This window comes from Bradyrhizobium sp. RP6 (genome assembly GCF_003837805.1).
GTDB lineage: Bacteria > Pseudomonadota > Alphaproteobacteria > Rhizobiales > Xanthobacteraceae > Bradyrhizobium.
This window is the reverse complement of sequence record NZ_RQIT01000011.1, coordinates 111,710-202,500: the sequence shown is the minus strand read 5'-3', so window position 1 is coordinate 202,500 and position 90,791 is coordinate 111,710. Positions and strand designations below refer to the sequence as shown.

The window sequence follows — 90,791 nt, the reverse complement described above, 5'->3', positions numbered from 1 at the left end:
TCCACGATTACTAGCGATTCCAACTTCATGGGCTCGAGTTGCAGAGCCCAATCCGAACTGAGACGGCTTTTTGAGATTTGCGAAGGGTCGCCCCTTAGCATCCCATTGTCACCGCCATTGTAGCACGTGTGTAGCCCAGCCCGTAAGGGCCATGAGGACTTGACGTCATCCCCACCTTCCTCGCGGCTTATCACCGGCAGTCTCCTTAGAGTGCTCAACTAAATGGTAGCAACTAAGGACGGGGGTTGCGCTCGTTGCGGGACTTAACCCAACATCTCACGACACGAGCTGACGACAGCCATGCAGCACCTGTGTTCCAGGCTCCGAAGAGAAGGTCACATCTCTGCGACCGGTCCTGGACATGTCAAGGGCTGGTAAGGTTCTGCGCGTTGCGTCGAATTAAACCACATGCTCCACCGCTTGTGCGGGCCCCCGTCAATTCCTTTGAGTTTTAATCTTGCGACCGTACTCCCCAGGCGGAATGCTTAAAGCGTTAGCTGCGCCACTAGTGAGTAAACCCACTAACGGCTGGCATTCATCGTTTACGGCGTGGACTACCAGGGTATCTAATCCTGTTTGCTCCCCACGCTTTCGTGCCTCAGCGTCAGTATCGGGCCAGTGAGCCGCCTTCGCCACTGGTGTTCTTGCGAATATCTACGAATTTCACCTCTACACTCGCAGTTCCACTCACCTCTCCCGAACTCAAGATCTTCAGTATCAAAGGCAGTTCTGGAGTTGAGCTCCAGGATTTCACCCCTGACTTAAAGACCCGCCTACGCACCCTTTACGCCCAGTGATTCCGAGCAACGCTAGCCCCCTTCGTATTACCGCGGCTGCTGGCACGAAGTTAGCCGGGGCTTATTCTTGCGGTACCGTCATTATCTTCCCGCACAAAAGAGCTTTACAACCCTAGGGCCTTCATCACTCACGCGGCATGGCTGGATCAGGGTTGCCCCCATTGTCCAATATTCCCCACTGCTGCCTCCCGTAGGAGTTTGGGCCGTGTCTCAGTCCCAATGTGGCTGATCATCCTCTCAGACCAGCTACTGATCGTCGCCTTGGTGAGCCATTACCTCACCAACTAGCTAATCAGACGCGGGCCGATCTTTCGGCGATAAATCTTTCCCCGTAAGGGCTTATCCGGTATTAGCACAAGTTTCCCTGTGTTGTTCCGAACCAAAAGGTACGTTCCCACGCGTTACTCACCCGTCTGCCGCTGACGTATTGCTACGCCCGCTCGACTTGCATGTGTTAAGCCTGCCGCCAGCGTTCGCTCTGAGCCAGGATCAAACTCTCAAGTTGGACTTGAACTTTGAACCGGCTGATCACAACGTTTGACGAGGTCCCACCATTTTTCATCGACCGAGGTCGACGAGCTGCCCGCGATTCACATCGCTGGCAACGATGGTGTAACCTTTGAAACGTGTACCGCCGAAGTCTTTCGTCCGGTCTCGATCAGAAAAGCCGAAGCTTTCCAGAGGCGAGACCCGCAAGGACTCCGCCGTCCACGTTTCTCTTTCTTCATCTTCACTTGTCAAACAGCCCGGGACCGCGGAGGCCCCAACCTTCCAGAATGGAAGGGTTCCGACACCCTTACCGACGATGAAGGACTCCAACCGACTGGTGTCGATTGTTGTGTCACTCAACAAGGTGAGGAGCATCAGTGGCGCGTTCGCTCGCCTTGGTCAGTGACCCGGCGGCGCCGCGCTCAGTGGTTGGGGTTATAGGCCCCGCCTTCCGGGCTGTCAACGCCCATCGTCAACAAATCGTCGCACAGTGGATCATCCAAAAAAATCGCGTGATTCCAGAGGTTTGGAGCGATGTAGAGCGAACGAACCGACCCAGTGCGAAGAAAAAACTGAAAAAAAGTTTGCGGCCCTGGAGGCTCCGGAGGGGCCTCAGAGGCGGCTTGAGGCGCCCATCCGGGGACGCCCCTTGCGACGGCATCTTGAGGAAGTTTTTTCCATATTTGGCGCCGTACTTGAGCCACAATCCCGCGGCGTTCTGGTAAGAGACAAGCTTGAATCGCGGGGATGCCTTGGGGGCTGCCGGCGATTTTCATGGGGTCAGGGGAAGGCGATCTTGCAGATGACGCAACCTTCCTTCGACGTTCGAAAGACATCGAGAGAGCTTCATCCGTCCAGTTGTTCGTAATTTCGGCCGGCCCTGTTCCGGGGCCTACTGAGCGCGGGCGCCTGTGCGGCTTGCCTTTTCGGGCAATCCCCGTTCAAGAGGGCGGCCAGGGACAAGGTTCGAAGCGGGCTTTCTTGGGTCGTTGATTGGGGGACTTGGGTTGAACCACAGGACGTCACGCGGCACCTACGGGCGTGAGACCGGGATCATCGATCTCGGCCACGAGCCGCCGCTGTCCGTCGATGGTTCCGAAGCCGCCGTGATCGACCGCCGCCGCGTCTCGGTGCAATGGTTCAGCGGGACAATTCTGACCGGGCTCTGCGGCGCGGCCCTGATCGGCGGCGCCGTTTTCGCATCACTCGACGGCGAGATGACGTTCGCCAAGGTGCCGGAGCGGGTCGAAGGCGCGTTGCGCGGAGCCTTCGGCGCCGCCGACCGCGCCGCCACGCTGCACAAGAGCGACCGCCTGCCGCCGCCGAGCGAATCCACCGCCTCGCGCAACATCGTGCGCGTCTCGACGGTCGCCCGCGTCGGCAACCGCGACGTGATGCGGGTGCGCCCCTTCGTCCGCATCGCCGGCAATTTGTCGATGACGACGAGCGACCTGTCGGCGAAGATCCCGCCGTTCAACGCCCAGCGCCTGCTCACCGATGTCGGCTCCGATCCGAAGACGGCGTCCGACGATCCCAACAATCCAGAGGCGGTCGAGCCCGACGCGGAGGTGTCCTTCGTCACCAAGGACCTGTCGTCGGTGCTGCCGAAGGCCAAGATTTCCGCAGTGGTGGCGCTCGACGACATCCTGATGCGGGTCCGCGATGCCGCCAACTGGCGCGGCAATGGCGGGGTGCGCTACGCCTCGCTCGCCAATGCCGCAGCCGATGTCTCCGGCGCGACCGGCCCGTCCGACATCAAGATGGCCTACGCCACCGAGACGTCGTCGTCCGATCCCTATGCCGGCTTCGAGACGCGCGTGGTGCCGGAGAACGTCACGCTGCTGCCCAAGACCAAGGAGCAGATCACCGGCGGCAATCCCAACGGCGAGCGTGTTCATCTGGTCAGGAAGGGCGACAGCGTCGGCTCGGTGCTGCGCGATCTCGGCGCGACGGCTGACGAGATCAAGGCGATCACAGCAACGCTCGGCCCGCGCGGCCGCGACGGCGGCCTGAAGGAAGGCGAGAAACTCCGCATCCTGATGGCGCCCGCGAGCCCCGGCGCCCGGCTCCAGCCCTATCGCGTCGTGGTTGCAAACGACACCATCGTGGAGGCGATCGCGGCGCTGTCCGATCTCGGCAAATACGTCGCGGTCGACGTCTCCAGCATGAACACCGTCGCCGACGCCGCGGCCAACGCCGACAGCGACGACGATGATGAGGACGACGGCAGCGGCGTGCGGCTCTATCAGAGCATCTACGAGACGGCGATGCGCAACAAGGTGCCGATGCCCGTCATCGAGGACATGATCAAGATCTACTCCTACGACGTCGATTTCCAGCGCAAGGTGCAGCCCGGCGATTCCTTCGACGTGTTCTACGCCGGCGAGGACGAAGGCGTGACGTCGAGCGAAAAGAACGAGGTGCTGTTCGCCTCCCTCACCGTCGGCGGCGAGACCAAGAAGTACTACCGCTACCAGAGCCCCGACGACGGCGTCGTCGATTACTACGACGAGACCGGCAAGAGCGCGAAGAAGTTCCTGGTCAGAAAGCCCGTCAACAACGCCATCATGCGCTCCGGCTTCGGCGGCCGCCGTCACCCGATCCTGGGCTACGTGAAGATGCACACCGGCGTCGACTGGGCCACCTCCTACGGCACGCCGATCTTCGCCTCCGGCAACGGCATGATAGAAAAGGCCGGCCCCGAGGGCGGCTACGGCAAGTACATCCGCATTAAGCACTCCAACGGCTATGAGACCGCCTACGGCCACATGTCGGCCTTCGCCAAGGGCATGGAGCCCGGCAAGAAGGTGCGGCAGGGCCAGGTGATCGGCTTCGTCGGCTCATCGGGCCTGTCGACCGGTCCGCACGTCCATTACGAGATCCTCGTCAACGGCCGCTTCGTCGACCCGATGCGCGTGAAGCTGCCGCGCGGCCGCTCGCTCGAGGGCCCGATGCTGGCCAGCTTCGAGAAGGAGCGCGACCGGCTCGACGGCATGTTGAGCGGCCGCGGCGCCGCCATCGCCCGCATGTCGGACGCGACCGGCGGGCCATTGCAGGTCACCAACCGCTAAGTCGGGCATCCATCGCCCGGCGGCCACCTCCAGACACGATCCGAATTCGACATCGTCGCGCGAGGCCGCTTCGCGGCGTCACAACGTCAAGTTTCGTTTGCCAAAGCGGCATGAAGGGCGAATACTTTCCAAAAAAGAGGGAGGTCTCGCCATGAAGAACAGGCTCGCCTGCGCAGCCTTGGTCGCTGTGCTGTTTCCGCCACGAGCCTATCGGCTGAGACCTTGCCGGCAATCTGGGAGGTCACCAAGCTCGTCCCGGGCTCGGCATTCCACGGCGTGCACGGGCTCGCTGTCGACAAGGCCGGCCACCTGTTTGCCGGCAGCGTCGCAGGCGCGGCGCTCTATGAGGTCGACCTTGCGGGCAGTAGCGCCAAGGTTGCAATCCCGGCACCGGTCGGAATGGCCGACGACATCGCGTTCGCGCCCGACGGCACCATGGCCTGGACCGGATTCCTCGCCGGCGATCTCTATGCGCGCAAGGGCGACGGCCCGATCAGGAAGCTCGCCAGTGGCCTCCCCGGCATCAACTCGCTGGCCTTCCGCAAGGACGGCCGGCTCTATGCAACCACCGTCTTCCTCGGCGATGCGCTCTACGAGATCGATGTCGAGGGCGTCAAACCGCCGCGCCAGATCATGGAGAAGATGGGCGGCCTCAACGGCTTCGAGTTCGGCCCCGACGACAAGCTCTACGGTCCGCTCTGGTTCAAGGGCCAGATCGCAAGGATCGACGTCGACAACGCCGAGCTGACCGTCGTCGCCGACGGCTTCAAGGTCCCGGCCGCCGTGAACTTCGATTCCAAGGGCAATCTCTTCGTGGTCGACACCGCGCTCGGCCAGCTCGTCCGGGTCGCTCCTGACTCAGGCGCCAAGACCATGATCGCGCAGCTGAAGCCGTCCCTGGACAATCTCGCCATCGACGGCAAGGACCGCATCTACGTCTCCAACATGGCCGACAACGGCATCCAGGAGGTCGATCCGGCGACCGGCCAGGCCAAGCAGATCATCATCGGCAAGCTCGCTTTGCCCGGCGGCATCGGCGTTAGCTCGGAGAACGGCAAGGACACGATCCACGTCGCCGACGTGTTCGCCTATCGCACGGTGAATGGAGCGACCGGCGAGGTCACCGAAAAGGCGCGCATGCACGCCGCCGGCGTCACGCTCGAATATCCGATGAGCGCGACGGCGCAGGGCAACGACGTGGTCCTGTCGAGCTGGTTCACCGGTACCGTGCAGGTGATCGACGGCAAGACCGGCGCAACGCGCGACATGCTGCACGGCTTCAAGGCGCCGCATGATGCAATCGTGCTCGCAGACGGCAGCATCCTGGTCGCCGAGCTCGGCACCAAGTCACTGGTCAAGGTGAGCGGCGAGCACGGCAAGGATCGCACCACGCTGATCGGTGACCTCGAGGGTCCAGTCGGGCTCGTCGGTGGACCTGGCGGCGAGGTCTATCTCACGGAAGCCTTTGCCGGCGCCGTCTCCCGCATCGACACGAACGGCAAAAAGACCGTAATCGCCAAGGATCTGAAAATGCCCGAAGGCATCGCGCGCGGGAGCGATGGCAAGCTCATCGTGGCGGAGGTCGGCGCCAAGCGGCTGATCGAGATCGCGCCGGACAGCGGCAAAGTCGCCGAGATTACCGCCAACCTCCCGATCGGCCTGACAGGCGCGCCCGGCGGCCTGCCGACGCACATTCCGACTGGCGTCGCAGTCGGCGCAACGGGCGTCATCTACTTCAGCTCGGATCTCGAGAACGCGATCTACAAGGTGGTGAAGAAGTAGCATTCGCCGGCCACGACCTGCCGCGGAACCCGCAGGCGGGTTTCCGGTTAGCTGACGGAAGCCGACCAGCAGGAGGATCGCCCATGACGCGCCTCTCACGCGACGATGTCGTCAAGGCCGTGGACCGGGCCGACGACGTCACCATCGCCCAGATCATCGGAACCGGCGCGACGGCTGAGGAACTCGCCGAAGCGCAGGCCTGGCTCGCCAATGACGAGCCCATGATCAACGACTTGCGCCCCCTGGCCCAAGGCCGGGTGCGCGAGCTGGTGGATATTCTGTCGGAGCTGGAAGAGGACGACGAGGAGGTCGGACCGGCCGAACCGGGCTCCGGTTCTGCTGTCAGTTAGAGCCGGATGGCTTCAGGTTGAATCGGGTGAATCGCCTCGGATGCCATTGACCTCTCCCGCTTGCTTGCGGAGGGACCGCACTTGTCATGTGGCAAGCCATTAACACCTCAATCTCCAACACGCACTCCAACACGCAAAACGCCCCGGAGAGATTGCTCTCTCCGGGGCGGCTTATCGTTTCAGGCGACGATCGCCGGCGCTCAGTTCAGCTTCCGCTTCGCCACCGGTGCCTCGAACTGGGTGATCTCGGCGGTTTGCGGTGCCTTGCCGTTGAAGGTCAGCACGTTGCCTTCTGACGAGATCGCGACATTGTCGCCGTCCCTGACGTCGCCGGCCAGGATCATCTCGGCGAGCGGATCCTGGAGGTAGCGCTGGATCACCCGCTTCAGCGGCCTTGCGCCATAGGCGGGATCCCAGCCCTTGGCAGCGAGCCAGTCGCGACCGGCGGCATCGAGCGTCAGGACGATCTTGCGATCGGTCAGCAGCTTCTGGAGCCGCGCGAACTGGATCTCGACGATGCGGCCCATCTCGCTCCGCTGCAAGCGGTGGAACAGGATGATCTCGTCGACGCGGTTCAGGAATTCGGGACGGAAGTGCCCGCGCACCATTCCCATCACCTGCTCGCGCACGGCCGAGGTGTCCTCGCCCTCCGGCTGATTCACCAGGAATTCCGAACCGAGATTCGAGGTCATGATGATCAGCGTGTTGCGGAAGTCGACGGTGCGGCCCTGGCCGTCGGTCAGGCGGCCGTCGTCGAGCACCTGCAACAGGACGTTGAAGACATCGGGATGCGCCTTCTCGATCTCGTCGAACAGCACCACCTGGTAGGGCCGGCGCCGCACCGCTTCGGTGAGCGCGCCGCCCTCGTCATAGCCGACATAACCCGGAGGCGCGCCGATCAGCCGCGAGACCGAGTGCTTCTCCATGTATTCGGACATGTCGAGGCGGACCATCGCGGTCTCGTCGTTGAACAGGTACTCCGCGAGAGCTTTGGTCAGCTCGGTCTTGCCGACGCCGGTGGGGCCCAAGAACATGAACGAGCCTGTGGGGCGGTTCGGGTCCTGCAGGCCCGCGCGCGAGCGGCGCACGGCGGTCGCGACCGCACGCACAGCCTCGGCCTGACCGACGACACGCTTGCCGAGCTGCTCCTCCATCTTCAGGAGCTTCTCCTTCTCGCCTTCCAGCATCTTGTCGACCGGCACGCCGGTCCAGCGCGAGACGACCTGCGCAATGTGGTTGGCGGTGACCGCCTCCTCCATCATCTCGCCGGAGCCTTCGCGCGCCTCGATATCCGCCAGCTGCTTCTCCAGCTCCGGTATGCGACCGTAGGCCAGCTCGCCGGCCTTCTGGAATTCGCCGCGCCGCTGCGCGTTGGCGAGCTCGACTCGCAAGCCATCGAGCTCGGCCTTCAGCTTCTGGGCATCGGAGAGCTTGTTCTTCTCCGCGCTCCAGCGCGCCGTCAGCCCAGCAGACTTCTCCTCGAGCTCGGCAAGGTCCTTCTCCAGGGTCTGCAGCCGGGTCTTGGAGCCGGGATCGCTTTCCTTCTTCAGCGCCTCCTGCTCGATCTTGAGCCGGATGATCTCACGGTCGAGCGAATCCAGCTCTTCCGGCTTGGAGTCGACCTGCATCTTCAGCCGCGCCGCGGCCTCGTCCATGAGGTCGATCGCCTTGTCAGGCAGGAAACGGTCGGTGATGTAGCGATTGGACAGCGTCGTGGCGGCGACGAGCGCGGAATCGGTGATCCGCACGCCATGGTGCTGCTCATACTTGTCCTTCAGCCCGCGCAGGATCGAGATCGTGTCCTCGACGGAGGGCTCGCTGACGAAGATCGGCTGGAAGCGCCGCGCCAGCGCGGCGTCCTTCTCGACGTGCTTCTGGTACTCGTCGAGCGTGGTCGCGCCGATGCAGTGCAGCTCGCCGCGGGCGAGCGCCGGCTTGAGCAGGTTGGAGGCGTCCATCGCGCCGTCACCCTTGCCGGCGCCGATCAGCGTGTGCATCTCGTCGATGAACAGGATGAAGGTGCCCTCGCTCCCGGTCACTTCCTGAAGCACGGCCTTCAGCCGCTCCTCGAATTCGCCGCGGTATTTTGCGCCGGCGATCAGTGCGCCGAGGTCGAGCGAGAGCAGCTTCTTGTCCTTGAGGCTCTCCGGCACGTCGCCGTTGACGATGCGCAGCGCCAACCCTTCCGCGATGGCGGTCTTGCCGACACCGGGCTCGCCGATCAGGACGGGGTTGTTCTTGGTCCGGCGCGAGAGCACCTGGATGGTGCGACGGATCTCCTCGTCGCGGCCGATGACCGGATCGAGCTTGCCGTCGCGCGCGGCCTGGGTCAGGTCGCGGGCATATTTCTTCAACGCGTCATACGCGTTCTCGGCGGTCGCGGAATCCGCCGTCCGCCCCTTGCGCAGCGCCTCGATCGCCGCATTGAGGTTTTGCGGGGTGACGCCGCCCTTGTTCAGGATCGTGCCGGCCTCGCTGGTCTTCTCCAGCGTGAGGCCGAGCAGCAGCCGCTCGACCGTGACGAAACTGTCGCCGGCCTTCTCGCCAGCCTTTTCGGCGGCATCGAAGGTGCGGGCGAGCTCGGGTGCGAGGTAAATCTGGCCGGCGCCGCCGCCGGAAACCTTCGGCACCTTGCCGAGAGCGTCCTCGGTCGCCTTCAGAATTGCACGGGAATTGCCGCCGGCGCGGTCGATCAGGCCGGCAGCGAGCCCCTCATTGTCGTCCAGGAGGACTTTCAGGAGGTGCAGGGTGGAAAACTGCTGGTGCCCCTCGCGCATCGCGAGCGACTGCGCAGACTGGATGAAGCCCCTGGAGCGTTCGGTATACTTCTCGATGTTCATCTTTTCTGTCCCTCGGCCTGCCCTTGGGGCCCTCTCAGGCACCCCAATACGGCATCTTCATTGGGTTTCCGCTCACCGCATTGAGTTTTCTCAAGCGGGAACGGCCGTCTTTGCCGACGTTGCCGCCGGCCTGCGGCAGATGTGGGAAGCAGATTGCGGATGCGAAAGAGGCGAGTTCACAAATTCGTGCGCTCCTGGGCGGGCTTGGCTCCGGCGGGCCGAATCCCTTAAGTAGCGGCATGACAGCCAACCACACTGCCGAAATCACCGGCCTCTATCGCTACCCGATCAAGGGCCTGACGCCGGAACGCCTGTCGCGCGTCGCTTTGCGGGTCGGCCAGACCCTCCCAGCCGACCGCCGCTACGCCATCGAGAACGGCCCGAGCGGGTTCGATCCTGATGCGCCCGAGTGGAAGCCGAAGATCCAGTTTCTGATGCTCGCGCGCAATGAGCGGCTGGCTGAGCTCGACAGCCGGTTCGACGATGCCACCAATCTGTTGACCATCCGCAAGGGCGGCCAAACCGTCGCCAGCGGCGATCTGGAGACCGCCGCCGGGCGCGCCGCCATCGAAGCCTATTTCAGCGAGAACTTTCAGCCGGAGTTGAAGGGCCCGCCCAAGGTTCTGTCCGGCCGCAACCACAGCTTCTCCGATGTCGCCCGCAAGGTGGTCTCCATCATCAATCTCGGCAGCGTCCGCGCGATCGAGATCATGCTCGGCGGCGTCCCCGTGCATCCCCTGCGCTTCCGCGCCAATCTCTACGTCAAGGGCTGGCCGGCCTGGTCGGAGCTCGATCTGGTCGGCCAGACGCTTGCGGTCGGGCAGGCCCGGCTGAAGGTGATCAAGCGCATCGTCCGCTGCCCGGCCACCAATGTCGATCCCGATACCGCCAAGCGCGATCTCGAAATCCCGCCCACGCTGTCGCGCCATCTCGGCCACATGGATTGCGGCATCTACGCCGAGGTCATCGCCGACGGTGACATCGGCATCGGTGACGTGGTGGCGGTGGAAGAGCCGAGATTGGTGTGACGGCACTTCGGCTCCACGCACTCCGTCATTGCGAGGAGCGAAGCGAAGAAGCAATCCAGGCTATTCCCGCGGAGGGATTCTGGATTGCTTCGCTTCGTTCGCAATGACAGCGACGAACCTCAGTTCGGCATCACATACGCATAGATCCGGCCGCGCGAGACCGGCGCTTCGCGGACGCGGTTGCCGCTGTTGCCGGAGATCATGATCGGATTGCCCTGCGCGTCGATGCCGGTGATGATTCCGACATGGCCGCCCCGGCGGCCGCGCGACATCACCGCGATGGCGCCGACCTGCGGACCGGAGATGCGCGTGCCATAATGCGCGAACGAGTTCGCCATGTCCGAGCCGGTGCCACGATGGCCGGTCTGCTCGAGCACCATGTTCATGAAGCGCGCGCACCACAGGCTGCCGCGTCCGGTCGGATTGCCGCCGAGATAGCGGCGCGCCTCGGACACGAGGCCTGAGCCGCCACTGAGGCCGCCGCTCATGCCAGCACCGCCGGCATTGGTATTCGGATCATAGCTGGCCTGGGTGTTGGCGAAGCCGCTCGCCTGCAACTGCGCCGCGCTGCGCTCGAAGCGCGAGCTGCGTGCACGATGGCGGTGGTGATGATGCCTGGCGTGGTGCACGTAAGCGTGCCGCTCTGCGCTATGACGATGATGCGGCCGTGCCGAGGCCGGAGAAACGAACGCGGCGACCGCCGCAAAAAAGAACGCCAGCGCGACAACACAACGCGACAGGCGGAACGCAAACAACTCAACCATTCTTCATCCTTCGTTACACCCCTACTTTCCGATCGGCCGGTGAAGTGGCCGACATAGGTCAGGCCGTTAAGCCGTCCGATGTGGCGAGAAAAAGACACCGCATCGGCGAATAGCTGCGATGATTTTGTGTCGGTGCTGGTTCGACGCTGCCGCATTGCGGACAACAGCGTTAACTGCGATCCTGCAAAGGCGGCTTGATAGAGGGAAACAGTTAATGCCCCACGCCACGGCCAGGGACGACGTCCGCATCTATTTCGAGGAGGCGGGCCAGGGAACGCCGATCATTTTTCTGCACGAATTCGCGGCCGACTACACCAATTGGGAGCCGCAGATGCGCTACTTCTCGCGCGGCCACCGCTGCATCACCTATTCGGCGCGCGGCTATACGCCGTCGGACGTGCCCGATGGCGCGGTCTACACCTACACGCATTTCTATACTGACGCGCTCGCCGTGCTCGATCACCTCGGGATCGAGCGCGCCCATCTCGTGGGATTGTCGATGGGCGCCTACTCCTCGCTGCAGATCGGCCTCAACACGCCGCAGCGCGCGCTGTCGATGACGCTCGCCGGTGTCGGCTCCGGTTCGGAGATCGAGAATCTGGAAGCCTGGCGCAAGCAGTGCCGCACAAATGCCGAGCAGTTCGAGACGCTCGGCTCCGCCGAAGTCGCGAAAGTCACGCGCGAGGCGCCGAGCCGGATTCCCTTCCTGGTCAAGGACCCGCGCGGCCACGCCGATTTCTATGCCGCGCTGGCCCGGCACGATGCCAGGGGATCGGCCAACACGATGCGCGGCTTCCAGGGCGGCCGCCCCTCGATCTACACGATGACCGACGCGATCAAAGGCGTCGCGACGCCGGCACTGATCATCTGCGGCGACGAGGACGATTCCTGCATCGGGCCGAGCCTGTTCTTGAAGAAGCACCTCCCCGCAGCCGGACTGGCGATGTTTCCAAAGTCCGGCCACGTGCTCAACCTCGAGGAGCCTGCGCTGTTCAACGCGAGCGTGGAGCGGTTCGTGACGCTGGTGGAAGCTGGGCGCTGGCCGGTGCGGGATCCGCGGTCGCTGGCTCCCCACTAGCTATCATTCCGGGATGCGCCGAAGGCGCAGGCCCGGAATCCATCAGGCTGCAGGCGCTGTTGGACGATGGATTCCGGGCTCGATGCTTCGCATCGCCCCGGAATGACGGACAGAGGCTATTTCCCCCCGCCTCGGCTCAGCAAGAACACCGCTTGCTCGCCGAACATATTCCACACCCACCAGGGCAGGTTCAGCGGCACCGGGCGGCCGTAGAGATCGAGCGCCACCGAGCGCTCCATCTTGACGTTGATCTCGTCGCAGAGCTGCACGAAATCCTTGATGGTGCAGAAGTGGATGTTGGCGGTGTCGTACCAGGTCGCCGGCAGGTTCTCGGTGCGCGGCATGTGGCCGCCGATCAGGAGCTGGAGCCGCATCTTCCAGAAGCCGAAATTCGGGAACGAGACGATGGCGCGGCGCCCGATGCGCAGCAGATTTTCCAGCACCACACGCGGCTGCCGCGTCGCCTGCAGCGTCTGCGACAGGATCACGTAATCGAAGGCGTCATCGGGATAGTTGACGAGATCGGTGTCGGCATCGCCCTGCACCACCGCAAGCCCTTTGGCGACGCAGCGGTTGACACCCTCGCGCGACAGCTCGATGCCGCGCCCGTCGATGCCGCGGGTCTCCAGCAGCTGAAGCAGGTCGCCCTCGCCGCAGCCGACGTCGAGCACCTTCGAACCCGGCTTGACCATTTCGGCGACCAGCAGATGGTCGGCGCGAAACTGACCGGACTGCGCGGACGGGAGCCCCCCCAGCGGCAGCACTTCCTGGACAGACATCGCTAGCGGTCCTTGAGGGTGAGCCCGCGGGCCTTGCCTGCCGATTGCAGGAAGGCGCGGGAGATGTCGAAGAATTCGGGCACGTCGAGCAGGAAGGCGTCGTGGCCGCGATCGGTCTCGATCTCGGCGAACGACACCCGCGCGCTCGAGGCGTTCAGCGCGTGCACCAGCGCGCGCGATTCCGAGGTCGGGAAAAGCCAGTCGCTGGTGAAGGAGACCACGCAGAAGCGGGTCTGGATACCCGCAAACGCCTTCGCCAGCGCGCCGCCATGGTCGGCGGCGATGTCGAAATAGTCCATCGCACGCGTCAGATAGAGATAGGAGTTGGCGTCGAAGCGTTCGACGAAGGACGAGCCCTGGTAGCGCAGATAGCTTTCGACCTGGAAATCCGCGTCGAACGAGAAGGTCGGCAGTTCGCGGTCCTGCATACGCCGGCCGAACTTGCGATGCAGCGCCGCGTCCGAGAGATAGGTGATGTGCGCCGCCATCCGCGCCACCGCGAGCCCGCGGTGCGGATGGATGCCGTGATCGGCATAGCCGCCACCCTGCCAATCGGGGTCGGCCATCACCGCCTGGCGCCCGAGTTCGTGGAAGGCGATGTTCTGCGCCGAGTGCCGCGTCGCGCAGGCAATCGCCAGCGCGGAGAACACGCGGCCAGGATAGGCCGCGGTCCATTGCAGCACCTGCATGCCGCCCATCGAGCCGCCGACGACCGCAAACAGCGTGTCGATGCCGAGCCGGTCGATCAGCATCGCCTGCGCCCGCACCATGTCGGGGATGGTGATAACAGGGAAATCCAGGCCCCAGACCTTGCCGGTGGCGGGATTGATCGACGCCGGCCCGGTCGAGCCCATGCAGCCGCCGATCACGTTGGAGCAGATGATGAAGTAGTGCTTGGGATCGATGGGCCGGCCGGGGCCGACCAGCGTCTCCCACCAGCCGGGCTTGCCGGTGACGGGATGCACATTGGCGACGTGCTGATCGCCGGTCAGCGCATGGCAGATCAGAACGGCGTTGGAGCGATCGGCGTTGAGCTCGCCATAGGTCTGGTAGGCGATCTGGAACGGGGTGAGATCGACGCCGCAATCGAGCCGCAGCGGCTGCTCGATGCCGAACTGCGCGACCTTCGAACTCGGGTGATCCACCTCGTGCGACCGTTCGTCGGCGCTGATCGCAGGACTGGGTACAGACTTGACGCCAACCATCATCGACCTCGTTTGCGACTGCCGTCAGACCGCCGCTGGAATCAGGCCATGAAAAACCCGGCCTGAACGATAGGTTCGGCCGGGATCGGAAGCGTCCCCGGCCTGTTTAGCGAGTTTTTTAACGTGGCTGCAAGCCGGCCGGCTCAAATGACCACGGAACAGGCAAAAGCCTACCGTCTTGGGCGGTTTTCGTCAAGTCACGGCCCGGATCGGCCCAATTCGCCTTCGTCACGTCGCCCGCAAAGCACGTCATTTCTCTTTGCTTTCGCCGCCCCGACTGCCTAATCAGGACATCCCCCTCGAAACCATCGCAGCCAGATATGTCCCAACGTCCGCCCGCGCCACCATCGCTCCAAGAACTGCGCAAGGAGATCGACGCGATCGACGAGGGCATGCATCGCCTCCTGATGCAGCGCGGCGATATTATCGACCGCCTGATCCAAGTGAAGCAGACCCAGGAGGTCGGCTCGGCGTTCCGCCCGGCACGCGAGGCCGACATGATGCGTCACCTCGTGCAGCGCCATCGCGGCATCCTGCCGCTCGACACGGTCGAGAGCATCTGGCGTGTCATCATCGCGACGTTCACTTACGTGCAGGCGCCGTTCTCCGTTCATGCCGATATCTCGGCGAGCGAGCCGGCGATGCGCGATTCCGCGCGCTTCCATTTCGGCTTCACGGTGCCCTACGTCGCGCATTTCAGCGCGCAGGCCGCGGTCGAAGCAGCGGCGAAATCCAAGGGCGACCTGGCGCTGGTCTCGGCAACGTCGAGCCGCACGCCCTGGTGGCTTGAGCTCGAAGCCGATGGCGCGCCGAAAATCATCGCGCGGCTGCCGTTCGTCGAACGCGCTGACCATCCGGCCGCATTGCCGGTGTTTACGATCTCGCGGGTCGCCGACAGCGCCTTGGTGACGGAGGTCGAAACCTTCAGCGTCCGCGTCTCCGGGTGGAACGCCGAGGTCGCACGCGCCCTGTCGCCGCTCGCCGAGATCGTGGCGGTGCCCGATACCGCCTTCGATGGCGCCGCGCTGCTGGTCTCGGTCACCAGCGCGACCAGCATCGACAAAGTTAGGGCTGCCCTGATCGAGGCGGGGGCCTCGGTGCGCTCCACGGCCCTCGTCGGCAGCCACGCAACGCGCTATACGGTGCCCCCGACCGGGGCGAAATCGTAAATCGCGCGCCCGCCATTTCGGAGTTGAAGATGTCCCGCCCCGTGCCGAATCCCGGCATTCTCGATATTGCGCCCTACACCCCCGGCAAGAGCCCGGTGCCGGAGCCGGGCCGCAAGGTGTTCAAGCTCTCGGCCAACGAGACGCCGTTCGGGCCCTCGCCCAAGGCGATCGAGGCGTTCAAGCGCGTGGCGGATCATCTGGAGGACTATCCGGAAGGCACCTCGCGCGTGCTGCGCGAGGCGATCGGCCGCTCGTTCGGGCTCGATCCCAACCGCATCATCTGCGGTGCCGGTTCGGACGAGATCCTCAATCTGCTCGCCCACACTTATCTCAGCCACGGCGACGAGGCGATCTCCACCACGCACGGCTTCCTGGTCTACCCGATCGCGACGATGGCGGTCGGTGCCAAGAACGTCGTCGCGCAGGAGACCAATCTCACGGCCGATGTCGACGCCATCCTGAAGGCCGTGACGCCGCGGACCAAACTGGTCTGGCTTGCCAACCCCAACAACCCGACCGGCACCTATCTGCCGTTCGACGAGGTCAAGCGGCTGCGCGCCGGCCTGCCCTCGCATGTGCTGCTGGTGCTCGACGCCGCCTATTCCGATTACGTCTCGCGCAACGATTACGAGATGGGAATCGAGCTCGTCGCCACCACCGAGAACACGGTGGTGACGCACACGTTCTCCAAGATCCACGGCCTGGCTGCGCTGCGCATCGGCTGGATGTTCGGCCCCGAGCACGTCATCGACGCGGTCAACCGCATCCGCGGTCCCTTCAACGTGTCGACGCCGGCGATGTACGCCGCGGTCGCCGCGATCGAGGACACCGCGCACCAGGCGATGTCGAAGCAGTTCACCGAGACCTGGCGCAACCGGCTTACCGAGGAGGTCGGCAAGCTTGGCCTGAAGGTGACGCCGAGCGTCGCCAATTTCGTGCTGATCCACTTCCCGGCCGAGAAGGGCAAGACCGCTGACGACGCCGACGCCTTCCTGACCAAGCGGGGTCTCGTGCTGCGCGCGCTGAAGAATTACGGCCTGCCGCATGCGCTGCGGATGACCATCGGCACCGAGGAGGCCAACCGTCTCGTGATCGAGGCCTTGCGCGACTTCATGGGCGGCAAATGAATGCCGATCCGCACTTCCAGCGCGTCGCGCTGATCGGCTTCGGCCTGATCGGCGGCTCGATCGCGCGCGCTGCGAAGCTCCAGGGCCTGGCCGGCGAGATCGTCACCACCGCGCGCTCGGAGAAGACACGCGCGCGGGTGGCCGAGCTCGGCATCGTCGATCAGGTCGTGGCGACCAATGCGGAGGCCGTGAAGGAGGCCGATCTCGTCATCCTCTGCATTCCCGTCGGCGCCTGCGGTGCCGTGGCGCAGGAGATCGCCGCGCATCTGAAACCGGGTGCGATCATCTCCGACGTCGGCTCGGTCAAGGGCGCGGTGGTCCGGGACATGGCCCCGCATCTGCCGAAGGGCGTTCATTTCGTGCCGGCGCATCCGGTCGCGGGCACCGAGCATTCGGGCCCGGATTCGGGGTTTGCCGAGCTCTTCATCAACCGCTGGTGCATCCTGACGCCGCCGGAAGGCACCGACACGGCGGCCACGGAGCATCTGCGCGCGTTCTGGGCGGCGATGGGCGCCAAGGTCGAGGTCATGACGCCGGATCATCATGATCTCGTGCTCGCGATCACCAGCCATTTGCCGCATCTGATCGCCTATACCATCGTCGGCACCGCCGACGAACTGGCGCAGGTGACGGAATCCGAGGTGATCAAGTTCTCCGCCGGCGGTTTTCGCGATTTCACCCGTATCGCCGCGTCCGATCCGACGATGTGGCGCGACGTCTTTCTCGCCAACAAGGAAGCCGTGCTGGAGATGCTGGGCACCTTCACCGAGGATCTCGCAAAACTCACCCGCGCGATCCGCCGCGGCGACGGCGAAGCCCTGTTCGACCACTTCACCCGCACCCGCGCCATCCGGCGCGGCATCGTCGAGATCGGCCAGGATTCCGCCGCGCCGGATTTCGGCCGGCCGCATGCGGCGCTGAAGAAGCCGTGAGCCTGTCATTCCGGGGTGCCCGAAGGGCGAGCCCGGAATCCATTGGGCCACCGCGCACAGTGAAATGGATTCCGGGTTCGATGCTACGCATCGCCCCGGAATGACAGTCTTCAATACAGCGGCGGGATCTGGCCGACCTTGACCGGGCCGAGCAGCACGGCGCCATCGACGAACTTCAGCGGGAAGCTTCTCGCCTTCTTGCCTTCCAGCGTGCTCTCGGTGCCGATCGAATTGATGCCGGCGGCGACGCCCGCATTGGCGTTCTGCTTGATGACCTTGCCGAGGCCGGGCACGGCCCGGTCGAGCGCGCCGAACAAATTGTTGAGGTCCTGCGACTTCACGCCGGGCGCGACGCGGTCGAGCGTTGCCTGCGGCACGCCCTCCTCCAGCATCTTCTCGATGCCGAGCGCCGGGATCACGCGCTCAAGGCCGGTCACCGTCATCTGCAATTCGCCGTCGAGCCGGCCATTGGCCGAAAGGCCGAGCGTGCCGGCCGCAACCGCGATCATCTCGCCCTGCTGGATCCGCGACTGCACGATCTCGATATGGCCGCCGGCAGCCTGGATCTCGCGAAAGCGCTGCGGCCAGGGCTTCGGCGTGAGGTCGGAGAGGCCGGTGACCTTTGCGCGCGTGTCCGCCTCGAACGGCTCGGCGAGCAGGGGATGAACGCCCTGGATGCTGCCCTGCGCGACGTGAACCACGGTCTCGATGACGGGACGATCGGCTGGCGATCCATCAGCGAGGCGGCCGTGCAGCTCGACCTGCTTGGCGCGCGCAAGCGGCACCTGCACGCTGCCGTCGAGACGGTTGAGGCCCGGATCGTCGAACACGATGGAGGCGCGGTCCGGCACGGCCGGCAGGCCGGCCACGCTGGCGCGGCCCTTGCTCCAGTTCACCACGAAGGTGTTTTGCGTGACGCCGTCGGTCAGCGTCGCGGGCGCGGAGAATTCCGCGATGATGCGCTTGGGATCGTAGACCTGGGCGACGACCAGGATGTTGTCGAGCTTCGCCGTGAACGGGGTCCTGCTCGCGTTCTGCGACACCAGGGCGACGCTGGCGCCGGAGCACTGGACCTCGAAGCGGAACGGGAAACCCGCGATCGAGCGCTTGGCGCAATCATAGATGCGGCCGGACTTGGCCTCCTGCGCCCGCCAGGCGTCTGCGGCAATTTCGGCCTGCGACGCCGCGTAGAACCAGAAACCGCTCCACGCGACCGCGAGGATCAGGACGAGAACGGGTGCGATGAAAAGGCCCCAACGGGAGCGACGGCCTGCGGCAACGGTCATATTGGACATGCGGCGACCCTTTGATCCCGGATTTTGGCAAATGTAAGCGGGGACGGCCTGCGACGAAAGGCGGAGAATTCGCTTCGCTTCGGGGCATGGTTCTGGTAGCCGTGCCCGAAATGTCGGAAATCACCGTCCCTTCCGTCACCACCGCCAAGGGCGACCTCTGGGTGTTCGGCTACGGCTCGCTGATGTGGCGGCCGGGCTTCGAGTTCGAGGAACGCATCCCGGCCCGGCTGGTCGGCGAGCATCGCGCGCTCTGCGTCTACTCGTTCGTGCATCGCGGCACGCCGGAAAAGCCTGGCCTGGTGCTCGGGCTCGACCGCGGCGGCGCCTGCCGCGGCATCGCCTTCCGCGTCGCCGAGAAGAACCGCGCCGACGTCGTCGCCTATTTGCGCGCACGCGAGCAGGTCACGTCGGTCTATCGCGAAGTGATGCGCTCGGTGTGGCTTGAGAACGATGCGCGCCAGCGCGTCTCGGCGCTCGCCTACGTCGTCGACCGTGGCCATGGGCAATATGCCGGCCGGCTGTCGCTCGCCGAGCAGCACCGCCATGTCGTTCAGGGCCACGGCCAGTCCGGCGCCAACCGCGACTACGTGACCGCGACGGTGAAGGCGATCGAGGCCGAAGGCTTTCGCGACGCGCAGCTGCATCAGCTTGCATTGATGCTGCATGGTGATGCGCATTCGCTCCACGCTGTGGATCGGGACGAAGATCGAGAAAGCCGCTAGCCGCCGGTCGGCGCGTAGCTCGGCGCCGAGCCGATCAACTGCTCCTGCTCTTTCCGCCCCGCTTCGACGAGGCGGGCGGTCGCATCCTCGATCGCGGTTTGCACGCGGGAGAGAAACTCGTCCTTCGGCAGGCCCGGCGGCAACGGTTCGAGAAACTCCACCACCAGCGTGCCGGGATAGCGCATGAAGGTGCGGCGGGGCCAGAACAGGCCGGAGTTGAGGGCGACCGGCAGGCATGGCACGCCGCATGACGAATAGATCTGCGCAAAGCCGGTCTTGTAGTCGGGCGGCGCGCCCGGCGCGCGGCGCGTGCCTTCCGGAAAGATCACGAGCTGGCGGCCGCTGCGCACCGCATCGCGCGCCCGCCGCGTCATGTCCAGCAGCGCTTTCACGCCGGCATTGCGGTCGATCGCGATCATCCCGGTCTTGACCAGGAACTGACCGAACACCGGGATCTGCATGAGCTGGCGCTTGAGGATGAAGATCGGCCGGTCGAAGAAACCCGGCAGCACGAACGTCTCCCAGAACGACTGGTGCTTTGCCACAATCAGCAGCGGTCCTTTCGGGATCTTCTCCACACCGCGGAATTCCACCTTGATGTTGCAGACCACGCGCATCAGGAACAGCGTTGCCTTGGCCCACCATTCCGCCACCGTCAGCATGGCGCGGGGCGGCAATGCGAAGGTCGGCAGCGCCACGATCGCAAGGCCCACCAGCACGGCGTAGAACAGCACGTTGAACACGAGCGAGCGCAGAAAAATCAGAGACATCGATAGTCCGATCAATTGGCCTGTGCGGTGGCGGGCCGCTTCGGCCGCTGACCTGCAGGCTGCTCCGACATCTCGGGCCAAAGGTCAATCCCGAAATCCTCCAGCCGTACCCTGACCTCGGCCGCGACGTACTTGACATATTCCGACATGAGCAGCCGCAGCGTCGATCCGGAGGTCCACCACGGTTCCTCGCGCCATTTTTCGCCGACCACCGCGAACGGGATCAGCGTCGTCTGTGGCATCGCATGCGAAAATTCCACCAGCGCACGCGGCATGTGATAGTTGGAGGTCACCACGATCAGGGATTTGAACCTGCGCCCCTCGGCCCAGCGCCGCGCCTCCGCTGCGTTGCCGCGGGTCGAGAGCGCGGTGCGGTCGAGGTCGACGCAACAAGTCATGAAGGACTGGTTCTCCGGCAAGGTCCGGGAGATGTCGCTCGCCGTCGAGGTTGGATGCACGCCGGAGATCAGGAGCCGCCTGCCGTAGCCGGCAGCGAGCAGCTCCATCGCGTCCGATACCCGCGAGGAGCCTCCGGTCAGCACCACGATGCCGTCGGCCTTGCGGTCGGGCACCGTCTCGGCGCCTCGCAATTGCGACAGGAACGCAACGAAGCCTGCGGCCGCGCCGACAAAGGCAAGTGCGATCGCCGACACGATTGCCGCGCGCAGCCAGCCGCGCGGCAGTTTCGGCGATCGATCGTCGGTCGGCGAGGTCATGCGATGTCGGTAATCCCTTCCCTGAAGCGATTTTAAGACGTTTTAAGGCGAAGTGGAGTCCGGTTTCTTCACCCTCACTCCTTGTAAGGGGAGAAGGAAGAAAGCAACTCAATCAACATCATTCAAGGTCGCAAACAGCGTCTGGCGCGAGGCCACCGCGGTGATGCCGCCGATCAGCACGGCCTGGACAGCGAGCACGATGTAGGCGGATGGCCGTAGCGAGAAGGTGCCGAGCAGCGCGGCAAACTGGTCGCCGACGGGCGTACCGGAAAACCAGCCTGCGATCGACTCGGAGAAGCCGAACACCAGCATGGCGGCACCGCCGCCGATCACGCCGCCTTCCAGGCCGAGCCTGAGGAAATGACGCAGGAAGTGATTGGCGATGTAGCGGTCGCCGGCGCCGACGAAATGCAGGACCTCGACGATCGGACGGTTCGCCGCCATGGCGCCGCGGGTCGCGAACGAAACCGAGATGATCGTGGCGATGATGACGAGCGCGAGAATGCCGAGGCCGGCCAGCACGATGGCGTTGGTCATCGAGCGCATGCGCTCGATCCAGGCGCGGTGATCGTCGACGCTGGCGCCCGGTGCGACCTGCGTCACGCGCGCGCGCAAGGCGCCGAGATCGAGCGGCGTGCCCGGCTGCACGCGCGCGATGATCATGCGCGGCACCGGCAGATCGTCCATCGACAGGCCGGTGCCGAGCCAGGGCTCGAGCAGCTTACCGCTCTCCTCCCTGGTGAACGGCCTGACCTCGACGATGCCGGCTTGCGCGCGCATCGCCTCCGTCACGGCCACGGTATCGCGCTCGAGATCACGGCCGGCCTGCGGACGAACCTGGATGGTGATCTCGCTCGCGACGTCCGACTGCCATTCGGCGGCGGAGGCACTCACCAGCAGCACCGTGCCGGTGGCCATCGAGGCGAGGAAGCTCATGATGGCGACGACGGCGACCAGCGCTCTGCCGTGGATCGAGGCGCGCGGCACGATCGGCGACATGTTGCGTGCCTTGGCCGGAAGCTGCGGACGCTCCTGTCCGAGGTCGACCAGCACGCCGCGCTCGTCGGTCCTACTCATAGACGTGCAGCCGTCCCTGGTGCAGCACCAGCCGTCGTGCTTCATACTGGTCCATCAGGCCGATGTCGTGGGTAGCGATGATGACGGCGGTGCCTGATTTATTGAGCTCGATGAAGAGCCGCAGCAGGCGCCGGCCGAGCGTCGGGTCGACGCTGCCGGTCGGCTCGTCCGCGAGCAGCAGCTGCGGCCGCGAGATCACGGCGCGCGCGATCGCCGCGCGCTGCTTCTCGCCGCCCGACAGGATCGGCGGAAGCGCATCCATGCGGTCGCCGAGTCCGACCCAGCGCAGCAGATCGATCACCTCCTTGCGGTAGCTCGACTCGCTGCGCCCCATGACGCGGAAAGGCAGCGCAACATTCTCATAGGTCGTCATGTGGTCGAGCAGCCGGAAATCCTGGAGCACGATGCCGATGCGCTTGCGCAGGTCGGCAATCTCGTCCTTGCCGAGTTGCGAGATGTCGTGGCCGAACAGAGTGACGAGGCCCCGTGTCGGCCGATGCGACAGAAACAACAGGCGCAGCAGGGAAGTCTTGCCGGCACCGGACGGCCCGGTGAGAAACTGGAAGGAATGCGCCGGGATCTGGAAACTGAGATCGCGCAGGATCTCGGGCCCCAGACCGTAACGCAATCCGACATTTTCGAACCGAACCAAGCTCAGCTCCGTTCGAGAGGGGAAGCGGGTCGCAGTGCGGCGCTCCGCCCTGCGCGATCAACGGGTTTTGCCGCCGTTATGGTTTCCGGTTCGTTAACGGTCGACCTGTAGCATGTTTGGCAGAATCCCTGCCGCCCGGTTCGCCGCGACCGGCTGATCGTCAAGGTTCGTCCTCGTTCGTGCATCAAGGCTCGTCCATGCATATCGTCTGCCCCCATTGTATGACATCCTACGCCATCAAGCTCGCGAGCCTTGGGGCAAGCGGACGGGCGGTACGCTGCTCCCGCTGCAAGGAGACCTGGATCGCCCATGCGGAGGATGCCATCGAGGAGGCATCCGTCCCGGCCATGGCGGCTGCCAGCCGCGGCGACGACCAGTCCGACCTCGCCGAGCAATGGAACTCCTATGCCAATGACGACGGCGCCGCGGATGCGCCTGTCGTCGACAGCCCCTCAATCGCGAGCGACTGGCCGGATGAGCAGGCCCGCGAAACCGAGGACGAGTGGTCAGCGGCGGCCCGGCAGGCTGAAGAGGAAGTCGCCGGCGCACAGCACCAGTCCTGGTTCCGCGGTCTGTTCCCCCGCCGCGGCGCGCGGGTGAGCCGCCCGGTCCCCACCACGGCTCCGCGCAGATCCTATTTTGGCCTGCCGATCGCCTGCGCTGCGATGGGCGCGCTGGTGCTGGCACTTACGATCTGGCGCAGCGACGTGGTGCGGCTGCTGCCCCAGACGGCGGCGTTCTACAAGATGGTGGGGCTCGAAGTGAACTTGCGGGGCCTCGCCTTCAAGGACGTCAAGCTCTCCAGCGAGACAGTGGACGGTAAGCAGGTGCTGGTGATCGAGGGCGTGATCGTCGGCGAGGGCAAGAAGCCGCTCGACATCCCGCGGCTGCGCTTTGCCGTGCGCGACGCGCAGGGAGCTGAAATCTACGCCTGGAATACGGTTCTGGAACAGGCCGTGCTGCGGCCCGGCGAGCGCGCCTTCTTCCGCTCGCGTCTTGCCTCGCCGCCGCCGGAGGGCCGCAATATCGACGTTCGCTTCTTCAACCGGCGCGACATTGCCGGCGGCAGCGTATGACCGATCCGGCTATGATTGGAGCATGATCTGTTCGGAAAACCCCTTCGCACTTTGCCGGATGATGCTCGAGGTCCCGCAGGGAAGGTTGATCACAAGGTTGGTCTCATGCCGAAAATCCTGATCGCCGATGACGAGGATTCGATGCGCCAGCTGGTGGCGCGCGCCATCGCCATGGACGGCCACGAGACCGTCACCGCCCAGGACGGCGCCGAGGCGCTGGAGATCCTGACCCGTGAGGACGGCGCCTTCGACCTGTTGCTCACCGACATCCAGATGCCGGTCATGGACGGCATCGCGCTGGCGCTGTCCGCCGCGCGCGATTTCCCCGATCTGACAATTTTGCTGATGACCGGCTTTGCCGACCAGCGCGAGCGCGCCTCGAACCTGAACGCGCTGGTGCATGACGTCGTGACCAAGCCTTTCTCGGTCGCCGACATCCGCACGGCCGTGGCGGATGCGCTGGCGGCAAAGAAGGGTTAGCGTCCCAACAACAGCCGCTTCGTCATCGAAGGACTGGCGCGCACCGCCTCGTCTCGGCTCTGCGCAGCAGCGCAAGGACGCTGCAGCGCGTCCGGGACAAGGGAAGGATGCGCGCTATCGCGACACACTCCGTCATTGCGAGGAGTCCTTGCGACGAAGCAATCCAGAATGCCTCGGCGGAAAAATTCTGGATTGCTTCGCGGAGCCTGTCATCGGGCCGCGCGTTCGCGCGGACCCGGTGGCTCGCAATGACGAGGACGTAGCGGGTATCGCCTCAAAACTCCTTCAGCAGCCGCTCGATATAGTCGAGCTCGATCTGCGGGCGCGAGGGATCGCCGAGACGACGACGGAGCTCTTCGAGAATACGGCGGACACGCTGGGTGTCGATCTCGCCGGGAATTTTGACCGTATAATCGTCGCCATATTCGCGCCCATGCAGCGGACGGCCCAGCGGGTCGGTCTGGTTGCCACCGCTCTGCTGACGGCCGGCGCGCTGGCCGGGGCCGTCGCCCTGGCCGTCACCATCGCCCTGCTGCATCGCCTCGGCCATCTTCTGCGCACCCTTGCGCATCGCGTCGAGCGCCTTGCCCTGCGAGTCCACGGCGCCGTCGGCATTGCCCTCGCCGAGCTTTGATCCCGCATCGCCCATGGCACCGTCGGCAGCATCCAGACTGCCGTCATCGCCCTGATCACCGTCCTGATCGCCGTTCTGGCCGGGCTGGCCCTGGTCCCCTTGCTGGCCCTTCTGTCCCTGTTGGCCTTTCTGGCCCTTTTCTCCCTTCTGCCCGAGGCCGCGCTTGGCAAGCTCGTCCTGCAGCTTCTTGAGACGGTCGCGCAGCCCCTGCTGGTCCTCCTGCAGCTCCGACATGGACTGATCGCCCTGCTGCTTGCCGCGCGAGCGATCGCGCCGGGAATCCTGACCCTGCTTGAAAGTCTTGTCGCGCAATTGCTGCTGCTTGCGGATCATGTCGCCGAGCTCGTTGAGCGCCTGCTCCATGTCGCTCTCGCCGGACTGCCCCGGCTGCGCCATCTGGAGGCCTTCCAGCATCTGCTGGAGCTGATCGAGCAATTGTTTGGCGGCATCCTTGTCGCCGGAGCGCGACAGGCGCTCCATCCGGTCGATCATGTTCTGCAGATCCTGCTGGCGCAGAACTTTGGTGTTCGGGTCGAGCGGCCGCGCCAGCTGCTGCGGGTCATTGTTGTTGCGGAACTGCTCGGCGAGCTGGCGCATGAAATCGTTCAGCGCCTGACGCAGATCCTGCGTGAGCTTCTTGATCTCTTCGTCGCTCGCGCCGCGCTCCAGCGCCTGCTTCAACGCATCCTGAGCCGCACGCAATGCCTTCTCGACATCGGAGATCTTGCCGTCCTCGATCGTCACCGCTAACGCCCATAGGCTTGCCACGACCTCGCGCAGGGCATCATCGGTACGTGCGGCCTCGAGCTGTCGGGCAACGCTGTGGAGGCCGAGATATTGTCCGGGCTCCGGCGTAAACATCTCGGGCGCGATCATCAGCGCGTCGAGCGCGGCATACACGTCGGAATTCTTGTTGGCGTCGAGCGCGAGAATGCGGCGCTGCTCGATCAGTGCACGTGCCAGCGGCTTGGTGAAAAGCCGTTCGGGCAGCCGCATGTTGAACGGTTCGCTTGTGGCCTCATTGCCGGCCTCGTCCTTGGCCGTGAGGGTCAGCGTGACCTCGGCGCCGGCATAGGGATCCTCGCTGAGATCCTTCACCGACTGTCCGACGCCGTTGCGGGTCCGCGCATTCGGCAGCGCAAGCGGGAATTGCGGCGGCTGGAACAGCGGACGCGGCGCCGTCCTGGTGTCGCCATCGCCGGCGGCAGCCTTATCGCCGGGAGCAGCCTTCGCCGCATCCTTGGCGTCGTTGGCGTCGTCCTTGGCGCCATCCCGGGCACCGATCGATCGCGGAGCAAACTTCGCCGTGGCACCGGTGACGCCGTAATCGTCCTCGATCCTGTAGGAGAGCTGCAGCGCGCCGCGCGCCTGGCGTTCCGGGTCCTTGGCAAGTGCGATCGTCGGCGGATGGTCCGGTGTTGCCGCAAAGGCCCATTGTGGCTGGCCGGAAGGCGCGCGGACATGCGCCGTGCCGTCGCCGGAGATGGCAAAATGCCTCTCGTTGGTCCCCTTGGGGCTGGCTTCGGTGGGCGCAACCTCCTTGAGGCCGCCGGAGACGGCGACATCCAGGTTGCCGCCTGAGGAGCGCACGATCAGGGTCGAGCCGGCGGGGACGGCGAGCGGGCCGCTGGCGGGCAACGCTGCAGCTTCCTTGTTGGCAGCCGACAGGATGACCGGAGGCTTGCCGGTATACAGCGGGGGCGTGACCCAGGCATCGACCCGAACATTGCTCGCCGCCAAGACCCCGTTCCAGTCGAAGGCGGCGCCAAGCCGCATCGCACGCTCGTCACCGGCGGCGAAGAAGGTCGCAACCAGCATCACCATGACCAGCGCACGCAGCGCCCAGGGGTCGTGAAGCGCGAGCCGCGGGTGCGGCAGACCGGCGCGGATGCGCTTGATGGACGCCAGCGTCCGCTCGCGCTGCGCCTGCCACAGCGCCTGCGCAACCGGGTCTTGCGAGGTCAGCGTGTCCGTGAGCGTGGTGGCCGGGCGGTGACGGATCCCGGAGCCACGGTCGAGCCGCACCAGCGCTTCCGCGCGGGTCGGCCAGCGGAAGCCAATCAACGGGAACAGGGCGGCGACCGCGATCGCGGCGAAAAGGGCGAGACCGATGGCCCGGGCGATGAACGGCAGTGCCAGCCACAGACCGGCCCAGGACACCACCAGGAACAGGCCGACGACGGTCAGAAGGCGCGCCGCATTGGGCCAGGCACGTTCCCACGCGATGGCATAAGTAGCCCGATCGAGGGCCTGCGCCAGCTTCAGCCGCGACAGCGCATCACTGCCGCGGATCGGGTCTGACGGGTCGGGGGTGACGCCGTTCAATCAACTCTCCAGGTTGCCCGGTAGAGAAGAGCCTATCACAACGGCAGCACTGAGGCATCCGTTCCTGTACGGGAGAACCCCCTTTTCCCGCATAACACGAGGACGTGACTGGCCCGGTGCAACCCCGTAATTTCCGCGCGCCATCCCTGAGGGAAACGAAGGAAACGCCATGGACAAGAAGATGCACGACAAGGGCCTGGAAGTCCGCAAAGCGGTGCTGGGCGAAGCCTATGTCAACAATGCCCTGAAGAACGTCGATGATTTCAACCGTCCGTTCCAGGAGATGCTCAACGAATATTGCTGGGGCACGGTGTGGGGACGCGAGGAGCTGCCGCGCAAGACCCGCAGCATGCTCAACATCGCCATGATCGCGATCCTCAACCGCCAGCACGAATTTCGCGCGCATCTCAAGGGCGCGCTGACCAATGGCGTGACGCGCGAGGAGATCCGCGAGATCCTGATGCAGGTCGCGATCTACGGCGGCATGCCGGCCGCGGTCGATAGTTTCCGGATCGCGCGCGAGGTTTTCGCGGATATCGACGGGAAGGCGTAGCCAATTCCTGCTGTCGTCCCGGACAAGCGGAGCGCCGATCCGGGACGACATCGGGGATGGAACGCGCATTTTCCACAACGACAAAGAAGCAACAGAGGAACACCATGGACATCGGATTCATCGGGCTCGGAAACATGGGCTTCCCGATGGCGCGGCGGCTGATCGAGGCTGGGCACAAGCTCGTCGTGTTCGATACGCGAAAGGAGGTCACAGGCGAGCTGGTGGCGCGCGGCGCGACTGCGGCGGCGTCGCCGAAGGACGTCGCCGATCAGGTCGAGACCGTGATGGCGAGTCTGCCTTCGCTGCAGGCTTCGCTCGACGTCGCCACGGGAGCGAACGGCGTGATCGAGGGCAGGCGCGCAAGACGCTTCGTCGATCTCTCCACGGTCGGCTCGACGATGGCAGCGAAGATTCACGGCCTGCTCGCCAAGCGCAACATCGTGCAGATCGACTGCCCCGTCTCCGGCGGCGTCGGCGGCGCCGAGAAGGGCACGCTGGCGGTAATGGTATCAGGACCGAAGGCCGAGTTCGAGCTGCTGAAACCCGCGCTCGACGTCATCGGAAAAGTGTTCTTCATCGGCGAGAAGCCCGGTGCGGCGCAGACCATGAAGCTCGCCAACAATTTCCTGTCGGCTACAGCGATCGTGGCGACCTCGGAAGCGGTGGTGATGGGCGTGAAAGCCGGGCTCGATCCCGCCGTGATGATCGACGTCATCAATGCCGGCTCGGGCATGAACACGGCGAGCCGCGACAAGTTTCCGCGCGCGGTGCTGCCGCGCAGCTTCGATTTCGGTTTCGCCACGGGATTGATGGTGAAGGACGTCCGGCTGGCGCTGGAGGAGATGAAGCAGCTCGGCCTGTCAATGGAAGTCGCGGATGCGGTCGGGCGGTTGTGGGAGACGGTCATCGACGCGGAAGGCGCCGAATCCGACTTCACCGCGGCGATCAAGCCGATCGAGAAGAAGGCCGGAGTCGTCGTCGGCGGACAAAAATAGCGCTCACGGGGGTGAGCACGGTTGCCGCTTGATCTGCCTTCCAAATCAAGCGGTTTTATCCGACGGGCAATCGTTCTGCCGACAACCCCGAGCTACTGTGCATGGGGTTGTTTTGCGGGTTTTGGGTGTGCCCTCACAGCCAGGGCGCAGGCCGATCCATTGCAATGAGCTGTTCCACCTCGATGCGCGGGCGCACCACGGCGTATTGATCGCCCTTCACCAGCACCTCGGGCACCAGCGGGCGCGTGTTGTAGGTGCCGGCCTGGACGGCGCCGTAGGCGCCGGCCGTCATGATGGCGAGCAGGTCGCCGGCCTTCGGCGCCGGCAGCGTGCGGTCGAGCGCGAGATAGTCGCCGGTCTCGCAGACCGGCCCGACAACGTCGGCCATGATCGTGGCGGCGCCCTTGGCCGGCTGCTTCACCGGCAGGATGTCGTGATAGGCCTCATACAGCGTCGGGCGGATCAGGTCGTTCATGGCGGCGTCAATGATGACGAAGTTCTTGCCGTCGCCATGCTTCACATAGATGACCTTGGCAACCAGGATGCCGGCATTGCCGACGATCATGCGGCCCGGCTCGAACATCAGCGTGCAGCCGAGATTGTGGCTGACGCGCTTGACCATGGCGGCATAGGCGTCGGGCGCCGGCGGCGCCTCGCGGTCCATGTAATAGGGGATGCCGAGGCCGCCGCCGAAATCGACATGCGAGATGTCGTGGCCGTCGGCGCGCAGCGTCTGCACGAATTCGGCGAGGATGCGGAACGCGGTCTCCATGTTGGAGAGGTCGGTGATCTGGCTGCCGATATGCACGTCGGTGCCGGTCACTTCGATGCCGGGGAGCCTGGCGGCGCGCGCATAGACCTCGCGGGCATGCGCGATCGGGATGCCGAACTTGTTCTCGGACTTGCCGGTCGAAATCTTGGCATGCGTGCCGGCATCGACGTCCGGATTGACGCGGAGCGAGATCCGCGCGGTCTTGCCCATCTCGGTCGCAAGGCGCGACAACGATTCGAGCTCGGGCTCGGATTCCACGTTGAGGCAGAGGATGTCGGCGGCAAGCGCGGCGCGCAGCTCCTCTTCCGTCTTGCCGACGCCGGAGAACACGATCTTGCTTGCCGGGAAACCGGCAGCCAGCGCGCGCTTCAATTCACCACCGGAGACGACATCGGCGCCGGCACCGAGCCTGGCCAGCGTGCGCAGCACCGACTGGTTGGAATTCGCCTTCATGGCGTAGCAGACCAGCGCCTTCTCGCCGGCGAAGGCATCGGCGAAGACGCGGTAGTGCCGCTCCAGCGTCGCGGTCGAATAGCAATAGAACGGCGTGCCGACGGTGGCGGCAAGCTCGGACAGGTTCACCGCCTCGGCGTGCAGCACGCCGTTGCGGTAGTCGAAATGGTTCATGGCACAGGCTCGGTTGTCCCGGCTTATTTCTTGCCGGGAGGTTCGTCCAGGAGCGGGTCGAGAATAAACGGCTTCTTCCTGCCCTTGGCCGCTGCGGGCGCGGCATCCGCACCGTAGGTGGGATTGAACACGCTCGGCGTCCTCTGAGCTTCGGTCTCGGTATCAAGAGGGGCGGCACCGCTGGCCGTGGACGCGTTGGAGGCGGTCGGCGGCAAGTCCAGAGGGCCCTTGCGGCCACAGCCGGCAAGCGCAAGCGCCGTCAGGCTCAAGACAATGATGGCCCACCCCGAGCCGGTCGGGCGAAACTTTGACGTCACGACGAAATCCCCACTACGCGGGGCGCACCATACAGAGATTGGCGCGCTCTGGCGAGAGCCGGATGACCATGAAACATAAGCGAATTTTGCCCTCAGCCCGATTTTCGCTCTTTTTCCAGCCGCTTCGCCCAGGCCTTGGCCTGGGACGCGACGTTCTTCGGCGCGGTGCCGCCAAAGCTGGTGCGGCTCTTCACCGACGATTCGACCGAGAGCACGCCGAACACGTCCTTGGTGATTTTGGGCTCGATCGCCTGCATCTCCTTGAGCGGCAGCTCGTGCAGCGCGACGCTCCCCTCGGCGGCCTTGGCGACGATGCGGCCGGTGACGTGATGGGCCTCGCGGAACGGCATCTTCAGCGTCCGCACCAGCCAGTCGGCGAGATCGGTCGCGGTGGCGTAGCCCTCGCCCGCGGCCGCTCTCATCTTGGCTTCATCCGGCACGAGGTCGCGGACCATGCCGGTCATCGCGCGGATCGCCAGCGACAGCGCGGCAAAGCCTTCCATGGCACCCTGCTTGTCCTCCTGCATGTCCTTTTGATAGGCGAGCGGCAGACCCTTCATCACGATCAGGAGGCCGTTGAGCGCGCCGATGACGCGACCGGTCTTGGCGCGCACGAGCTCGGCGGCATCAGGATTGCGCTTCTGCGGCATGATCGAGGAGCCCGTGGTGAACTTGTCGCTGAGCCTGACAAGGCCGACCAGCGGCGAGGTCCAGATCACGATCTCCTCGGCAAAGCGCGACATGTGCACGGCGCAGATCGAGGCCGCCGACAGCGTCTCCAGCACGAAGTCGCGATCGGAGACCGCGTCGAGCGAGTTCGCCATCGGGCGGTCGAAGCGGAGCGCCTTGGCGGTGGCGTGGCGGTCGATCGGGAACGAGGTCCCGGCGAGCGCGGCCGCGCCCAGCGGGGATTCGTTCAGCCGCTTGCGCGCATCCTGGAAACGGCCGCGATCACGCGCGGTCATCTCGACATAAGCGAGCAAATGGTGGCCGAAGGTGACGGGCTGCGCCGTCTGCAGATGCGTGAAGCCGGGCATCACGGTGCCGGCATGCTCCAGGGCACGCTCGACCAGCACCTGCTGGAACGCGGCGAGCGCGGCATCGGTCTCGTCGATGACGTCGCGGACGAACAGGCGGAAATCGGTCGCGACCTGATCGTTGCGCGAGCGCGCCGTATGCAGGCGGCCGGCGGCGGGGCCGATCAGCTCCGACAGGCGGCTCTCGACATTCATATGGATGTCCTCGAGCGCGCGTTTGAATTCGAAGCCACCCTTGCCGATCTCTGACAAAATCGTGTCTAGACCCTTGCCGATATTTTTCGCATCAGAGGCCGTGATGATGCCCTGCGTGGCCAGCATCGCAGCGTGGGCCTTGGACGCGGCAATGTCCTGGGCGAAGAGGTGACGATCGACGTCGATGGAGACGTTGATCTCTTCCATGATCTCATCGGGACGTTCCGAGAACCGGCCGCCCCACATCTTGTTGCTCATGATCCCCTGCTCACGCCTTGCCTGTCGCTAGCCACGTTTGCTGGCCTCGGCCACCCGTATTAAGAGGCCCCTGATAGCCATATCTGCGACCGGATGACAAACGATATGCTCGACAATAAGCCCGCCGCCACGCGCCGCATCCCCCTCGTCATCGCCACGGTGGCGATCGGAGGACTGGCCGGCTTCGCCGCGCTGTATGGGCTCGGCCTGGGCCGGTCGCCCAGCGGCGATCCCGCCTGCCGGTCGGCGGTCGCGACCGCGCAGAAGATCGCGCCACTCGCCCATGGCGAGGTGGCGGCACTGACCATGGCGAGCGCCCCGTTGAAACTGCCCGACCTCGCCTTCGAGGATTCAGACGGCAAGCCGAAGAAGCTGTCCGATTTCCGCGGCAAGACACTGCTGGTGAACCTCTGGGCGACCTGGTGCGTGCCCTGCCGCAAGGAGATGCCGGCGCTGGACGAGCTCCAGGGCAAGCTGTCGGGCCCGAATTTCGAAGTGGTGGCGATCAATATCGACACCCGCGACCCGGACAAGCCCAAGACCTTCCTGAAAGAGGCCAACCTGACCCGGCTCGGCTATTTCAGCGACCAGAAAGCCAAAGTTTTCCAGGATCTTAAGGCTATAGGCCGGGCGCTCGGCATGCCGACCTCAGTTCTGGTCGACCCGCAGGGCTGCGAGATCGCGACGATTGCGGGGCCGGCGGAATGGGCGAGCGAGGACGCGCTCAAGCTGATCCGGGCCGCGACGGGCAAGGCCGCAGCATCGCTTTAGGAATTCAGGCGGCGACGTTGAGATTGCCGCCGACGCCGGGGCCGACATTGGCCAGCGAGGGCTGGCCTGCGCCCATCAGCGTCAGGACAGTCGACTTTTCCATGTCCATGTTCTGCTTGGTCAGCGTCGCTGCGATATTCGATTGCAGCGCGCCTTGCTGAGCGGCCAGCATGGTGCTGACCATCGCCATCATGTCCATTACGCGAACCCTCTTACCGGCCGTAACCTAGGCGCGAGAGGTTAACGCGACATGAATTGGCACGAAGCGGATCAGCGCGTCGGAACCGGCTTGGCACCACGGTAGTCGTAGAAGCCGCGCTGGGTCTTGCGGCCGAGCCAACCGGCCTCGACATATTTCACCAGCAGCGGGCACGGGCGGTACTTGGAGTCCGCCAGCCCCTCGTGCAGCACCTGCATGATGGAGAGGCAGGTATCGAGGCCGATGAAATCGGCGAGCTCGAGCGGGCCCATGGGATGGTGGGCCCCGAGTTTCATCGCGGCGTCGATCGCCTCGACATTGCCGACGCCTTCATACAGCGTGTAGATCGCCTCGTTGATCATCGGCAGCAGGATGCGGTTGACGATGAAGGCCGGGAAATCCTCGGAGACCGCGACCTGCTTGCCGAGCTTGCCGACGAATTCCTTGGCGGTCTCGAAGGTGGAGTCGTCGGTGGCGATGCCGCGGATCAGCTCGACCAGCTCCATCAGCGGCACCGGGTTCATGAAGTGAATGCCGATGAAGCGCTCCGGGCGATCGGTGGCGGCGGCAAGCCGCGTGATCGAGATCGAGGACGTATCGGAAGCGACGATCGCCTCCGGCTTCAACACCGCACAGAGCTCGTGGAAGATCTTGCGCTTGACCTCTTCCTTCTCGACCGCGGTCTCGATCACGAGGTCGCAATCGGCGAGATCGTCGAGTTTTTCGGCGGGCGTGATGCGCGCCATCGCCTTGACCTTGTCGTCCTCGCTGACGGCCTTCTTCGAGACCTGGCGCGCCAGATTGCCGTTGATGGTGGCCATGCCCGACTTGAGGCGGTCGGGCGAGATGTCGTTGAGCACCACGTCGAAGCCGGCGAGCGCCGCGACATGCGCGATGCCATTGCCCATCTGACCCGCGCCGATCACGCCGACCTTCTTGATCACTGCCGCCATCATGTCATCCACCGGAACGGCGCGCGACGAGCGCACCCTGCCTATCCCCTTGAGCCGGGAGGTCCGATTTAATCAGAACCTTGGCTCGAAACCTAGATTGGATCGCTTCGAAGGCGTGTCCCACGCCAAAGAAAACGCCTCAGAAATGCAACACCGGCCGGAGTGTATACCTCCGGCCGGTGTTTTCGATGCTTTTTACTTGCCGAGCTTGCCGAGTTCAGCCGTCAGCTCCGGAACCGCCTGGTAGAGATCGGCGACCAAGCCGTAATCGGCAACCTGGAAGATCGGTGCGTCCTCGTCCTTGTTGATCGCAACGATCACCTTGGAGTCTTTCATGCCGGCCAGATGCTGGATGGCGCCGGAAATGCCGACGGCGACATAGAGCTCGGGCGCCACGACCTTGCCGGTCTGCCCGACCTGCCAGTCGTTCGGCGCATAGCCCGCATCGACAGCCGCGCGCGAGGCGCCGACGCCGGCGCCGAACTTGTCGGCGAGCGGCTCGATGTATTTGGCGAAGTTCTCGCGGCTCTGCATGGCCCGGCCACCGGAGACGATGATCTTGGCCGAGGTCAGCTCGGGACGATCGCTCTTGGCAACCTCCTCGCCGACGAACGACGACAAGCCTGGATCGGCAGCCGCCGCCACGTTCTCGACCGCGGCGCTGCCACCCTCGCCCGCTGCGGCGAAGGTCGAGGTCCGCACCGTGATGACCTTCTTGGCGTCCTTCGACTTCACCGTCTGGATGGCGTTGCCGGCATAGATCGGGCGCTCGAAGGTATCGGGCGCGACCACCTTGATGATCTCCGAGACCTGCATGACGTCGAGCAGAGCGGCGACGCGGGGCATCACGTTCTTGAAGCGCGAGGTCGCCGGCGCGACGATCGCGTCGTAGCCGGAAGCCAGCGAGACGACCAGCGCAGCGAGCGGCTCGGCGAGATCGTGCGCGTAGAGGTCGCCATCGGCGAGCAGCACCTTCTTGACGCCGGCGAGCTTGGCAGCGGCATCCGCCGCTGCCTTGGCATTCTGGCCGGCGACCAGCACCTCGACGTCCGCGCCGAGCGCGGCAGCCGCGGTCAGGGCCTTGTTGGTCGCATCCTTGAGCGACGCATTGTCGTGTTCGGCAATCAGAAGCGTCGTCATCAGAGCACCCCGGCTTCGTTCTTGAGTTTCGACACCAGCTCGGCGACGTCCTTGACCTTGACGCCCGCCTTGCGGCCCGCCGGTTCGGTCGTCTTGAGAACCTCAAGACGCGCGGTAACGTCGACGCCGTAATCGGCGACGGTCTTCTCCGCGATCGGCTTCTTCTTCGCCTTCATGATGTTGGGCAGCGAGGCGTAGCGCGGCTCGTTGAGACGGAGATCGGTGGTGACGATCGCCGGTCCCTTCAGCTTGACGGTCTGGAGGCCGCCATCGACTTCGCGCGTGACCTTGAAGTCGGACCCTTCGACCTCGAGCTTCGAAGCGAAGGTCGCCTGCGACCAGCCGAGCAGCGCGGCCAGCATCTGGCCGGTCTGGTTCGAGTCGTCGTCGATCGCCTGCTTGCCGAGAATGATAAGGCCCGGCTGCTCGTCTTCCGCAACCTTCTTCAGGATCTTGGCGACGGCGAGAGGCTCGACGGCGCCTTCGGCCTTCACCAGGATGCCGCGGTCGGCGCCCATGGCGAGGCCAGTGCGGATCGTCTCCGATGCCTGCGCAGGTCCGATGGAGACCACCACGACCTCGGTGGCCTTGCCGCCTTCCTTCAGGCGCAGCGCTTCCTCGACTGCGATTTCGTCGAACGGGTTCATGGACATCTTGACGTTGGCGAGTTCAACGCCCGATCCATCGCCCTTGACGCGGACCTTGACGTTGTAATCGACCACCCGCTTTACCGGCACTAAGACCTTCATCGATCCTCTTTCACTCAATTTGGAAGGGGGGTTATCAACTGGCGCGGAACCTAAAGGCCTGATCTGCCCCGGTCAACGCGCGAACGGGTCTAATTTTGGCCTTCTGAAATGCAGGCGCTCGATGGGTCAGCGGTTCTGGCCGGGAACCCAGAGCACGTCGCCAGCGCCATTGCCGTTAGCGGCCCTGCTGGCCACGAACAGGAAGTCGGACAGGCGATTCATATATTGGATGCCAGCCGCACTGACCGGCTCGCCGGGCCGGGCCGCCAGTTCCACGATGACGCGTTCCGCCCTACGGCATATGGTGCGTGCCACATGCAAATGGGCGGCGGCCGGCGTGCCGCCGGGAAGCACGAAGGAGGTCAGCGGCGCGAGCTTCTCGTTGAGCGTGTCGATGTCGCGCTCGAGCCGCTCGACCTGGCTCGTCACCACCCGCAGCCGCTCGGCTTTCCCCTCCCGTTCGGGCACGGCGAGATCGGCGCCGAGATCGAACAGATCATTCTGGATGCGGCCGAGCATCGCATCGAGTTCGGGCATGCCGGAGGTGTGGAGCCTGACCATGCCGATCGCGGCATTGGTCTCGTCGACGGTGCCATAGGCCTCGATGCGCAGATCGTGTTTCGGACGCCGCTCGCCGGTTCCGAGCGCCGTCGTGCCGTCGTCACCGGTCTTCGTGTAGATGCGGTTCAGCACCACCATGCTGGTTTCCTTGATTTTTGGGCATGACCTTGTCGGAAAACCACGGCGCACTTTTCGCTAAAGGCGGCCCTTCGGGTCCGGATCATGACCTACCTCCCCATCGCCCACACCGCGAGCATCGCGATGATGATCGCCACGAACTGAAGCAGCACGCGCCAGCGCATCAGCTTCTGCGAGGTATTGGGCGAGCCGCCGCGCATCATGTTGATGAGCCCGAGCAGCAGCACCAACGCCACGGCGCCGGCTGCCGCCGGCAAAATGAAAGTACTTAGGAGAGATGCCATTGGCCGTAGATAACACCGTGTGCGGCGGTCCGCCATGGTGCCGCGACAGGCTCCGGCGTCATTCCGGGGCGATGGCAGCATCGAACCCGGAATCCATCGGGCCACATAGGCTGCGGCGGAATGGATTTCGGGCCCGCGCTGCGCGCGCCCCGGAATGACAGCGCGGCGCTTCGCGAACTGGCTTTTGGGGCAATAATATCAGATGGTAGCGCGATGATTTCCGATTTGCGCCAATTGCCTGTTCTCTCGATCTCTCCCTGCGCGCAGGGGGAGAGAGCAGCGGTGTAGGTGCCCAGTGAAAGCGATCCGCTACATCTACGTCGTCGCGGTGGATGCGTTCTACACCTTCCTCGCCGATGACGGCTGGGCGATCGCGAGCCACATCGCGCTATCGACGCTGATGGCGTTGTTCCCGTTCCTGATCGTGCTGACCGCGCTCGCCGGCTTCTTCGGCTCCAAGGAACTCGCCGACCAGGCCGCCAGCCTGATGCTCCAGGTCTGGCCCAAGCAAGTCGCCGATTCGATCTCGGGCGAGGTGCATGACGTGCTGACCACCACCCGGACCGGCCTTTTGACCATCGGCGCGGCGCTGTCGGTCTATTTCGCCTCGAACGGCGTCGAGGCGCTGCGGGTCGCGCTCAACCGCGCCTATGCGGTGGTGGAGATGCGAAGCTGGTACTGGCTCCGGCTGGAATCGATTGCCTATACGATCATAGCGGCGTTCACGGCGCTCGCCATGGCGTTCCTGATCGTGCTCGGTCCGCTCATTATCGAGGCGGCGCGGCGCCACATTCCGCTGTTCGTCGAATCCAACGAGAGCATCCTCACCTGGGTGCGCTACGGCATCTCCATCGGCGCGCTGGTGATCGCACTGCTCATCCTGCACGCCTGGCTGCCGGCGGGACGGCGCAGCTTCCTGCAGATATTGCCCGGCATCGTCTTCACCATCGTGGCGTCATTGATCTCGAGCATCGTGTTCGGCCAATACCTGGCGCGCTTCGCCAACAACTACGTGACCATGTATGCGGGCCTCGCCTCGGTGATCATCGCGCTGGTGTTCCTGTATTTCATCGCCGCGATCTTCGTTTACGGCGGTGAGCTCAACGCCGCGATCATCAAATCGCGGCTACCTCACGGCGTGTCGCTTCAAGCAGCGCAGTCGCTAAGGCCCGCGGAGACACAGGCTTGACCAGGAAGGCGTCGGCGCCGGCCGCACGCGAAGCTGCCTCGTCCTCGCCGCGGCCGGACACGCCGATGATCGGGATCCGAGCCAGCGGCGTCGGCAGCGCGCGGATCCGCCTGATGGCCTCGATACCGTCGATACCCGGCAGTACCATGTCCATCAGCACCGCGTCGAACGCGCTCTGCTCCAGCCGGCCGACCGCGTCCTCGCCGCGTCCGATGAACTCGGCATGATGGCCGAGCTCGGTCAGGATCGTGTTGAGCACGACGCGGCCGAACGGATTGTCCTCGACGCTGAGCACGCGAAGGCCCGCGATCGCCGCGGGCTCGCTGCCGCCCTTCGCCTTGCGGCTTTTGCCCGATCCCGTGGCATCCAGCGCCACCGTCAGCGTGAAGGTGGCGCCGCCGCCTCGGCGCGGGGCGACGGCGATATCGCCGCCCATCGCACGCGCCAATTGCTTGACCGAGGAGAGCCCCAAGCCGGCGCCGCCGAAGCGTGAGGCGATGGTGACATTGGCCTGGGTGAACGGGCGGAACAGCCGCTTGATCTCGGCCATGGTGAGGCCGATGCCGCTATCGGACACCGCAAAGGAGACGCCGACCCTGCCCTTGCCTGTTGCTTTGGCCTTGGCGGGACGCCACGGCTCGACTGCGAGCGCCACGCCGCCCTGATCGGTGAATTTCACGGCATTGTCGATCAGGTTCTCGAGCGCGGCGCGCAAGCGGACGGGATCACCGACCACGAGTCCAGGGAGCTTTTCGGAGATCCCGACCTCGGCCTGGAGACCTTTGGCCGCGGCGCGGCCGGCCAGCGAATCGCCGGCGTTGCGGGCGAGCGTCCGCAGGTCGAACAGGTCCTGCCGCAGCGTGCTGCCGCCCTTCGCCGCTCCCTTGCCGGTTCTGGCGGCATCCACGAACAGCGTGGCGAGACTCGCAAGATGCTCGGCGCCGGCCTTGATGGTATCGGCCCACCGGCGCTCCCGTTCGCCGAGATCGGAAGTCGCGAGCAAATCGCTGATCGCAAGAATGCCGGTCAGGGGGGTGCGGACCTCATGGGCAAAGGCGGCCAGCGCCGCCTGGACCACGTCCGGCGCGACCGCCTTGGTGCTGCGCTTGCGCACCTTTCCGGCCGCCTTGGAGCGCTTCCGAGGCAGCTGCCTGGACGTCCGTGTGGTGCGCACTGGACGCGTTTTCGCCGCCATGAATCCCCTTCGAAGTACTCTCTTCGAACCCGCGCGGGCCGAGCATGGCACGGAGGAACCCCCGGAGTCACGGCGACGTTTTGCTAACCCCCAGAGAAACTTAACCTAATCCCAACAGCTGGCGGATGCGGGCGGGCATGATGCCGGCCGCGCGCAATTCGCGCAAACCGGTCGACCGGCTCGATTTCGACAGCTTCCGGCCTGCCTCATCGCGAATCAGCCGGTGATGGCGGTAGGCGGGCTCGGGCAGGCCGAGCAGGACCTGGAGCAAGCGGTGCACCGAGGTAGCGTAAAACAGGTCCTGGCCCCGCACGATCTCGCTGACGCCCTGGAGCGCGTCGTCGACCACAACCGACAGATGGTAGCTGGTCGGCGTCTCCTTGCGGGCCAGGATCACGTCGCCCCACGCCTCCGGCCGCGCCGGGACGATGCCGCGCTCGCCGTCCGGCCCCTCGCCGAGTTCATTCCAGCTCAGACGGGCGGCACGGCGGCAGGCGGCCTGCATGTCGAGCCGCAGCGCATAGGGCGCGCCCGAGGCGACCAACCGCGCGCGCTCGTCAGCCGAGAGTGATTTGGCGTCGCCGGGATAAAGCGGCGCACCGTCGGGATCGCGCGGCCACGGCCCATGCACCTCGCGCGCGGCGATGAGCCTTGCGATCTCGGCGCGGCTTTCGAAGGCGGGATAGACGAGACCGAGGGCGGAGAGCTTTTCCAGCGCGGCGCGATAATCGGCGAGATGTTCGGACTGCCGCCGCACCGGTGCCTCCCAGATAATGCCGAGCCAGGCGAGGTCCTCGTAGATCGCCGTCTCATAGTCCGGCCGGCAGCGCGCCCCGTCGATGTCCTCGATCCGTAACAGCAACCGGCCGCCGGTCTCTCGCGCGCGCTTGAGGTTGAGCAGCGCGGAATAGGCGTGGCCGAGATGCAGGAAGCCGTTGGGGCTGGGGGCAAATCGGAAAACGGGTGGTGCCATCACATGAATCTCGTCATGGCCGGGCTTGACCCGGCCATCGATCCTCCAAGACTCTGTTACGATAGGAGATGGATGCGCGGGTCAAGCCCGCGCATGACGAGCAGGGCCGCAATGACCATCCACCTCGAAACCCAGTCCGATCTCGAAGAGGCCGTCCACGCGCTGATCAAGCGCGATCCGCGCCTCAAGCCGGTGCTCGAGATCGCGGGCATGCCGGCGCTGCGGCGGCGCGAGCCGGGCTTTACGGGCCTTGCGCACATCGTCTGCGGGCAGCAGCTCTCGACCGCGAGTGCCGCCGCGATCTGGGGTCGGCTGTCGGCCGCGTTCGATCCGTTCGACCATGACACTGTGCGCCGCGCCCGCACCGACCGGCTGGGGCGGCTCGGCCTCTCCGCCGCGAAGATCAAGACGCTGAAGCATCTGGCACGCGAAATCGCCGCCGAGCGGCTGAACCTCGACGTGCTCGCGGAGGAAGATGCCGATGCCGCCCATCACACGCTGATCGCGCTGCCCGGCATCGGCCCCTGGACCGCCGACGTCTACCTGCTGTTCTGCCTCGGCCACGGCGACGCTTGGCCGGCCGGCGACCTCGCCGTGCAGGAGGGCATCCGCATCGGACTCGGTCTGAAGGCGCGGCCGACGGAGAAGCAGATGGCGCCGCTCGCCGAACCCTGGCGTCCGCTGCGCGGCGCGGCCGCGCATCTATGGTGGAGCTATTATCGCGCGGTGAAGAAGCGCGGGGGCGTGCTCGCGGGCCAAGCCTGATCATGACAGATGCGGTGTCCCGGACGCGGTGCGGCACGAAGTGACGCGCCGCAGAGCCGGGACCCATGAGCGTCGCGAGATGGATGCACGGGCCCCGGATCAGCAGCGCAACACTGCGTGTTGCGCTGCGTCCGGGGCACGAGACCCTAACCGCGCAGCCTCGCGCGGTCTGCCCGGGCGCATTCGGCGACGAAGTCTACCACGGCGCGCACCGCCGGAAGCTCGACGAGGTCGGGATGGGCCAGCAGCCATAGATCCGCGACGCTGGCGAGCTTCTGGGGGGCGACGCGCATGAGATCGGAATAGGCTTCGGCGACGAAGCACGAGAGCGCGGAGATTCCGATTCCGGCGCGGACCGCCGCCAGCATGTCTCCCTGGGACGAGCAGCGCATCACCACCCTCGCCTGCCGCGTGATGACGTCGCTCCAGCGCGCGAGCTGCGCATTGGACGTCTGGTCGGCGAAGCCGATGACGCTGTGCTCCTTCCACTCGCCGCGCCGTTCGGGCAAGGACCGCCCGGCGGCATAATCGCGCGAGGCATAAAATCCCGTGCCGAGACGGCCGATCTTGCGGCCGACCAGGTTCTCCTCGCCGCTGTCGAAGGGCCGCAGCACCACGTCTGCCTCGCGACGGCGCACGCTCGCCGGAAACGGATGCGTGATGATCTCGAGCTGAATATGATCGTGTGCACGCAGGAAGGCGGGCAGGCGCGGCATCAGCCAATGCGAGGCCAACGTCGCGCCGATCGACAGCTTGACGATGCCGCGCGCCTTCTGTCCCTTCGCCGCCACCGCGGTCTCGGCCCGTAGCGCCGCCGCCGCCATGGCCTCGGCGTGCTCGCGCAAGGTCCGTCCATCCGCGGTCAGCGCCAGGCCGTCGGCGGCGCGCGCCACCAATCTTGTGCCGAGCTGGGCTTCCAGCGCCGCGGTCTTGCGGCTGACGGTGGGATGGCTGGTGTGCAGGCGGCGGGCGGCGGCGGTGAAGCTGCCGGTATCGGCGACCGCGACGAAGGTCTTGCAAAGGTCCCAATCCATCGGCAGCCCTGTTCATACCTGAATGATCGTCCGTTCATTATTGAACGGCCGGACCGCGCCGTCCAACCTTATAATGGGGATCAAATCCGCGGCCCGGGCGGCCCAATACGCCCGCGCGACAATCAATACGGAAACGCCTCGTCATCCGCCCGCCGGCGGGGCTGCGTTTCGGGAGGACATGATGGCACTGCCCACTCTCTTGAAGGATTCGCTCGAGCTGCCCGTGGTCGGCTCGCCGCTGTTCATCGTCTCCGGCCCGGAACTGGTGATCGCTCAGTGCAAGGCGGGCGTCGTCGGCTCCTTTCCCGCGCTCAATGCCCGCCCGGTCGAGAAGCTCGGCGAATGGCTGAGCCGGATCGAAGACGAGCTCGGCGAGTACAAATCGCGCAATCCCGGCAAGAAGGTCGCGCCCTACGCCGTCAACCAGATCTGCCATGCCTCCAACGACCGGCTGATGAAGGACATGGAGACCTGCGTCAAGCACAAGGCGCCGATCATCATCACCTCGCTGCGGCCGCCGGCGGAGATCGTCGAGGCCGCGCATTCCTATGGCGGGCTGGTGTTCCACGACGTCATCAACGTCAAGCACGCGCGCAAAGCGGCCGAGCAGGGTGTCGACGGCCTGATCCTGGTCTGCGCCGGTGCAGGCGGACACGCCGGCACGCTGTCGCCCTTTGCGCTGGTGCGCGAGGTCAAGCAATGGTTTGACGGCGCCGTCCTGCTGTCGGGCGCGATCAGCGACGGCTATGGCATCGCCTCGGCGCTGACGCTGGGCGCCGACCTCGCCTATATGGGCACGCGCTTCATCGCGACGCAGGAGGCCAACGCCGACGAGGCCTACAAGTCGGCGCTGACGCAGCACTCCGCGCACGACATCGTCTACACCAACCTGTTCACCGGCGTGCACGGCAATTATCTCGGCCCGTCGATCGCTGCCGCCGGCCTCGATCCGGACAACCTCCCCGCCGCCGACAAATCGAAGATGAATTTCGGCTCCGGCGGCAACATGAAATCCAAGGCGTGGCGCGACATCTGGGGATCGGGCCAGGGCATCGGCCAGATCACCGACGTCCCTCCGGTCGCCGAGCTCGTCGACCGCATGAAGGGTGAATTCGATCAGGCGAGGCAGGATTTCCTGATGCGCGCCAGTGCCTAACGACTCGGACCGAAAACAACAACGGGAGGACACCATGAAGCTGGCAGCCGCACTGATCAGCCTGTCGTTGCTGACGCTCGCAACCGGCAGCGCCCATGCCGAAGGCTCCGACGAGATCCGGATCGGGCAGACCCTGCCCTATAGCGGCCCGGCCTCCGGCTTCGGCGCGATCGGCCGGACGCAGGAGGCGTTCTTCGAGAAGGTCAACGCCGAGGGCGGCATCAACGGCCGCAAGGTCAAGTTCATCACGCTGGACGATGCCTACTCGCCGCCGAAGACGGTCGAGCAGACCCGCAAGCTGGTGGAGCAGGACGAGGTGCTGATGCTGTTCGGCTCGCTCGGCACCGCCACCAACAGCGCCGTGCATCGCTACCTCAACGGCAAGAAGGTGCCGCAGCTGTTTGTGCTTTCCGGCGCGACCAAATGGGCCGATCCGCAGAAATATCCATGGACCATGCCCGGCATGGCCGCCTATGAATCCGAAGGCGTCGTCTATGCCAAGCATGTGCTGCGCACCAAGCCGGGCGCCAAGATCGCCATCCTCTCCCAGAACGACGATTTCGGTCGCGACTACGTCGCCGGCTTCAAGCGCGCGCTCGGCAACAAGGCTGCCGGCATGATCGTTGCGGAAGCGACCTACGAGACCAGCGCACCGACGATCAGCTCGCAGCTCTCCACCCTGAAGGCGTCAGGGGCCAACGTGCTGTTCGGCGTCGTGCTCGGCAAGTTCACCTCGCAGATGATCAAGGGCGTCGCCGAGATCGGCTGGAAGCCCGAGCTGTTCTTCGTGCCGACCTCAGCCTCGTCGATCTCGTTCCTGGAGCCGGCGGGGCTCGACAATGCCATCGGCCTGATCTCGTCGAGCAACCAGAAGGACACGATGGACCCGCAATGGGCCAGCGATCCCGGCGTGAGGGAGTACTTCGCCTTCATGAAGCAATACATGCCGAATGCGGACCTCTCCAACTCCAACTACGCGGCCGGCTACCACTACGCGACGCTGCTCATGACCGTGCTGAAGGCGTGCAAGGATGATTTCAGCCGCGAGAACATCATGCACCAGGCCGCCTCGCTGAAGGAGGTGAAGCTCCCGCTGCTGTTGCCCGGCATCAGTGTGAGCACCGGCCCCGACGACTATCTGCCGTTCCAGCAGCTTCAGCTACGGCGGTTCAACGGCAAGAGCTGGGTCGGCTTCGGCGACGTGCTGGACGATCGCTGACTCGAGCGGAACAGGACAGACCATGATCATCAGCGGCGAACGCCGGATCGGCTATGACGAGATCCAGGCGCGCATCAGACGCGCGGCGAGTGGCCTTCGTACCCTCGGCCTTGCCGAAGGCGCCCCGGTCGCCATGATGCTGCGCAATGATTTCGCCCTGTTCGAGGTGGTTGCCGCCTCCGCAGCGCTGGGCAGCCCGGTGGTGCCGATCAACTGGCACCTCAAGGCCGAGGAGGTCCGCTACATCCTGTCCGACAGCGGCGCCAAAATCCTGATCTGCCACACCGACCTGCTGCCGCAAATTCGCGGCGGCATTCCGGAGGATGTCCGCCTGCTCGTGGTCGCGACACCGCCCGAGCTGGCGATCACCTTCGCCATTCCCCATGAGCTGACCGAGATCCCGGCGGAGCTCACCGATTGGGACCGCTGGCGCGACGGCTATCCGGAAATGCAGGAGCCGCCGCGCCGGGCCGCAGCGATGATCTACACCTCGGGGACGACGGGCATGCCGAAAGGCGTGCGGCGCATGCCGATGCAGCCCGAACAGGCGGCGGCCTCCGAACGCGTCGGCGCGATCGCCTACGGCATCAAGCCGCGCGAGGACCAGGTCGTGCTGATCAACGGGCCGATGTATCATTCGGCGCCGCATTCCTACGGCATGATGGCTTTCCGCAACGGCTGCACCATCGTCCTTCAGGCGCGGTTCGACGCCGAGGAGCTGCTGGCGCTGATCGAACGCCACCGTGTGACGCACATCCACATGGTGCCGACCATGTTCGTGCGCTTGCTCCGCCTGCCCGAGGCCGTCAGGCAGCGTTACGACCTGTCGTCCCTGCGCTTCGTCGTGCACGGCGCGGCGCCCTGCTCGCCCGAGGTGAAGCGGGCGATGATCGATTGGTGGGGACCGGTCATCAACGAATATTTCGGCTCGACCGAGACCGGCATCCCGGTGTGGCACTCGGCCGAGGAGGCCCTGAAGAAGCCCGGCACGGTCGGCCGCGCCATCGAAGGCGGCATCGTCAGGATCTTCCGCGAGGACGGCAGCCTCTGCGGCGCCAATGAGATCGGCGAGATCTACATGCGCCAGAGCGCGGTGCCCGATTTCGACTATCACGGCAAGGCGCAGGCGCGCGCCGAGGCCGGGCGCGACGGTCTCGTCAGCGTCGGCGACGTCGGCTATCTCGACGAGGAAGGCTATCTGTTCCTGTGCGACCGCAAGCGCGACATGGTGATCTCGGGTGGCGTCAACATCTATCCTGCCGAGATCGAGAACGTGCTGATCACCATGCGAGGGGTGCGCGATTGCGCCGTGTTCGGCATCCCGGACGCGGAATATGGCGAGCGCTTGTGCGCCTGCGTCGAGCCGGAGCCGGGTGCGCAGCTCTCCGTCACCGCCGTGCAGGCTTTCCTGCGCGAGCGGCTGGCCAACTTCAAGGTGCCGAAGGAAGTCCAGTTCCTGGCTGCGCTGCCCCGCGAGGCGACCGGGAAGATCTTCAAGCGCAAGCTGCGCGATCCCTACTGGGCTAACCACAGGCCGGCCGGCGCTTAAATCGTTCCCGGCCGCGTCCACGCGCTTGGAATTCCGCGCCATATTCCGTCCGGGCAGGGCCGCATGCCGGCCTCGCTCGGGTTCGCCGCTTTTGGCGGGCGGCGAAACCGTATAGCGTTCGACCCCAGAGGAAACGCCGCGAAGACGGCCATGAGGTCGCGCATGCTGGACCGGACGCAGGATATTTCGATCGCCGCACAGGCCTGGCTCGACGACTTCGAGCGCAACTTAAGCAGACCTGATCCCGCCACGATGGACCCGCTCTTTCTCGCCGACGGATTCTGGCGCGACGTGCTGGCGCTGAGCTGGAACCTGCAGACAATCGCGGGCCGCGATGCGATCACGCAGGAGCTGGCGGCGCGCGCGCCCAAGGCGACGCCGACCCATTTCGAGATCGCATCGAACCGGGCGCCGCCGCGCTGGGTGATGCGGGCCGGCACCAACTGCATCGAAGCAATCTTCAACTTCGAGACCGCGATCGGCCGCGGCAGCGGCATCATCAGGCTCGTGCCTGATCCTGCGGACGGAGACCGCCTGAAGGCATGGACGCTGCTGACCGCGCTCGATGAGCTCAAGGGCTTCGAGGAGCAGCTCGGCGCCTCGCGGCCCCGCGGCCAGGCCTATTCGCGCGACTTTCGCGGGCCGAACTGGCTCGACCTGCGCAATGCCTCGCGCGACTATGCCGACCGCGATCCGGCCGTGCTGGTGGTCGGCGGCGGCCAGGCCGGGCTCGCGATCGCGGCGCGACTGAAGCAGTTGAAGGTCGACACGCTGATCGTCGATCGCGAGGCGCGGATCGGCGACAATTGGCGCAAGCGCTACCACGCGCTGACGCTGCATAATCAGGTGCAGGTCAATCACCTGCCCTACATGCCCTTCCCGCCGAGCTGGCCGACCTATATCCCCAAGGACAAGCTCGCCAACTGGTTCGAAGCTTACGTCGATGCGATGGAGCTGAACTTCTGGACCGGCACGGAGTTCGAGGGCGGCTCCTACGACGAGGCCGACGGTCACTGGACCGTCACGCTTCGCCGGGCCGACGGCAGCCGGCGCACCATGCATCCGCGCCACATGATTATGGCAACCGGCGTCAGCGGCATCGCCAACATTCCCGAGATCCCGACGCTCGCCAATTTTAGGGGCACGCTGCTGCACTCCAGCCGCTACGAAGACGGCGAGAACTGGACAGGCAAGCGTGCCATCGTCATCGGCACCGGCAACAGCGGTCACGACATCGCGCAGGATCTGTATTCCAGCGGCGCCGAGGTGACGCTGGTGCAGCGCTCGCCGACGCTGGTCACGAACATCGAGCCGTCGGCGCAGCTTGCCTATGCGACCTATAACGAAGGGACGCTCGAGGACAACGATCTGATCGCGGCCTCGATGCCGACGCCCCTTGCGAAGAAGACGCATGTGATGCTGACCGAGAAATCGAAGCAGCTCGACAAGGAGCTGCTTGACGGCCTCGCGCGCGTCGGCTTCAAGCTCGACTTCGGCGAGGCCGGCACCGGCTGGCAGTTCAAGTACCTCACCCGCGGCGGCGGCTATTATTTTAACGTCGGCTGCTCCAACCTGATCGTCGAGGGCAAGATCTGGCTCAGGCAGTTCGACGACATCGAAAGCTTCGTCACCGAAGGGGCGCGGATGAAGGACGGCTCGACCATTACGGCCGATCTCATCGTGCTCTCCACGGGATACAAGCCGCAGGAATATCTGGCGCAAAAACTGTTCGGGGATGCCGTCGCCGACCGGGTCGGCCCGATCTGGGGTTTTGGCGACGGCTTCGAGCTGCGCAACATGTATGCACGGACAAAGCAGCCCGGCCTCTGGTTCATCGCCGGCAGCCTCGCACAATGCCGCATCAACTCGAAATATCTCGCGCTCCAGATCAAGGCGATCGAGGCAGGGATTTTGGGGCGGCACGTGAGCTCGGTTTGAACGCCATCGTCATTGCGAGCGCAGCGAAGCAATCCAGACCAGATCCACGGAAAGATTTTGGATTGGTTCGCTGCGCTCGCAATGACAGCGTGGAGAGGGCGTCGCGCTGACGGTCAAATTGAGGGAGATCACAATGCCAGCCATTCTCGGCAGCGGCGAGCATCGCTACCGTGTCGTCGAAAAGTTCGCGAAACTTCCCGACGGCTGGCAGCTCACCGACGTCGCCTCGGTCGCGGTCGACAGCAAGGATCGCGTCTACGTCTTCAACCGCGGCGCCCATCCGATGGTGGTGCTGGACCGCGACGGCAATTTCCTGCGCAGTTTTGGCGAAGGACTGTTCTCCCGTGCGCATGGCCTGCACATCGATGCCGACGACAATCTCTATTGCACCGATGACGGCGACCACACCGTGCGGAAATGCACCACCGACGGCAAGGTGCTGCTCACGATCGGCATCCCGGCAAAGCCGGCGCCGTTCATGAGCGGCGAGCCGTTCCACCGCTGCACCCACACCGCGCTGTCGCCGAAGGGCGAGATCTACGTCTCCGACGGCTATGGCAATGCGCGCGTGCACAAGTTCACCCCCGGCGGCAAGCTGATCAAAAGCTGGGGCGAGCCGGGCACCGATCCCGGCCAGTTCAACATCGTGCACAATATCGCGACCGATGCCGACGGCTGGGTCTATGTCGCCGACCGCGAGAACCATCGCGTGCAGGTGTTCAACGGCGAGGGCAAGTACGAGACGCAATGGAACAATCTGCATCGGCCCTGCGCGCTGTGCTGCTGCGGCGGGGCCAAGAGCCCGACCTTCGTCATCGGCGAGCTCGGCCCTGGCCTTGCCATCAACCGCAATGTGCCCAATCTCGGCCCCCGGCTGTCGATCGTCGATGCGCAGGGCAAACGCATCGCACGGCTTGGCGGCGAGGAGGGCCCGGGCGTTGCCAGCGGCAAATTCCTCGCGCCGCATGGCATCGCGCTGGATTCGAAAGGCGACATCTATGTCGGCGAGGTCGGCGTCACCAACTGGGAGACCAGCTTTCCGGACGAGGAGATGCCGACCGCGGTGCGCACGACGCGGTGCCTGCAGAAGCTGGAGCGGGTACGGGAGTAGCTGCCGCGGAAGGGTGATCACGACGCCGGGCGGGCGGTTCCGTACGCCCCCGGGATCGCGGCCTTTTGAGCATTCTTGCCACCCCGCCGCCGCATTGCTTGCGCTTGAATAAGTCGCTCAACGGGCTTCACAATCCCGTCACGCTGCATGTAGTATGTCAGTACATGCTGCTTCGCAGCGTATATTGGAGGCCGGGAGCGTTACTTGAACGCACATGTCTCGCAAGGCAGTTGGCCGGTGTTGGTGCTGAATGCGGACTTCCGGCCGCTGAGTTACTACCCACTGTCGTTGTGGTCGTGGCAGGACGCGATCAAGGCGGTGTTCCTCGACCGCGTCAATATCGTCGCTCATTACGATCAGGCGGTCCACAGTCCCACCCTGCAGATGCAGCTGCCGAGCGTCGTCTCGCTCAAATCCTTCGTCAAGCCGACCACCCACCCCGCCTTCACCCGGTTCAACGTCTTCCTGCGCGATCGTTTCGCCTGCCAATATTGCGGCTCGCCCGAAGACCTCACCTTCGATCACATCATTCCGCGCAGCAAAGGCGGCCAGACCACCTGGGAGAACGTGGTCGCGGCGTGCTCGCCGTGTAACCTGCGCAAGGGCAACCTCACCCCGGCGCAGGCAAGGATGTTTCCGCGCCAGAACGCGTTCGCGCCCACCGTGCACCAGTTGCACCGCAACGGCCGTCTCTTCCCGCCGAACTACCTGCACGACAGCTGGCTCGACTATCTGTATTGGGATACGGAGCTGGATCCGTAGGGGCGAGCCTCCGTGCCTTATCCCCGCTGCAAGGCAAGTGTCACGCCGCCGAGCGTGAGCGCCATCGCCATCCATTCACGCAGGCCCAGCGGCTCGCCCAGGATGATGGCGGCGGAGATCATGCCGATCACGGGAACGATCAGCATGCCGGTCGAGGCCGTGGTCGGTGGCAGGCGGCGCAGCGTCTCGAACCAGGTGACGTAGCAGATGCCCATCGGCACCAGCGTCATATAGACGAAGCAGCCGAGCCCCAGCGGGGTCATCGCAGTGATATCAGGACGCTCGAACAGGACGCCGAGGATCAGCATCGCGGCGCAGCCGAGACCGACCTGCCATGCGACGACGACCAGCGGCGGCATCGGCAGCGGCTTGCGGTTGAGCACGTTGCCGAGCGCGAACAGGATGGCGCAGAGCAGCGCCAGCACGATGCCGAGCAGCTTGTCGGCGCCGAACGCAAAGCCGTTGCCGCTCAGAAGCAGCGTGACGCCGGCAATGCCAAGGACGAGCCCGAAAATATCCCTTGCGGCCGGCCGCGTGTGCAGCACCGGCCAGGCGAACAGCATCGCCCAGATCGGCATTGTATAGGCGAGCAGAGCGCCCTCGCTCACGGTCACATACTTCATCGCGACCGTGCCGAGACCCATCCAGGCGAAGACGTTGGTGAAGGTCGCAAACAGCAGCCGCGGGACCGCCTCGCGCGGCACGGCGAATGATTCCTTCCGGCCCAGCACCAGAGCGCCGAGAATGAGCGAGGCGCAGATCCCGGCAAGGCCACGTGCGAACAAGGGCGGCCATTGCTGGAGCAGCAGCTTTATCAGCGGCCAGTTCAACGCCCAGCCGAACGCCGTCACACCGAGGCAGAGAGTGCCGATCGTCCTGTCGTGCCGCGCGGAAACCATGGATAGCGCTTAGCAGGCGGACGCCGGCCGCTCGACCTCGGCTGGTGCATGCGGCCATCGCGCAGGACGGAACCGGACCGCCTGGCGCTCGTTCAAATGGGAGCACACGCGTCGACGCGTGCCGCAGCGCAACCAGGGAGGCCATCATGCCTGCAGCCGAGAAAGATCATGTCTACAAGATCCTGGACCTGGTCGGATCGTCCGAGACCTCGATCGAGGACGCGATCAAGAACGCGATCAGCCGCGCGTCGAAGACCATTCGCGAGATGAAATGGTTCGAGGTGGTGCAGACGCGCGGCCACATCGAGAATGGCGCGGTTCGGCACTATCAGGTGACCTTGCGTGTCGGATTCACGCTGGAAGAATAACATCGGAGCGCGGTGACCTGCACTGATCCCGAATTGTCGTGCGTGCACGGGCGGGATATGACTCGGATAACGGCCGGATCTCCGGCCAATCCGCGAGTGCCGCCGTGACCGACGCAATCAAGCTCGTTCTGTTCGACATGGACAATGTCCTCTGCGCCTATGACAGGGCAAGGCGCGTCACCTACCTGGCAGAGATTGCGGGAGCGACCAGCGAAGCCGTCCACGCGGCGATCTGGACAGCGGATTCGAACTGCTCGGCGATTCCGGCGCGCTCGAGGCCGCCGACTATCTGCGACGCTTTGGCGAACGCATCGGCTATCCCCTCTCGCTCGCGGAGTGGGTGGAGGCACGGCGCCCCTCACTGCAGGCCGATCGCGCGATGCTGGAAATCGCCGGCAGCTTGCGCAAGTCCGTCAATGTTGCCGTCCTGACCAACAACACCACGCTGATCGCCGACCACATCGACACGCTGCTGCCGGAGCTGCGTCCGCTGTTCGGCTCCCGAATCTACGCCTCGGCCCAGTTCAAGAGGGCCAAGCCGGAACCGGACTGCTATCGCCTCTGCCTGTCGGAACTCGACGTGAGGCCGGAAGCCGTCCTGTTCGTCGACGACCTAGTCTAGCGGCCAACGTTGGCGGCGCGCGACAGGCGGGGCTGTTCGCGCATCACCACACGTCCGCGGAGGCTTTCAGGCAAGCTCTGGCGGCGCACGGCGTGCCTCTCGACTGAATCCGCGTTTTCGCGTTTCGTCACACCAGGTGACACGCCGCAAAATGCCCCGCCGCTCCCTCCTTCAGCGCCGGCGCACTCTCCGCGCAGCGCGGCTGGGCGATCGGGCAGCGGGTGTGAAAGTGACAACCCGACGGCGGCTTCATCGGGCTCGGCACGTCGCCCTTGAGACGGATGCGCTCGCGCTTGAGCTTGGGATCGGGGACCGGCACCGCCGACAACAGCGCCCTGGTGTAGGGATGCTGCGGGTTGCGGTAGAGGTCGCTCGCCTTCGCCAGCTCGACGATGCGGCCGAGATACATCACTGCGACGCGATCGGAGATGTGCTCGACCACCGAGAGGTCGTGCGCGACGAACAGATAGGTCAGGTTCAACTCGGCCTGCAGGTCTTCCAGGAGGTTGATGACCTGGGCCTGGATCGACACGTCGAGCGCGGACACCGGCTCGTCGCAGACGATCAGCTTCGGCTCGACCGCGAGCGCTCGCGCGATCACGATGCGCTGGCGCTGGCCGCCCGAGAATTCGTGCGGATAGCGGCGCATGTGCTCGGCCTTGAGCCCGACCTTCACGAGCAGGCTGGCGACGCGCTCCTCGCGCTCCTTGGCCGACGATCCGAGGTTATGGATGATCAAGGCCTCACCGAGGATGGCGCCGACCGTCATGCGGGGATTGAGCGAGGCGAACGGGTCCTGGAACACCAGCTGCATGTTCCGCCGCATCGCGCGCAGATCGTTTCCGCCGAGCTTGCGCACGTCCTGGCCGTCGAAGGTGACCTCGCCGTCGGTCGGCTCGATCAGGCGCAGCACGCAGCGTCCCGTCGTCGACTTGCCGCAACCGGATTCGCCGACGAGACCGAGCGTCTCGCCGCGATTGACCGAGAACGACACGCCGTCGACCGCATAGACGGTGCCGACCTGGCGCGACAGCAGTCCGCCAAGGACAGGGAAGTGTTTCTTCAGGCCGCTGACGCGCAGCAACGGTTCGCTCATGCCGCGCCTCCCAGACTGGCATCTCCCAAGTGACAGGCCATGCGATGGCCAGGCGCGATCTCGCGAAGCAGCGGCTCCTTCTCGCTGCAGACGTTCATGGCGAACTTGCAGCGCGGAGCAAAGCGGCAGCCGACCGGCGGATTGATCAGGATTGGTACCGAGCCGCCGATCGCCTCTAGCCGCGTCTTGTGCTCGCTGTCGAGGTCGATGCGCGGGATCGAGCGGATCAACCCTTGCGTATAGGGATGGCGGGGATCGCCGAAGAGCTCGTCGACGGCAGCCTCCTCCACCACCTTGCCGGCATACATCACGACGACGCGCTGCGCCGTCTCGGCGACGACCCCCATGGCATGGGTGATCAACATCACCGCCATGCCGAAGCGTTCCTTCATGTCCTGCAAGAGGTCGAGGATCTGCGCCTGGATGGTGACGTCGAGCGCGGTGGTCGGCTCGTCGGCGATGATCAGCTTCGGCTTGCAGGCGAGCGCCATCGCGATCATCACGCGCTGGCGCATGCCGCCGGAGAACTGATGCGGATAATTGTGCACGCGGCCTTCGGCATTGGGGATCTGCACCAGCTTCAGCATCTCGATGGTGCGTTCCAGCGCCTGCTTCCTCGTCACCGCCTCGTGGCGGCGCAAGCTCTCGGCAATCTGCTCGCCGATGGTAAGCACCGGATTGAGCGAGGTCATCGGCTCCTGGAAAATGAAGCCGATCTCCTTGGCCCGGATCTCGTCGAGCTGATTGCTCGTCAGCGGCACGAGATCGCGGCCCTCGAAGATGATCTGCCCCGCAGCGATACGGCCCGGCGGCATCGCGATCAGCTTCAGGATCGACATCGCCGTAACGGTCTTGCCGCAGCCGGATTCGCCGACGACGCAGAGCGTCTCGCCCCGGTTGATGGAGATATCGACGCCATCGACGGCCTGCAGGATGCCGTCGTCGGTGGAGAAATGGGTCTTCAGGCCCTTGATCTCGAGCAGCGGCGCCATCAGATCACCCGCCGCGCATCGAGCGCGTCACGCAGGCCGTCGCCGATGAAGTTGATGGCGACCACCGCGATGAAGATCGCGCCGCCCGGAAACAGCGCCCAGTGCGGGCCGATGTCGAGGAAGTCCTTGGCATCGTACAACAGCCGTCCCCAGGTCGGGGTATCAGGCGGGAAGCCGAGGCCGAGGAACGACAGCGTCGATTCCGCGATGATGGCAGCGGCGACATCGATGGTGCCGGCGATGATGACCGGGCCGAGCGCATTGGGCAGGATGTGGCGCACTACCTGCCGCACCGGGCTCGCGCCGAGCGCGCGCGCCGCTTCGACGAACTCTTTTTCGCGGATCGACAGGAATTGCGCGCGCACGAGGCGGGCGACCGGCATCCAGCGCAGTCCCCCGATCACGAGCACGATCAGGATGAAGATGCCGCCTTCGGGGCCGAACGCGACCTTCAGCCCGTCGCGGAAGAGATAAATGAGCAGCAGCAGCAGCGGCAGTTGCGGCAGCGACAAGAACAGATCGGTGAGCCACATCAGACCGTGCCCGAGCGCACCGCGCGACATGCCGGCGAGCGCGCCGATCAGCACACCGATAACGACCGAGACCAGCATCGCGGCAAGGCCGACCGCAAGCGAGATGCGTCCGCCATAGATCATGCGGGCGAGGATGTCCTGCCCGAGATCGTCGGTGCCGAACGGATGGGCCAGCGACGGCCCCTGCATGCCTGCGACGATGTCGATCTCGTCGATCCTGACCCGCCAGACGAACGGACCGAATACCACTGCCAGGACCAGAACCAGGAGCAGAAACGCGCTGACCACGGCAAGCTTGTGGCGGCTATAACGCCGCCACGTCTCGCGCCAGGGCGAGTAGACGCGCCGCTCAGCGGAAGGAGATGCGAGGGTCAAGCCAGCCATACAGGACGTCCGCGATGAGATTGAACAGGACCACAAGGCACGCGAAGACGAAGGTGACGGCCATCACCACCGGCGTGTCGTTGGAAAGGATGGACGAGATCAGCAGCGAGCCGATGCCGGGGATGCGGAAGATCTGCTCGGTGACGATGGCGCCGCCGAACACCGCGGGCATTTGCAACGCAATCAGCGTCACGACCGGGATCATGGCGTTGCGCATCACGTGCTTGACTATGACCGTGGCCTGACCAAGTCCCTTCGCACGCGCCGTGGTAACGTAGTCGAGCCTGATGACGTCGAGCATCGCCGAACGCACGAAGCGCGTCATCGACGCCGCCTGGAACAGGCCGAGCACCGCCACCGGCATGATCGCCTGACGGATCATCTCGAGCACCCAGTGAATGCCGGTCGCCTTGATGTCGGTGGTGTAGACGAATGGGAGCCAGTCCAGCGTGACCGAGAAGATCAGGATGAACAGAATGCCGGTGAAGAAGGTGGGCAGCGAGAAACCGACGAAGGCGAGCGTGTTCGCGATCTGGTCGAACAGCGAATACGGCCTCGTCGCGGCATAGACGCCGACGGGGATCGCGATCAGGAGCGCCAGGATCTGCGCCGAGCCGATCACATAGAGCGTGGCCGGCAGGCGCTGGAGGATCAGCTTGTCGACGTCCATCCGGCTGACGAAGGAGAAGCCCCAATCGCCGTGCAGCATGGCGTTGAGCCAGTGCAGGTAGCGGAGGTAAATAGGATCGTCGAGGCCGAACTTGGCCCGAAGCGCGGCCTGCACTTCGGGCGGTACGTTCGGATTCGTCGCCAGCTCAGAGAACGGATCGCCGGGGGCGAGCGCGAGCACGACGAACAGCACGACCGAAATTCCGAGCAGGCTCGGAATCGCGATCAGGAGGCGACGCAGGACGTATTGACTCATGAGGGAAGGCCCCGTCTAGCGCTGGGGGATCATTCCTCGCGGTACCAGTCGAACAGATTGTCGGTTTCGTTGGCCCAGCCCGAGATCACCGGACGCAAATTGTTCGCGGCCGCCTCCACCTTGAGACGATGCATCACGGGGATGAACACCGTGTCTTGCCACATCAGATCGTTGGCCTTGATATAGAGCGCCGCGCGCTTGACCGGATCCATCTCCATATCGGCAGCGTTGATCGCCGCGTCATAGTCCTTGTTGACCCAGCGCGGGAAATTGGTGCCCTGCCACTTGTTCTCCTTGGTCGCGACGCTGGTGGACAGGTAGCGGCGCATGTGCTGCGACGGATCCGGCTGGCTCAGCGGGATCTGGAACATCTCGATATCCGCGTAGAACTTGGGATAGGTGTCGGGATTGGCGACGTCGGAGGAGAAAAAGACCGAGGCGACGACCGACTTCAGCTCGACCTCAATGCCGGCCTTCTGACAGGCCTGTTTGACGATGGCCTGAGTCTTCTGGCGCGGACCGTTGATCGAGGTCTGGTAGAGAATCTTCAGCTTCTTGCCGTCCTTCTCGCGGATGCCGTCGGGACCGGGCTTCCAGCCGGCGTCGTCGAGCATCTTGGCGGCCTTCTCGATGTTGAATTCCCAAGACGTGTTCTTGGACACGAACTTCTCGGGGCCGTTGAGGAAGTTGGAGGTGGTACGGCCGGCGCGGCCGTAGATCGCCTTCTTGACGGACTCGCGATCGACCAGCAGGGACAGCGCCTTGCGCACGACGGGATCCGAGAACAGCGGATGCTTGGTCTTCATCGACGAACGCTCGCCGTCGACCTCGACGTTCGGATCGGTGAAATTGAGCGCGATGAATTCGGTGTCGCCGCCCACGGCATACACCGTCTTGCCCTTCCCGCCCTTTTCCAGGCGCAGCAGCACGTCGTCCTCGACCTGGATATTCCAGCCGAAATCATACTCGCCGGTCTGGATCACGGCGCGTGCAGCCGAAACGGCATCACCGCCGCCCTTCATCTCGATCGTGTCGAAATAGGGCCGGTTGGCCATGTGATAGTCGGGATTGATCACGCCGCGGATGAGATCGCCCGGCTTGAACTCGACGAATTTGTAGGGACCGGTTCCGACTGGAGAAAGGTTGGTCGGCGCTTCCCGCGACTTGCTGCCCGTGTAGTCGGCAAACAGGTGCTTGGGGAGAATCGTGTTCGGGGCTCCGACAAAGGCGTCCGCCCAGAACGGGGTCGGCTTCGGGAAACTGATCTTGACCGTGAGATCGTCGATCTTCTCGACAGTGAGGTCGCGATAGCTTGCGATGGTCACGGCCGCAGTGGCGGGATCCTTGATGTACTGCCACGTGAATACGACATCGTCGGCCGTGAACGGCTTGCCATCATGCCATTTCACGCCGGGTTTCAACCTCCACGTCACCGACTTGCCGTCGGCGGCGAGCAGGCCGTTCTGGATCGAGGGAATTTCGGTCGCCAGCACCAGCTTCATGTTGCCGTCCGGATCCCAGCAGGCGAGCGGTTCGTAGAACAGGCGCGAGCCGTCCTGGTCCTTGGTGCCGGTTGCGAAATGCGGATTGAGCAAGGTCGGCCCCTGCCACCACAACAGCTTCAGCGCACCGCCGCCGCCGCGTTTGGTCGGTTTATAGGTGGACGCGCCTTCCGCCATGGCGACGCCGCCGAGCGCGAGGATCTGGTTGGCCAGCGGTGCGGTCAGGCCAACGGCGGCCATGCGCTGGATGAAGGCGCGGCGGTCCATCCGCCCGTCCTTCACCTGGCCGATCATCGAACGCAGTTCTTTATCCAGCATGGTTGTCCCCCGTCTGGTTCCGACATGGATGCAGGCGGCCGCAGGAGGCGACCGCCGGGTTTGGCTGGCGGTAGATGGCACACCGAATGGGGTGCACGTCAACTGGGACCGTGTGTATGCAAACGGTCTTCTGGCTGTCCGTTGGGCAAAATCGCGTTCCGCAGCCCATCCGTTCGGCAATCCAGCATCAAAACATGCTGGATTGCACGCTGCACTGCGGAAAATTTGTTCGCCGGATCAAACGAAGTATCGAGGCGAAGTTCTATGCAACGGACATGTCGAGCGGCGGCGCGACGTGATCCGGCAGCGGACAGACATAGGGTGTCTTGGCCGTCCGCCTTTGAAGGTCCGCCTTGGCGGCCTTGATCAGCTCCGGTTCCGTCAGCGCCTTGATGCCGAGGCCGGCCATCGCCTTGGCCGCCTGCACCATGGCCTTGTGGGCATGCGGGCTCTTGCCCTGCGCCACCACCTGCCAGGTGTGGAACGGCGTGCCGATCGCAACCGTGGGTGCGTGAACCTGCACGGTCGGCACCACCCAGCTGACGTCGCCGACGTCGGTCGAGCCGACCAACGGGTTGCGCTTGGCGTCGAGCGGCACCAGGAAGTCGGCCAGCGGCCGATCGGTCGGCTCCATGCCGATCGCGTAATAGACGGACGCGATGTCCTTATCGCTGAGCGTCGCGCGGATCTGGCTGGCAAAACCCTTGTCCGCATCGTCGAAATGCGGCGGCCCGAGCTCTTCCATGACCCGGTGCAGCGCCTGCTCTAGTGGCGTGTTCGGCAGGATGTTGGAGACCGCGGAGATGATCTTCATTTCGACTTTGGTCTCGGTCATCAACGCGGCGCCCTGCGCGATCTTGGACACGCGCCCAACCAGCTCGTTCATGCCGGGAAGATCGCGAGCGCGGATCGAATAGCGCACCCGCGCATGCGCCTGCACCACGTTCGGCGCAATGCCGCCGGTATCGAGCAAAGCGTAGTGCACGCGCGCATCGCTCGGCATGTGCTCGCGCATGTAGTTCACACCGACATTCATCAATTCCACCGCGTCGAGCGCCGAGCGGCCGAGATGCGGCGAGGCGGCCGCATGCGAGGTACGGCCGGTGAAGATGAAATCCGCACGTGTGTTGGCGAGCGACGGCGTCACCGCGACTTCCCAGAAGCTGTGCGGATGCCAGGTGATGGCGATGTCGGCGTCCTCGAACGCGCCGGAGCGCACCATGAAGGCCTTGGCCGCGCCGCCTTCTTCGGCAGGGCAGCCGTAATAGCGCACGCGGCCGGGCACCTTGTTCTCGGCCAGCCAGTCCTTCACCGCAGTCGCGGCGAGCAGCGCGGCGGAACCAAGCAGATTGTGACCGCAGCCATGGCCATGGCCGCCGGCCTCGATCGGGCGATGCTCGGCAACACCCGCCTCCTGGCTGAGGCCCGGCAGCGCGTCGTATTCACCCATGAAAGCGATGACCGGACCGCCCTCGCCCCACTCGCCCATTACCGCGGTCGGAATGCCGGCGACGTTCTCGGCGATCCGGAATCCCTGATGGCGCAGCTCGGCGAGATGCTCGGCGGCGGACCGGGCCTCGGTGTAGCAGACCTCAGGCATGCCCCAGACCCTGTCGCTGAGGTCGATGAAGCGTGCCTTGATCGTATCGATGCCACGCCAGATGTCGCTGCGGTTGTCCATGCCTGTCGCCCGTGATCCCAAGGTCAAACGAAGCGGCAATGGTTAGCAGCTTCGCTATGCGGCACCTAGCATCCCGTCGGACAGCAGCCATGCGGCCGGTGCCGGATCGCACCGACGCCCCGAGCACGAGGTATGTTTCATGCCTTTCGAAGATTTCACGCGGCGTTCTCCGGAATAGTTGGCAACGAGGCTTTTAAGACGGCCTGCTCCGGCCTAAATTATGCTTGCTCGTCGTTCCGCAAGCCATGCCGGAGCGATGCTCTCAGCCAGGAGAACTCCATGCCCGCTCTGACCGAATGGAGAGTTCCGCCGGCGAACCAGCCGCGGGCGAGCGACTACAGCTTTGATCTCGACCGCGCCCTCGCATCCATCGTCGGCCTGCACGCCATCGTCCCGCCGGACGCCTTCAGCGCCGAGACTCTGGGCACCGAGCGCGCCGGCAATGGCGTCGTGATCGACGACGGGCTGGTGCTCACGATAGGTTATCTCATCACTGAGGCCGAGACGGTCTGGCTGCACCGCGCCGACGGACGCGTGGTGGAGGGTCATGCGCTCGGCTTCGATTCGGAAACCGGGTTCGGGCTGGTGCAGGCGCTCGGCCATCTCGACGTCGCGCCGCTGCCGCTCGGCTCGTCGGCAGCGACCCGGATCGGCGACCGCGTCGTGGTCGGCGGCGCCGGCGGGCGCACACGCTCGGTCGCGAGCCAAATCGTGGCCAAGCAGGAATTCGCGGGCTACTGGGAATATCTGCTGGACGAGGCCATCTTCACCTGTCCCGCACATCCGAACTGGGGCGGCACCGCCCTTCTCAACGAACGCGGCGAGTTGATCGGCATCGGCTCGCTCCAGCTCGAGCGCGAACGTGACGGCAAGGCCGAGCACGTCAATATGATCGTGCCGATCGACCTCTCGAAGCCGATCCTGGAGGACTTGCGCAATTTCGGCCGCGTCAACAAGCCGGCGCGGCCCTGGCTTGGGCTCTTCTCGACCGAGATCGACGGCCGCGTAGTGGTGATCGGGATCTCCGCCAACGGCCCGGCCGCCCGCGCCGAGCTCAAGACCGGCGACGTCATCCTCGCCGTGGACGGTGACAAGGTCACGAGCCAAACCGCCTTCTACAAGAAAATGTGGGCGCTCGGCACCGCCGGCGTCGACGTGCCACTCACCGTGCATCATGAAGGCGTCACCTTCGACGTCACGGTGACCTCGACCGACCGCTTCAAGCTCCTGAAGGCGCCGAAGCTGCACTGATCCAAAGGCTTGAGGTAGCGGGCGATGACCGAGGCTGTGGTGGACGACATCGTGGCCGTGCTGCCACCGCTGCTCAATGCGCTGGAAGCGCTCGGCTTCTTCCAGCGGCATTTGCACCCGCCCGCCTTCGCCTCGGTGATGAACGCAATCGGCACACCGGACGAGGCGCTGCAAGCGGCACGCGCGGCGATCGGCGACTGGCCTGAACAGTTCGCCGGCTTGCGCGAGCGGATCGATCGTGCCTGCGACGAGGCCCTCGCCGCCTTTGCCGGCATCCGCGAGGTCGAGCGTGGCAATGGCGATCTCGTCGCGGTGTTCCGGGCGCTGCGCCATGTCCCGCGCGCGCAGGAGGCGCTCTATCCGCTGGCGGTGCAGTTTCCGCCCGTGAGCAGCTTCTTTCTCAACGCCGCCAATCGCGAGAATCACGATCTGTTGTCGCGACTGGAAGTCGGCGCGAGCGAGCACACCGGCATCTTCCACGATCACAATGAGCCCGGCAGCCGTGGCGGCTTCTCGGCCTATGTGCCCGAATACTACATGCCTGGCCGGCCGATGCCGCTGGTGATGGCGCTGCATGGCGGCAGCGGCAACGGGCGCGGCTTTCTGTGGAGCTGGCTTCGCGACGCGCGCAGTCTTGGCGCGGTCCTTGTGGCACCGACTGCGACCGGTCCGACCTGGGCGCTGACGGGCAACGACACCGACACGCCGAACCTGATGCGCATCCTCGAGGCGGTGCGCAGCCGCTGGAGCATCGATGCCTCGCGCATGCTTCTGACCGGCATGAGCGACGGCGGGACCTTCTGCTACATCACCGGGCTGGACGGCGCCTCGCCCTTCACCCACCTCGCGCCTGTTGCGGCGACCTTTCATCCGCTGATGGTGGAAATGGCGGATGCAACGCGCCTGCGAGGCCTGCCGGTCTTCATTACTCACGGCAAGCTCGACTGGATGTTTCCAGTGCAGACCGCACGGCAGACGCAGGCGGCGCTCTCCGCCGCCGGCGCCAATGTCACCTATCGCGAGATCGGCGACCTCAGCCACACCTACCCGCGCGAGATCAATGCGGAAGTGCTACAATGGCTGAATGGAGAATGAACGACCTGTCCTTAGATGCGCCGCATGGCAGGGGAACCATCATTCCGGGCGGACGTTATCGCCCGTCACCGGAGGTTCGTCATGCAGACTTTTTTCGGAATGATCCTGGGCGCACTGCTGCTTGCGGGCGGCGTCTACGTCTATGATTCCATGCAGACCTCGTCGGTCGCCAATGGCGAGGTCGCGACCACCAATCGCACCATCGTGAACTGGGATGTCGCCAAGGCCGATTGGGACACATTGCGCGACCGCGCGCACAAGGACTGGGTCCGGATCTCGTCGAAGTAATATCGCCCCGACCATATGAATGAGGCGCCGTCGCGAACTCCGCGGCGGCGCCTTTGTGTCGACTGCGCTCGAAGAGACGCGTCAGTTCATCTTGGCCTTGCGGGCGTCGGCGATGACCTGCTCGAACTCGGCCATGCTGAGCACGCCGGGCACGCGGTACTTGCCGACGATGAAGGAAGGGGTGCCACGGAAACCGAAAGCTTCGGCCTGCTCGTTGTTGCGCTTGAGAATGGCGTCGATGTCCTTGGCGTGGCCGGTGAGATCGCGCTTCAACCGGTCCATGTCGACGCCGGCGGCCGCGAGCAGCTCGTTGATGCGCGGTTCTGTCAGGCGCGAGCTGACGCCCATCATGGCGTCATGGGCCTGATGGTACTTGTCCTGGAATTTCGCCGCCAGCGCAGTCCGCGCCGCCGTGACCGAAACCGGCCCGAGGATCGGCCAGTCCTTCATCACCAGACGCACCTTGCCATCGTCCTGGACCACCTGGTGCAGCTCGGGCTCGAGCTTGCGGCAATAGGGACAATTGTAGTCGGACCATTCGACGATCGTGATGTTGCCGTCGGGATTGCCTGCGACGGGCGTGTCGGGATCGCGCAACACCTTGGCCTCGGTCAGCACCTCGTCATCGCCGGTTGCAGCGCGTGCCGAGCCCACTGCACCGACTGCCAGAGCACCCGCCCCGATCAGCGCCAACGCGGCGCGCCGCGTCGCAACACCATTATTCCAAAATCCGGTCATATCTCGTCCCGTTCCGGCCCCATCTGCGTACATACGCCCGGGAATCGGCGTTTGTTACCGATCATATAGAGTGTTGCGACGATCGTGTCATCGCACCAATAGTGTCACCGCCAGAGGGACCAGGAACGAGGTCACCAAGGCGTTCAGGCTCATGGCGATGCCGGAAAACACGCCGGCAATCTCGTCGACCTGGAACGCGCGCGCGGTGCCGATGCCGTGCGCGGCAAGGCCGGCGGCAAATCCGCGAGCCCGGTAGTCGGTGATGCCGGTGCGGTTCATCAGCGGCGTCACGATGATGGCGCCCATAATGCCGGTGAGGATGACCGCGACCGCCGCCAGCGAAGGATCGGCATGCAGGGATTCGGCGATGCCCATGGCAACGCCGGCGGTGACTGATTTCGGCGCCAGCGACAGCACCACGTCGCGCGGCAGGCCGGCAAGCTCGGCCAGCAGCACGACCGACACCACCGCGGTGACCGAGCCCGCGACCAACGCCACCAGCATCGGAACGATCGATGACACCACGCGCTTGCGGTTCTCGTAGAGCGGGACCGCAAGCGCGACGGTCGCTGGCCCCAGCAGGAAATGCACGAACTGCGCCCCCGCGAAATAAGTCGTGTAGGAGGTGCCGGTCAACAGCAGGAACGCACCGATGATCCACATCGCGTGCAGCACGGGATTGGCCATCGGATGACGCCGCGTCGCCAGCGAGACCGCGTCCGTCGTTGCATAGACCAGCAGCGTCACGGTCAGCCAGAGCAGCGGCGATTGCGAGAGATAAACCCAGAGCGAGAACGGATTGTCCTTCATCGCGCGTCCTGTTGTTTCAGCAGGCGGCTGACGAGGCGAAAGGTCAGCACGGTCGCAAGCAGCGTGAGGACCACAGACAGCGCGAGCACGAGGATGATGGCGATGCCGTGAGACGCGAGCAGATCGAGCTCCTGCACAACGCCAACGCCGGCCGGCACGAATAACAACGAGAGATGGGCCAGCAGGCCCTTGCTCGCCGTCTCGACACCGTCATTGCGCAACGGCCCCTGCGCGAGCACCGCAAAGCGGTCGCGGGCGAGCAGCAGGACCAGAAGCAGCAGCAGACCGAGTACGGGTCCCGGCAACGGCAGGCCGAGACCACGCACGACGGCTTCGCCGATCAGTTGGCAGAGCAGGATGAGGCCGAGACTTGCAAGCATGACCATTGCATCAAGGGATGCGCCGGCACGCTTGTCAATCGCCGCTATCCGTCAGACGTGCGCGGCACGTCCGAGGCCGCAATGCGAGGCAGCATCGCCATCAAGGTCCCGGTCATGGTCGCAATCAGCGTGGTCTTGCCGTCATGTTCGGCAAAGGCCTTGGCCTCGCAGAAGGTCAGCGTGCGGCCGGGCTTGACGACTTCGGCCCTGAAGACGAAGCGGTCGCCCCGCGCCGGTGCAAGCAGCGTGGTCTTGAACTCGACGGTGAGGATGTCAGCCTCACGCGGCATCAGGGTGAAGGCGGCGACGCCGCAGGCATTGTCCAGGCCTGCCGTGATGATGCCGGCGTGGACAAAGCCATTCTGCTGCGTAAAGGCGGACGCGTATGGCATTGCCAGTTCGACCTGGCCCGGCACCAAGGAGACGATCGATATGCCCAGCGTGCGCATCGCCGGCTGGGCGGCGAACATCGCGGTCGCGGCAGTACGGTACTCGGGGATTTTCGGCCCGAATGTGGCCATCGCTCATGCCTCCGCCGGCTCGGAAAGGTGCTTCACGGCGATCTCTCGGATGGCATCGGCGAAGGGAGCGGACTTCCGCAATTGGCGGTCCATGTGCACGCCGGTGATCTCGCACGTCGCTGCGAGTTCGCCGGTCTCGGCATTCGTCATGTCGTGCCGGAAGCGGATCGACTTGTCGCGAAGCTCGAGCAGATGGCTGCGGATCTCGACGATGTCGCCGGCCAGCAGCTCGCGCCGGTAGGCGATGTTCTGCTGCACGGCGGCCATGCCGCGGCCGGAGCTGCGCAGATAGCTCGGCGTCAGGCCCAGGCGGGCGAACAGATTCCAGTTGGCCTCGTCGAACTTGCCGACATACCACATGATGTTCATGTGCCCGACATGATCGCATTGCCACGGATAGACCGTGCCCCGATAGGTCGCCTCCTGCTCCATCGCACTTCCTCCCGCAATTTCGTCTCTGATCGTTGATACGGTAGCGTATCAAACCCGTGTCGCGCTAGCAATACGGCACCGTATCAAGAATCGGCGGGCTTCCTTCATGAGTGACGGCAAGGGCGACGTCTGGGTCGAGGCCGGCTTTGCCGAACTCGCCCGCGCGGGGGTCGAGGGCGTGCGGGTCGAGGTGCTCGCCAAGAACCTTGGCGTCACCAAGGGCGGCTTCTACCGCCGCTTTGCCGACCGCGCCGCGCTGCTCGATGCCATGCTGGAGGGCTGGCGCGAGGGACGCGTCGCCGCAATCGCGCAGCAGACGAGTCTCGACGGGCAGGAACCCCGTGAGCGATTGAGAGCGGTGATCCAGCTCTATTCCGAGCGCCTCAATCCGGAGGGGATGGCAATCGAGCTCGCGATCCGGCAATGGGCCCGCTCGGACCAGAACGCCGCGGCGGCGGTGGCGAACGTCGACGCTGCGCGGCTCAAGCACGTCAGCGAGCTCTATCGCGCGACCGGCCTTGCGGCGGAGGAGGCCGAGGCGCAGGCCTTCTTGTTTTACTGCTTCATCTTCGGCCAGAGCTTGTTGTTCGTCGAGAGCGGTCCGCGCAAGCGGTCGCAGCTCGTGGTGAGATCGGCCGAGAAGCTGCTCGACTAGAGCCTTCCCGTTCCGATGGAATCGGAACGCGGCTCCAGCTTCTTGTTTTGACGTGTTTTCTTGACGCGAACCGCAGTCCACTTCGCTCGAAAACGCTCCAGGCGAAATGGCCGGAGCGCTGCTCCGGCCATCGTAACCAATTCGACGCTCAGGCGGCGCCCTTCAGCTTCTTAGTGCATTCGCTGTAATAGCCGCCGCCCTTCTGGATCCACTTCAAGCCGCCATTACCGTTGGTTGCCTTGTTGGCATTGTACTGGTCGACACAGGTGTGCAGCCGCGCCTTGCCGGGGGTCTCCTTGGCATATTTCGGATCGACTGCGTTCGGATAGACCGCCGGTCCGGCCGGCAGGGCCGGCGCGGCGGCGGGGGCCGCCCCCTTCGCCTGCTTCGGCTCGGCAGGAGCGGCTGGCGCAGCCGGAGCAGCTGCGGTCGGAGCAGCGGCGGGCGTCGCATCGGCACCGCACTGGGCCTTGCGGAAGTCATTCCACTTCATCGTCCCTAGCGAGCCGTCCTTCTTGGCGGCCTGGTATTTCGCGCTGCATTCCTGCGCAGTCAGTGCCTGCGCGGGCGCGCTCGCCAGCAATGCCGCGACACCGGACGCTGCAATCGCGCACAACAATCTCGTCTGAATGATCATCCCTGGGTCTCCTGCTTGGTCTTCCGACGGAAGTGAAACGAACATTGCTATCCTAGCGTGTCGGCCGCTTGCGACAAGGATGCGATCGCCATCGCCGTTAAAATATAGTGGTCCCGTCGCTCAACTCATTCATGTCGCGTTCAGCAATGCAGGCCGACCGTCCAGCCCTTCGTCATTCTTACAAGCAGAGTGCAACACATGACCTTCACGTCTCGCCTCGCCGTCGTCGCCCTCGCCTCCCTGCTCGCCACCGGCACCGCCTTGGCACAGACCGCAGCGCCGGCAGCCAAGACCGAGACAAGGACCGAAACAAAGACCGATGCCGCTGCCACCGCCGACAAGAAGGCGCCGAAGGAGCGTTCGGCCGAGTCGCTCGAATGCTCCAAGCAGGCGGACGCCAAGGGATTGAAGGGCAAGGAGCGCAGAAAGTTTCGCCGTGAGTGCAAGAAGGAGGCGAAGTCCGGCAGCGTCGCTCCTGCCGTTCCTGCCGCCCCCGCATCAGACAAGAAGTAAGTCCGTCACGATCCTCCGCGAGCATTCGCGAGAGGCGCGCGCATTGCGGCATGACGAGCCTGCAATTGTGCGCCACCCGCCGATTTGCGATAAGGTGGTGTGAAGCAGATCACCGCCTCCCTGACGTTCGAATGGCCGAGCCGTGCCAGCATATTGAGCACGATGGAGACGCTCGTCATCGGCACCGCCGGCGGCCTGGTGTTTCTCGTCGCGAACCTTCCCGGCGGGCTGATCTCGGGTTCGATGATCGCGGTCGGGATCGCGGCAATCGCCGGCCGCCAGCTGACGCTGCCGCCGATCCTGACCCAGACCGTGCTGGTGCTGCTCGGCATCTCGCTGGGCTCGGTGGTCTCGCGCCATCTGCTTCAGCAGGTCGGCGCCTATCCCCTCACCATCGGGCTGCTTGCGCTCGCCACCTTCTGCTCGACGTTCGGCTCGAGCTATTACCTCCAGCGCATCCATGGCTGGGACCGCACCTCGGCTTTCCTGGCCGGCAGCCCCGGCGCGCTGTCGCAGATCACGATCCTGGCGGTCGAGCGCGGCGCCGACCTGCCGGGCATTGCGGTGGTGCAGACCATGCGCGTCATCATCCTGACCGGCGCGCTGCCGATGGTGCTGGCGATTGCAGGCGTGGCGTCCTCCGCCGCGCCGTCCCTGACGACGACGATCGCCTCCCCGCTCGACCTCCTTGAACTGGCCGCGGCCTCGCTGGCCGCTGCGCTGGTCTTGCGGCTGATCAAGTTTCCGGCGAGCTGGATGTTCGGCGCGATGATCGCCTCCAGTGTGCTGCATGGTGCCGGATGGGTCGAGGGCGGCCTGCCGGACTGGGTGCGCGGCGTGGCGCTGATCGGTATCGGCGCGCTGATCGGCAGCCGTTTCGCGCGGATGCGAATCAAGACGCTCGCCGGCCACCTCAGCGCGGCACTGGGCTCGTTTGCCGTGGCCATCGCCGTCTCCGCCATCTTCGTCGGGATCGTGGCGCTGACCACGCAGGTCAAGTTCTCCGACGTCGTCGTCGCCTTCGCGCCGGGCGCGATGGATGCGATGCTGGCCCTGGCGCTGACATTGCACATCGACCCGATCTTCGTCGGCGCCCATCACTTGTCGCGTTTCGTCTTCGTGACCATCGCAACGCCGGGCATCGTGCATCTGTTCGGGCGCACGCAGGACGATGTGGATGACTAGGCCTTAGCGCTTCGTGGTCCGCACAAATCCCCACGCGGCGATCGCGGCCATCAGCAGCGAGATCAGCACGTTGTAGCCGGCGAGCGAAAGGCCGAGAAAGCGCCACTGCACCTCGTCGCAGCGCACCACCTTGACGGTGTCGAGCTTCGACAGCAGATCAGCAGCGCTGCCGAGATTGACGACAGGGCCGGAGCAATCGGTCGGCCCTTTCCAGAATCCCCATTCGACGCCGGCATGATAGGTGCCGAGGCCGGCATTAGCGAGCGTGGCCAGGGTGAGGATCGCGAGCCCCGCCAGCAGCAGCGGCCGCGGCGCGCCGCTCCTTGCCGCCAGCGCCGTGAGCGCGCCGAGCGGAATCGCGAGGTAATAGGCGTAGCGCTGCTCCAGGCACAGCGGACAGGGCAGGATCTCCAGCACGAGCTGGAAGAACCAGGCGCCGGCGATAGTGACTGCGGCGATCAGCGTGACCAGCAGCGAGGCGGTCAGCGCCGGGCCCGCACTGGCCTGCTTGAACGCTGGTATGGCAGCACTCTGGGTCGTCACGTCAGCCTCTTTCCGGTGGATCGCAGCCTTAAAGCCTCTAGCCCCGCCCCATGCGGCTGTCGAGAACGGCCGGGATCACTTTGGCGCGGGTTGACCCCGCTTTGTCCATGGCTATAGTCCGCCGGCTTCGCGACGCCCCCCTCAGGGCCGACCGAGGGCCCCTGTGGCGGAACTGGTAGACGCGCTCGACTCAAAATCGAGTTCCGCAAGGAGTGCTGGTTCGATTCCGGCCAGGGGCACCAGCCTTCGCTGCTTCGCAGCTACGGCTAGGCAAGCCACGCACAACTCCATCCGGGCGAAGCGGCGAAGGCTTGAGCCTCCCCTAAATCAGTGAACACCTATAGCTTAGGATAGTGAGAGGTGTCAGATGGCGAAACGGCAGCGGCGGACTTATTCGGACGAGTACAAGCGGCAGGCAGTTGATCTGGTTTTGTCGAGCGGCCGTTCGGCGAAGTCGGTGTCGAAGGAGCTTGGGCTCGATGGCTCGGTGCTGAGCCGATGGGTGGCCGAGCAGGGCACGGCGAGAGCCGACGGCAGCGCCGAGGCCCCCACACGGCAAGCGGCGGTGCCGTCGGCGGACCAGGCGGACGTGATTGCGCGGTTGCAGCGGGAGAACGAACAGTTGCGGATGGAGCGCGACATTTTAAAAAAGTCGATCGCGATCTTTACTGGACCCCGGACATGAGGTTCCGCTTCATCGAAGATCGCCGCGCGGACTATCCGGTCAAGATCATGTGCCGTGTGCTCGGCGTCTCGCCCGCGGGCTACTACGCGATCCCGCCCGGAAAGCCCTCGGGTCGTGGCCTTTGACAAGGCTCCACTGCCGGTCGACGTCGCCGATCGCACTTTCCGACGCCTGCTGACGCTGGTTGGCAGCCTCGATCCGCACGGAAACGCCGACCGCCGCCTCGCCGACATCAACCGCGTGGCGACCTGCGACTTGTGGCGCTGACTGGCAGGATGAGCGGGCACACGTCAATTTTCAAGCAACAGGACAGGCCCGTACGGCCTCGCGACGCATCACGCCCGAGCCTTGTGCTTCTCTGGACGCCCCTTCGTTGGAAAGGGCGCAGGGAAGACCGGGCGCCAGGACCACACGCTTTTGCCGTACGCGAATCGCACCGGTCGTGTGCGCGCCGCTCAACCGCTCACGAGCCAAGCCCGCCCTGCGATTGCGTGCGCGCCGATTCGCTCCACGCCCACCGCCACCCGGCCCGCGCAACGTGACGATCGCGAAACGCGCCTATTCTTGGACCGGGGTGAGCGACACATACGATATTTCCGAATTTCGGTCAATAAGAATTTCTAAGTCACGATGCAGCGAGCGTTCGGACAGACCTCGTTCCGGCTGAGAATCATCTTCTGCAGCCCGATGGCTTCATTCTTGCCCCGCGTGTCTCCGCATCGTCATTGCGAACGCAGCGACGCAATCCAGGAATGCATCCGCGGAGATAGTCTGGATTGCTTCGTCTCAAGAGCTCCTCGCAATGACGAGGAGGAGAAATTGCGCGTCCGACTGCCGTGCCGACGCGGAGACGCCCAGGAGCGAAGTGGCACCTGCTGCTCGAGCGTCGAACTGTCGATAGGGAATAGATACCGTACCGCCGCGAGGCATTCGACTTCTCACGGCCGCTCCCTATATCCTCTCGCAAACGATGGATGCAGCGGACAGCTTTGATGGCCAGGCGACGCACGACGGACAGGGACGCCAACGACCTTCCCCGCTATTTCGTCTGGGTTCGAGGGCTCGAAGGGCCCGAGCCGCAGAAATGGACCGCGATGGATTTCGGCATCGACGAGTGGAAGCGACCGCTCGTGCTGGCGTATCTGGAGCTGCCGGAAGACGAACGGGCCCTCTCGCTGTCAGTACTGGCCCGGCGCTATCCGCCGCCGCGGGTGGATCTTTCGTGAGCGGGGCTAAGGTGTGTACTCACAAACGTCGGCTCTGCAAGGCAAAGCGGAAGTCACCAGCTTGAGCGTAATCGGCGGCTTGTGACCCACAAGCGACTTGCCCACGTTTCAAAGAGGCGCCTTCGCCCTCATCAAAACGAACAGGTGAGAACCGGCGGCGATCAGCGAGAAAATGACCACCCCTAATTCAGCACCGTGCACATGTTGCGGCGCATATGTTGAAGCCAGCCAAATGAAGAGTCGGACGGCCGCCATGAAGGCAATCATCCCCCACATAGCGAGCCATTTTGGGGCGTACCAAATTGGCTCGCCGTTGGGCCCCCATTGCATAGCAACGCGCTCGCTCGCGATACGCGGGCCAAGATAAAGGTTTGCCCCGACGACCACCGCGATGGCGAAGCCAAAGACGTAGTCTGCTGGCACCATGCTTTCCGCCTTCCAAATACCAGCCCAGAATATCCAAAGGCGGAGAAGCAGTCCATTCTTGTTCAGGTGGAATTGCTCGCATCTACTTCCTTATGGTTGCGGGATTATTGACTTGACGTTACGACCGCTTGTGGCCCAGCTCGGACATCTGGTGAGATGCCTTAATGGGCCGGTATCAGAGGCAGAGCTGACCACATACGCGCCCCGAGTGCTGCGCGGACCATGAGCACGCGCTCCAGCCTGGGCGCGACGCTACGACTGTCCATCCGCGCCTGGCGCCGGACCGAGCTATCGCCGCCCCCATGATTATGGGTGTCGCGGCATCCGCGCTGCGGTTAAGCTTGGCTCGCGCCGCGGGGGACACGCGGATCGCGGGACGATGATCATGACCGAACAGGGCGAGACGGGTGAAGCCATCACCATCCTCCTCGTCGAGGACGATGCGCCGACCTGCTGGCGGCTCCAGGATGCGCTGGTCAAGGCCGGTTACGAGGTGCGCAGCGCCGGCACGCTCGCGGAGGCGCGGCAGGCCCTGAGCGTCGGCGCGCCGTGCGTGCTGCTGACTGATTTGCGGCTGCCCGACGGCCACGGCATCGAGCTGATCCGTGAGACCCGGCAGTGCTTTCCGGACACCGAGATCATGGTGATCTCCGCGCTGGGCGACGAGGAAAGCGTGATCTCCGCGATTACGGTCGGCGCCACCGGCTACCTGCTCAAGGACGCCTTCCCCACCGACATCGCCACCACCGTGCGCGACCTGGTCGCGGGACATTCGCCGATCTCGGCCTCGATCGCCCGCTTCATCGTGCGCAGGACGCAGGGTGCCGCACAGAATTCGGCGGAGCCGCCGCGCGGGCCCGCGCTCAACACGGCGAGGCTGACCCCGCGCGAGATCGACATCCTGTGGGGCATTGCGAAGGGCTTCAGCTATGCCGAGATCGCGAGCCATCTCGGCCTGTCCAGGCAGACCGTGCCCGGCCACATCAAGAACATCTATCGCAAGCTCGAAGTGCACACGCGCAGCGAAGCGGTGTTCGAGGCGGTGCAGCAGGGCCTGATCAAGCTGTGAGCGAGCTCGCGGCGAAGGCACCTACGGAGGCACCGGCCAAACCCGCGCGGCGCCGGCTGCTGGCCTCGCGCCTCGTGCCCTATCTGCTGCTCCAGGCGCTGATCGTGATCGCCACCGTTCTCGGCTTGCGGCTGCTCCAGCCGAGCGACCCCGAGGATTTTGCGCTCAGCGGATTCGCGCTGCGGGAGGACGGGCTGACACGCGCCGTGGCGCTGCCGCATTTCACATCGTCGCGCTACGCCCTGGCCGACCCGCCGTTCTACACCGGCGCCTTCACCTTCCGGGGCGGCGAGGCGGCCTCGGGCTGGTCGGTGTTCCTGCCGCGCTTCAGCAACGCGGTGGAGGTCGCCGTCAACGGCGTCGTCGTGCTCGACTCCCGGCGCGACGCCAACGCCAACCGGCCCGACCGCAACACGCCGCAGATCGCACTCATTCCCACTTCGCTGCTGCGCGAGGGCGGCAATGAGATCACGGTACGGCTGTTCGTGTGGGGACCGCTCAAGGGCTTTCTCGACACCGTCTATGTGGGCCCGGACGCCGCCCTGCGCCCGGCCTATGAGACACGCACGCTGCTGTTCGTCACGCTGCCGGTGGTATTCTCCGCCTGGCAGGCGATCCTGGCCGTCATCCTTGCGATCATGTGGCTGATGCGGCGTCACGAGCCGGTCTATGGCGTGCTGGCCGCAGCGATGGTGCTCGGCGTGGTGCAGGCATTCGCGCCGCCGCCGGTGCCGCCGGCCACCGTATCCCGGCTCGCCGCGGTGCTGCTGGCGTCCGCGCCGATCGAGAGCGCGCTGATCGTCGTGTTCGGCGTGCTGTTCTTCGGCTGGCGCTGGCCGCGCTACGGCACGCTGCTGTTCGTGCCCGGCGTCGTCGTGTTCGTGGTCGGGCTGATCGGGGGCCCGCCGCTGCCGCGCATTCTCTTCCTGGTGCTCGGCATTCCCACCGTCGGGCTCTGCCTGTTCCTGATGGCCTGCGTCACCGCAACCGCGGTGGTGCGGCGGCAGGACGCGGCGAGCTTCACGATCGGCTGCGCGGTGACCATCGTGCTGGTCTGCTGGATCCAGGACATGCTCACCGTGCTCGAGATCGCGACCAACGACCGCATCTTCGTCTCGCGCCTGTCCTATTCGGCGATGCTGGTCGCGATCGGTGCCGGGCTGACCTGGCGCTTTGCCCGCGCGTTGAACCAGGTCGACAGCTTTGCCGGCCAGCTCGTGACACGGGTGCGCGAAGCCGAGGAACGGCTGAAGGCGAGCTTTGCCCGCGAGGAGGAGCGCGCCCGAGCCGCTGCGCTCGCCAACGAGCGCACGCGCCTGATGCGAGACCTGCATGACGGCCTCGGCGGCCAGCTCGTGAGCATCGTCGCACTGTCCGAGCGCGGCAATGAGGGCGCGACCATCACGGATGCCGCCCGCGCTGCGCTGAAGGATCTGCGCCTCGTCATCGACTCCATGGACGACATCGGCGGCGACCTGATGCTCGCGCTCGGCTCCTGGCGCGAGCGCGCCACGGCCCAGTTGCGGCCGCACGACATCGCGCTCGACTGGCGCGTGGCGACGCCGCAGGGCCTGCCGCTGCATCCCGAGCTCAGGCCATGGCACGTCATCCAGATCGTGCGCATCCTCGACGAGGCCGTGACCAACGCGGTCAAGCACGCACAGGCCCGCCACGTCGCGGTCACCATCGAGACGCGTGACGGTCCCCAGGGTCCCTACGGCTTGATCAGCGTCACGGATGACGGGAGCGGCTTTGCGCTGGCCGGCAATTGCGAGGCCGCGGGCGCGGGGCAGACCGCGCGGGGCCTGCGCAACATGAGAAACCGCGCCGCGCGCTGCGGCGCAGTGCTCGACCTGAGCTCGGATACCTCGGGCACACGCGTGCGGCTGCAATTGCCGCAGCGTTTTCCCGACAGCGACATGGCCGCGGGCTGAAAGGCCCCCTCCCCGAACGTGTGGGGCGCACGGAGAGAGGGCACGGGCCGGATAATTTACCTGCGGAGGACGGGGGGTGTTCGTCCGCAGGCTCCGTTGGCCCGAAGCGATGCAATCAATTCAATCGAACGGAAATATCAGCGCACGCCGACCCGATTGACCGGGCCGCCGCGATTCATCGGCGTGCCGGCGCGCACGCCGACGCCGGGCGCGCCGACACCGGGGGTCGCGACGGCAGCCCGCGCGACCGGCGCTCCCACCACCACGGCGCCGGTCGGCCGCACCACGCAACCCTTGGGCACCCCGACGGTCTTGCAATAGACCACCGCCTGCGCCGGGCTCGTGCCCAGCGACACCATCGCCGCGCCCGCCAGGGCCATGATCGTCAGCCCGGCGCTCAGCGCTCCAGCTCTCTTCGACATCTTGCTCTCCTGCTTCCCGTTCGGCGTCCCGATGCAATCACCGGGTTTCGCAGCCGAGGTGAAGCCTGAATGGCAAAAGTCGGCGCGCGGATACATGCCATGAAGATGGGGGTCCCGCGGCCGGGAGGATCGGCCGGTGCCATGAACATGGCATGGACCCGCGCCGGGACTTCGCGAGATGGTCCGGCCGCGTGATCCCGGTCGGGACCAACGACGATTCGAAAGAGGTGCTTTATGAAGATTTCGGTTCTTGCCGCGCTGCTGCTCGCTGCTGCCGCCCTGCCGGCTGCCGCGCAGTCCGGCCCATCGATCCAGGAGCAAATGGCCTGCCGCGGCGACGCCAGCAAATTCTGCGCCGAACATATCGGCAAGCCGCCGCAGATGAATGCCTGCCTGCGCGAGAACAAGTCGAAACTCTCGGACTCCTGCCGCAAGGTCGTTGAATCGCGCGGAGGCTAGTCATTCGTCCTTCTCCACCTTGGAGAAGGCAGTGAGGGCGGCGCTCTGCCGCCCTCTCGAGAGACTGCTTCGGCATTGGGAGAGGCCTCGGCGCACGCCTCGTCCTTCGAGCCGAGGGAGGAGCCTTCAACTGAAGGCGCCGCTACTCCTGCATCATCTCGCCGCTGCCGCCGAACTCGGCAGGAAAATCCTTCAGCTTGGGCAGGCCATCGCGCATCGGCAGCACGGTCTCGGCATAGTTGACGTGGACGCCGGGCGCGAACGCGAGCGTCGGGATGGTGGCGGCGAAGACGTCGACCAGACCGAGCGGCGGATGGTTGGTCATGAGATGGCCGCCGCACTTCCTGCAATATTTGCGCTGGCTCAGCGGCGTCTTGACGAAGGTCTCGACATTCTGAGCGCCTTCGGTGATGCGCACCGCTTCGGGCTTCCAGAGGCTGAAGGCGTTGACCGGACCGCCCGACCAGGAGCGGCAGGAGCGGCAATGGCAATAGCCCATCGCCTCCGGTGCACCCGTGACCTCGACCGTGACCGCGCCACAGAAGCAGTTTCCGACATGTTTCATTTGGGCGTCTCCGTTTTCAGAAGGATCGATGTCGCGCGTCCTCCTTTCGGTGGACGCGCGGAACGAGGCTCAGACTATACTGACCGGCGCCAAGGAATAAGCATGGAGACGCGTTGCCTGTACTGCCGGTACTCGTCGCCGAAGAGATCGATGAGATCGCTCTCCTCCAGCGCGATGCCAACGAAGATGTAGAGGGTGGTCACGGCCGCGAACAGCAGATGGCCCGCGGTCATGGTCGGCGCCGCCCAGAACGCGATGATGAAACCGAGATAGATCGGATGGCGGACGAACTTGTAGAGCAGCGGCGTCTTGAAGCGGGGCGGCGCCGTCTCCTTGCCGACGAGATGGTTGGTGACCTGGTGCAAGCCGAACAATTCGAAATGGTTGATGATGAAGGTCGAGGTGAACACCAGCACCCAGCCGGCGAAGGACAGCGTGACCAGCGTCACGGCAAGATCCGCATCCTCGACGTTCCATACGACCGACGGCAGCGGGCGCCACTGCCAGAACAGGAGCAGCAATGACAGGCTCGCGAACAGCACATAAGTCGAGCGCTCAACCGGCTTGGGCACCAATTGCGTCCACCAGGCCTTGAACTGCTTGCGTGCCATCACGCTGTGCTGGAGGGCGAACAGCGTCATCAGGAGGAGATTGATGATGAGGGCCTCGACCGTCGGCGTGTTGCTTCCGGTGTCGATGGTCTTGGGCACCATCACCCCCATGACGAAGCCGATCGCGTAGAGAATGGTGACGAAAAACACGAGGTATGCCGCAATTCCGTACAGAAAGGCGATGAACTTGAAGATGCGAGAGCCCGTCACCTCCGGGCCGATGGAATGAACCTGTTGATCAATTTGGGTCATGAAATGCTCCGTTGTGCCGAGACATCGACACTGTTTGGTCGTCGCACCATGCCGGATCGGAGGTCCCGGGACGTTCGCGGACGGTTGATTTTCGCCTGAGACGACTTTGATTTTTGCTTGAGACGACGAAAACGTGCGATTTCGCTTTGAAAACAACGTGATCGACGGCGACCTGCGGGAGCTCACTTGCGACGGGGCAGCCGTTCCATTGCAGCCGCAAGTGTTCGATCTCTTGCTGTATCTGGTCACGCAACGCGCGCGTGTGGTCAGCAAGGGTGACCTGATCAGCCAGATCTGGAGCGACCGCATCGTCTCGGGTTCCGCCCTGAACAGCCGGATCAACGCCGTGCGCAAGGCGATTGGCGACGACGGCGCGACCCAGCGGCTGATCAAGACCATTCCGCGCAAGGGCTTTCGCTTCGTCGGTGAGGTCCGGGAAGAAGCGGCAGCATCCCCCGCGCGGCCGGGAACCGTGCCCACTCCCCCGCGCGTGGCGGACCGCCCGGCGATCGCGGTGCTCGCCTTCGAAAACATGAGCGGCGATCCCGCGCAGGACTATTTCGGCGACGGGATCAGCGAAGACATCCTCACCGCGCTGTCGAAGCAGCGCTGGTTCATGGTGATCGCCCGCAACTCGTCCTTCACCTACAAGGGGCGCCCAGTCCACGTCAGGCAGATCGCCGAGGAGCTCGGCGTCCGCTACATCGTCGAAGGCAGCGTGCGCAAGGCGGACAGCCGGGTGCGCATCACCGCGCAGCTCAACGACGCCGTATCAGGAAGTCAACTCTGGGCCGAGCGCTATGACCGCGAGCTCGTCGATGTCTTCGCCGTGCAGGACGAGATCACCAACGCGATCGCCGCGGCGATCGAGCCGCAGATCCACGCGGCAGAGAATTTTCGCGCCCATCGCAAGCCGCCGGCGAGCCTGGACGCCTGGGACCTCTTGATGCGCGCGCTGTCGCATTACTGGCGCGTGACCCGGCAGGATCACGGTGCCGCACGGGCACTGCTCGAGCGCGCGATTGCAATCGATCCGAATTACGGCCAGGCGCTGTCGGTGCTGGCCGTGAACGATATGTTCGGCGTGCATCTCGGCTGGGCCGAGCTGGCCGCGGTTGCACCCGTCGCGGAAGCCGCCGCGCTCGCCGCGGTACGCTGCGACCATGAGGACGCCTGGGCGCATGCCGCGCTCGGCAGCGTCTGCTTCTCGACACGCAGGCTCGCGGATGCGCTGTCCGAGTTCGAGCAGGCGCTCGCGCTCAATCCGAACTTCTCGCTGGCGCAGGGCTATTACGCGCTTGCGCTGTCCTATGCCGGACGTTCCCAGGATGCGTTCGAGGCCGCGCAACGGGCGATCCGGCTGTCGCCGCGCGATCCGTCGCTGGCGATCTACCACGGCATCGCCGCCTATGCGCGCTTCACCGAGCGGCATTATGACGAGGCCATGGCGCTGGCGCGCGAGGCGATCCGCCATCGCGGCGACCTCACCGGCGCCTACCGCGTGCTCGCGGTCTCCGCCGGCATGACGGGCGACGAAATGCTTGCGGAGATGGCGCTCAGCGAGCTCCGTCGCACCCAACCGGGCATCTCGCTGCACTGGATCGCGACGCAACTGCCGTGGGCCAATGACGGGGATCGCGAACACTATCTGGAGGGATTTCGGCGGGCGGGGTTGCTGTGACAGTTCTTGCCCTCCCCTGGAGGGTAGGCGCTACGTTCTCTTCCGGCGCAGGTGGACGATGACGTCGAGCCGCGCGATCTCGTGGCCGGGAAGCGCCTCGGGCACTTTTGTGAAGGCCAGGCCGTTGGTAACGTCGACCAGCATATCCTCGCCTTCGAGATAAAAGTGCGGATGCACGGACGTGTCAGTGTCGAAGAACGACTTGATGCCGTCGGCCGCGATCCGGCGCAGCAGGCCGGCTTCGGTGAACTGGTTCAGCGTGTTGTAGACGGTCGCGAGCGACAGATACGCGTTCGTCGCCATCGCCTCTTCGTAGAGGCTCTCCGCGGTGACGTGACGATGGCCGCCCAGGAACAGCAATTGGCCGAGCGCCAGGCGCTGGCGCGTCGGACGCAGGCCGGCATTGTTCAGCAATTGCAGGCAGTGCTGCACGCCCGCCGCCGACGAGAGATCGAGGCCGGCGGCATCAGGCCCGCTATCGTCACCCGCAGGGATAGTCGTGGCCTGAATGTCCATCGATCGTCTCGCAGCTCAAGGAAACGGGACGCACAGTGCCGCGTCCCGCCAGTTGCCATTCGATCGCAAAAGCCGCGGCTCGGCTTTGATCCGGATCAAATTCGCAGCGATCCGCCCCTGACCGATCCGGGGGGCGCGGCTCTTTCCGAGGACGATATTTCGTACCGCGGACAAATTGAAGGAAGCTGCTTGCGGAGCTGCAGCGGGCAGTCGGGCGCAGAATGACGGCCTGATGCTTTTGGTCGCAGGCGCAGGCTTGTGCAATCACGACCGGCATTGCCGCGAGGCCGCCTAGTCGCCCGGCGCGAGCCAGCCTGACGTCGCAGAGGGACCCGCGGCAGAAACAGGACGCGCTGTACATTTTTTGTGCGAACACTGTCGAGACTTTCATCTTGCGGCGCCGAACGAGACTGTGTGAGCCTCGATATCGGATGGGGACTGGGATGGGCCGACCGTCGCTTTGCGCGCCAGGACGTTGCGAAGCGTTCACGGCTGGCCTCGCTTGAGAAAGATACGACATGTCAAAACGAGTGTTGCTTGGTCTTCTCCTGGCTTGCGGCCTCACGGCCCCGGCGCTGGCGCAAGCGCCGAAAACAGGAGGCACGATCAATGCCGTGATCCAGCCCGAGCCACCCGGCCTGATGCTTGCGCAGATCCAGAACGGTCCGACCCAGATGGTGTCGGGCAACATCTTCGAAGGCCTGCTGCGCTACAGCCCCAAGCTCGAGCCGCAGCCGGAGCTTGCCGAGAGCTGGAGCGTCAGCGAGGATGCCAAGACCTACACCTTCAAGCTCAAGAAGGGCGTGACCTGGCATGACGGCAAGCCTTTCACCGCCGCCGACGTTCTGTTTTCGATCGAGATGCTGAAGCAGACCCACGCGCGCGCCCGCAACAATCTCGCGCAGGTCGAGAAGGTCGAGGCGCCCGACGATCACACGGTGGTGTTCACGCTGAAACAGCCGTTCGGCCCGTTCCTCGGCATCTTCGAGGTCGGCTCGATGCCGATGGTGCCGAAGCATCTCTATGAAGGCACAGACTGGAAGACCAATCCCTACAACAATGCCCCTGTAGGCACCGGTCCCTTCATGTTCAAGGAATGGCAGAAGGGCTCGTTCATCCGCCTGGTCAAGAACCCGAACTACCACGAGAAGGGCAAGCCCTATCTCGACGAGATCTACTGGCAGGTCATTCCCGACGCCGCGGCGCGCTCGGTGGCGTACGAGACCGGCAAGGTCGACGTGCTGCCCGGCGGTTCGGTCGAAAATTTCGACGTTCCGCGGCTGTCCAAGCTGAAGGACACCTGCGTCACCGGCGCCGGCTGGGAGTTCTTCTCGCCACTGGCCTGGCTGTGGCTGAACAACCGCCAGGGGCCGCTCGCGGACAAGCGAGTGCGGCAGGCGATCATGTACGCGATCGACCGCGACTTCGCCAAGGACGTGATCTGGAACGGGCTCGGCAAGGTCGCGACCGGCCCGTCAGCCTCGACCATCAAGTACTACACCGACGACGTGAAGAAATATCCGTACGATCCGGCCAAGGCCAAGGCGCTGCTGAAGGAAGCCGGCTACAAGGGCGAGAAGATCCGCATGCAGCCGCTCGCCTATGGCGAGACCTGGCAGCGCTGGGGTGAAGCGGTGAAGCAGAACCTCCAGGACGTCGGCATGACCATCGAGACGATCGCCACCGACGTTGCCGGCGGCAACCAGAAGATCGCCGACTGGGACTACGACATCGCCTTCACCTATCTGTACCAGTACGGCGATCCCGCGCTCGGGGTGGGGCGCAACTACGTCTCCAGCGCCATCGCCAAGGGCCAGGTGTTCAACAACGTCGAGGGCTATTCCAACCCGGAGATCGACAAGCTGTTCGCCGAAGGCGCGATTGCGACACCGGATTCCAAGCGCAAGGAGATCTACGAGAAGGCGCAGAAGATCCTGGTCGAGGACGTGCCGGTGGCCTGGATGCTCGAGCTGCAATTCCCGACCATCATGCGCTGCAAGGTCAAGAACCTGATCACCACGGGGATCGGGGTCAATGACGGCTTCAAGGACGCATGGCTCGACAAGTGACGAAGTGCATGCGACACCGCGATGAAATCTCACTCGCGGCGTCGCGCTCCAGGGTACGAGCTGATTCACGATGAAATCATATCGAGACGCTGAGGCATCGGCGGTGCCCGCCTCTCCCATAGGGACAGGTCGGATCGCATCGTCAGATGAGGTCCGGGTGAGGGGTTGCACTCCCTCGTGGGGCCAGATCCCCCTCACCCGCGCCTTCGGCGCGACCTCTCCCCGTCGGGAAGTGGTCTTCCTCGCGGCGAGACCGCCTCAATCAACCGGCATACGAGTCTAGATGCTCTCCTTCGTTGCTCAGCGTGTCGTGAAGGGCGTGATCGTCCTGCTTGCGATCGTCGTCCTCAATTTCTTCCTGATTCGCCTCGCGCCCGGCGACCCCGCGGTGGTGATGGCGGGCGAGGCTGGCGCCAGCGATCAGGTCTTCGTCAAGCAGCTCAAGGAGAAGTTCGGGCTCGACAAGCCGTTGCCCGAACAGCTCTTCATTTACGTCAAGGGCGTCGTGACGCTCGACCTCGGCTTCTCCTTCCGCCAGCAGGCCCCGGTCGCGAAGCTGATCGGCGAGCGGCTGCCGGCGACGCTGCTGCTGACACTGACCGCCTTCGCGATCTCGCTCGCGCTCGGCATCCTGTTCGGCACCTTCGCGGCGCGCTTTGCCGGCACCTTCCTCGACACCGGCATCACCGTGTTCGCGCTGATCTTCTACGCCATGCCGATCTTCTGGGTGGCACTGATGGGCATCCTGCTGTTCTCGGTCACCTTCGACTGGCTGCCGAGCTTCGGCTACGACACGGTCGGCGGCAACTATACGGGCCTTGCCCATGCGATCGACGTCGGCAAACACCTGATCATGCCGGCAATGACCCTCGGCCTGTTCTTCATGGCGACCTATACCCGTATGACGCGCGCCTCGATGCTGGAGGTGAAACGCCTCGACTTCGTCAAGACCGCGCGTGCAAAGGGTCTCTCCGACGCCGTGATCCAGCGCCGACACGTGCTGCGCAACGCGCTGCTTCCCGTCGTGACGCTTGCCGGCGTCCATTCGGGCACGCTGATCGGCGGCGCCGTCATCACCGAGACCGTGTTCGCCTGGCCGGGCATCGGGCGCCTGATGTACGACGCGCTGCTGCAGCGCGACTACAATCTGCTGCTCGGCGTCTTCGTGATCTGCTCCGCCATGGTGCTGATCTTCAACCTCATCACCGACCTGGTCTACCGGCTGGTCGACCCACGCATCGAATTCGCCTCATGAAACAGTTCTGGAAATCGATGTTGAGAAGCCCAAGCGGCGTCATCGGGCTCATCATCCTGCTGCTTGCGATCTCCGTCGCGGTGTTCGGACCAATGCTGTTCCCGAATTCGCCATGGCGCATGGTGCAGCGGCCGTTCCTGCCGCCCTTCACGCTTTCGACCGTGCCGCTCGGCACCGATGCGCTCGGCCGCGACGTGTTCGCCGGCATGATCTTCGGCGCCCGCGTCTCGCTGCTGGTCGGTCTCGTCTCCACGCTGGTCGCACTGATCGTCGGCGTCCCGATCGGCGCCATGGCCGGCTATTTCGGCGGCAAGGTCGACGACGCCTTGATGCGATTCACCGAGTTCTTCCAGACCATTCCGAGCTTCGCGCTCGCGATCGTTCTGGTCGCGATCCTGCAGCCCTCGATCTATTCGATCGTGGCCTCGATCGCGGTGGTGAGCTGGCCGCCGGTGGCCCGCCTCGTCCGCGGCGAGGTGCTGTCGCTGCGTACGCGCGAATATGTTCAGGCCGCGGTTGTAACCGGCCAGAGCAACAGCTGGATCATCCTGCGCGAGATCCTGCCGAACGCGTTGTCGCCTGTGATCGTGCTGGCCTCGCTGATGGTGGCGACCGCCATCCTCCTGGAATCCTCGCTGTCGTTCCTCGGCCTCGGCGATCCCAATCTGATCTCCTGGGGCTACATGGTCGGCGCCGGCCGCACCGTGATCCGGCAGGCCTGGTGGATCACGGTGTTCCCCGGCGTCGCCATCCTGATCTCGGTGCTCGGGCTCAACCTGATCGGCGAAGGCCTCAACGACGCGCTCAATCCGCGCCTGTCGCGGGAGGGCCGCTGATGATGACCGCCCCGCCCGCCGTCTCCATCAGGAACCTGCGAATCGCGCTGCCCAAGGGCGCCGAGCGTCCGTTCGCGGTCGACGGCGTCTCGCTGGATTTGCGGCCCGGCAGGATCGTCTGCGTGGTCGGCGAGTCCGGCTCCGGCAAGTCGATGTGCGCGCATGCGCTGATGGGCCTGTTGCCGGACACCGTGTCGGTCGCCTCCGGCGAGATCCAGTTCGAAGGCCGCGACCTGCTCAAGTTAGATGACGACGGCTGGCGCGATCTGCGCGGCCGCCGGCTGGCGATGATCTTCCAGGAGCCGATGACCGCGCTCAATCCGTTGATGCGGATCGGCGACCAGATGGCGGAGATGTTCGAGGCGCACGGCCTGCTCACGCCGAAAGAGCGCCGCGCAAAAGCACTCGCTCTGGCACGCGAGGTCGGCCTGCCCGACCCCGAGCGAATCGTGCGCGCCTACCCGCATCAGCTCTCCGGCGGCCAGCGCCAGCGCGCCATGATCGCGATGGCGCTCGCGCTCGAGCCCGCGGTTCTGGTTGCGGACGAGCCGACGACCGCGCTCGACGTCACCACGCAGGCCCAGATCCTCAAGCTGATCCGCAATCTCCAGCGCAACCGCAACATGGCGGTGATGTTCATCACGCACGATTTCGGCGTGGTCGCCGACATCGCCGACCAGGTCGTGGTGCTCAGGCACGGCAAGGTCGTCGAGGAAGGCCCCGCCTCTGCCGTCTTCAACGAGCCGCAGCACGACTACACCAAGGCATTGCTTGCCGCCGTACCGTCGATCGATCCGCCGCCGCGAAAGCCTCTCGACGACCAGGCCCGGGCTGTCGAGGTGATCGGGCTGGACAAGACCTATGTCACCTCGGGCGGCTGGTTCCGCGAGGACCGCCGCGTCGATGCGGCGCGCGCGGTCAACTTCAACATCCTCAAGGGCGAGACGCTCGGCCTTGTCGGCGAATCCGGCTCCGGCAAATCGTCCGTGGCACGCCTCGTGATGCGGCTGATCGAGGCCGATCGCGGCACGGTGCGGATCGGCGAGACCGACCTGACCTCGCTTTCAGGCAAGGCGCTGCGCGCCGAGCGTCATCGCATCCAGATGATCTTCCAGGATCCGTTCGCCTCGCTCAATCCGCGCCGCAAGGTCGGTCACATCATCGCCGACGGTCCGATCGCGGCCGGCATTGATCCAGAGGTCGCCTTCGACCGCGCCCGCGATCTCCTCAAGATGGTCGGCCTGGACGCCGGCGCCCTCGAGCGCTATCCGCACGAGTTCTCCGGCGGCCAGCGCCAGCGCATCGGTATTGCGCGAGCGCTTGCGCTCGAGCCGGAGATCATCGTCGCCGACGAGGCCGTCTCCGCGCTCGACGTCTCGGTCCAGGCGCAGGTATTGAAGCTGCTCGAAGACCTCAAGGCGCGCCTCGGTCTGTCGATGCTGTTCATCACCCACGACTTACGCGTCGCAGCCCAGATCTGCGACCGCATCGCGGTGATGCAACGCGGTGCCATCGTCGAACTGAAGCCGACCGCGCAGCTATTCGCCGCGCCCGAGCATGCCTATACGCGCGAGTTGCTCGCGGCGGTGCCGGGACGGAAGGAGCAAGCGCCGGCGGCCTGAGGGGCTGGTCGGGCGGATTCACCGGATTTCGAGATCGTTCCAAAAACTTGCACGCCGCAAGAGGCGAAACATATTCGATCCAGCAGCATTTGCTTCGTGAGACTTTCCTTGCTGACGAGCGCAAGGACGGGCCGACACCGGCATTCCTCGCCGGGTGCCGAAGCTGCGCAACTGAGATGAAGCGGTGGACGGCCTTGCAACCCAGCGCGTGAGAAACACCGGGCCGTTGGGATGCCGCAGTGCGGTCACGCGCTTTTTATTCGGTCGTGACTGCGGCGCCGCTTCAAGGTCGAAGGCGGCACCATAGATGTTCATTGAATGATCGGCGTCAGCTCATGACAGACTCATGAGTTGAAAATTCGGAGCCAAATATGGGCGAAGTTATTCGATTTGTCTCGAAATCCGAGCGCGAGCGAGCGCGTCTCATTCAGGAAGCGCGCGCCATCTACGACAGCATCTTCCCTCCAGCTGATCCGGCCAGCGACGAGCAGGACGGACCGGCGGTCGGTCGCACGTTCATCGGCCGCGATCGGGAGTAACGTATCGTGATCAAGATCATCGCCGTGCTTTGCAGTCTCGCCTCTCCCGCCAATTGCCACGAGCAGGTCGTCACCACTTCGGACTTTGCGCAGATCTCGGTGCAGTCCTGCCTGATGGGCGCGCCGCAACTCGCCGAATGGATGAACCAGCATCCGGCCGAGCGACTGGCTGCATGGCGCTGCGTGATCGGCAACCAGGGCGGCAGAGGCATCTGAGGCCGAAGGCCAAGCCGCATCTCCTCGCCGCCATCGGATGGACCCGGATCAGCGCCAAGGCGCGATGCGATTGGGGTAAATCGTCATAGCGCTTTGGGCTATGCTTGAGCATCGGAAAACCGCTGCACGCTTTTCGGATCTTGCTGTAGTGCATTGCGTTCAGCGACTTCCCTGGACGCAAGCAGCATGACCGGCCCCGAACTGAAGCAGCTTCGCAACGACCTCTCCGATGCCCTTGAGCGGAAGCTCACTGCGGCCGACATGGCCAAGCTTTGCGGATTGCCGGAGACAGGGGGCGCCGATACCATCCGGCGCTGGGAGATCAGCGGCCCGACGCCAGCGGCGACCAGGGTCCTGCGCGTGCTCGCGATGGCGAGCGAGCGCTATCCGATCCTGGAGAAGTTCGACATCTTCGATCGTCATGACGTGCGTGAGGAAGACCGGCCGGCAAAGCGCGCGGCCTTTCGCGAACAGATGCGCGATGAGGTGCGGCGGCGTCTTGGTTAACGAGAGGCGCGCGCAAGTTACCTGGGAGGTGCGAAGTTAAGCCTTCCTTCACCACTTCTTAAGTCGCCATTAAGCACGAAAATCATTTACACCCCAACAAGTTAGGTTGGCTGTCGCTGTGCCACGCATGTGACAGCATTTTCATCAAAAGCGAGCTATCTGCAAAACCAACGACGGCGCAGGAAATCGCGCCTGCCGGGGACCTTACGTGTTGGAGTTCAAGACGATGAAGAAAATTCTGTTCGCGACCGTGGCGCTGCTCGCGATGGGCGCGGCCGCGCCGGCCGTCGGCGCCGATCTCGGCAACCGCAATTACTACAAGACGCCCGCGCCGGCCTACGCCGCGCCGATCTACAATTGGACGGGGTTCTATCTCGGCGCCCACGTCGGTGGCGCGTTCTCCAGCGACAACAATTTCAACGGCCTTTCCACCGGCAACAACGGCAACGGCCGCTTCCTCGGCGGCGTGCAGATCGGCGCGGACTGGCAGTTCAACCCGAATTTCGTTGTCGGTATCGAAGGCCAGTATTCCTGGCTCTCGGGCAGCGTCGGCGCAGTGTTCCCGGGCGGCATCGCCTATACCAACGACCAGCGCGGCCTCGGCTCGATCACCGGCCGCGTCGGCTATACATGGGGTCCCGGCCTGCTCTATGTGAAGGGCGGCTACGCCTATTCGGACAACAATGAGAAGGTGACTGTGGGCGGCGTGCCGACCGGCTTCATCATCGACGGCGATCACCGCAACGGCTACACAATCGGCGCCGGCCTGGAATACATGTTCGCCCCGAACTGGTCGGCCAAGGCCGAGTACCAGTACTACAATTTCGGCGACGCGCACTTCACGGCGGGCCCGCTGGTGGGCACCGGCAGTTTCACCACCGACGACCATACTTTCAAGGCAGGCGTCAACTACCGCTTCAACTGGGCAAGCCCGACTGTGGCGCGCTACTGATCGGTTATCAAAACCTTATCACGATGAAGGGCCGGCCTCGTTGCCGGCTCTTCTTTTTTCGCTCTGCGGAACATGCGCAACCAATTGCGCCAAGTGCGATTTTTTAACCGGTGCTGCCGATACTGCCGTCACAAGCAGAAGCAAGAACATTGGGGGAATTTTCGATGGCGATCCGTCTGGGCCTTGGCCGCTTCCTTGGCCGTTTCCGTCCTCGTTTCAAGATGCCGAAATGGGGCGTGCGCGGCAGCCTGTTCGCGGCCTTCGCGGTGATCGCGGGCATGGGTCTCGTGATCGCGGCCGGCGCCGGCCTGGCGCTGCAGAATCTCGGCGGACGCATGACTGAACTGAGCGGGCGGGACATTCCGCGCCTTTCCGCCAGCCTGCAATTGTCGGCACTGAGCGCGAGCCTTGCGGCGCAGGGGCCGGCCCTGCTTGCGGCGCAAAGCGAGGACGCCCTGAATGAGCGCACCAAAAAGCTCCTGGAATTGCAGGAGCAGACGCAGCGGAAGCTCAACGAGATCATCGAGTTCGGCGGCGACAAGAGCGTCGTCTCAGGGCTCAGCGACACGATGAAGAGCATCAACGAGGCGGCCCAGAGCCTGGCGAAGGCCGCCCGCGAACGGCTCGATATCGCGGCCCTCCATGAGAAGCAGTACGATGCGCTTCGCAACGCGCAGGGCGCGTTCGTCGGCGCTGCGAGCCCGGCGATGCTGGACGCGCAGACCCGCGTCAACGCCATTCTCGGCTCAGCCGACCTGTCCGCCGCAGATGCAACCGAAGCCGCGCAGACCGTCGGTCAGCTCGGCAACGTCGTCGCCAGCGGCAACCTCGCCGCCGCCAACATGAGCGCGGCGCTATCGGCGAGCACGAGCGACAAGCTCGACGACATCCAGAAGGAATTCAAGACGGCACAGGGACGCCTGCGGTCCAACCTCGACCTGTTGCCGGACAACCAGGGCAACAAGATGCTGCGCGAGACGGCGGAAAAGCTGCTCGCGCTCGGCACCGGCAAGACCGGCGTGTTCAATCTGCGCGAGAAGGAGCTCGACTCCATCGACTATGGCCAGACCATCCTGGACGAGACCCGCAAGCTCAATGTCGGCCTCGGCATCAGCGTGCAGCAGCTCGTCGACGGCGTGCAGAAGGAGACCAACGCCTCGACCTTGCAGGCGCGGCAGGAGATCTCGCTCGCGACGTCGGTCATGCTGGCGCTGGGCGGGCTGATGCTGGTCGGCTCGGCGCTGTTCGTCTGGCTCTATGTCGGCCGCAACATCCTGCGCCGGATCGGCGCCTTGCATCAATCGATGCAGCTGCTCGCGAACGGCGATCTCGAAACCGAGATCTACCGCTCGAAGAACCACAACGACGAGATCTCGGTGATGGCGAACACGCTGCAAGTGTTCCGGGAGAGCATGATCGAGGCTCGCGCCCTGACGAGCGAGCAGGACAAGGACCGTATCGCCAAGGCCGAGCGTGCCGCGCGCATGGAAGCGAAGATCGCCGAATTCGAGAGCACGGTGCGCTCCGCGCTTGAAAATCTGGCGCAGTCGGCCAATTCGATGCAATCGACCGCGCAGAACATGTCGAGCACCGCCGACCAGTCCAACGCGCTGGTGAACGCGGTCGCCTCCGCCGCGGAGGAAACCTCGGTCAACGTGCAGACCGTGTCGGCCGGAACCGAGCAGCTGTCCTCCTCGATCCAGGAGATCAGCCGCCAGGTCGTGACCTCGGCCGAGATCGCCAAGAAGGCCGTCGATGAAGCGGGAGCGACCGACGCCACCGTGCAGAGCCTCGCCGACAGCGCGAGCCGCATCAGCGTCGTCGTCGACCTAATCCAGACCATCGCCTCGCAGACCAACCTGCTCGCGCTCAACGCCACCATCGAGGCCGCGCGCGCGGGCGAGGCGGGTCGCGGCTTCGCGGTAGTCGCCTCCGAAGTGAAAAGTCTGGCGAGCCAGACCGCCAAGGCGACCGACGAGATCCGCACCCAGATCGCCAGCATGCAGGAGGTCACGACCTCCGCGGTCGGCGCCATCCAGGGCATCGGCCGGATCATCGGCGAGATCAACGACGTCACCACGACGATTGCAGCCGCGGTCGAGGAACAGGGCGCCGCCACCCGCGAAATCGCCCGCAACATCCAGCACGCTGCCGGCGGCACCAGCGAGGTCTCCAGCAACATCGTCGGCGTCTCCACCGCGTCCGCCGAGGCCGGCGCTGCGGCCACCGAAGTGCTGAGCGCCTCGGACGCGCTGAGGCGCGAGGCCGATATGCTGCGCGGGGAGATCGACACCTTCCTCAACGACATGCGGGCGGCTTGATTGTCATTCCGGGGCGCCTCGAAGAGGCTAACCCGGAATGGCGGCAGTTTTGACGCTCTATCCGGGCTGCGGAAAACGGCCTGGTATGACCGCCATGCGGTCGCCGCCCAGCATCCTTTTTCGGCTGGCGCCCCGCGCGCACTGGGTTTAAGCCGGTAGCATGAGCTCGAAAACCGACATCGCACAGTCCTCGGCCGAGGCCCTGCGCTACCCCTGGGAACAGCACCCCGGCCCCGAAGAGGTCGTGGAGGTGCGGCCCGGCGTGTTATGGGCGCGGCTGAAACTGCCGTTCCGCCTCAACCACGTGAACATCTACCTGCTCGCCGATGGCGACGGTTATGCGATGATCGATGCCGGATTCGGCAACGAGGAGACGATCGAGGCCTGGACCAAGCTGTTCGATGGACCGCTGAAGGGCGTCAACATCACGCGGCTGATCGTCACCCACTCCCACCCCGACCATGTCGGTCTCGCCGGGTGGATCGTCGAGCGTTTCAACTGCCCGCTGGTGATGTCGCAGGTCGAATATCTGCAATCGGTCTATCACCAGAACCGCGGCACCGAGGAACGGCGCGAGGCGCAGCGGCTGTTCTTCCGCCGCCATGGCATGGATGAGTCGCTGACCGAAAAGCTGCTCGGCCGCGGCCAGGATTATCTGAAGCGCGTCTCGGTGCTGCCGCCGTCCTACCGCCGCATCTCGCATGGCGACGACGTCGTGATCGGCACGCGCCGCTTCAAGGTGATCACCGGCGGCGGCCACGCGCTCGACCAGGTGATGCTGTATTGCGCCGACGACAAGCTGTTCCTCTCCGCCGACCAGGTGCTGAGCAAGATTTCGCCGAATGTCAGCGTCTGGGCGGTCGAGCCCGACCAGAACTCGCTCGGCGAATATCTGGCCTCGCTCGCCAGCCTCACTACGACTCTTCCCTACGACGTGCTGGTGCTGCCCGGCCACGGTGTGCCGTTCTACGGATTGAAGACCCGCATCAAGCAGCTCGCCGACCACCACGAAGAGCGCTGCCGGCTGATCGCGGAAGCCTGCCGCGAGGTGCCGCAAACCTCGCGCGCCCTGGTGCCCGTCGTGTTCAACAAGCACGTGCTGGACGAGCACCAGATGGGCTTTGCCGCAGGCGAGCTCGTCGCCCACGTCAACTACATGCTGGTCGAGGGCCGTCTGACGGCCGAGATGCAAGACGGCGTGCTGCAGTTTCGGACAACGTGAGGGCGCCAGCTCACTTCATGTTCGCGATCGCGTGCAGCGCCGCGATGTAGCCGAACGGTCCCAGCCCGCAGATCACGCCGGTCGCCACGAACGAGATCCTGGAGTGCCGGTGGTATTCGTCGCGGGCGTGGATGTTGGAGATGTGGACCTCGAGCACCGGACCCTCGAACGTCTTGATCGCGTCCATGATCGAGACCGAGGTGAAGGAGAGACCGGCCGGGTTGATGATGATGGCGTCGGCGTCCTGCCGCGCCGATTGGATCAGATCGACGAGCACGCCCTCGTGGTTGGACTGGTGGAAGGCGAGCTTGAGCCCGAGCTTGGCGGCGACATCCTCGCAGCTCGCGTTGACCTCTGCGAGCGTCGTCGTGCCGTAGATGTGCGGCTCGCGGATGCCGAGCATATTGAGATTGGGTCCATTGAGAATCATGACACGCTTCATCGGGCTTCCTTTCGCATGGGCTGTCCGGTTGATGGGCGCGCTGCTCCAGCCGGGTGAGGCTACGGCGTCGACGCCGCCAGATCCGCCATCATGGATGGAGCGCGCGCCATGGACAAAATGTCCACGGCAGCCCCGCCTCCCGACCAGTCCGGTTCCCGGCCCGGCAGTCCCCGTGTTAGGCGCTTGATCCAAATCAACAATCGCGGCCGGACCGGCGGTTATCAATTGGCACGCTCGCCTTGCCTCAAATGTGTGCTGGCGCATAGACATTGGAGCTCGAAAAGCTCTAAAAATTGAGCGGCCGTCATGGCCGGGTTCCGTTGCGGGTTTTGCCGATGGATTACAACCAGTTCTTCGATTCCGCCCTCGATCGTCTCCACACCGAGCGGCGCTATCGCGTTTTCGCCGACCTCGAACGCACGGCCGGCCGGTTTCCGCACGCGGTCTGGCACTCGTCCAAGGGCAAGCGCGACGTCGTGATCTGGTGCTCGAACGACTATCTCGGCATGGGCCAGCACCCGAAGGTGGTCGGCGCCATGGTCGAGACCGCGACGCGCGTCGGCACCGGTGCCGGCGGCACCCGTAACATTGCGGGCACGCACCATCCGCTGGTTCAGCTCGAAGCCGAGCTCGCCGATCTCCACGGCAAGGAAGCCGCGCTGCTGTTCACCTCGGGCTATGTCTCGAACCAGACCGGCATCCCGACAATCGCAAAGCTGATTCCGAATTGCCTGATCCTGTCGGACGAGCTCAACCACAATTCGATGATCGAGGGCATCCGGCAGTCCGGCTGCGAGAGGGTCGTGTTCCGCCACAACGATCTTGCCCATCTCGAGGAGCTGTTGAAGGCGGCCGGCCCCAATCGGCCGAAGCTGATCGTCTGCGAGAGCCTCTATTCCATGGACGGCGACGTCGCCCCGCTCGCCAGGATCTGCGATCTCGCCGAGAAGTATGGCGCGATGACCTATGTCGACGAAGTCCACGCCGTCGGCATGTAC

94 protein-coding genes, 1 tRNA gene, 1 rRNA gene and 1 riboswitch (2 of these 97 running past the window's edge) are annotated in these 90,791 nt (G+C 64.9%); of the genes, 51 read left to right on the top strand and 45 right to left on the bottom strand.

From position 1 onward, the window contains the following. Together EHH60_RS21255 and EHH60_RS21250 are read right to left on the bottom strand one after the other, a co-directional pair. A 16S ribosomal RNA gene (locus EHH60_RS21255) occupies nucleotides 1–1,302 on the bottom strand; it reaches 187 nt to the left of the window's first position. Between the two features lie 53 nt (nucleotides 1,303–1,355). After that, complete coding sequence (locus EHH60_RS21250; protein WP_124161385.1) at nucleotides 1,356–1,661, bottom strand: hypothetical protein; 306 nt, start codon at nucleotides 1,659–1,661, stop codon at nucleotides 1,356–1,358. Nucleotides 1,662–2,293: 632 nt separating this feature from the next. On the opposite strand from EHH60_RS21250, the gene EHH60_RS21245 reads away from it, so the two are divergent. The 3 genes from EHH60_RS21245 to EHH60_RS21235 all read left to right on the top strand — a co-directional run bounded on the left by EHH60_RS21245 (nucleotide 2,294) and on the right by EHH60_RS21235 (nucleotide 6,489). Then, nucleotides 2,294–4,357: a M23 family metallopeptidase gene (locus EHH60_RS21245; protein WP_199751688.1), complete on the top strand. Its 2,064-nt coding sequence runs from the start codon at nucleotides 2,294–2,296 to the stop codon at nucleotides 4,355–4,357. A gap of 222 nt (nucleotides 4,358–4,579) precedes the next feature. After that, nucleotides 4,580–6,139: an NHL repeat-containing protein gene (locus tag EHH60_RS21240; protein WP_124161383.1), complete on the top strand. Its 1,560-nt coding sequence runs from the start codon at nucleotides 4,580–4,582 to the stop codon at nucleotides 6,137–6,139. Nucleotides 6,140–6,222: 83 nt separating this feature from the next. After that, the gene (locus tag EHH60_RS21235) at nucleotides 6,223–6,489 is read left to right on the top strand and encodes a hypothetical protein (protein ID WP_124161382.1); all 267 of its coding nucleotides are present in this window, start codon (nucleotides 6,223–6,225) and stop codon (nucleotides 6,487–6,489) included. A gap of 200 nt (nucleotides 6,490–6,689) precedes the next feature. On the opposite strand, the gene clpB is transcribed toward EHH60_RS21235, so the two are convergent. Next, entirely contained in the window at nucleotides 6,690–9,329 is a 2,640-nt protein-coding gene (gene clpB, locus EHH60_RS21230; RefSeq protein ID WP_124161381.1) for an ATP-dependent chaperone ClpB, read from the bottom strand. 239 nt (nucleotides 9,330–9,568) lie between these two features. Here clpB and EHH60_RS21225 point away from each other — a divergent pair, with 239 nt between their 5' ends. Further along, nucleotides 9,569–10,357: an MOSC domain-containing protein gene (locus EHH60_RS21225; protein WP_124161380.1), complete on the top strand. Its 789-nt coding sequence runs from the start codon at nucleotides 9,569–9,571 to the stop codon at nucleotides 10,355–10,357. A gap of 119 nt (nucleotides 10,358–10,476) precedes the next feature. Here the strand turns inward: EHH60_RS21225 and EHH60_RS21220 are convergent, their stop codons facing one another. Continuing rightward, nucleotides 10,477–11,121 carry an NlpC/P60 family protein gene (locus EHH60_RS21220; RefSeq protein WP_124161379.1) on the bottom strand — a complete coding sequence of 215 codons (645 nt, stop codon included), beginning with the start codon at nucleotides 11,119–11,121 and terminating at the stop codon, nucleotides 10,477–10,479. Between the two features lie 214 nt (nucleotides 11,122–11,335). Here EHH60_RS21220 and EHH60_RS21215 point away from each other — a divergent pair, with 214 nt between their 5' ends. Continuing rightward, the gene (locus EHH60_RS21215) at nucleotides 11,336–12,199 is read left to right on the top strand and encodes an alpha/beta fold hydrolase (protein ID WP_124161378.1); all 864 of its coding nucleotides are present in this window, start codon (nucleotides 11,336–11,338) and stop codon (nucleotides 12,197–12,199) included. A gap of 116 nt (nucleotides 12,200–12,315) precedes the next feature. Here EHH60_RS21215 and metW read toward each other — a convergent pair whose 3' ends face one another. Then, complete coding sequence (gene metW / locus EHH60_RS21210; RefSeq protein WP_124161377.1) at nucleotides 12,316–12,978, bottom strand: methionine biosynthesis protein MetW; 663 nt, start codon at nucleotides 12,976–12,978, stop codon at nucleotides 12,316–12,318. 2 nt (nucleotides 12,979–12,980) lie between these two features. Further along, entirely contained in the window at nucleotides 12,981–14,183 is a 1,203-nt protein-coding gene (gene metX, locus EHH60_RS21205; RefSeq protein WP_124161397.1) for a homoserine O-acetyltransferase MetX, read from the bottom strand. 85 nt (nucleotides 14,184–14,268) lie between these two features. Beyond that, a riboswitch (SAM riboswitch) is annotated at nucleotides 14,269–14,348 on the bottom strand. 155 nt (nucleotides 14,349–14,503) lie between these two features. Here metX and EHH60_RS21200 point away from each other — a divergent pair. From EHH60_RS21200 to EHH60_RS21190, 3 genes are read left to right on the top strand one after another with little or no spacing between them, the layout of a single operon-like run. After that, nucleotides 14,504–15,352, top strand: a complete 849-nt coding sequence (locus tag EHH60_RS21200) for a chorismate mutase (RefSeq protein WP_124161376.1) — start codon at nucleotides 14,504–14,506, stop codon at nucleotides 15,350–15,352. 29 nt (nucleotides 15,353–15,381) lie between these two features. After that, nucleotides 15,382–16,479, top strand: coding sequence for a histidinol-phosphate transaminase (hisC, locus tag EHH60_RS21195; protein ID WP_124161375.1), 1,098 nt, complete (start codon nucleotides 15,382–15,384; stop codon nucleotides 16,477–16,479). After that, nucleotides 16,476–17,411: a prephenate/arogenate dehydrogenase family protein gene (locus EHH60_RS21190; protein WP_124161374.1), complete on the top strand. Its 936-nt coding sequence runs from the start codon at nucleotides 16,476–16,478 to the stop codon at nucleotides 17,409–17,411. Before hisC ends, EHH60_RS21190 begins: the two co-directional genes overlap by 4 nt. A gap of 110 nt (nucleotides 17,412–17,521) precedes the next feature. Here EHH60_RS21190 and EHH60_RS21185 read toward each other — a convergent pair whose 3' ends face one another. Further along, nucleotides 17,522–18,706, bottom strand: a complete 1,185-nt coding sequence (locus tag EHH60_RS21185) for a DUF2125 domain-containing protein (RefSeq protein ID WP_124161373.1) — start codon at nucleotides 18,704–18,706, stop codon at nucleotides 17,522–17,524. A gap of 110 nt (nucleotides 18,707–18,816) precedes the next feature. Here EHH60_RS21185 and EHH60_RS21180 point away from each other — a divergent pair, with 110 nt between their 5' ends. Next, on the top strand, nucleotides 18,817–19,428 hold the full coding sequence (locus tag EHH60_RS21180; protein WP_199751696.1) for a gamma-glutamylcyclotransferase: 612 nt from the start codon (nucleotides 18,817–18,819) through the stop codon (nucleotides 19,426–19,428). On the opposite strand, the gene EHH60_RS21175 is transcribed toward EHH60_RS21180, so the two are convergent. From EHH60_RS21175 to ftsE, 4 genes are all read right to left on the bottom strand, one after another. Beyond that, nucleotides 19,425–20,198: a lysophospholipid acyltransferase family protein gene (locus EHH60_RS21175; protein ID WP_124161372.1), complete on the bottom strand. Its 774-nt coding sequence runs from the start codon at nucleotides 20,196–20,198 to the stop codon at nucleotides 19,425–19,427. The two genes, EHH60_RS21180 and EHH60_RS21175, sit on opposite strands and share 4 nt — an antisense overlap. An 11-nt stretch (nucleotides 20,199–20,209) precedes the next feature. Then, the gene (locus EHH60_RS21170; protein ID WP_124161371.1) at nucleotides 20,210–20,914 is read right to left on the bottom strand and encodes a YdcF family protein; all 705 of its coding nucleotides are present in this window, start codon (nucleotides 20,912–20,914) and stop codon (nucleotides 20,210–20,212) included. Between the two features lie 108 nt (nucleotides 20,915–21,022). Then, nucleotides 21,023–21,991 (bottom strand): cell division protein FtsX, encoded by a 969-nt coding sequence (locus tag EHH60_RS21165; protein WP_124161370.1) that lies wholly within the window; start codon nucleotides 21,989–21,991, stop codon nucleotides 21,023–21,025. Beyond that, on the bottom strand, nucleotides 21,984–22,643 hold the full coding sequence (gene ftsE / locus EHH60_RS21160; protein ID WP_028178893.1) for a cell division ATP-binding protein FtsE: 660 nt from the start codon (nucleotides 22,641–22,643) through the stop codon (nucleotides 21,984–21,986). The genes EHH60_RS21165 and ftsE overlap by 8 nt, the downstream gene beginning before the upstream one ends. 197 nt (nucleotides 22,644–22,840) lie before the next feature. Between ftsE and EHH60_RS21155 the strand changes: the two genes are divergently transcribed. Further along, nucleotides 22,841–23,719, top strand: a complete 879-nt coding sequence (locus EHH60_RS21155) for an MJ0042-type zinc finger domain-containing protein (protein WP_199751686.1) — start codon at nucleotides 22,841–22,843, stop codon at nucleotides 23,717–23,719. Nucleotides 23,720–23,824: 105 nt separating this feature from the next. Continuing rightward, a complete protein-coding gene (locus EHH60_RS21150; protein ID WP_074124247.1) occupies nucleotides 23,825–24,199 on the top strand; it encodes a response regulator in 375 nt (124 codons plus the stop codon). Nucleotides 24,200–24,473: 274 nt separating this feature from the next. Here EHH60_RS21150 and EHH60_RS21145 read toward each other — a convergent pair whose 3' ends face one another. Beyond that, entirely contained in the window at nucleotides 24,474–27,158 is a 2,685-nt protein-coding gene (locus EHH60_RS21145) for a TIGR02302 family protein (RefSeq protein ID WP_124161368.1), read from the bottom strand. Between the two features lie 169 nt (nucleotides 27,159–27,327). On the opposite strand from EHH60_RS21145, the gene EHH60_RS21140 reads away from it, so the two are divergent. Further along, on the top strand, nucleotides 27,328–27,711 hold the full coding sequence (locus EHH60_RS21140) for a carboxymuconolactone decarboxylase family protein (protein ID WP_124161367.1): 384 nt from the start codon (nucleotides 27,328–27,330) through the stop codon (nucleotides 27,709–27,711). 104 nt (nucleotides 27,712–27,815) lie between these two features. Continuing rightward, a complete protein-coding gene (locus tag EHH60_RS21135; RefSeq protein WP_124161366.1) occupies nucleotides 27,816–28,706 on the top strand; it encodes an NAD(P)-dependent oxidoreductase in 891 nt (296 codons plus the stop codon). Between the two features lie 133 nt (nucleotides 28,707–28,839). Here the strand turns inward: EHH60_RS21135 and lysA are convergent, their stop codons facing one another. The 3 genes from lysA to argH all read right to left on the bottom strand — a co-directional run bounded on the left by lysA (nucleotide 28,840) and on the right by argH (nucleotide 31,912). After that, nucleotides 28,840–30,105 carry a diaminopimelate decarboxylase gene (lysA, locus tag EHH60_RS21130; RefSeq protein ID WP_124161365.1) on the bottom strand — a complete coding sequence of 422 codons (1,266 nt, stop codon included), beginning with the start codon at nucleotides 30,103–30,105 and terminating at the stop codon, nucleotides 28,840–28,842. Between the two features lie 23 nt (nucleotides 30,106–30,128). After that, nucleotides 30,129–30,422, bottom strand: a complete 294-nt coding sequence (gene lptM, locus EHH60_RS21125; protein ID WP_124161364.1) for an LPS translocon maturation chaperone LptM — start codon at nucleotides 30,420–30,422, stop codon at nucleotides 30,129–30,131. Nucleotides 30,423–30,514: 92 nt separating this feature from the next. Further along, nucleotides 30,515–31,912 carry an argininosuccinate lyase gene (gene argH, locus EHH60_RS21120; protein WP_124161363.1) on the bottom strand — a complete coding sequence of 466 codons (1,398 nt, stop codon included), beginning with the start codon at nucleotides 31,910–31,912 and terminating at the stop codon, nucleotides 30,515–30,517. Between the two features lie 105 nt (nucleotides 31,913–32,017). On the opposite strand from argH, the gene tlpA reads away from it, so the two are divergent. Continuing rightward, the gene (tlpA, locus tag EHH60_RS21115; protein ID WP_124161362.1) at nucleotides 32,018–32,683 is read left to right on the top strand and encodes a thiol:disulfide interchange protein TlpA; all 666 of its coding nucleotides are present in this window, start codon (nucleotides 32,018–32,020) and stop codon (nucleotides 32,681–32,683) included. A gap of 4 nt (nucleotides 32,684–32,687) precedes the next feature. Here the strand turns inward: tlpA and EHH60_RS21110 are convergent, their stop codons facing one another. The 6 genes from EHH60_RS21110 to EHH60_RS21085 form a co-directional block, all read right to left on the bottom strand. Further along, nucleotides 32,688–32,882: a putative motility protein gene (locus EHH60_RS21110; protein WP_124161361.1), complete on the bottom strand. Its 195-nt coding sequence runs from the start codon at nucleotides 32,880–32,882 to the stop codon at nucleotides 32,688–32,690. Nucleotides 32,883–32,953: 71 nt separating this feature from the next. Further along, entirely contained in the window at nucleotides 32,954–33,835 is an 882-nt protein-coding gene (locus tag EHH60_RS21105) for a 3-hydroxybutyryl-CoA dehydrogenase (protein WP_124161395.1), read from the bottom strand. Nucleotides 33,836–34,030: 195 nt separating this feature from the next. Next, on the bottom strand, nucleotides 34,031–34,975 hold the full coding sequence (locus tag EHH60_RS21100) for an electron transfer flavoprotein subunit alpha/FixB family protein (protein WP_124161360.1): 945 nt from the start codon (nucleotides 34,973–34,975) through the stop codon (nucleotides 34,031–34,033). Next, nucleotides 34,975–35,724: an electron transfer flavoprotein subunit beta/FixA family protein gene (locus EHH60_RS21095; RefSeq protein ID WP_124161359.1), complete on the bottom strand. Its 750-nt coding sequence runs from the start codon at nucleotides 35,722–35,724 to the stop codon at nucleotides 34,975–34,977. The genes EHH60_RS21100 and EHH60_RS21095 overlap by 1 nt, the downstream gene beginning before the upstream one ends. A 126-nt stretch (nucleotides 35,725–35,850) precedes the next feature. Continuing rightward, a complete protein-coding gene (locus tag EHH60_RS21090) occupies nucleotides 35,851–36,423 on the bottom strand; it encodes a cob(I)yrinic acid a,c-diamide adenosyltransferase (RefSeq protein ID WP_124161358.1) in 573 nt (190 codons plus the stop codon). Nucleotides 36,424–36,512: 89 nt separating this feature from the next. Beyond that, nucleotides 36,513–36,707, bottom strand: a complete 195-nt coding sequence (locus EHH60_RS21085) for a twin transmembrane helix small protein (RefSeq protein WP_028178512.1) — start codon at nucleotides 36,705–36,707, stop codon at nucleotides 36,513–36,515. Nucleotides 36,708–37,002: 295 nt separating this feature from the next. On the opposite strand from EHH60_RS21085, the gene EHH60_RS21080 reads away from it, so the two are divergent. Next, nucleotides 37,003–37,896: a YihY/virulence factor BrkB family protein gene (locus EHH60_RS21080; RefSeq protein WP_124161357.1), complete on the top strand. Its 894-nt coding sequence runs from the start codon at nucleotides 37,003–37,005 to the stop codon at nucleotides 37,894–37,896. On the opposite strand, the gene EHH60_RS21075 is transcribed toward EHH60_RS21080, so the two are convergent. Both EHH60_RS21075 and gluQRS read right to left on the bottom strand, forming a co-directional pair. After that, nucleotides 37,823–39,091, bottom strand: coding sequence for an ATP-binding protein (locus tag EHH60_RS21075; protein ID WP_124161356.1), 1,269 nt, complete (start codon nucleotides 39,089–39,091; stop codon nucleotides 37,823–37,825). The genes EHH60_RS21080 and EHH60_RS21075 overlap by 74 nt on opposite strands. Before the next feature lie 100 nt (nucleotides 39,092–39,191). Further along, complete coding sequence (gluQRS, locus tag EHH60_RS21070) at nucleotides 39,192–40,064, bottom strand: tRNA glutamyl-Q(34) synthetase GluQRS (protein ID WP_124161355.1); 873 nt, start codon at nucleotides 40,062–40,064, stop codon at nucleotides 39,192–39,194. 111 nt (nucleotides 40,065–40,175) lie between these two features. Here gluQRS and EHH60_RS21065 point away from each other — a divergent pair, with 111 nt between their 5' ends. Next, nucleotides 40,176–40,829: a DNA-3-methyladenine glycosylase family protein gene (locus tag EHH60_RS21065; RefSeq protein ID WP_124161354.1), complete on the top strand. Its 654-nt coding sequence runs from the start codon at nucleotides 40,176–40,178 to the stop codon at nucleotides 40,827–40,829. A gap of 146 nt (nucleotides 40,830–40,975) precedes the next feature. Here EHH60_RS21065 and EHH60_RS21060 read toward each other — a convergent pair whose 3' ends face one another. Continuing rightward, nucleotides 40,976–41,863 carry a LysR family transcriptional regulator gene (locus EHH60_RS21060; protein ID WP_124161353.1) on the bottom strand — a complete coding sequence of 296 codons (888 nt, stop codon included), beginning with the start codon at nucleotides 41,861–41,863 and terminating at the stop codon, nucleotides 40,976–40,978. A 181-nt stretch (nucleotides 41,864–42,044) separates the two neighbouring features. Here EHH60_RS21060 and EHH60_RS21055 point away from each other — a divergent pair, with 181 nt between their 5' ends. The 6 genes from EHH60_RS21055 (at nucleotide 42,045) to EHH60_RS21025 (ending at nucleotide 49,598) form a co-directional block, all read left to right on the top strand. Continuing rightward, nucleotides 42,045–43,019, top strand: coding sequence for an NAD(P)H-dependent flavin oxidoreductase (locus EHH60_RS21055; protein ID WP_124161352.1), 975 nt, complete (start codon nucleotides 42,045–42,047; stop codon nucleotides 43,017–43,019). Nucleotides 43,020–43,053: 34 nt separating this feature from the next. Beyond that, complete coding sequence (locus EHH60_RS21050) at nucleotides 43,054–44,238, top strand: ABC transporter substrate-binding protein (RefSeq protein ID WP_124161351.1); 1,185 nt, start codon at nucleotides 43,054–43,056, stop codon at nucleotides 44,236–44,238. 22 nt (nucleotides 44,239–44,260) lie between these two features. Next, entirely contained in the window at nucleotides 44,261–45,787 is a 1,527-nt protein-coding gene (locus EHH60_RS21045; protein ID WP_124161350.1) for an acyl-CoA synthetase, read from the top strand. A 162-nt stretch (nucleotides 45,788–45,949) separates the two neighbouring features. Continuing rightward, on the top strand, nucleotides 45,950–47,725 hold the full coding sequence (locus EHH60_RS21040; RefSeq protein ID WP_124161349.1) for a flavin-containing monooxygenase: 1,776 nt from the start codon (nucleotides 45,950–45,952) through the stop codon (nucleotides 47,723–47,725). 133 nt (nucleotides 47,726–47,858) lie between these two features. Then, entirely contained in the window at nucleotides 47,859–48,836 is a 978-nt protein-coding gene (locus EHH60_RS21030; RefSeq protein ID WP_124161347.1) for a peptidyl-alpha-hydroxyglycine alpha-amidating lyase family protein, read from the top strand. 204 nt (nucleotides 48,837–49,040) lie between these two features. Then, nucleotides 49,041–49,598: an HNH endonuclease gene (locus EHH60_RS21025; protein ID WP_061880676.1), complete on the top strand. Its 558-nt coding sequence runs from the start codon at nucleotides 49,041–49,043 to the stop codon at nucleotides 49,596–49,598. A 17-nt stretch (nucleotides 49,599–49,615) separates the two neighbouring features. On the opposite strand, the gene EHH60_RS21020 is transcribed toward EHH60_RS21025, so the two are convergent. Continuing rightward, nucleotides 49,616–50,497 carry a DMT family transporter gene (locus EHH60_RS21020; RefSeq protein WP_124161346.1) on the bottom strand — a complete coding sequence of 294 codons (882 nt, stop codon included), beginning with the start codon at nucleotides 50,495–50,497 and terminating at the stop codon, nucleotides 49,616–49,618. A gap of 146 nt (nucleotides 50,498–50,643) precedes the next feature. On the opposite strand from EHH60_RS21020, the gene EHH60_RS21015 reads away from it, so the two are divergent. Continuing rightward, on the top strand, nucleotides 50,644–50,865 hold the full coding sequence (locus tag EHH60_RS21015; protein ID WP_124161345.1) for a dodecin: 222 nt from the start codon (nucleotides 50,644–50,646) through the stop codon (nucleotides 50,863–50,865). Between the two features lie 379 nt (nucleotides 50,866–51,244). Next, on the top strand, nucleotides 51,245–51,487 hold the full coding sequence (locus tag EHH60_RS38095; protein WP_245454546.1) for an HAD-IA family hydrolase: 243 nt from the start codon (nucleotides 51,245–51,247) through the stop codon (nucleotides 51,485–51,487). A 127-nt stretch (nucleotides 51,488–51,614) separates the two neighbouring features. Here the strand turns inward: EHH60_RS38095 and EHH60_RS21005 are convergent, their stop codons facing one another. Genes EHH60_RS21005 through EHH60_RS20985 form a run of 5 tightly spaced genes read right to left on the bottom strand, consistent with a single transcriptional unit; the run spans nucleotide 51,615 to nucleotide 57,237 of the window. Next, on the bottom strand, nucleotides 51,615–52,583 hold the full coding sequence (locus EHH60_RS21005; protein ID WP_124161344.1) for an ABC transporter ATP-binding protein: 969 nt from the start codon (nucleotides 52,581–52,583) through the stop codon (nucleotides 51,615–51,617). Then, nucleotides 52,580–53,575 carry an ABC transporter ATP-binding protein gene (locus tag EHH60_RS21000; RefSeq protein WP_124161343.1) on the bottom strand — a complete coding sequence of 332 codons (996 nt, stop codon included), beginning with the start codon at nucleotides 53,573–53,575 and terminating at the stop codon, nucleotides 52,580–52,582. Before EHH60_RS21000 ends, EHH60_RS21005 begins: the two co-directional genes overlap by 4 nt. Beyond that, entirely contained in the window at nucleotides 53,575–54,492 is a 918-nt protein-coding gene (locus EHH60_RS20995) for an ABC transporter permease (protein WP_124161342.1), read from the bottom strand. Before EHH60_RS20995 ends, EHH60_RS21000 begins: the two co-directional genes overlap by 1 nt. Beyond that, nucleotides 54,458–55,417, bottom strand: a complete 960-nt coding sequence (locus EHH60_RS20990) for an ABC transporter permease (protein WP_124161341.1) — start codon at nucleotides 55,415–55,417, stop codon at nucleotides 54,458–54,460. Before EHH60_RS20990 ends, EHH60_RS20995 begins: the two co-directional genes overlap by 35 nt. Nucleotides 55,418–55,446: 29 nt before the next feature. Beyond that, nucleotides 55,447–57,237 (bottom strand): peptide ABC transporter substrate-binding protein, encoded by a 1,791-nt coding sequence (locus EHH60_RS20985; protein ID WP_124161340.1) that lies wholly within the window; start codon nucleotides 57,235–57,237, stop codon nucleotides 55,447–55,449. A gap of 116 nt (nucleotides 57,238–57,353) precedes the next feature. Here EHH60_RS20985 and EHH60_RS20980 point away from each other — a divergent pair, with 116 nt between their 5' ends. Continuing rightward, a complete protein-coding gene (locus EHH60_RS20980; RefSeq protein ID WP_124161339.1) occupies nucleotides 57,354–57,536 on the top strand; it encodes a hypothetical protein in 183 nt (60 codons plus the stop codon). On the opposite strand, the gene EHH60_RS20975 is transcribed toward EHH60_RS20980, so the two are convergent. Continuing rightward, nucleotides 57,500–58,918, bottom strand: a complete 1,419-nt coding sequence (locus EHH60_RS20975) for a M20 family metallopeptidase (protein WP_124161338.1) — start codon at nucleotides 58,916–58,918, stop codon at nucleotides 57,500–57,502. The two genes, EHH60_RS20980 and EHH60_RS20975, sit on opposite strands and share 37 nt — an antisense overlap. A 279-nt stretch (nucleotides 58,919–59,197) precedes the next feature. On the opposite strand from EHH60_RS20975, the gene EHH60_RS20970 reads away from it, so the two are divergent. The 3 genes from EHH60_RS20970 (at nucleotide 59,198) to EHH60_RS20960 (ending at nucleotide 61,552) form a co-directional block, all read left to right on the top strand. Further along, on the top strand, nucleotides 59,198–60,169 hold the full coding sequence (locus EHH60_RS20970) for a S1C family serine protease (RefSeq protein WP_124161337.1): 972 nt from the start codon (nucleotides 59,198–59,200) through the stop codon (nucleotides 60,167–60,169). Between the two features lie 24 nt (nucleotides 60,170–60,193). Next, nucleotides 60,194–61,264 (top strand): carboxylesterase family protein, encoded by a 1,071-nt coding sequence (locus tag EHH60_RS20965; RefSeq protein WP_124161336.1) that lies wholly within the window; start codon nucleotides 60,194–60,196, stop codon nucleotides 61,262–61,264. 81 nt (nucleotides 61,265–61,345) lie between these two features. Beyond that, the gene (locus tag EHH60_RS20960; RefSeq protein WP_124161335.1) at nucleotides 61,346–61,552 is read left to right on the top strand and encodes a hypothetical protein; all 207 of its coding nucleotides are present in this window, start codon (nucleotides 61,346–61,348) and stop codon (nucleotides 61,550–61,552) included. An 81-nt stretch (nucleotides 61,553–61,633) separates the two neighbouring features. Here EHH60_RS20960 and EHH60_RS20955 read toward each other — a convergent pair whose 3' ends face one another. From EHH60_RS20955 to EHH60_RS20935, 5 genes are all read right to left on the bottom strand, one after another. Continuing rightward, nucleotides 61,634–62,290 (bottom strand): DsbA family protein, encoded by a 657-nt coding sequence (locus tag EHH60_RS20955; protein ID WP_199751683.1) that lies wholly within the window; start codon nucleotides 62,288–62,290, stop codon nucleotides 61,634–61,636. A gap of 87 nt (nucleotides 62,291–62,377) precedes the next feature. Continuing rightward, on the bottom strand, nucleotides 62,378–63,100 hold the full coding sequence (locus EHH60_RS20950) for an LrgB family protein (protein ID WP_124161333.1): 723 nt from the start codon (nucleotides 63,098–63,100) through the stop codon (nucleotides 62,378–62,380). Continuing rightward, nucleotides 63,097–63,480: a CidA/LrgA family protein gene (locus EHH60_RS20945; RefSeq protein WP_124161332.1), complete on the bottom strand. Its 384-nt coding sequence runs from the start codon at nucleotides 63,478–63,480 to the stop codon at nucleotides 63,097–63,099. The genes EHH60_RS20950 and EHH60_RS20945 overlap by 4 nt, the downstream gene beginning before the upstream one ends. A 44-nt stretch (nucleotides 63,481–63,524) precedes the next feature. Then, entirely contained in the window at nucleotides 63,525–64,001 is a 477-nt protein-coding gene (locus tag EHH60_RS20940; RefSeq protein WP_124161331.1) for a PaaI family thioesterase, read from the bottom strand. A 3-nt stretch (nucleotides 64,002–64,004) separates the two neighbouring features. Then, nucleotides 64,005–64,433: an acyl-CoA thioesterase gene (locus EHH60_RS20935; protein WP_124161330.1), complete on the bottom strand. Its 429-nt coding sequence runs from the start codon at nucleotides 64,431–64,433 to the stop codon at nucleotides 64,005–64,007. Nucleotides 64,434–64,539: 106 nt separating this feature from the next. Between EHH60_RS20935 and EHH60_RS20930 the strand changes: the two genes are divergently transcribed. Next, entirely contained in the window at nucleotides 64,540–65,088 is a 549-nt protein-coding gene (locus tag EHH60_RS20930) for a TetR/AcrR family transcriptional regulator (protein ID WP_124161329.1), read from the top strand. A gap of 148 nt (nucleotides 65,089–65,236) precedes the next feature. On the opposite strand, the gene EHH60_RS20925 is transcribed toward EHH60_RS20930, so the two are convergent. Further along, nucleotides 65,237–65,725 (bottom strand): hypothetical protein, encoded by a 489-nt coding sequence (locus EHH60_RS20925; RefSeq protein ID WP_124161328.1) that lies wholly within the window; start codon nucleotides 65,723–65,725, stop codon nucleotides 65,237–65,239. 198 nt (nucleotides 65,726–65,923) lie between these two features. Here EHH60_RS20925 and EHH60_RS20920 point away from each other — a divergent pair, with 198 nt between their 5' ends. Next, nucleotides 65,924–66,238, top strand: coding sequence for a PsiF family protein (locus EHH60_RS20920; protein ID WP_124161327.1), 315 nt, complete (start codon nucleotides 65,924–65,926; stop codon nucleotides 66,236–66,238). 99 nt (nucleotides 66,239–66,337) lie between these two features. Beyond that, nucleotides 66,338–67,423: an AbrB family transcriptional regulator gene (locus tag EHH60_RS20915; RefSeq protein WP_124161326.1), complete on the top strand. Its 1,086-nt coding sequence runs from the start codon at nucleotides 66,338–66,340 to the stop codon at nucleotides 67,421–67,423. Between the two features lie 3 nt (nucleotides 67,424–67,426). On the opposite strand, the gene EHH60_RS20910 is transcribed toward EHH60_RS20915, so the two are convergent. Next, nucleotides 67,427–67,966, bottom strand: a complete 540-nt coding sequence (locus EHH60_RS20910) for a disulfide bond formation protein B (RefSeq protein ID WP_124161325.1) — start codon at nucleotides 67,964–67,966, stop codon at nucleotides 67,427–67,429. A gap of 157 nt (nucleotides 67,967–68,123) precedes the next feature. Between EHH60_RS20910 and EHH60_RS20905 the strand changes: the two genes are divergently transcribed. The 5 genes from EHH60_RS20905 (at nucleotide 68,124) to EHH60_RS20895 (ending at nucleotide 69,877) form a co-directional block, all read left to right on the top strand. Beyond that, nucleotides 68,124–68,208, top strand: a tRNA-Leu gene (locus EHH60_RS20905). Between the two features lie 125 nt (nucleotides 68,209–68,333). Then, nucleotides 68,334–68,651, top strand: a complete 318-nt coding sequence (locus tag EHH60_RS20900) for a transposase (RefSeq protein WP_124161324.1) — start codon at nucleotides 68,334–68,336, stop codon at nucleotides 68,649–68,651. Beyond that, nucleotides 68,648–68,776, top strand: coding sequence for a hypothetical protein (locus tag EHH60_RS38580; RefSeq protein WP_283811841.1), 129 nt, complete (start codon nucleotides 68,648–68,650; stop codon nucleotides 68,774–68,776). The genes EHH60_RS20900 and EHH60_RS38580 overlap by 4 nt, the downstream gene beginning before the upstream one ends. After that, the gene (locus EHH60_RS37160) at nucleotides 68,766–68,918 is read left to right on the top strand and encodes a hypothetical protein (protein WP_158626754.1); all 153 of its coding nucleotides are present in this window, start codon (nucleotides 68,766–68,768) and stop codon (nucleotides 68,916–68,918) included. Before EHH60_RS38580 ends, EHH60_RS37160 begins: the two co-directional genes overlap by 11 nt. 725 nt (nucleotides 68,919–69,643) lie before the next feature. Next, nucleotides 69,644–69,877 carry a hypothetical protein gene (locus tag EHH60_RS20895; RefSeq protein ID WP_124161323.1) on the top strand — a complete coding sequence of 78 codons (234 nt, stop codon included), beginning with the start codon at nucleotides 69,644–69,646 and terminating at the stop codon, nucleotides 69,875–69,877. A 108-nt stretch (nucleotides 69,878–69,985) separates the two neighbouring features. On the opposite strand, the gene EHH60_RS20890 is transcribed toward EHH60_RS20895, so the two are convergent. Beyond that, a complete protein-coding gene (locus EHH60_RS20890) occupies nucleotides 69,986–70,303 on the bottom strand; it encodes an SdpI family protein (RefSeq protein ID WP_124161322.1) in 318 nt (105 codons plus the stop codon). A gap of 385 nt (nucleotides 70,304–70,688) precedes the next feature. Between EHH60_RS20890 and EHH60_RS20885 the strand changes: the two genes are divergently transcribed. Beyond that, on the top strand, nucleotides 70,689–71,372 hold the full coding sequence (locus EHH60_RS20885) for a response regulator (protein WP_199751694.1): 684 nt from the start codon (nucleotides 70,689–70,691) through the stop codon (nucleotides 71,370–71,372). After that, entirely contained in the window at nucleotides 71,369–73,306 is a 1,938-nt protein-coding gene (locus EHH60_RS20880; protein WP_124161320.1) for a sensor histidine kinase, read from the top strand. The genes EHH60_RS20885 and EHH60_RS20880 overlap by 4 nt, the downstream gene beginning before the upstream one ends. Nucleotides 73,307–73,443: 137 nt before the next feature. Here the strand turns inward: EHH60_RS20880 and EHH60_RS20875 are convergent, their stop codons facing one another. Then, complete coding sequence (locus EHH60_RS20875; protein WP_124161319.1) at nucleotides 73,444–73,728, bottom strand: hypothetical protein; 285 nt, start codon at nucleotides 73,726–73,728, stop codon at nucleotides 73,444–73,446. Nucleotides 73,729–73,962: 234 nt separating this feature from the next. Here EHH60_RS20875 and EHH60_RS20870 point away from each other — a divergent pair, with 234 nt between their 5' ends. After that, complete coding sequence (locus EHH60_RS20870; protein WP_124161318.1) at nucleotides 73,963–74,187, top strand: hypothetical protein; 225 nt, start codon at nucleotides 73,963–73,965, stop codon at nucleotides 74,185–74,187. Nucleotides 74,188–74,329: 142 nt separating this feature from the next. On the opposite strand, the gene EHH60_RS20865 is transcribed toward EHH60_RS20870, so the two are convergent. Together EHH60_RS20865 and mddA are read right to left on the bottom strand one after the other, a co-directional pair. Beyond that, a complete protein-coding gene (locus EHH60_RS20865; RefSeq protein ID WP_124161317.1) occupies nucleotides 74,330–74,752 on the bottom strand; it encodes a GFA family protein in 423 nt (140 codons plus the stop codon). Nucleotides 74,753–74,826: 74 nt separating this feature from the next. Beyond that, the gene (gene mddA, locus EHH60_RS20860) at nucleotides 74,827–75,615 is read right to left on the bottom strand and encodes a methanethiol S-methyltransferase (protein WP_124161316.1); all 789 of its coding nucleotides are present in this window, start codon (nucleotides 75,613–75,615) and stop codon (nucleotides 74,827–74,829) included. A gap of 133 nt (nucleotides 75,616–75,748) precedes the next feature. Between mddA and EHH60_RS20855 the strand changes: the two genes are divergently transcribed. Further along, a complete protein-coding gene (locus tag EHH60_RS20855) occupies nucleotides 75,749–77,296 on the top strand; it encodes a winged helix-turn-helix domain-containing tetratricopeptide repeat protein (RefSeq protein WP_124161315.1) in 1,548 nt (515 codons plus the stop codon). 30 nt (nucleotides 77,297–77,326) lie between these two features. On the opposite strand, the gene irr is transcribed toward EHH60_RS20855, so the two are convergent. Further along, a complete protein-coding gene (gene irr, locus EHH60_RS20850) occupies nucleotides 77,327–77,812 on the bottom strand; it encodes a Fur family transcriptional regulator Irr (protein WP_124161314.1) in 486 nt (161 codons plus the stop codon). A gap of 518 nt (nucleotides 77,813–78,330) precedes the next feature. Between irr and EHH60_RS20845 the strand changes: the two genes are divergently transcribed. From EHH60_RS20845 to EHH60_RS20830, 4 genes are all read left to right on the top strand, one after another. Beyond that, nucleotides 78,331–79,881: an ABC transporter substrate-binding protein gene (locus EHH60_RS20845; protein ID WP_124161313.1), complete on the top strand. Its 1,551-nt coding sequence runs from the start codon at nucleotides 78,331–78,333 to the stop codon at nucleotides 79,879–79,881. A gap of 283 nt (nucleotides 79,882–80,164) precedes the next feature. Further along, a complete protein-coding gene (locus EHH60_RS20840) occupies nucleotides 80,165–81,136 on the top strand; it encodes an ABC transporter permease (protein WP_124161312.1) in 972 nt (323 codons plus the stop codon). Beyond that, nucleotides 81,133–81,972, top strand: coding sequence for an ABC transporter permease (locus EHH60_RS20835; protein WP_124161311.1), 840 nt, complete (start codon nucleotides 81,133–81,135; stop codon nucleotides 81,970–81,972). Before EHH60_RS20840 ends, EHH60_RS20835 begins: the two co-directional genes overlap by 4 nt. Nucleotides 81,973–81,974: 2 nt before the next feature. Next, entirely contained in the window at nucleotides 81,975–83,594 is a 1,620-nt protein-coding gene (locus EHH60_RS20830; protein WP_199751692.1) for an ABC transporter ATP-binding protein, read from the top strand. Nucleotides 83,595–83,612: 18 nt separating this feature from the next. Here EHH60_RS20830 and EHH60_RS20825 read toward each other — a convergent pair whose 3' ends face one another. After that, nucleotides 83,613–83,909 carry a hypothetical protein gene (locus EHH60_RS20825; RefSeq protein ID WP_124161309.1) on the bottom strand — a complete coding sequence of 99 codons (297 nt, stop codon included), beginning with the start codon at nucleotides 83,907–83,909 and terminating at the stop codon, nucleotides 83,613–83,615. Nucleotides 83,910–83,965: 56 nt separating this feature from the next. Here EHH60_RS20825 and EHH60_RS37630 point away from each other — a divergent pair, with 56 nt between their 5' ends. The 6 genes from EHH60_RS37630 (at nucleotide 83,966) to EHH60_RS20800 (ending at nucleotide 89,351) form a co-directional block, all read left to right on the top strand. Beyond that, nucleotides 83,966–84,133 carry a hypothetical protein gene (locus EHH60_RS37630; RefSeq protein WP_199751680.1) on the top strand — a complete coding sequence of 56 codons (168 nt, stop codon included), beginning with the start codon at nucleotides 83,966–83,968 and terminating at the stop codon, nucleotides 84,131–84,133. 6 nt (nucleotides 84,134–84,139) lie between these two features. Then, nucleotides 84,140–84,349 (top strand): hypothetical protein, encoded by a 210-nt coding sequence (locus EHH60_RS20820; RefSeq protein WP_124161308.1) that lies wholly within the window; start codon nucleotides 84,140–84,142, stop codon nucleotides 84,347–84,349. Between the two features lie 186 nt (nucleotides 84,350–84,535). Beyond that, nucleotides 84,536–84,856, top strand: a complete 321-nt coding sequence (locus EHH60_RS20815; protein WP_124161307.1) for a helix-turn-helix domain-containing protein — start codon at nucleotides 84,536–84,538, stop codon at nucleotides 84,854–84,856. Nucleotides 84,857–85,082: 226 nt separating this feature from the next. Beyond that, nucleotides 85,083–85,808: an outer membrane protein gene (locus tag EHH60_RS20810; protein ID WP_124161306.1), complete on the top strand. Its 726-nt coding sequence runs from the start codon at nucleotides 85,083–85,085 to the stop codon at nucleotides 85,806–85,808. Nucleotides 85,809–85,972: 164 nt separating this feature from the next. Next, nucleotides 85,973–88,129 (top strand): methyl-accepting chemotaxis protein, encoded by a 2,157-nt coding sequence (locus EHH60_RS20805; protein ID WP_124161305.1) that lies wholly within the window; start codon nucleotides 85,973–85,975, stop codon nucleotides 88,127–88,129. A gap of 160 nt (nucleotides 88,130–88,289) precedes the next feature. Next, a complete protein-coding gene (locus EHH60_RS20800) occupies nucleotides 88,290–89,351 on the top strand; it encodes an MBL fold metallo-hydrolase (protein WP_124161304.1) in 1,062 nt (353 codons plus the stop codon). Between the two features lie 10 nt (nucleotides 89,352–89,361). On the opposite strand, the gene aroQ is transcribed toward EHH60_RS20800, so the two are convergent. Further along, complete coding sequence (gene aroQ / locus EHH60_RS20795) at nucleotides 89,362–89,793, bottom strand: type II 3-dehydroquinate dehydratase (protein WP_124161303.1); 432 nt, start codon at nucleotides 89,791–89,793, stop codon at nucleotides 89,362–89,364. Nucleotides 89,794–90,128: 335 nt separating this feature from the next. On the opposite strand from aroQ, the gene hemA reads away from it, so the two are divergent. Then, on the top strand, nucleotides 90,129–90,791 hold the 5' portion of the coding sequence (hemA, locus tag EHH60_RS20790) for a 5-aminolevulinate synthase (protein ID WP_124161302.1). The gene runs 567 nt beyond the window's last position; the window shows 663 of its 1,230 coding nt (coding positions 1–663); the start codon lies at nucleotides 90,129–90,131; its stop codon lies beyond the right edge, outside the window.

Excerpts from the sequence above, each read along its gene's own strand:
- EHH60_RS21250 (WP_124161385.1), bottom strand. The coding sequence starts at position 1,661 with ATGCTCCTCACCTTGTTGAGTGACACAACAATCGACACCAGTCGGTTG.
- EHH60_RS21235 (WP_124161382.1), top strand. The coding sequence starts at position 6,223 with ATGACGCGCCTCTCACGCGACGATGTCGTCAAGGCCGTGGACCGGGCC.
- clpB (WP_124161381.1), bottom strand. The coding sequence starts at position 9,329 with ATGAACATCGAGAAGTATACCGAACGCTCCAGGGGCTTCATCCAGTCT.
- EHH60_RS21225 (WP_124161380.1), top strand. The coding sequence starts at position 9,569 with ATGACAGCCAACCACACTGCCGAAATCACCGGCCTCTATCGCTACCCG.
- EHH60_RS21220 (WP_124161379.1), bottom strand. The coding sequence starts at position 11,121 with ATGGTTGAGTTGTTTGCGTTCCGCCTGTCGCGTTGTGTTGTCGCGCTG.
- EHH60_RS21215 (WP_124161378.1), top strand. The coding sequence starts at position 11,336 with ATGCCCCACGCCACGGCCAGGGACGACGTCCGCATCTATTTCGAGGAG.
- metW (WP_124161377.1), bottom strand. The coding sequence starts at position 12,978 with ATGTCTGTCCAGGAAGTGCTGCCGCTGGGGGGGCTCCCGTCCGCGCAG.
- metX (WP_124161397.1), bottom strand. The coding sequence starts at position 14,183 with ATGGTTGGCGTCAAGTCTGTACCCAGTCCTGCGATCAGCGCCGACGAA.
- EHH60_RS21200 (WP_124161376.1), top strand. The coding sequence starts at position 14,504 with ATGTCCCAACGTCCGCCCGCGCCACCATCGCTCCAAGAACTGCGCAAG.
- hisC (WP_124161375.1), top strand. The coding sequence starts at position 15,382 with ATGTCCCGCCCCGTGCCGAATCCCGGCATTCTCGATATTGCGCCCTAC.
- EHH60_RS21190 (WP_124161374.1), top strand. The coding sequence starts at position 16,476 with ATGAATGCCGATCCGCACTTCCAGCGCGTCGCGCTGATCGGCTTCGGC.
- EHH60_RS21185 (WP_124161373.1), bottom strand. The coding sequence starts at position 18,706 with ATGTCCAATATGACCGTTGCCGCAGGCCGTCGCTCCCGTTGGGGCCTT.
- EHH60_RS21180 (WP_199751696.1), top strand. The coding sequence starts at position 18,817 with ATGTCGGAAATCACCGTCCCTTCCGTCACCACCGCCAAGGGCGACCTC.
- EHH60_RS21175 (WP_124161372.1), bottom strand. The coding sequence starts at position 20,198 with ATGTCTCTGATTTTTCTGCGCTCGCTCGTGTTCAACGTGCTGTTCTAC.
- EHH60_RS21170 (WP_124161371.1), bottom strand. The coding sequence starts at position 20,914 with ATGACCTCGCCGACCGACGATCGATCGCCGAAACTGCCGCGCGGCTGG.
- EHH60_RS21165 (WP_124161370.1), bottom strand. The coding sequence starts at position 21,991 with ATGAGTAGGACCGACGAGCGCGGCGTGCTGGTCGACCTCGGACAGGAG.
- EHH60_RS21155 (WP_199751686.1), top strand. The coding sequence starts at position 22,841 with ATGCATATCGTCTGCCCCCATTGTATGACATCCTACGCCATCAAGCTC.
- EHH60_RS21150 (WP_074124247.1), top strand. The coding sequence starts at position 23,825 with ATGCCGAAAATCCTGATCGCCGATGACGAGGATTCGATGCGCCAGCTG.
- EHH60_RS21140 (WP_124161367.1), top strand. The coding sequence starts at position 27,328 with ATGGACAAGAAGATGCACGACAAGGGCCTGGAAGTCCGCAAAGCGGTG.
- EHH60_RS21135 (WP_124161366.1), top strand. The coding sequence starts at position 27,816 with ATGGACATCGGATTCATCGGGCTCGGAAACATGGGCTTCCCGATGGCG.
- lysA (WP_124161365.1), bottom strand. The coding sequence starts at position 30,105 with ATGAACCATTTCGACTACCGCAACGGCGTGCTGCACGCCGAGGCGGTG.
- argH (WP_124161363.1), bottom strand. The coding sequence starts at position 31,912 with ATGAGCAACAAGATGTGGGGCGGCCGGTTCTCGGAACGTCCCGATGAG.
- tlpA (WP_124161362.1), top strand. The coding sequence starts at position 32,018 with ATGCTCGACAATAAGCCCGCCGCCACGCGCCGCATCCCCCTCGTCATC.
- EHH60_RS21110 (WP_124161361.1), bottom strand. The coding sequence starts at position 32,882 with ATGGACATGATGGCGATGGTCAGCACCATGCTGGCCGCTCAGCAAGGC.
- EHH60_RS21105 (WP_124161395.1), bottom strand. The coding sequence starts at position 33,835 with ATGGCGGCAGTGATCAAGAAGGTCGGCGTGATCGGCGCGGGTCAGATG.
- EHH60_RS21100 (WP_124161360.1), bottom strand. The coding sequence starts at position 34,975 with ATGACGACGCTTCTGATTGCCGAACACGACAATGCGTCGCTCAAGGAT.
- EHH60_RS21095 (WP_124161359.1), bottom strand. The coding sequence starts at position 35,724 with ATGAAGGTCTTAGTGCCGGTAAAGCGGGTGGTCGATTACAACGTCAAG.
- EHH60_RS21090 (WP_124161358.1), bottom strand. The coding sequence starts at position 36,423 with ATGGTGGTGCTGAACCGCATCTACACGAAGACCGGTGACGACGGCACG.
- EHH60_RS21085 (WP_028178512.1), bottom strand. The coding sequence starts at position 36,707 with ATGGCATCTCTCCTAAGTACTTTCATTTTGCCGGCGGCAGCCGGCGCC.
- EHH60_RS21075 (WP_124161356.1), bottom strand. The coding sequence starts at position 39,091 with ATGGCGGCGAAAACGCGTCCAGTGCGCACCACACGGACGTCCAGGCAG.
- gluQRS (WP_124161355.1), bottom strand. The coding sequence starts at position 40,064 with ATGGCACCACCCGTTTTCCGATTTGCCCCCAGCCCCAACGGCTTCCTG.
- EHH60_RS21065 (WP_124161354.1), top strand. The coding sequence starts at position 40,176 with ATGACCATCCACCTCGAAACCCAGTCCGATCTCGAAGAGGCCGTCCAC.
- EHH60_RS21060 (WP_124161353.1), bottom strand. The coding sequence starts at position 41,863 with ATGGATTGGGACCTTTGCAAGACCTTCGTCGCGGTCGCCGATACCGGC.
- EHH60_RS21055 (WP_124161352.1), top strand. The coding sequence starts at position 42,045 with ATGGCACTGCCCACTCTCTTGAAGGATTCGCTCGAGCTGCCCGTGGTC.
- EHH60_RS21050 (WP_124161351.1), top strand. The coding sequence starts at position 43,054 with ATGAAGCTGGCAGCCGCACTGATCAGCCTGTCGTTGCTGACGCTCGCA.
- EHH60_RS21045 (WP_124161350.1), top strand. The coding sequence starts at position 44,261 with ATGATCATCAGCGGCGAACGCCGGATCGGCTATGACGAGATCCAGGCG.
- EHH60_RS21040 (WP_124161349.1), top strand. The coding sequence starts at position 45,950 with ATGCTGGACCGGACGCAGGATATTTCGATCGCCGCACAGGCCTGGCTC.
- EHH60_RS21030 (WP_124161347.1), top strand. The coding sequence starts at position 47,859 with ATGCCAGCCATTCTCGGCAGCGGCGAGCATCGCTACCGTGTCGTCGAA.
- EHH60_RS21020 (WP_124161346.1), bottom strand. The coding sequence starts at position 50,497 with ATGGTTTCCGCGCGGCACGACAGGACGATCGGCACTCTCTGCCTCGGT.
- EHH60_RS21015 (WP_124161345.1), top strand. The coding sequence starts at position 50,644 with ATGCCTGCAGCCGAGAAAGATCATGTCTACAAGATCCTGGACCTGGTC.
- EHH60_RS38095 (WP_245454546.1), top strand. The coding sequence starts at position 51,245 with ATGCTGGAAATCGCCGGCAGCTTGCGCAAGTCCGTCAATGTTGCCGTC.
- EHH60_RS21005 (WP_124161344.1), bottom strand. The coding sequence starts at position 52,583 with ATGAGCGAACCGTTGCTGCGCGTCAGCGGCCTGAAGAAACACTTCCCT.
- EHH60_RS21000 (WP_124161343.1), bottom strand. The coding sequence starts at position 53,575 with ATGGCGCCGCTGCTCGAGATCAAGGGCCTGAAGACCCATTTCTCCACC.
- EHH60_RS20995 (WP_124161342.1), bottom strand. The coding sequence starts at position 54,492 with ATGGCTGGCTTGACCCTCGCATCTCCTTCCGCTGAGCGGCGCGTCTAC.
- EHH60_RS20990 (WP_124161341.1), bottom strand. The coding sequence starts at position 55,417 with ATGAGTCAATACGTCCTGCGTCGCCTCCTGATCGCGATTCCGAGCCTG.
- EHH60_RS20985 (WP_124161340.1), bottom strand. The coding sequence starts at position 57,237 with ATGCTGGATAAAGAACTGCGTTCGATGATCGGCCAGGTGAAGGACGGG.
- EHH60_RS20980 (WP_124161339.1), top strand. The coding sequence starts at position 57,354 with ATGCAAACGGTCTTCTGGCTGTCCGTTGGGCAAAATCGCGTTCCGCAG.
- EHH60_RS20975 (WP_124161338.1), bottom strand. The coding sequence starts at position 58,918 with ATGGACAACCGCAGCGACATCTGGCGTGGCATCGATACGATCAAGGCA.
- EHH60_RS20970 (WP_124161337.1), top strand. The coding sequence starts at position 59,198 with ATGCCCGCTCTGACCGAATGGAGAGTTCCGCCGGCGAACCAGCCGCGG.
- EHH60_RS20965 (WP_124161336.1), top strand. The coding sequence starts at position 60,194 with ATGACCGAGGCTGTGGTGGACGACATCGTGGCCGTGCTGCCACCGCTG.
- EHH60_RS20960 (WP_124161335.1), top strand. The coding sequence starts at position 61,346 with ATGCAGACTTTTTTCGGAATGATCCTGGGCGCACTGCTGCTTGCGGGC.
- EHH60_RS20955 (WP_199751683.1), bottom strand. The coding sequence starts at position 62,290 with ATGACCGGATTTTGGAATAATGGTGTTGCGACGCGGCGCGCCGCGTTG.
- EHH60_RS20950 (WP_124161333.1), bottom strand. The coding sequence starts at position 63,100 with ATGAAGGACAATCCGTTCTCGCTCTGGGTTTATCTCTCGCAATCGCCG.
- EHH60_RS20945 (WP_124161332.1), bottom strand. The coding sequence starts at position 63,480 with ATGCTTGCAAGTCTCGGCCTCATCCTGCTCTGCCAACTGATCGGCGAA.
- EHH60_RS20940 (WP_124161331.1), bottom strand. The coding sequence starts at position 64,001 with ATGGCCACATTCGGGCCGAAAATCCCCGAGTACCGTACTGCCGCGACC.
- EHH60_RS20935 (WP_124161330.1), bottom strand. The coding sequence starts at position 64,433 with ATGGAGCAGGAGGCGACCTATCGGGGCACGGTCTATCCGTGGCAATGC.
- EHH60_RS20930 (WP_124161329.1), top strand. The coding sequence starts at position 64,540 with ATGAGTGACGGCAAGGGCGACGTCTGGGTCGAGGCCGGCTTTGCCGAA.
- EHH60_RS20925 (WP_124161328.1), bottom strand. The coding sequence starts at position 65,725 with ATGATCATTCAGACGAGATTGTTGTGCGCGATTGCAGCGTCCGGTGTC.
- EHH60_RS20920 (WP_124161327.1), top strand. The coding sequence starts at position 65,924 with ATGACCTTCACGTCTCGCCTCGCCGTCGTCGCCCTCGCCTCCCTGCTC.
- EHH60_RS20900 (WP_124161324.1), top strand. The coding sequence starts at position 68,334 with ATGGCGAAACGGCAGCGGCGGACTTATTCGGACGAGTACAAGCGGCAG.
- EHH60_RS38580 (WP_283811841.1), top strand. The coding sequence starts at position 68,648 with ATGAGGTTCCGCTTCATCGAAGATCGCCGCGCGGACTATCCGGTCAAG.
- EHH60_RS20895 (WP_124161323.1), top strand. The coding sequence starts at position 69,644 with ATGGCCAGGCGACGCACGACGGACAGGGACGCCAACGACCTTCCCCGC.
- EHH60_RS20890 (WP_124161322.1), bottom strand. The coding sequence starts at position 70,303 with ATGGTGCCAGCAGACTACGTCTTTGGCTTCGCCATCGCGGTGGTCGTC.
- EHH60_RS20885 (WP_199751694.1), top strand. The coding sequence starts at position 70,689 with ATGACCGAACAGGGCGAGACGGGTGAAGCCATCACCATCCTCCTCGTC.
- EHH60_RS20875 (WP_124161319.1), bottom strand. The coding sequence starts at position 73,728 with ATGTCGAAGAGAGCTGGAGCGCTGAGCGCCGGGCTGACGATCATGGCC.
- EHH60_RS20870 (WP_124161318.1), top strand. The coding sequence starts at position 73,963 with ATGAAGATTTCGGTTCTTGCCGCGCTGCTGCTCGCTGCTGCCGCCCTG.
- EHH60_RS20865 (WP_124161317.1), bottom strand. The coding sequence starts at position 74,752 with ATGAAACATGTCGGAAACTGCTTCTGTGGCGCGGTCACGGTCGAGGTC.
- mddA (WP_124161316.1), bottom strand. The coding sequence starts at position 75,615 with ATGACCCAAATTGATCAACAGGTTCATTCCATCGGCCCGGAGGTGACG.
- irr (WP_124161314.1), bottom strand. The coding sequence starts at position 77,812 with ATGGACATTCAGGCCACGACTATCCCTGCGGGTGACGATAGCGGGCCT.
- EHH60_RS20845 (WP_124161313.1), top strand. The coding sequence starts at position 78,331 with ATGTCAAAACGAGTGTTGCTTGGTCTTCTCCTGGCTTGCGGCCTCACG.
- EHH60_RS20840 (WP_124161312.1), top strand. The coding sequence starts at position 80,165 with ATGCTCTCCTTCGTTGCTCAGCGTGTCGTGAAGGGCGTGATCGTCCTG.
- EHH60_RS20835 (WP_124161311.1), top strand. The coding sequence starts at position 81,133 with ATGAAACAGTTCTGGAAATCGATGTTGAGAAGCCCAAGCGGCGTCATC.
- EHH60_RS20830 (WP_199751692.1), top strand. The coding sequence starts at position 81,975 with ATGACCGCCCCGCCCGCCGTCTCCATCAGGAACCTGCGAATCGCGCTG.
- EHH60_RS20825 (WP_124161309.1), bottom strand. The coding sequence starts at position 83,909 with ATGAACATCTATGGTGCCGCCTTCGACCTTGAAGCGGCGCCGCAGTCA.
- EHH60_RS37630 (WP_199751680.1), top strand. The coding sequence starts at position 83,966 with ATGGGCGAAGTTATTCGATTTGTCTCGAAATCCGAGCGCGAGCGAGCG.
- EHH60_RS20815 (WP_124161307.1), top strand. The coding sequence starts at position 84,536 with ATGACCGGCCCCGAACTGAAGCAGCTTCGCAACGACCTCTCCGATGCC.
- EHH60_RS20810 (WP_124161306.1), top strand. The coding sequence starts at position 85,083 with ATGAAGAAAATTCTGTTCGCGACCGTGGCGCTGCTCGCGATGGGCGCG.
- EHH60_RS20805 (WP_124161305.1), top strand. The coding sequence starts at position 85,973 with ATGGCGATCCGTCTGGGCCTTGGCCGCTTCCTTGGCCGTTTCCGTCCT.
- EHH60_RS20800 (WP_124161304.1), top strand. The coding sequence starts at position 88,290 with ATGAGCTCGAAAACCGACATCGCACAGTCCTCGGCCGAGGCCCTGCGC.
- aroQ (WP_124161303.1), bottom strand. The coding sequence starts at position 89,793 with ATGAAGCGTGTCATGATTCTCAATGGACCCAATCTCAATATGCTCGGC.